The organism is Bacillus cereus group sp. BfR-BA-01492, assembly GCF_022662815.1.
In the GTDB taxonomy this organism is placed as follows: domain Bacteria; phylum Bacillota; class Bacilli; order Bacillales; family Bacillaceae_G; genus Bacillus_A; species Bacillus_A cereus_BD.
Map to the genome: position 1 here is coordinate 1 of NZ_JAKUEH010000015.1, position 87,000 is coordinate 87,000.

Below are 87,000 nucleotides of genomic sequence, written 5' to 3' on the forward strand. Positions count from 1 at the left end.
TTGAAGTCTTATTTGAGTATGTCCAAATATAGAAACTTGTATTCTATATCTAACAAAAATACTCCAGATGCTTTCAGCATCTGGAGTATTTTTGTTAACTTGATGGCTATGGGACCGAAATGGTCCTCTTTAATCTTTTCTAAATAAGCCAAATACCCCAACTGTTTGCACAATATTTGTAAATGCCCCTGGATCGACTTGTTTAATAATTCTTTCTAACTCGTATAACTCATAACGTGTAATTACAATCATTAACATTTCTTTATTTTCATTTGTATATGCCCCTGTCGCCGGTACGGTCGTAATTCCTCGCACTAAACGTGCTTGAATTGCTTTTCGTATATCCGTACCATTTTTCGTCACGATAAAGGCTGTAATTTTCACATGGCGTGTATGAATCGCATCAATAATACGCGATGATACATATAAAGTGACTAACGTATAAAGTGCTTTTTCCCAGCCATATACATATCCAGCTGCCAAAATAATAATCGCATTAAAGAAAAAGAAGTATGTTCCGACAGGCTTATCTTTTACCTTCGATATAATCATGGCAATAATATCTAAGCCACCTGTAGATGCCCCCCACTTTAATGCAATTCCTACTCCAATCGCTGAAATGAGCCCACCAAAAATTGCATTTAAAATAATATCATGCGAAACAGCTCGCACTGGAATAATTTCTAAAAATAACGTCATAAAGACAACACATAAGAAACTAAATAAAGTAAATGCTTTTCCAACCTTTTTCCAAGCTAATATAACAACTGGAATATTAAATAGTGCGAAAAGCACACCTGTCGATACATGTATCGATGCAAAATCGTTTAATATTTGAGAAAGTAATTGAGACAGACCTGCAAAACCACTCGCATATACCTTTGCCGGTGTTAAAAATAAATTCATTCCAATGGCATTTAATAAACCTGCAATGATTACAATAATTAATTTTTTTATCAATTCTACATAATTGAGTTTCAAATCCATATGTCATTCACCTCAGTCATAGGTTCCTCACTATCAGTATACATAGTCTTTACGAAAACGGAAATGATAAACATATAACTGTTTAGAAATGGAGCTGATACATATGCCACATACAAGTGATAACGATAAAAAAGCACGTGATAATAATGCAAAACGTGCTCTGAAAAATGAACAAGAGCAAAAAAATATTCAGCAAGGAAAACGCGCATACTCAAAAAAAACTGATCACCTGTAATATTCTTCGTACATCAACTAAATGGTTGATGTACTTTTACGTTCTGCTAAAAAACATCTCAAATTCACTTCGTTTTCACTTCTCTATTTTACAATAACAATAACATTTTCTGATGAGGTGCTAATATGAAGAGAAAAACATTACTCATCGCAACTTTAGCGATCGGAACATTCACATTATCCGCTTGTGGTGCACAAGGCGGTTCAGATGCAATTGCGACATCGAAAGTTTCAACTATTACAAAAGGTGATTTTGAGAAGCAATTAAAAAATCGCTACGGAAAAGATGTACTATACGAAATGATGGCGCAAGATATCATGATAAAAAAATATAAAGTATCTAATGAAGCGGTCAATAAAGAATTCAAAAAGGCAAAAGAGCAGTTCGGTGATCAATTTAAAGCAGTATTAGAAAGCAATCGGTTAAAAGATGAAGACGACTTTAAAAATCAAATTCGCTTTAAATTAGCAATGGAACAAGCGATTAAAGAGAGCATCACCGAAAAAGATGTAAAAGCGAATTATAAACCTGAAATTAAAACAAGCCACATTTTAGTGAACAATGAAGCAAAAGCAAATGAGATTAAGAAAAAACTTGATGAAGGCGCTTCTTTTGAAGAATTAGCAAAACAAGAATCGGAAGATCCCGGTTCCAAAGAGAAAGGCGGCGACCTTGGTTACTTCGGTCCAGGGAAAATGGTACCTGAATTTGAAGAAGCAGCTTATAAATTAAAGGTTGGAGAAATTAGTAAACCGATCAAATCATCACATGGGTATCACATTATTAAATTAACTGACAAAAAAGAGTTAAAACCATACGATGAAGTAAAAGATTCCATTCGTAAAAATCTCGAAAAAGAACGAATAGCAGATCAAGCTACTAGTCAAAAAATATTATTAAACGAATTCAAAAAAGCTGATATTAACGTAAAAGATAGCGATTTAAAAGATACATTCTCCAGTTTAGTAGAGCAGCAACAATAAATATGGCAGAGGGTTCGTCTCGGTATATGAAATTATATCGGCGCAAGTCACACTTTTATCGGCGATTGAACACGATATATCGGCGCAAAATGAAAAATATCGGCGATTCGACAAGGAATATCGACCTGTCGACAAATCATGACAAGGCTTTCTTTCAAAAACGAACAAGCAAAATGCTTGTTCGTTTTCTTATTTTTTAAAGTATGTCCAGCCCTCTTCTTGATACACTTTTCCTTCTTTCATTAATTTACCAAGTGCACGTTTAAACGCTGCTTTACTCATATTGAATCGTTCTTTAATGTCTTCTGGATAACTCTTATCCCAAAATGGCATTGCGCCTCCGCGGTTTTCCATATATTCATAAATGACCGCTGCATCATCTTCCATTCCTTCTTCTTTACGAGGCAGAAGTGAAATATTAATTGTACCATCCTCTTTCACGTCAATAATACGACCTGTTACACGCTGTCCAATCCGAACTTGCTCTTTTCGTTCTGTATGATGTAAAAAAGCACGGAAATGTTCATCTGTTAATACAAATGATCCAACTTGAAGTGAGCGATATACACGTCCATTTACATTTTTATTACGCATAGATGGAGTTGCTTCCACTACAATTTCTTGCATGTCTGCATCTCTTGCTGGTAAAGCAATTAGACGGCCACGATTCGTTAATTTTAGCGTGCAGTATAATTCGTCTCCTTCTTCAGGCCAAACTGGTGTATAAATAGGAAACTCATCCGCTGGTATTAAAATATCTTTCGAAATGCCAATATCAACGAATACTCCTAAGCGCTCTTTCACTTCAACAACTTTTACCCAATTCCAATCATTTGTTGTAATAAGTGGTGTTTTCATTGTTGCAGCAATGCGCTCTTGGTGATCAAGATAGAAAAACACCTCAATTGTATCACCTTCTTCAATTTCCCCTGCAACTTCATTTTTATGTAGGAACACTTCTTCTTCTTCGTGCCCGACCATATATCCGATTTCCGTTTGACGTAAAACCGTTACCTGTTCGATCGATCCTGGTTTAAAATACATACTTTTTAATTCCCTTCTATATATAAAGTGATATTTTTATCATTCCAAACAAAAGTACATTATAACACGATTTTTCCTTTATTTGTCCAACTGCCCAAAATTAACTATAATAAGAGATGGAATTTAATTTGGAGGTGCTCCCTATGGCAAAAGAAAGTTCTTTTGATATCGTTTCAAAAATAGAATTACCTGAAGTAACAAATGCTATTAACATCGCGTTAAAAGAAATTCAAAATCGATATGACTTTAAAGGAAGTAAAAGTGACATTAAATTAGAAAAAGAAGAACTTGTTTTAATTTCTGATGACGAATTTAAATTAGAACAAGTAAAAGACGTTCTTATTTCAAAACTTATTAAACGTAACGTACCCATTAAAAACTTAAACTACGGAAAAGTAGAAAGTGCTGCTGGCAACACAGTACGTCAACGTGCAACTTTACAACAAGGTATCGATAAAGATAATGCGAAAAAAATTAACAGCATTATTAAAGATTTAAAATTAAAAGTAAAAACACAAGTACAAGATGATCAAGTACGTGTCACTGGTAAAAGCCGCGATGACTTACAAGCAGTAATCGCAGCAATTCGCAGCGCTGATTTACCAATTGATGTACAATTCATTAACTATCGTTAATAAGAAAACATCCTCCGCGTGCGGAGGATGTTTTCTTATTCATACCTGTTTCCTGCGCTTTTTGACTGCAATTAAAAACGCGATAAATATAAGATTTATAAGCACAATCATAGATACAAATACCCAATTGATACTTGTTTGTTCACCAGCTTTATATATATTTGCTTCTTCTCGCTTCAATACAAGATAATACTTCCCACCTTCTTCTCTGATGATTTCATCTTCTAACAGCCCTCTTAATTGTTGTTTTTCTCCTACTATATTTGCCGGCAACGCAACTTTTTTTGTTACTTTCGTATTATTTAAAGCAATAATAGTAACTTCATTTTTATATGTTCTTTTTAGTACACTCATTCCTTCTTCATCATGTAATAGTTCAAAGGTGCCGCGGCGTAAAGACGGCAGTTCTTTCCTTAATTCTCCTAGTTTTGTTATATATCGCAAAAACTTTTCATCCGTTTTAAAATCCATTAACCGGCGATTATCCGGAACGCTTCCGCCATCTAGCGCAATTTCAGTACCATAATAGACAATTGGTAGCCCTGGAGATGTATATAAATAAGCAAGTGCTAACTTTAAACGAGCCGGCGGATAATAGCCATTTTCTTTTACAAGACGCACAAATCTTTTCGTATTTTGATGATCAATATATGTATTCATAACTTGATCCGCCCCTATTAAACTTACACGATATAATGGTTGAATGGAGCGATCCGTTTTTGAAAATGCATTCGTTATTGCTTTATAGTAATCGCTATGTACACTTTCCTTTTCATCTGTTAAAACAACAAAATCTTTTTTTATATCTTTTAGTTGTTTCTTCATGTCATGTAGCGAATCATTGGACAACTTTTCACTATGTATAAAATAACTTCCATCTATATTTACTTCTTGTATCCACCACTTGACTACATCTACCATTTGTCGCGGATTTTCTTCTCTAGCGATAAATTGAAATATCACTTTCATATCCTTTTTATGAGCTTCCTTAACAAGTTGCCTTACATCTTGCAATGAACCAAAATGTTCATTTACCTGTTGCTGATTCCCCCCACCTGTTCCATCATATTTTTTACTTTCAAAAAGAGGTGAAAGCATAATCGCAGTAAACCCCATATCTTTTATGTAATCAAGCCTCTTTATAATTCCCGATATGTCCCCGCCTTGATACTCCTCTAAATTCTCCGTATTCAGATCGATATCGTTTTTTGCATCTCCATTATTAAAGCGGTCAATCATAATGGAATATACTACTTCATCTTTCCATTCTCTTTTTTCTTTCGCCGAACTTTGTTGTATAGGCATGATGAGACAGATCGTTATACAGATAAAAGTGCATGTACCTCTCCATATTCTTTTCACATAAATCCCCCAACTTTTTCTTAATTGTAAGAATAGTATATCAATTTTCTTTCAAAAACGCATATCACATCTTGTCCAATTCCTCTTACACGATACATTTTTTATTTTTACCATATACAGAAACTGCGGATTTTTTGCTCACAATGGACAAGCACACTTACTTTTTCTCTTTTATTTCATAAAGTGATAGTAACAAATGAAAAGGAGGGATAGAAATATGGGATACTATTATAAGAAACGCGACGACAAATGTGATCATCATTACGACTTGGAATGTAAATGTTATAAAAAATACTACGATAAATACGAAGATCATTATGAGGACAAATGCGAAGATAGATACTACGACAAACATGATAAATACTATGACAAATATGAAGATAAGCACGATCATCTCTACTATGATAAGCACCATGACTACTATTACTACAAATGTCATTGCCATAAGAAACGCAAGAAGTAACAAAAAGACGACTGGGGCCCTTATCCCTCAGTCGTCTTTTTTCTAAGTTTAACCACTACTTTATATTGGAGAATAAAAGAGAATGTAAACTACTTATTTTGTAAGATTTCCTACATATGCTGAGATATCAACATTTAAAGCTTTTGCCAAACGCATTCCATATTCACGATCGGCACGGAAGAAGTTACAAATTGCAAGTAATTTTGTTTGTTCATGTACATCTTTTAAATCATTTGCTAAGTTTGCGATTAAGTTATCTTGTTCTTCTTTTGTAAATGAACGGTAACGTTCGCCAGCTTGCTCGAAGTCGTTTGGTTTTTCAATTTTTTCACGAGATACATAACCTTCAAGTTTCATAGTTGAATCACGGTAATGAGGATCTTCAACTGGATTTTCCGCATGACGACTTGGTTCATAGTTAATCGTTGATGGATTTTGATTCACTTGCATTGCACCATCACGCTGTTGGTTACGAACTGCTGCATATGGGCAATTGATTGGAATTTGTAAGTAGTTCGCACCAAGGCGATAACGTTGTGTATCCGGATAAGAGAATAATCGTCCTTGTAACATTTTATCTTCAGAAGGCTCAATACCAGGCACGGTTGCACTTGGAGAGAACGCCGCTTGCTCTACTTCAGCAAAGAAGTTTTGTGGATTGCGATTTAATGTCATTGTTCCTACTTCGATTAGAGGGAAACGATCTTCCGGCCATACTTTTGTTGTATCTAATGGATCAAAGCTTAAAGAATCCATCTCATCTATTTGCATCACTTGTACGTAAAGATCCCATTTTGGATAATTTCCACTTTCAATCGCATCAAATAAATCACGAGTTGCATGGTTGAAATCTTTTCCTTGTACTTCTACAGCTTCCTTCGCATTTAAGTTACGCACACCTTGCTGTGGTTTCCAATGATATTTAATATATACAATTTTACCCTCTGCATTAATCCATTTAAATGCATGCACCCCGAAACCTTCCATTTGACGATAGTTTGCAGGTGTTCCGTAATCAGAGAATACCCATGTCATCATATGAGTGGACTCTGGAGATAATGTCATAAAGTCCCAGTAGCGATCTGGTGATTGAATATTTGTATCAGGTGCTGGTTTTAAAGCATGAATCATATCAGGGAATTTAATCGCATCACGAATGAAGAAAACAGGTATATGGTTCCCTACGAGATCATAGTTTCCTTCTTCTGTGTAAAATTTAACAGCGAAACCGCGTGGATCACGTGCTGTTTCTGGAGAACCTTGGCCGTGAATAACTGTTGAGAAACGAACGAATACAGGCGTTTCTGTTCCTTCTTTTTGTAAAAATGCTGCTTTTGTATATTCTTTCATACTATGCTTCGTTACGAATACACCGTGAGCACCTGCACCACGCGCATGAACAACACGCTCTGGAATACGTTCACGATCAAAATGAGCAAGTTTTTCTATTAAATGATAGTCCTCTAATACGACCGGACCACGACGACCTGCTGTACGAGAATTTTGGTTATCTCCAACTGGAGCACCTTGGTTTGTTGTTAAGCGATTATTTGAATTCATCAAGAGAGCCTCCTCTTTCTTTTTAAGAACAATTATTTATTTAAAATGATTATAATTTAATTATTGTTCAAAATTAATTCTTTGTCAATCATTTTGTTTACCTTTTTGGAAACAATTTCAGTTAAGCAATCAATAAATACATCTTGCGTGTTTGGCATAGCTGGTCTAAAGTATGCAACACGTAATTCATCCGTCACAACTTTACATTCATAATCATTGTCATATAGAACCTCTAAATGCTCTGCCACAAACCCTACTGGACAATATATAAAAGATTCATAACCATGCTGTTTATACAAATCTCTCGTTAAATCTTGCACATCTGGTCCAATCCACGGCTCCCCTGTATCCCCCGCACTTTGCCAGCCAATTGTATAATGCGGAATACCAGCTTCCGCTGCAATTAAATCGGCAGTATGCTGGAGCTGTTCTACGTAAGGGTCACCAGCAGCAATAATTTTTTCTGGTAAACTATGCGCTGAAAAAATGACAACCGCTTTTTCTTTATGTTCAATTTTCGTAAATGTTTCTTTTATTTGCTTTGCCCAATATGCAATAAACTTCGGCTCGTCATACCACTGTTCAATCGGTTCAATGACAGGACCGTCTATTTCTCTTGAAGCGCGAATTGCACGGTCATTATATGCTTGAATGCTAAATGTTGAATAATGGGGTGCTAATACGATACTAATTGCCTTTTCGATCCCCTCACGCTTCATATCTGCTACTGCATCTTCAATAAAAGGAGCAACGTGCTTCAATCCTAAGTAACAAACAAATTCATAATCTGTAAATTTTTCATTCAATGAAGCAGTTAACTGCCGAGCTTGTTCGTTTGTAATTTTTGCAAGCGGTGAAATACCACCAATTGCTTTATAGCGCATAATTAAATCTTCAAGCGCTTCCGCAGATGGTTTACGCCCGTGCCGAATATGCGTGTAATACGCTTCTACATCCTCCAATGATTCCGGTGTTCCATATGCCATTACAAGTAAACCTATTTTCTTTTTCATCATCTGTTTACACCCCAATTTCATAAATGAGAATCTTTTTCAAGAACATCCGTTTCTAAGTGTATCAATCAATAATAAATATGTCAAAAGAATAATTCTAAATAAATATTTTTTATAATATGATTATGAATTTTATTTGACATTTTATCTAATGCTCAACATGAAAATAAAGTGAAACTTGAATCAGTGGGGTTTTCTTCATCTCCCACTGATTATGAGTCCTCACCTATCTTCCTTGCTTCTCTCTGAATCTTGAGGCGCGGGAGTCTTACTGCCCTAAAATACCGGGATTAAAAAAAACGGCTCACAACACGCGTGAGCCATTTTTTACTATTCCTTAATATTTACTCCGTATTCTTTAAACCAAACATGAATCTGTGCTAAATGTGCCAAAAGTTGTGGTCTAGTCATTAATTGCCCAAACCATGGCGTTTGAAACGCGCTCCCCCCTGACTCAATTAATCCTTGTAGTTGTTTTCTATCAAATAGTTCATGTAAAATCGATCCCTTATCTTCTAATAACTCTTGTAACCACCCTGTTACCACTTTCGTATAATGGGGATTATGCGTCTTTGGATATGGGCTTTTCTTTCTATATAAAATATCATGGGGCAATATACCTTCTAACGCTTTTCGTAGTAGACCTTTTTCGCGTTTTTTATACATTTTCATTTCCCAAGGAATATTCCATGCATATTCGACAAGGCGATGATCTGCAAATGGCACGCGCACTTCTAAGCTCGCTCCCATACTCATGCGATCTTTCCTGTCTAATAATGTTGTCATAAACCAAATCATATTGAAATAGAATAATTGTCGTCGTTTCGCTTCTACTGTGCTTTCACCTTCTAAAACGGGTACTTCTTGTACTGACTCCTCATAACGCTGCTGCACATACTCTTGCAACTTTAATTTCCGGCGCCATTCTTCCTTTAAAAGTTGCTCTCGCACCTTCGTTGATCTCATCCAAGGAAATGCGCTAGATTGTAAATCATCTTCCCTATAAAACCATGGATAACCGCCAAATATCTCATCTGCACATTCCCCCGATAAACCCACGACAAACTTTTGTTTTATTTCTCGGCAAAACCATAATAAAGAGGAATCAATATCTGCCATACCTGGTACATCACGAACAAGTACAGCCTCTGTTAAATATTCTACTAACCTTTCATTGGAAATGACGCAGCGATGATGGATCGTACGGAACGTTTCCGTCATTAACTCAATGAATGGTGCATCTGAATTTGGCTGAAAGGCGTTTGCTTTAAAATATTTTTCGTTATCTTCATAATCGATAGAATATGTGTGTAACGGTCCTTTTCCAGATTGCTCATATTCTTTTGCCGCAATTGCCGTTATTGCACTTGAGTCGACTCCGCCCGACAAAAATGTGCATAGCGGTACATCTGAAACCAATTGTCTCGTAATTGCATCTTGTAATAAAAACCTTGTTTTCTCGACCGTTTCTTCAAATGAATCTTCATGCCTCTTACTTTCTACATTCCAGTATCTCCATACACATAAACCATCTTTTGAAAATGTAAGTGCGTGACCTGGCCGCAATTCTTGAATACTAGCGTATACACCATGTCCGGGGGTTCTGGACGGGCCCAGCCCAAATATTTCTGCCAAACCTTCTGTCGTTACTTCCGTCTTGACATCAGGATGTGCTAATATGACTTTCAGTTCTGAACCGAACAGTAATCTTCCGCTATCATATTTATAAAATAGCGGTTTTACCCCTAAACGATCCCTTGCAATAAAAATATGCTCTTTTTTCTCATCCCATACTGCAAAAGCATATATACCGTTTAAATGATTGACACACTCTTCTTTCCACTCTATATAAGAGGCTAATAGCACCTCGGTATCGGAATGTCCTGTAAATGTGTAACCTCTTCGGAATAACTCTTTTCGAATATCTTCTGTATTATATAGCTCGCCATTGTAACAAATTGTATAGTTTGCTTCTTCCTTTCGACAAGTCATCGGCTGTTTTCCGCCTTCTGGATCTACTACAATTAATCGTTTATGCCCAAAAGCAACATGTTTGTTCACCCAAATATTCGTATCATCTGGCCCGCGTTTTGCAAGCGTTTCTGTCATTTTCATAACGGTCTCTTTTTCTCCTTCTAACGACCGCTTATAGTCAATCCATCCCGTAATCCCGCACATACAAATCATCCTTCCTGTCCTATATCCGTATAACTTTACTCCGTTCAAAAGCCGAATAGAACCAAAAAGCCTGATCGGTTCTCATGATAAAGCATTTCTTACTTAAAGCGTGTGTTTATTCTATGCCCAATACAATTTAGGTGTTCCATACTTATAAAGCGTTCGTGAACTGTCCATAACAGAAATAACAAGTTTTATAAAAGGAGATATAACAAATGAAACAACGTAAACATATTTTGTATAATCAACCGCGCGCTCATACAATTGGGAACGTAGAATATATAAACGATGAATGGATTTTTTTTGATGATGAGAATGATGAAGCTTTTTTATTAGAAGATATCATTGAAGATGGATTTGAAGTTTTATATAACAACAATTGGTTACCGGCTCGCTTTTACGAAAAAAATATATTGCAAATTGCCGATGAACATCACCCTTTGCAAAATGGTGAACTGATACGAATTCGAAAAAAATTGCTTTTCAGTTACAACGAATGGATAGAGGAACTATCTGACAATGCATTCTCTCTATTAACCGATACTTTGCAAACACTTCATTATTCTTTATACGATTGTATGTATTGTCATAACTTCTTATCCTTGCAGCCGAAAGAACAACCGTGTGAAGGCGTCAATATTCTTTTATTTGATAACGAAGACATGATATGTGCTCTTCATCATCATTATGTCCGCTGTTCCTCATGTGCTAAAGATCTGTTTCAATTTACAAAGGCAAATGGAGAAGTATTGCATATAGATGCACAATAAACGAGATATAATAAAAAACCATCTTATACTTCCGTACGGAAAAATAAGATGGTTTTATTTTACGCAAATGGCGCAAATCCCATTGGCAATCGTAATCCAATGTATAGTACAACAACAAGCGCAATAATAAATTGAACCCAAAACGCTCCTGCTTGTTTTTGTTTACTTGTTTTCACAAGAATCATTTCCATTGCAGCAATAACCCAAATGCCTACTAGCATTTTGATGCCATACCACATGTGCATGTTTCCTGTAGCTGTTTTCATAATGCTTTGATACAACAGGAAGCCCGTTACAATAATAATAATATACATAAGACGCAGTACCATATGTACACCTTTTCCTTTTCTTCCTGCCGTATACATAGAATACGCCACAAAGAATAAAAGAAGCCCTAATACCCATGCTGTAATATGCAAATGTGTTGTCACACTCCCCAACCTCCTCTTTTTCACACTTATTCACCTTATATGATAACATGTCTATTTCTTTTTTAGGAAATGTTTCGCTTTTTTACATTTAAATGATATAATATTTAGAGTATTTACAAACTTCTTGTAATAACAAAAGGGGGAACAATCATGATTCAAACAAAGGATATTATTGAACTTACAGACACATACGGAGCTAACAACTACCACCCACTTCCAATCGTAATCGCAAAAGCAGAAGGTGTCTGGGTAGAAGATCCTGAAGGAAATCGCTATATGGACCTACTTAGTGCATATTCTGCGGTAAACCAAGGACATCGTCATCCAAAGATTATCAACGCTTTAATTGAGCAAGCAAATCGTGTTACGCTTACTTCACGTGCTTTCCATAGCGACCAGTTAGGCCCTTGGTATGAAAAAGTAGCGCAACTCACTCATAAAGATATGATTCTTCCAATGAATACAGGCGCGGAAGCTGTTGAAACCGCAATCAAAACAGCACGCCGCTGGGCATATGATGTGAAAAAAGTAGAAGAAAATAGAGCTGAAATTATCGTTTGTGAAGATAATTTCCATGGACGTACAATGGGTGCCGTTTCTATGTCGTCTAACGATGAATATAAACGCGGATTTGGCCCAATGCTTCCTGGTATTATCGTAATCCCTTACGGCGATTTAGAAGCATTAAAAGCGGCTATTACACCAAATACAGCAGCATTTATTTTAGAACCAATTCAAGGTGAAGCTGGCATCAACATTCCACCAGCTGGATTCTTAAAAGAAGCATATGATGTATGTAAGAAAGAGAATGTCCTATTTGTTGCAGATGAAATTCAAACAGGACTAGGCCGTACTGGTAAGCTATTTGCATGCGATTGGGACGAGGTCATTCCTGATATGTACATCCTTGGTAAAGCACTAGGCGGCGGCGTATTCCCAATTTCTTGCGTTGCAGCAAATCGCGATATTCTAGGCGTATTTGAACCAGGTTCTCACGGTTCTACATTCGGTGGTAACCCACTTGCATGTGCCGTTTCGATCGCTGCTCTTGATGTATTACAAGATGAAAGATTAACAGAGCGCTCTCTTCAACTAGGAGAAAAATTAATCGGCCAACTAAAAGAAATTAAAAATCCTATGATTAAAGAAGTTCGTGGTAAAGGATTGTTTATCGGAATCGAATTAAATGAGCCTGCTCGTCCATATTGCGAGAAATTAAAAGAAGAAGGCTTACTATGTAAAGAAACTCATGAGAATGTCATTCGCATCGCGCCACCTCTTGTTATTTCTGAAGACGATTTAGAGTGGGCATTCCAAAAAATTAAAGCTGTATTATCTTAATATAAATTAGGCTATCCTCTTTTTCCGGACAGCCTCTCTTACAATTTGAACTAAAAGATTGAAAGAAAGACTACCTCTTTTCAAAAAGGTAGTCTTTTATTTTACGATATTTTTTAATGTTCCAATGCCCTCAACTGTTACGATCACTTCATCACCAGGACGCAAAAATTTTGGCGGATTAAAGCCTTTTCCAACGCCCGCGGGTGTCCCGGTTGCAATAATATCTCCAGGCTCAAGCGTCATTCCTTTACTCACAGTGGAAACAATTTCTTCTATCGGAAATATCATATTTTCCGTATTAGAAGTTTGTCTAACTTCCCCGTTTACCTTTGTTTCAATGTGTAATTGACTGGGAGACTGAATCCCTGATTTATGCACTAAATACGGTCCCATCGGACAAAATGTATCAAAACTTTTCCCTAAGAAAAATTGTTTATGCTTTCTTTGAATATCCCGCGCTGTTATATCATTGACAATCGTATAACCAAATATATATTCCATTGCTTTATCTTTTGGAATTTGTTTGCCTCGCTTTCCAATGACAATTGCGAGTTCTCCTTCATAATCCAACTCGCTTGTCGCGTGCGAATGGCTATTAATTTTTTCACCATTCCCTATTACAGTCGTAGGTGCCTTCGTAAAAATCATTATATTGTTTGGGATAGATTCCTCTCCTCCCATTTCGATCGCATGTTCACGATAATTTTTCCCAACGCAAAGAATATTTTTCCGCGGTCTCGGTATAGGAGCTAATAGTTTCACTTCTTGTAAGGAATAGTAAGCTGCTAGTTTATTTTCGTTTGCCCAATTTACAATTTCACGCACCTTTTCCATACATTCGCTTCCTCTTTCAATATATTCTAACATGGTAATTGGAAGCGTAACCTTTTCACCCTTTTGTTTTTGTGCTTCTCTTAAATGCAGTACTTTCTTTTCCTCTTCGTCTACAACACCAATAAACACTTTCTCATCTTTCTTCACCGTCACAAAACGCAAGATTTCCACTCTCCATCCTAAAACTCATACACTATAATTGTATTCGCATTCCTTAGAAAAAACCCTTCTATCCTCCCTTATTTTTTACAATATTCTTTATTTTACAATTGGTTCTTACTTTCTTTTTTGAATAAAATGTAGAATTTTTACTTTTTTTATCGAAGTCATTTCTTTTTTATGGAAATTTTGTATAATATGTACTACATATATATCTAAAAATCTATATAGAGTGGAGCCGATTGTATGTTTGAGCAAGTAATTGAAAAAAAGCGGAAAAAACTGATCTATTTTGCTGAACGTTATGGAATTACCTCTCAAAAAACAGTAAATTGTAGTCAAGAATTGGACAGGCTCTTAAATATTATTTCTCTTATACAAACAAACACTCCCGCCATTCATACGATAAATAGACATACTCATTAAGATGTATGTCTTTTATTTTCCTAAGTAGAAAGAAAAGAAAGACTGCCGTTTTCTGAAACATATATATACTTTTTGAGTCATACATAATAACAAACTAAAAATTTTATTGATGAAAGGTGTTTGCTATGCCAGCAATGGTTGGACAGATTCGCATTGTCAATATTGGATCAAGCGGAATTTTTCATATCGGAGATGTATTTGCAATTCGGCCTATTAGTTACTCTCGTGCCTTCGCAGGAGCTGGTTCTTTTAATGTTGGAGATAACGTGTCTGTATATAACTATCAAAATACAACGACTGTTAATGATACCGATGTCGTTGACCAAGCGATTGTAGGGACGAATTAAAAGGAGGCTATAACAAATTGAACTTCTATGTGCAGCAGAGTATTATCATTAACAAAATTCAAATAGATAGCATTACAACGTCTTCTATTTTTCAAATTGGAACAGCTGGAAGTATTAAATCCCTCTCCAAATTTTCAAATACAGGAGGTTTTACAGCACCCGTCCGTCCGCTCAAAGCAAAAGGACAAATGATTTCGATTAACCCAACAACTAGTTCTTCTTAAACGAGTTGCATCATAAATATATAGCATACACCCTCCCTATTGAAAAGGAGATTATATTTCATGAATCAAGATGTATATATTTATTTACAGCAATTTCAACAAATTCTTCAACAGCAACAAAACACCATTCATGCCTTAGAACAACAAGTGCATACATTACAAGAAGAACTTGAAGAATTAAAAAGTCGTCCCTCCTCTTCCATAGGAAAAGTGGAATACAAATTCGATCAGTTAAAAGTAGAAAATTTAAATGGGACATTAAATATTGGCTTAAATCCTTTTGCTAAGACAGGACAACAAATTGAAGACTTTCAAGTGGATACAGAAACATTGAAAGTAAACCCTGAAACAGAACAAGATATTCATCCAGATTTTTATCAAGGCATCATTCAAGAAATGCATCGTTATTTAGATGAAGAAGCATATAATAGAATTCTTCATTTCGAAAGAGAGGAAGGAACACCTCTTGATGAAATGTATCGTCAAATGATGATAGATGATATTAAAAAACAAATGGAACATCGCCTTCCTTACTACTTATCCCAAGTGCAGCCATATGACGATATCACCTCGAATCCAGAACAGTTGCATGCTGTCATCATTCAAGCGATGAAGCAGGATATTGATAAAGCTTTTCTTTCCTTTATTCAACATATACCAGGTAATTTCCGAAAGGAGTAAGTATATGAACTTAAATGTGATCAACCGTGAAATGAAAGTAGGGCAAATTAAAACAAATGGGGTATCTTCTTCCTCCCTTTTTTTAATTGGAGACGCAAATCTCCTTATTCTCTCCTCTATTCTTGATACGCCGTTTGAATCTGTGACAGAAGGACCGTTTGTACCACTTGTTACAGATGTTCCTTCTACTCCAGGTTAAGGAGAAGAACACTTATGTTTCGACATGTCTCGGTAGTACAAAATGCTTCCGTCGTATCGATGGGGATTAGCGCCGTCTTCCAAGTCGGAGATGCAAATCAAATGGCATTAAAAAGTAGAGCACTTGCGGTGCATCGAGAAATCCCTTTTTATTTAAAAGGTGAAGGTCGACTTGATGCTTTTAAACTGTTTACTGATAAATATATTACAATCCCAAAACGTTCAACCGATGTCAAACTGAATATTACAAACGAATGTCCTTTTATCGAAATAAACGATGTCAACTTACTCACACTATTAAATTCAGCTTGTTTTCAAATCGGCTCTGTTGACTATGTATTTAGCAACTCTCGGATTATGCAAATCCGTCAATATATGAATGAACCTTTTGAAACATCACCCATATAATGTTGAGAAGAAGACGAATGAAGTGGGGGAATCTTATGCCATCTGTTGTCGGAAACCTTATCGTGCAAAACAGTAATGGCTCTTTTAACTTAGGTGATTTTTATAATGTTTCTCCAAAAGAAAATACGAAAGCCTACAATGGCTCAGGTGCTTCAAATGTCGCTTTTGTTATCAACACATTTAACGGTGTAAGCGCAACAAATACATTTGACCCTGATGTAGCAGACCAAGACCAAATCGTGACAGCATAAAAAAAGTAGGAGACGATTCTCCTACTTTTTTACATGCCATTCTTTATTTCCAAGCCGCCATGTTACACCGTTCTTTTCTCACACTATTTCTATTCCTCAATCGTAATTACATGATTTCCATCAAAGAAGTATAAACATTTTTCTTTTACAGGGTGTTGTAACGTTTTTTCTAGTGCTTTTGCATATAAGGAAAGCTGTACTTTATAGCGCTCTTCTAAAATCGGTTTCGCCTGATCGAATCCGCCCGGAAATTTCCCTTCAATCGTATCTGTTTTGAAGTCGATTAACGTAATACCATCTTCTTCTTCGATCATACAGTCGATCACCCCTTGTACGAGTATCGCCTCTTCGCTCTTACCTTGCCAATTTTGATACGCTTCTTCTGCTGAAAGCATCATCGTAAACGGTACTTCTCGCTCAACACTTTTCGCTTCTAATACTCGTTTTCCAATATGACTCTCAAAAAATGCCACTATTCTTTCGACACTGATTTCTTCTGCTTGTTCAAAGGTTAAAATCTCTTTATTCACCATTTTTGAGATTTGTTCTTGAATAGATTCAATTGTAACAGGCTGCTTCAAATCAACATGCTGCATAACGGCATGAACGGCTGTTCCACGCTCTGCATATGTTAAACCTTTTTTCTCCATAAAACGCGGACGTGTTCGAATTGGCGCGCGCAGCTTTTGAATAAAGGCCGTATCACTTCCATCTTCCGATTGATAATTTCTTTTAATTTCCGTAACAGATTGCTTTGCACGTTGAAGCGTTGCATCCTCGTATTCGTATTTCCACATTAATCGGTCATATACTTCATCTTTTCGTTCACTCTCTAACGGAACAGCCTTTTTCTCACGCAGCGCTTCTAACAACTCTTGCTTTTCTTCTTGAGCTGGCTCTGGTGCAAGTAACGTTTTGCCATCAATGAATTCTATTTTCCAGCTTGTATCATACTCATAAATTTCATTTGGAATATTACCTTGTCCTAATTCAAGGAGCATTTCACTATCTCGATGTCGGTATAAGGAAGGAGCAATCCAATCTAAATAACATGACACACTCGCGCGTACATAATCTGGTAGTAACCATTCTGTATGCTCCCGCGTATCAAGCCATTTTTCCATTTCTTTTTCCTTATCTTTCACCGTTCCAATTAAAATTAGCTTCTCTTTTGCACGCGTTAACGCAACATATAATACACGCATTTCTTCCGCGATTAACTCGCGTTTCATTTTTCGTTTAATCGCTAATTGTGATAATGTGGTATATTTAATTCGCTTGTGCGGGTCAATGAATTGTGAACCAAATCCGAAATCTTTATGCAATAAGAAACGCTGCATTAAATCTTGCGTATTAAAACGACGGCCAAGCCCTGCCACAAACACAACCGGGAACTCTAATCCTTTACTTTTATGAATGGTCATAATACGAACGACATCTTCTTGCTCTCCAAGAGCTCTTGCAGTTCCCATATCATCACCGCGTTCTAAAATGCGCTCAATAAAGCGTAAAAAGCGGAATAACCCTCTAAATGATGTCGCCTCATACTGCCTTGCGCGATCGTATAAAACACGCAAGTTTGCTTGGCGTTGTTTTCCGCCAGGTAATCCGCCGACAAAGTCATAGTACCCCGTTTCACGGTACACTTTCCAAATTAAGTCAGAAAGAGGTTGCTGACGCGCGAACTCACGCCATTCTTGCAGTAAGTGATAAAACCATTCTAGCTTTTCATGCAGTTTTTTCTCTTCTTCAAGCGGTGCTCCTCGTAAGAACGAGCGCATCACTTCATAAAAAGAGCCTTTCTTTGCATGTGCACGAAGCATCGCAAGTTCCGCATCATTTAGCCCAACAATTGGCGAACGAAGTACAGCTGCTAGCGGAATATCTTGCACTGGATTATCAATAACGCGGAAAACATTCATCATAATATTTACTTCTGTCGCTTCAAAATAACCCGTTGCAAGTTCTGCGTATACTGGAATTCCTTGCAGTTTTAACTCTTCCATAATTTGCGGCGCCCACGGCATCGAGCGCAGTAAAATAACAAAATCGCGATATTGGACCGCGCGCATTTCATTCGTTTTCCGGTCATATACTGTATATCCTGAGTCAACCATCGCTTTTATGCGCTGCGCAATGAGACGCGCTTCCAGCTGCGCTTTTTCTACTTCTTCCCCCTCTTCTCCATCTAGCACTTCTTCTTCAGATTGGTGAATGCATAATAGTTCTGCCGCTACATCTTCTCCGTCTGGATAACTCGCACCTAACTTTAATTCAGCATCAGCATCATACGCAATTTCACCAACTTCTTCGCCCATAATTTGTTTGAAGATAAAGTTTGTACCAGATAATACTTCATGACGGCTGCGGAAGTTTTTCGCCAAATCAATTTTCATTCCGCCTTCTAATCCTTCTTGTGTAAAGCGTTTATATTTTCCTAAAAACAAGCCGGGTTCTGCTAATCGAAAGCGATAGTAGGGTAAGCACCCAACGCCTTACTGTATCTCTACAGTAGGTTTCCAGACACTCCCCCCCGAACCGTACGTACTCCTCTCAGAGTATACGGCTCTCCACTTACAAATATCTATCCTCTCGTTTTATGAATTTCGTTATGACATTTTTTACATACAACTAATGTTTTTCTCTGCTTTGCGATCATCATCATTTCCCAATACGTTTTACCTTTTAAATTTTTCACCTTATTGACATGATGAACTTCAAATTTCGTATCAGGGTGATTATCTCCACAGAGTTCACATTCTTTTGCATTCAATCTTTGTTCTAAATCTGTTTTCCCTTTATACATAAAGGTTAGGTTTTGTATCAATATTTTTTTTATGGCTAACTTTTCGTTTAGTAAAACCGTCTTTATAGAAATAAGCTATTCTTTCTCCATGTTTCGTTTGATACTTTATCCCCCAGTACTTGCCCTGTTTGTATTTTGTTTTCATCTTGGCGACTGTGGATTTGTATTTATTAGCAAGTGTTTTCAAACAGCTATATTCCATGACGTATTTCAACTGCCACATTTTCTTTGATACATTTTCAGCTAAGGAATAATAATTATATAAACCTCTTAACTCGGCATTGTATGTTTCCACTATTTCTAAATCTGATAGACCTAGAAGTCTCGGTCTGTGAAGCATATCCCATTGCTTCGCATCGATATCTTTGACCATCTTTCTATCCACAATGACTCTTTCTATCGTCCCTTTTGGTATTCGTAATTGTACGTAACCACGGTACTTTCTTTTTGCCACATTGTTCTTGTCTTTTGCTACCGCTAAATCACGACTTATACTAATGTCGTATCCTAAAAATTTCACGGATTTTGTACTATGTGTAATAAGAGTCCTTTCTTCCGACATTTCTAGTTCAAGTTTCTCACTTAGGAACTTGCTAATCACACTTTTTATGTGTTGGCAATCTTCCTTGCTCCCATTTACCCCTATGAGGAAGTCATCTGCATATCTTACATACTTAAGACTTTTATACTCCTCATTATTAGGTTCATAGTAGGGCAGGGTTAGAAGTTTCTTCTTGTTCTCCTTATATTCCTGTATCATTGTTTCTCTCATTGCTTTATCACTTATCGTATCAATTTTTTTCTTAAGCCTTTGATTTCTCATATCATATTTACGATATTCCGTATTTCGTTTACGACTCTTTGGCTTTCCTTGATCAAACTTTTGTTTCAGTTCAGTTATCACAAAATAATCAAGCTCATTCAAATATATGTTTGCTAAGATCGGGCTCACAATTCCCCCCTGCGGCGTTCCGCTATATGTGTTGTTGTATCTCCAATCTTCGAGATACCCCGCTCTTAGGAATTTCCATATGAGCCGGATAAAGCGTTCATCGCTTATCCTCTTGCGAAGTATATTGATGAGTACATGATGGTTTATGTTATCAAAGAACCCTTTTATGTCCCCTTCGATAAACCAGTTAACCGCAGTAAACGTATTTTTGATTTGAATGAGAGCCGAGTGACAACTATGTTTTTCTCTGAAGCCATGAGAGAACTCTGAAAATGTTGGTTCGTATATTGCCTCTAGTATCATCCTGCATACTTCTTGAACGATTCTGTCGGTGAAAGTTGGGATACCAAGTGGTCTTGTTTTACCATTACTCTTTGGGATATTTACTCTTCTTACTGGTTTTGGTTGGTACGTTTCATCTTTTAATGAAGAGATAATAGATTCTATCTTTTCATCTCCAAAACCATCTGCCGTTTCTTCATCTATTCCTTTTGTTGCGCTACCTTTATTTTTGTATATCTTTGTATAGGCTTTAATATAGAACTCTTTGTTGTACATGTTTCTGTACAACCTGTCATAACAATAATCTTCTTTACTAGCTTGTTTGGATAGATTGTATAATACAACTTCCGAATTTTGCATAGAGCATTTCGCTCCTTTCATCATTGTTTATACTTTGTAAGCTGTCCCCCTTCGCCATGTAATGGGCTTTCCCCATCTCGGACTACTACGAGGACTCCGTTACCATATTGGATATTCAGTACCTTTGTACATAGCCTTTATTGGCGTTCCAACTTAGGTAATCCCCATTTAGTATGTTGCATACAGGCTCGATAAGTTGTCGGAAGGAACGTTCATCCTTTTCCCCATATCTATGGGTGCGTCCATCCTATTCATTCAGAAACTAGGTCAGCGCATCGATTTAGTACGCTTCCCCATGCTTTAACGTCTCCGTTTATGACGTAAAGCAGGATAGATTCTAGGTTTCAAACGGTTTCCTAGACGGGAAACATTGCCCCGCTCAGACTGTTCTTCAAGCAGTTTAGCCTTCTTCCTCATACTCATCTTTTATACCTCGCCACTCAGTCGTAACCTTTCCGTTTAGGTTAACTCGTGGCTTTCCCGACATGCTACACTCCCCCTTTAGTTTCCCGCAGAGATAAGTCGGTTGGTATTTTAACCGTTTCTGTAGTTAATTCACCGCCTACTGGTGAAATATGCAACACCCTTATGGGCGCACAATAGACTGTTTTACGTCACCGACCATAAACAGGTTACCTTCTTGTTCAGAATCTTTCGTTACGAGTTTAATAATGGATTCTTGAACGAAGTTTGTATCTTGATATTCATCGACGAGAACTTCCGCAAATTTATTGCGGTATTGAAGTGCAACTGGCGATGGGCGCAGTTCCCCATCTTCACCTTGCTCGCTTAAAATTTGCAAACAAAAATGTTCTAAATCTGTAAAATCAACCATTCCTTTATCCCGTTTTACCGCTTGGAACCGGCTCGAGAACTCTTTAACAAGCTGCACGAGTTTACCTAATACAGGATGCATCTCTTGAAAATCACGTAAAAAGCTTTCTGGTTTACGACTAAACAGTTCTTCTTGTAATTTCTTCACTTCATCTTTTGCTTTATTGCGAAGCGAATCGACCTGTTTCACAATATCTTCATTATAATCGCTTTTCTTAATACGCTTTAACGTTTGCCACGATACGTGTTGCATTGCTCCATATACACTTGTCCACGACTTCTGCGCCGCATGAGATAACGTTTCTAGTAAAACGAGATCCGCTTGTAATGTCTCGACGCGCGGAGCAGGACCATCAGGAAGCATCGCTAATTCCATCGCTTTTCGAATATGTTCCTCTGCTGTTTCAAGCTGGAATTTCACATCTTCTAATAAATAAGAAGCATACATTAAATCTCCAATTGTTTTCCCTTCCACGTCATACGCTTCTACTAATGTATCAAGCCACTTTTCTGGATTTGGATGCGCTCCTGCTGCTGTATGAAGTGCCAAAATCATTCGCTGTAAATCATCATCATTACGGTCGCTCGTATAGCGATCGACAAGTTCAAAGAATAGTTGATTCTCTTCTATTCCATACTCTTCTTCTAATATGTCATCTAACACTTCTTCTTTTAATAACTCATTTTCCGTTTGATTCGCGATGCGAAAACGAGGATCGATATCAAGCATGTAATAATAGGAACGAATGACTTGTAAGCAAAAAGAGTGAATTGTTGAAATGGAAGCTTTATTTAATAAGCTCAGCTGCTTCCGTATATGCTGTGAACTCGGTTCATCCATTAACACTTTCTCTAACGCTTCTCCAATTCGATTTTTCATCTCTTGCGCGGCTGCGTTCGTAAATGTTACAACGAGTAAGCGATCGACATCTACCGGATTCTCCTCATTAATAATCTTTTTAATGATACGTTCAACGAGTACTGCTGTTTTCCCGGACCCTGCTGCTGCTGCAACTAAAATATCGCGTCCATGCGCCACAACAGCTTTCCATTGATCATCTGTCCATTGACTACCTTCTGGTTTTGCTGGCCAATTTTCTACCATCATTCCCCAACCTCCTCTCGAATTTTCTCCATTGCTTCACTATCTTTCATATTTTTTAATGTACGGAACTGATTGTCTTCCAGCGATTCATCGAACTGGCAGACAGAGCGGAAGTTACAAAATGTACACGCTGCTTTATTCCCCATTTTATAGGGAGCAATATCAATGACACCTTCTGTAATGTCATTTCCAATCGTTTCAAATGTATGGTGTACATATTTTTGCAATACAGAAAATTCTTGTTCACTTGCAATGCTAGAGCGTGCGCTGAAGCTTCCGTCTTTTTTCAACCCGGCTGAAATAATATCAGAGCTTCCTGTTGATAGTTTGTTATCCATTAAACGAACAACATCTGCATCTCCAAGTACGAGCCCTTTCATTTTAAATTTCTTTAAAATTTCTTTCTCAATCTCGTCTTCAGAAGCGTCACCTTTCACCTCAACAAGTGGATTATGAATATGGAAGTATAACACGCCTGCTGGTGATGCGACTTCGCCCTGCTTCATCCACGTACCAGCATTAGAAATGACGACATCCAAATACGTCAGCATTTGCAATGCTAATCCGTAATATACTTCTGTTAAGTCTAACGCTTTCGAGCTCGATTTATAATCAATAATGCGAAGGAATGTACCGCTCTCATCTTCCGCTTTATCAACCCGATCAATGCGGCCAACAACTTCCATTTTCACACCGTTTGATAATGTAAATTCCATCGGTGGTAATGAACCATTGCCTCCCATGCCAAACGGAACTTCTAAATCAACTGGAACAAATCCGCTCGCCTTGGCATGTTCCCTCAGCACAAGCGATGTTCTAAAAATAATTTGCTGTAATTTTTGTTTCAAGTAAGCATGGCGATTTGAGCTTAATAAAATTTGTCTTTGTAATAATGGAGCAATTTCTTCTATTACTAATATGGAAAGATGCTCACACTCTTTTACGGATAAATCCGCCCAAGTCCGGTTTTCACGCAAGAGCTTGTCCGCAATTTTCTTTAGCGCTGCATGGAATAACTCTCCAATATCTGGTGCATCTAATTTAAATATATCGCGCTCTCTCAATGATAAACCGTGCTGCGCAAAATGAGCGTACGCACAGCGATTAAATAATTCCATACGAGAGACACTTCCTTTTATTTTCTCTCCGTATAAAATTCGACTTACAGCTGTACTTAGTTTCTTCGCACGATTTCGATAAAACAAACTGGATAAGACGCGATTGCTTTTTTGCTTCCATTCATCGGAAGTAACGTAGAAATTATATACATCCCACCAAAAATCTAAATCGCCTTCAAACCCGTATCGTTTCCACGTTTGCAGTTGTTGCATCACATATGACAATGTTACTTCTGGCGTCGTTACATATGAAATTTGTGCTGCGCGCGATAAGTCGTTTACATCATTTGTTATAAACGTCTCTTTCACATCAGGAAACATTCTCTTTATTTTCTTCATAAAACTAGAAGCGAGTAATGTCTTTCCTTCTTCATCCGCAAGAGGACAAGAAATATATAGTTTCTCAGATGCTCTTGTCACCATTTGATACATCACAAACTGTTCTTCTAATAACGTTTGTCTTGTCGTTGGTGCTAATTCCACGCCCGCTGCTGCAAGAACGTCTCTTTCTTCATCAGAAAGCATCCCTTCATCTGTCGGCGTAGCTGGCATCACGCCTTCATTTGCACCAATCACAAATGTTGCCCGAATATTTGAAAGTCGAGAGCGATCGATATTTGCAATTAATACTTGGTCTAACGATGGCGGGATATTAGCAAATTGCAGTGCCTCAAGCCCTGTCGTCATCACATCAATAAACACCGATAGAGACATACTTTCTTCTCCAAGCATCTCGACAAATGTATCAAGAAGATTCATCACTTCTTCCCACACTTGATCATGGTCTGTCGCAAATAAGAAATCTCCGCTTTCTTCAGCACGTACACGTAACTCTTCTAATTTCTTTGGAACATCTAGCTCCTCTAAAAATAAATATACAGCTTCGCACATTTGCATAACGGTACTTGCACGTTTCAATCTTTTTTGCAGGCGAATGACCGGTGTTCTTACAATCTCGCGAAGACGGTTCATTTTCTCTTCCATTTGGCGTTCACTATCTGTTATCACCTCTTTCACTCCATCAAGAGAGCGATAACGACGATACGTCCACGGCTCATCAGCGGTCCATTTCTTACCTTGGACACCGTATGCCAAACAGTAGTTTTCAAATTCATCCATTTCTTCACGCATCACTTCTTTTTTTACATCTAGCGGATATAAAAGTTCTGTTTTCACGCAGCGAAAAACAGCATCATAACGCCAATTCCCACTAATCATTTCTAAAGCAGAACGAATGCATTCTACTAGCGGATGATGAGACATCGGGCGCTTTTCATCAATGAAATGCGGAATATCATAATCTGCAAATAATGTTCTTAACACATCATAATAGCTTTCTCCGTTTCGAAGAAGTACGGCAATATCGCGGTAACGATACTTCTCTTCTGCGACAAGTCTACGAATTTCTCGCGCTACTCCTTCTACTTCCGCCCGTAAATTCGCAGCTGTATGGATGGCAATGCTCGTCTCTCCATAAAACTTTTCGTTCGGACGCGATTCATAGTAAGCTTCTAAATGCGCTAACGCTGGTGAATGAAACCGCAGCTGTTCTACAAGCGGTATCGTTTTTTCCATTACAACTTTTTCTTCCCGTGCTACTTGTTTTACTTTTTCATACGTCAGCACTGTTTCATAAAACAAATCCAGTTCATTGACTGGCTGGGCTAACGACTTTTCATCCACCGTTAATGTAATTGTCATCCTTGCTCCGCATCTCATTAACTGCCTTATAATTTCAAGTTCTTGCGGAGAGAACGAATGAAATCCATCGATATAAATTTCTGCATCCTTTACATACTCGGAAAACGGCAGTTTCTCAATAAGAAGCTGTAAATAATCTTCCGAATCTAAATACTTTCCAATTAAAGCTCGTTCAAAATCATCATATAATAGCTGCAAATCATATATTTTATTTGCCAGCAACTTTTGTTCGGCGCTACTGCTATGCGCGTCTAACTGTTGCCACATTTCATATACATGAGATGGCGTTATATTGTAACGTTTAAACTCTGCAATCATACCGCCAAGATGTTCAAAGAACCCATTTTGTTCAGCGGCTTTTTGGAACACATATAATCCTTCTTTGCGCGATTCAATAATTTTGCGAAGTAACATATGCACACCCGCTTCATCAATATGAAGACGACTTGCCCCTCCTACTTCTTGCAACACTTTCCAAGCTAACCGTGAAAAACTAAACACTTGTGCACGAATAGAAGCTTTTACCTCTTCACTTCCTATTAACGCCTGCTGCGTCTGAAATGTCATTTGTTCAGGAACAAGGTATAAAATCGTTTTCCCTCTTGGGCGCTCTTTTAACTCTTCTTGCACTTCTCGTAAACAAAGTGTACTTTTCCCACTTCCTGCTCTTCCAATCACAAATCGAAGTGACATGTAACCCCACCTTTCACCTATATAACGAACATTAGTTTGCTGTCATCATTGTATTATAGGACACGAAAAAAGACAAACAGAGACTGCTTGCCTTTTTTCCTCTTTTCTATATTATAAATCATTCTATTCACCTTTTGAAAAGTTCATTTGCATTTCGTTAATCGGCCAATAGCGTAAATCGACTTTTCCAACAACCGCATCTGCTTTTATAAAGCCAAAATGTCTGCTATCCCAGCTCCCAAGACGGTTATCGCCAAGCACAAAAATATACCCTTGTGGCACAACCTTTTTTTTCGTTAACTCTTCCAACTTAAAATCTCCTGTCAACTGGCGTCCTTTCACTTGTTCCTTATATGTTTCTAAATACGGTTCATTAACAAATTGACCATTAATATATAATTGATCCTGCTTATATTCAATATGATCTCCGGGTAAACCAATGATTCGTTTTACATAGTCCTCTTTTTTATTCGCATGGAACACAACAACATCAAATCGATGTAACTCTCCAACTTGATAACTCACTTTATTCACAACAAGCATATTACCATCTTGAAGCGTTGGCATCATCGACTTTCCCTCTACAACATAAGTCGAGAAGAAAAACGTTCGAAAAAAAAGAGCTAGCAGTATCCCGATAAGGATCGTTCTCATCCACTCTACGCTTTCTTTTTTCAAAGTTTGCTTCATCAGCCTCTCCCCTCACCCTTTTCTACAATGACGCTGTATATACAGTGCGGACTTCTCTTCTCAATGCAGTTCTAATTTCACTTCAATTTTCTTACCAACATACCAAAGAATAAAAATAACCCCTATCACAATAATTGTTTTTATAGGATTATGAATAAAAGAAGTTAAATCATGACCGATATAGCTTAACATGAAAATCATAACAAGTTTTCCAAGTATTAAAGCTAATCCAAACTGCCTTACACTAATGCGCGATAATCCCGCGACTACATTAATCAATGCAGATGGCGTAAATGGAAAACAATACAATACAAAAATAGGTGCGAATCCTTTTCGTTCAATCCATCCCATTGCACTTCGCACTTTCGGATGTTTATTGATATAAGAAAAAAAGCGACTTCGCCCAAACTTACGAATGACAAGAAAAACAAGAAATGCACCTAGCACCGAACCGAGCCAAGAATAGAAAAATCCAAGCCATAGACCAAAAGCAACCGCATTTGCCATAACAAATACGATCAGTGGAAGTACAGGAATAAGTGCTTCTGCCATCGGCAAGCCAATGCCAAGGAGCGGACCAAACGCCCGGTAACTCTCGACAAGTTGGTCCATATTTTCTGCTGAAAAGTATTCTTTGATTGTTTGAAAATCCATTCTACAATTTACCCCTTTATTATATTCACTATCCCTACTTTATCATTGCTTCGTATAAAGAGGAAATGGTAGATATGACATATGGAGATGTATGTATTAAAGTTCCATACGATGATGTAAAACTCCTTCACGATTGTCATATGATTATCTATTATGATTTGACAGGATGTTACACCTTTCACGTTTCCATGTAACAAAAAGAAACCAGGTACTTCATCATATCTGGTTTCTTTTCATTTTATTATATGAACATCTTACCTGATCTATTAGTCATTCTCCTTCTATATCTTCTTCCTTTACAAGGTAGACTTTTTCATACGCTGGTCTTAACGTTGATATCGCTTCTTTTGCAACTGGCTTAAACTGCAAGTTTCCTTGTTTATCTTTCCGATCTTCATATTCTGTTCTCAGCTTTGCTGTACGGTTTTGTTGATTCTCAAAACTACTCTTTGACATCTCTAATTTCACTGCAAACCCATTAATAAATCGAATAATAAGATTGCCGTCTGTTAACTCTTTATTGCTTGCAATATGAAAATGAGAGAGCCATGCACATTCCTTTCTTGAATAGGAATAGGTGGGAAAGAAATAGAGTTGATCTGTGGGACTGATTGCGATGGGAGCTTTATGAGTAATACGTGTTAACTCTTTTGTCCCTTCTTTCCTCCCTAAAAAACTTGATCCATGCTTACGACAGCTTCGTTCTACAATATCAAGCGGCTTTTGGAACATGAAAAAAGAGTCTTCCACTTCAATTACTCTCGTTATTACACTTTTTTCCCCTAAAATAACGGGCAGTAAAGCCATCGTTTTTTTATTTACTATATAGTTTTCAACATAGCGCTCAGCTCTACCATCCATGGTGTGTTCACTCCTTCTATAAATTTCATTTATATTAGCAGCTGCACAAATAATTGTATCATGTCCCTTGCGAAATAATTAAAATTTTCAATTATTTTACATTCTTTTATCAAACTTTAAAATGATATTATTTCTTTCCATAAAAATACCCAGTGTTAAAAATGGATATCGTTCGTTCAAATAGAGATATGATTTCAAATTAAAATCGATTTTCCATGCTTGAAAAAGGAATCATTACACCATATATATATCGTTAAAAATGTATAACAAAAAAGATGGCCAAAGCCATCCTTTTTATCACACACTATAAAATTATAGTTTTACAACGTTTTTCGCTTGAGGTCCACGGTTACCATCTTCGATTTCGAAGCTAACTTTTTCGCCTTCTTCTAAAGATTTGAAACCTTCAGTTGTAATTGCAGAGAAATGTACGAATACATCGCTTCCACCTGGAACTTCGATGAAGCCAAATCCTTTTTCATTGTTAAACCATTTTACTTGTCCTGTTACTGTCATTCTTATTTCCTCCTAAGAAAATACATTTTTTTAGTTTTTCATGTAAAAAAAGAATCCACACATTATCAAATACGAAACATAAAACAGTTCTCACATACTTTTTCTCGTTCGTTTTCAGCACTTGATAATATATGGATTGCTTAATTTAATTATTCAACTGAGATTAGTATAACATAATAAAAATAAGATGTACACTTTTTTTCAAAAATAAATCTTCCAATTTTTTGTATGCCCTATAAAATAGCGTTACATGTAAGAATTTTATGCCCCCAAAAACAAAACAGATATACAAAAAGGATCTTTTCAATAGAAAACAGGTGCCTAGTATCGACACCTGTCCCTTCACTTATTTTGTAAACTGCGCCTCTTCCGTAGAACCTTTCAGCGCCGTTGTCGAAGATGTACCACCTGTAATCACTTGCGCGACTTCATCAAAGTAACCTGTTCCTACTTCGCGCTGATGACGCGTTGCGGAGTAGCCGTATTGTTCAGCAGCAAATTCTGCTTGTTGCAATTCAGAGTATGCTGCCATGCCGCGCTCTTTATAACCGCGTGCTAATTCAAACATGCCGTAGTTTAAAGAATGGAATCCAGCGAGCGTTACGAATTGAAATTTGTAACCGTATGATGCGATTTCTTTTTGGAAGTTGGCAATTGTTTTTTCATCTAATTTTTGTTTCCAGTTAAAGGATGGCGAACAGTTATACGCTAGTAATTTCCCTGGATATTTCTCATGAATTGCTTCAGCAAAGCGCTTTGCATCTTCTACATTTGGTTCAGATGTTTCACACCAAACAAGGTCTGCATATGGTGCATATGCTAAGCCGCGCGCAATTGCTTGGTCAAGCCCCGCTTTTGTACGGTAAAAACCTTCTGGCGTTCTTTCTCCTGTAATAAACTTTTGATCGACCGGATCGATATCACTCGTAATTAAATCTGCTGCATCCGCATCTGTTCTTGCAACAATGATTGTCGGTACGCTCATTACATCTGCCGCTAGCCGTGCTGAAATTAAATTGCGCACGGCTGTTTGTGTTGGTAATAATACCTTTCCGCCTAAATGTCCGCATTTCTTTTCCGAAGATAATTGATCTTCGAAGTGAACACCTGCTGCTCCTGCTTCAATCATGCCTTTCATTAATTCAAATACATTTAATTGTCCGCCAAATCCAGCCTCCGCATCAGCAACAATCGGCACGAAGTAGTCGATATTCCCGCTCTCTTCCATATGCTGAATTTGATCTGCGCGCTGAAGCGTTTGATTCATCCGTTTGACAACAGCTGGTACACTGTTCGCCGGATATAAACTTTGATCCGGATACATATGACCAGATAAATTCGCATCCGCTGCCACTTGCCAACCACTTAAGTAAATTGCTTTTAACCCCGCTTTTACTTGTTGCATCGCTTGGTTACCTGTTAACGCTCCCAGCGCATGAATGTAATCTTCTGTATGAAGCATGTTCCAAAGTTTCTCCGCACCACGGCGCGCCAATGTATGTTCAATATCAATTGACCCGCGAAGACGAATGACATCTTCAGCAGAATAAGGACGCGTAATCCCCTTCCAGCGTGCATCTAACTCCCAATTCTCTTGCAACTTCTGAATTCTTTCGTTTTTCATTTCTTCCATCCCCTTTTCTTTTATAAAATTTCATAGCCAGGTAATGTTAAAAATGGTTCAAACTCATCTTTACGCACTAAATCAGTAAATAACTTTGTCGCTTCTACAAATCTACCTTTCTCAAATGATTCTTTCCCAATCTCCTTCTCTATTTTTGCTAGTTCTTCCGCCTTCAGTTGTTCTACTAAAGCAAACGTAACGTTACGACCGTCATTCAGTTTCCCCTCCTCATGACGAATCCACTGCCACACTTGCGCTCTTGATATTTCCGCTGTCGCCGCATCTTCCATTAAGTTATAAATAGGCGCTGCCCCGCGTCCACTTAGCCATGACGCAATATATTGAATGCCGACACTAATATTCATACGCAGTCCTTCTTCTGTAATCGTTCCCATAGGTACTTCTAATAAATCTTTTTCTGTTACATGCAGTTCTTCCCGTTTTCTAAATATTTGATTTGGTGTTTTCATAATGTAATCGAATACTTCCTTCGCAACCGGTACGAGTCCTGGGTGAGCAACCCAAGTTCCATCATGCCCATCTAAAGCTTCGCGCTCTTTATCGGCCCGCACTTTTTCAAAGGCAGTCTCATTTGCTTCTGGATTATTTTTAATTGGAATTTGTGCTGCCATGCCCCCCATCGCTGGTGCATTTCGGTGATGACACGTTTGAATGACTTTCAAAGAATACGCGCGCATAAACGGTACTGTCATCGTAACTTGCGCTCTGTCTGGAAGCAAAAATGCTTTATGATTGCGGAAACATTTTAAAAAGCTAAAGATATAATCCCATCGCCCACAATTTAATCCAGCGGAGTGATCGCGTAATTCATATAAAATTTCGTCCATTTCAAATGCAGCATGGATCGTCTCAAGCAGTGCCGTCGCTTTAATTGTGCCATTTGGAATACCGATATACTTCTGCGCAAATACAAATACATCATTCCATAAACGAGCTTCTAAATAACTCTCCATCTTTGGTAAGTAAAAATATGGACCACTTCCTTTTTCAATTAAAGTTTTCGCATTATGGAAAAAGTACAGCCCAAAGTCTACAAGACTTCCAGACATACGTTTCCCGTCAACTTGCATATGTTTTTCTTCTAAATGCCAACCGCGCGGACGTACAATAAGTACAGCTGTTTGATCGCCAAGGCGGTATTCTTTCCCGCTTGGGCTCTTATATGAAATCGTTCCTTTAGCCGCATCTCTTAAGTTTATTTGACCTTCTATTATGTTTTTCCATGTTGGTGAGCTCGAGTCTTCAAAATCTGCCATAAAAAGATGTGCTCCAGAGTTTAAAGCATTAATAATCATCTTTCGATCTACTGGTCCCGTAATCTCTACGCGTCGATCTTCTAAATCGCGCGGAAGCGGCGCAATTGTCCAATCGCTCGCACGTATATGTGCTGTTTCTGGTAAAAATTTCGGAAACTCTCCCGCATCGATTCTTTTCTGTTTTTCTTCTCGTTTTTTCAATAACTGAATACGGCGTTCATTGAAATTCTCATGCAACTCTTTCAAAAAAGTAAGCGCTTCCGGTGTCAAAATTTCGTTGTACGATGGTAATAATTCTCCAGCGAGTGTCACTCGTGAAGTTTGCGTTGACATATTAGCATCCCCTTTTTTAAAAACTGTTTTATAACAGTTTTGTTTTTATGTTTTATATTATATAACAAATTTTCAGAAAAGGAAGTGATTTTTTTGAAAATTTAAATGTTTTTTATGGTGAAATTTGTCGTTCGGTCGATATGATAAAAAGAAAAAAACCTGCATCCAAAAGGTTTTTTGTACACCCTTTTGGCACAGGTTCTTTTCTCTCCATTCCTTATTTATTATTCAGCATGTTCATTAATAATTGCATTATATAAAAATTGAGCATACTGCTCACGCGTTACCTTCATCTCTGGAGCAAATTTCCCTTGTCCAATTCCTGCTGCAATCTGATTGGATTGTACAGCACTAATTGCGTCTTTTGCCCATGAATTTGCTGGAACATCGTTGAAACTATGCGGAGCTTTCACCTCTAAATCAAAAGCAGTCGCAATAACTTGGGCCATTTCTGCACGTGTTAGCGTATCTTTCGGTCTAAAATTCCCTTGCTCATCCCCTTGGAAAATGCCCATTTCCGTTAAAGCTAAAATTTCTTTCAAGAATAATGTTGATCCATACTCATCAAGATCACCGTATGGATTTTCATATTCCCCTTGCTCTTCCATACCTTCCATACTACGATAAATTAATGCCGCGACTTGTTCACGTGTTACATGATCCCCTAGTCCAAAAATACCATGACCATATCCCGCAATAATTCCCGCGTTTCCTAAATCATAGATTGCATCAAAAGCCCAATGATCTTGTGGTACATCATGAAATACAACCGGCGTACTTTCAGCTTTTACAGTCAAACTCTCTGCACTAAATAAAGCGCTTCCCATGATCGTTAATGATGCGACTACTTTCAAAAATTTCTTATTCACTACAGTCTCTCCTCTATGTGTATATGTATTTTGTTTTAATATAAATAATTGATACAGGAGAGACAAGGCACAAATTCGCCATCTTCGTGACAAATTTATGAACTATATTACATATAATTTTTTATTTATCAACTTGATAATCAATCTAATACAATATCATGATTTAAAGTAAAAATACTTTTATATCAAGGGTTCTTTACTATATTTCTTTCTATCATTTTTAATATCTATAATTTTATTTATTACATTATAGATAATAAATACATACAACAAAAAGTGCAATTAAAAAATCATTGCACTTTTTCCTAATCATGCAAAAGTTCATTATGCATCTACTTCATCTTTTATATGATAACGAATAATAGCTTGATTTAAAAACTTCGCATATTGTTCACGTGTTACAAATGCGTTTGGTTCGAATTTTCCATTTCCAGTTCCAATTACAACTTTGTTTGATTGTAAAGCACTTATTGCATCTTTTGCCCAATGATTATCGGGCACATCGTGAAACGTATGTTGACGCTTTACTTCAAATTCGAATGTTCTTGTAAGAATCTGTGCCATTTCCGCACGTGTTAACGGTGCTGTCGGTCTAAAGTTTCCATTTTCATTCCCCTTAAAAATACCGCGCTCTGTCAAGGCTAAAATCTCTTTTGGAAACATTGTAGATCGTTCGGAAATATCATGATAGGGGTTTTTTAACGGTCCTTTATGTTCAAGTTGAAGTGTACGATATATAACTGCTGCCACTTGTTCACGTGTTACATAATCTCCTACACCAAATTTACCATTTCCATATCCTTCAAGAAATTTATGATAAACTAAATCCATAATATCATCATATGCCCAATGCCCTACTGGAACATCCGCAAACACGATCATCTCAGGGTACTCTTCCGCTCTAATTGGAGCCGTACCGGCACTTATCAATAACCCACCAACAATAGCTGCTGTAGTCATCACACGGCATACTTTTTTCTTCATTTTCCTCTCTCCTTTATCTCTATTGATACACAATAAGAAAAGAATAGATTGCATTCGATTATTCATAACTACATATGCTTCATTGACAAATCATATGAACAGATCAAACATGCTTTAATATCCATTATTGCGGATTTTACGATTATAAGAGGGGCAATTCATATTAAAAATGTAAATCGGGTACAAATTGTTTTGAAGAATCGTCATCCTTGCTTTTTTACTTCTATTTTTATTCCTCCTTCTTTTTAAAAAGGACTAATGAAACCTCTTACAAGGATGTTATATAATATATATTCTACACCATTTCATCCCTATCCTTCTCTTATGAAAAGTTCATGATATAGACAAAAAACGCAAAATTATACGATATCGATCAAACGACAAATCCCGCACTTTACCGCTATGAAAAAATAAAAAAGCTCGTCCGAAACTTATACGTTTTAGACAGGCTTCTTTCTATTTCTAACTTTTTATCACTTTGAATACGCATGTTCTTCCTCAAGCACTGTTTCTACTTCTGATTTTCGAAACGTAAATGCCATTCCAGCAAAAATAAAAATAATCCCAATTACTTGCAGCATTGTTGGTCTAAACCCTGTAAATACCGTATCTAATAAAATTGCCACACCAGGATCTAAAAATACTAATACAGAAATGAGTCTTGTTGGCAAGTCTCTTAAACTATCAAAAAACAGATAATATACAAACCCTGTATGTATAAGGCCTGTTGCTGTTATATACAACCAATTCTTTTCTGTCAGTCCTTGAAATGCATGAAAATCGACAAATGGTAACAAAAGAAAGATTCCTAAAAAGGTTTGCAGAAATGTCATTGCGTATGCACTCGTCTGTGAAATTCCCTTTCCTAAAAGGGTTGTAAATGCGTAAAATAAAGCTGCTAGAAGAGCCCAGACCATTCCGGATGACATGAGTTTCTCCATCGAAATACTCCCGTCTACTCCCGCAACAAATACAGTTCCAACAAAACACATAACAATGGAAATAATCGCGAATATCGTTAATTTCTCCTTAAATACGAAACTTCCAATTATTAATACAATAATGGGAGCAAGATGATATACAGAGATAGCGATTGTAATCGACATAACCTCAAACGCTTTAAATAAGAACACCCAGTTAAAAACGAGAAATATACCACACGCTAATATTTGCATTATTTCTTTCCGATTCCATTTCTCCTCTTTATACTGCCCTGTGACAATCCAACATAAAGTTAAAAACACTGTCGCACAAATACAACGTATAAATACTAATTCAAAAGATGGTAAGTTCGTTTGAACGGAAAAAAATCCAATTGATCCAAAAATAGACATGGATACTATCATTTTTAGTGCTGGCATTGATGATTGCATTTTTACTTTATACTTTGAAAACAAAAGATATCCCCCCTAACCATTCCTTCTTCCGAGAGAATAAACGGAATATTTTTAAAATTATATCTTATAAATTATCATTTGTAAAAATATAGAATAAAAGACATATTAAGAATACTTAACATGTCTTTATAAATATTATTCTACTAACGAGCGTTTTACCTTATTTTTGTAAGGTAAATTGAGAAACAATTTTCTTCAATCCACCTGCTATCATATGGAGTTGCTCAATTGCAGTAGAAATAGTTTGGACTGATTCTTCCTGCTTTAGGATAGATTGTTTTACTGTATCGGTACGGTCAGATGATCTTTGGGCAATGTGAGCCATTTCTTCTGCTGAAGCAGAAATTTCTTCACTACTTGCAGCCATTTCATCCGTAGATCTAGAGGCACTTTCAATTTGAAGCGATGCTTGTTGAACTTTTTCTGTAATCTTTCCAAATACTTCTTCTGTACGCATCGCTACTTTTGTACCTTGCTGAACATCCTCTTCTACTTTCCCCATCATCTCAACTGTATGATTCGTTACTTCCATAACTTGGACAACAAGTTGTTCAATTTGTTTTGCCGATTCACTAGACTGCTCCGCTAACTGTCTTACTTCATCAGCAACAACCGCAAAACCTCTACCACTTTCTCCAGCACGTGCAGCCTCAATCGCCGCATTTAATGCTAATAAATTAATCTGTGAGGCAATCTCTTGTATCACATCAATAATTTTTACAATTTCTTCCGATTGGACTTTCATATTTCCTACTTGTTTCACACCTTGCTGGACAGAACCATATATTGTATCCATTTGTTGAATCATCTGCTTCATAAATTGATTTCCTCTATCCGCTTCTAATGCAGATTGAGAAGATAATTCATTTACAGATGAAGAGATATCCACGATTCCTTGTATCTCTTGTGTCAATTCTTCCATTGCACACGCAGTTTGTTCTGTCGCTTTCTTTTGACTCTCCGCACCACTTGCCACTTCTTCAATATCTACTATAATTTGTTTAGCGGCTTGATGCGACGTTTCTGATGCAGAAACAACTGAATGAGAGTGCTGCGATAATAGTTGAATGTTCTTTTCAACTTCCTTCATATTCTCTCTTAAACCATCAATCATCCCATTAAAATCATTAACTAATATACCTAATTCATCTTTCGCTTTATAATCTCCATATACCGTTAAATCGCCTTCTTTTACTCTTCCCATCATAGTACTTACAGTTTGTAAAGGCGTGACGATTAACCTACTAATGATATAACTTAATATACAGATTAAAATTGTACTAGCAGTTACAGTCACTATAAAACTTGTAATAGATTGTTCCACCATATTTTGAGAATCATCGAATACTTTATCTGCTAAATCTGCAACATATTTTTCTAAATCACCTGTATAACGAGCCAGCTCAACACCTTTTGGTTTGAGTTCTTCTCGAAACTCATTTATATGTTGTGGATCATGTATCAGCTTTTCTTTTCCAAACAAACTTTCATATGTATTCTTATAATCTGGTACAACCTTTTTCATCTTTTGAAACAGTTCATCTTCTTGCTTACTTAAATTAAAGCCATCATCATATTCTTTCAATAAAGAATCATATTTCTTCAGGTCATCTTCAATATCTTTGACAATCTCTTTCCTCTCTTCACTTTGAGTTTGTGAAATCGTCATTAATGTTAATAAATTATATTCTAATGAATTTTGTGTGCGAAGCATACTTTCCAACAAGACATTAGAATATTGATAATCATCTACAACAATTTTTGTGTTCTGTTTCATCTGATTCATCGAGTTCATTGCTACGCAACTCATCACAATGAAACCGAGAACAGCTAATGAAATGAGTAAAAATAACTTATATTTTACTTTCAAATTTCGTAAAAAACGCATAAATACAACTTTACTCCTCTATATATGGATTTTTAAAATTTTATAGCTTATTATTGAAAAAATCAGCGAAAAAATCAATGAAAAATTTTACCAAAAATTATTTACTAAAAATAAAGAAGTAGCATAACCGCCACTTCTTTATTTTTTCTGCTTCTCATATTCTTCAAATGTGTGAATTCTTTCAAAAATAGGTGGGTGTGTATATAAGAAAAATTTTACTAAAGCAGGTGGATTTACTTGACTAAGGCTTGTTTTGGATAAATATTGGAATGTTTTTACTCCTGCTTTACCATCTTTCGTCATATGTAATGCATATTGATCAGCCGCACGTTCTTCAATGCGAGATACATAATTTGTCGCCGGACTTGCGGCAAAAGATAATACAGAGGAAATTAAGAAAAATAAAGGGAGAATGGACAAGCAGGCAAGCTTTGAAATTCGCAATGTATCTCCCCATTTTCGCAAGCAAAGATTTAAAATGCGGCTGATAAGGTACATGCCGATAAATGTTAAAACAATATAACTGGCTACGCCCCAATATATATGTTTCATGACATAATGTCCTATTTCATGCGCCATAATAAACAAAATTTCTTTATCTTTTAACTGCTGAAGCGTCGTATCCCATAATACAATGCGTGAATTCTTTCCAATCCCTGTCACGTATGCATTTAATGCATTTGTTTTTTCTGACATATTCACTTCATATACATGTTCCGCAGGGATATGTGCTTGATCTGCAATTGCTAAAATTTTCGTTTCTAATTCTTTATTTTTTAAAGTTGAAAACTCATGATAAAGCGGATCAATTAAAACAGGCTGTACAAATGTTAAAAAGATTGTAAATGGTACAGATAATGCCCAACCTGCTAGCCACCAGCGCTTCGGGAATTTATTCATTAGCCATAATAAAACGGAAACGATCAGAAACATCATTACATAATTGATCCAAAAATCAAGAACATGATCTCGTATCCAGCTCGCTGTTGTTTGTGTTGAAATACCGTAATCAATAGATACTTGATGCCCGAACCATTGCAGTGGTAATGAAAGCGCCGTTGTAAGTAATGATAAATAAAATAAGTAAATCGCAATTTGTATAACTTTTACCTTCGTCGTTTCTTTTGACCATTTCTCAAATTTATTTGATACCCCTAAAACGAGAACAAACAATAAAATCATCCATTCAAGAGGCACAGATAAAAAAAACAGCAAATTTTTAACTCTTGAAAAATCTTGGCTTAATGCAAGTTCTTTCGCATTCATAAAGGTTGCTGGATCAGCGCTCGTTCCTTTATACATGTCTGGAATCATTTCATGGTTCCAACCAAATAAATACCAGTATATAAATAAGGCAAAACCAACGTACAAAAAAAGCGACCATCCAATAACTTTTCTCACCGTATTCCCTCCTCTATGCTGCCTGTCTATTATTATTGTAAGTTCGCTTCTCTCAAAATAGAACAAGCTAATCTAAGGAATTGTCATGTAATTTTCAATCCCTTCTCTATATCGGCGATTCGACACAAATAGAAACAAAGAGCCTACGCCAAAAGGTATCCTTTTGACATAGGCTCTTCCCACTACGGAATCATATCTACCAATAAACTAAAATTATGAAGGTTCATAGAACTACATTTCATAATTCCTTGCACAGTTAACAACAGAATAAGACCCGTTATACACATATAATTGACACAATCTGCACTCTTTTTTTCCGCTACCATTCCTCCGCAAATACATAATAATCCTAATAAATGAAGTGCCAAATAAACAAAAAAGTACGTTTCATTCCAATGAAAACTCACATTTATGGTCGTAATTACAATCAAACTTATCATAATGACATAGAAAAATTTATTTGATTGCATTGTTTCATTCATATAAATATATACATTCCTTTCTATATAGTATCATTCCTTCATAATCGCACTATCCGCGGTTTAGCATGACAAAATAAATCATTGCTTTAAAAAAATAAAAGAATATGAAAGCGGTCACTATATATTCAAACATTTTTTTAAAAATTACTCGATTTCCACTATCCCTACTATCATACTTTAGAAGAATTCGTTTTACGATTTCTTCTAAAACAAGCCCAACTACAATTATGATTCCTACAAGAATAAGCAGAAATATAGCGCTTTCTTTATGACTCGTACTTGAAAACAAATAAAATTCTGGAAACACAATCGGATCCATAACCGGACGAATAAACTGACAAACTTCTCTACTACATATGTCTGTTATAGATGTCGAATTTGTCATTTCTTTCAGAATCTTTCCTGTGAATTTTTTCATCCCTATAACTCTCCTAAACATAAAGCGCTAGAGTCTTTACATCTTATTTAAAGTTACAATTGGTAGTTCTTCATTCATATAACGACGGTTCATAAACAAAAAGAATAAAACGAAATTTAACCCAATGATAAAGATCATAAATCCTGTGAAAAAGTTCGTATAGTTGGAAAGATCGGCAAAACTTATCGCCTCTTCTTTACTCATAAATTTAGAACCAATCAGTACAACTCCATTATTTAGCATATGAATACTAATCGGCATGAGTAGGCTTTTCGAGCGAATATATACAATAGATAGGACGATGCTAAATACGGTAGCACCGAGAAAATCAATATGCACGCAACCAAACAGAATGGCAACTGCAATCATGCCTTTTCCCGTTCCCCACTTTGCTGCAAAACGCTGAAAAAGAAATCCTCTAAATACAAATTCACCTATAATAGGCGCAATAAATACAACCGTTATAAATTGATATACATATCCACCGGTCTCTTCTATAATTGGCTGATGTAATGCAGTCATAATAAAATCCGGCGTAATCCATGTGAAACTATACATATACAAAATCAAATATCCATAGCTAAAGAGGCAAAGCATAACGGTAATCCATACAACTTGCAATACATGAAATGTCTCTTGCCTATTAATAAATGCTCTTAAAGGAATATCTTTTCTCCTATATTCATACATGAGCCAAATCACTGGGAGTATATAAAATATTAGTAGATTTATAATAGAAGAATTTTGTATATGAAGGGTATGTTCGAGCAATTGTTTACTGCTGCGCTCGAGCCAAATTAGTAGTGTAAATACAATCAAAAAATATCTTGCTCGCATCGAATAAAACGGATTCACACTCATCTCCTCCCCTATGTTTACTTTTATCATATCATCTAAATCTTATTTCTTAACTAAGAAAACCTTAAAATTTCCTTAAAAATCCCATAACTTTCAAGAAAATGTTATGATATTTTGTGAAAACTAGGAGGGATTTTACTTTGTACAATGCAAATATTTTACTTGTTGATGATGAATCAGCAATCTTACAACTATTAACTACAATTCTACAAAAAGAAGGGTTTTCTCATATTACAACCGCAAGTTCTGCTGAGGAAGCTTTATTACTCATTGAAAATCATTCATATGATTTAATGATTCTCGATGTGATGCTCCCTGGACAATCCGGCTTTGATATTTGTCCCATTATCCGTCAAAAAACAGATTGTCCCATCTTTTTTCTAACAGCAAAAACATCTGATCTCGATAAAGTATCTGGATTTTTATATGGAGCAGATGATTATATTACAAAACCGTTCAATCCGCTTGAAGTTGTTGCTCGGATTAAAGCACAGCTGCGCAGACATTTGAAATATACTCCAAAAACAATACAAACTTCCGATTTCTATTCATTTGGAAGATTTCAGGTCGATAAACATGCTGCTGAATTAAAAGTTGATGGCAGTATTGTAGAATGCTCCGCTCAGCTATTTCAGCTCTTACTCTTCTTTTGTGAACATCCGAATTACGTCTTTTCTAAAGAAGAAATATACGAAAAAGTTTGGGGCGCCCCAGCCTATAACGGAGATGATAATACCGTGATGGTCCATATTCGCAAGCTGCGGGAAAAAATCGAATTCAATCCAAGCAATCCACAGTATATAAAAACAGTTCGTGGACTTGGTTATAAATTCATTCCAGGAAGGTAATCGCGATGAATTTAAGTAAGAGATTAATTATCCAATTTATTCTACAACATATTTTTGTCTTATTCACTTTACTCATTGCTGTCGTAATTGCCTTCGGATATTTCGCTATTTTGATTAACTCGTCCTTATCGGAAACAAATGTATCAGAATTTGATAATTCAACAATTTCCAGTTACGTTTCTTTCGAAAACGGTCATATTACATTGAATGCTAAAGTAAAAGAAACGCTTCAAAAAAAGGATGATTGGCTTCAAATTGTAGATGAAAACGGAAAGGTACTATATCACTATAATACACCGAAAGAGGTTCCTGATTCTTACACAAAAACATCGTTAGTTGCATATTTAAGACAACAAATACATAGCCCGTATAAATTCGCTTATTGGGATATTGAATTAGGAAAAAAGAAAGCAATTGTAATTTATGGTGAGCAACTTCCAAGCAATAAATTGTTGCAGAAACTACAAAAAGAGCACAATGCACCATTCACAGCAAATTTTTCTTTAACTGATTCTGAAAAAGAACAACTTTCTGCTGCAAATGCTGTATTACAAATTTTCAATGCAGATGGGGAAGAAATTTTTTCTTATCCAGAAAACCAAGGCAAGCCTCTTTCTGCCATTCAAGCCGTACTTTCTGAAAAAGAGCCTTGGAATCATCAAGAAAATATTTCAACTCTTTATAATCCGGAAGACAAAACTTTATTTACAATCACAACTAAAAATACTCATTATAACCCATCTGAAATGGATGAGGATGTAATCGCGAAAAAATTCCTTACCTTTTTCTGTGTTGTTTTTCTTGTAACATTTGTCTATTTAGTCATTATTTCTATTTGGTACGGTAGAAAATTTGGAAAACCGCTGTTACATACAATGCGTTGGCTCAAAAATATAGCGAGCGGAATATATGAAGAACCTGTTAGTAAAAAAGGAAAACCGATTCGCTTTCGGCGCTCTGGTAAAGAAAAATGGTCATTCCGTTTATTTAAAGATGTAACAAAGACGTTAGAACATCTTTCAATTACACTCAAAAAAAACGAAGCGATGCGACAAGTACTTCAACAAACACGCGAAGAATGGATTACCGGACTCACCCATGATTTAAAAACACCCCTTAGTTCGATTTACGGTTACTCTCTTTTATTAGAATCTAACCAGTATCAATGGACTGATAAAGATATTCAAGAGTTCGGTCACATCATAAAAGAAAAATCACAATATATGACTACATTAATCGATGATTTAAGCTTAACATACCAATTAAAAAACAATGCGCTTCCTTCTCAACATTCACATGTTGAAATTAATCAATTTGTTCAAAAGATTTTATTACAATTTATTAATAACCCTACGCTTCAAAATCAAAATATTGAATTTGTTCCAAGTTCCCATAAAATCTATTATTCGATTGAGGAAAAATGGTTCCAGCGCATCATTGAAAACTTATTAGCAAATGCCGTAAAACATAACAATGAAACGACCAAAACCCTCGTCAAACTGGCAAAAAATAAAGATTCTTTCACTCTTTCTATTACAGATAACGGAAAGGGAATGGATGAAAAAACAAAAGAACTATTATTTGAACGGTATTACCGCGGAACAAATACAGAAGAAAATATTGCAGGAACAGGACTTGGTCTCGCTATTACAAAGCAACTTGTCCTCGCTCATAACGGTACGATTTCAATTGAAAGTGAACTTGGGAAAGGAACATCTATTACTATCATATTTCCATTTCCGAATCAAAAAAGAACGTCTTAACCAAAATTGTAGTTGCGTGTTCTGTATAAAAAGAGCGAATCATCATTGATTCGCCCTTTTTCTTCCTATTTCTGTTTCACTGGTATCCAAATCTCAATTTGAACGAGCTCATTTTTATCTGCATGGCAGCGCTCATCATATAATTCAAACTCTACACTTCCACAATGTTCATATCCAGAATGCGGGAACCATTCTGTGAAAACTGCGTTCCATGTTTGATGGATAGACGGGACCATCTCTTCATGCGGTACTTTCGGCGTTGTAAATACAGCATACGTTGCTTCTGGGAATGTTCGTTTTAGAAGTTCATTTGGTACACCTTCAAAACTTGTTACTTCCATCCCGATTATATAAGTGAAATCCCCTGTTTCTAAATTGAAATCTGTACACATACCAAGCTCTACACACTGACTTATATCCTTGCGGTTTGGAATATTTGCCCCAAGATTCTTCTTAATATAAGTTTGCCAAAACGCTGGGATATCTCGATGATTCTTTCCCTCTTTATTCGTTGTCTTACATTCATATCCAACAACTGAAAACGCCGGCTTATTCACAATACGATATTCCATTTGTATTCCCCCTAAATACGGATTTAATTTTCTCTGTCTCACATTCACTTTGTTGTACATCGGTGTTTGAATGTTTTGTTTTCGATATTGACTTGGTGTCATTTGAAATAATTTTTTAAAGGCTCTTGTGAACGTTTCATGAGATTGAAAGCCATGCTCTAATGCAATATCAAGAATTCTTTCATTCGTATGAGAAAGCTGATAAGCTGCCCGGGCAAGCCTTCTCTTCCGAACATACTCCATCACTGGATCACCAACTAACGCCTGAAATACACGATGAAAATGCGAATCAGAAAAACCAGCAATACGAGCTAAATTGCATAATGTTTGTTTTTCCATAACATCTTTTTCAATATAATCAATAGCTTTTTGAATTTGTGTTTCATAGCTTTCCATCTCTGTTCACCCGCCTTCTATGTATTATGATAAAGAAAAGCTCTATTTTTTTCTTGACGTTTTTTACTTTATTTCACAAAACAATTCCATGATTCATCTAGTAAAGAAACAAGATGGAAAACCGACTTGCTATATTGTCGCTACGAAGAAGTGTTAAATTTATTCTTATGCCTAAATGATGACATAAAATCCATACATATAGTACTCATCAATTTATAGTACCGATAATAATACAGTACCTTGAAATATATAGTAGTTAATGGTATATTTGGAAGTAATTAGATAAATGATTCCAGGAACATATCATTTTAAAAAAGAGAGAGGGACGACTCGCTTTCGCAACGGAATGTTCTCTCCACTTATTTATTCTTACGAAGAAACAGATTGAATTCTGAAATATGATGAATCATTTCATAAAAGAAGGTGATTGTAGTGAACAAAAAGGAATTTTTAAACAAACTTAGCTCTTCCCTAGGAAACATACCGAATTCAGAAAAAAGCGATATTCTATCAGAATATGAAACTCATTTTATTAGCGGTAAGCAGGATGGGAAATCTGAAGAAGAGATTTGTAAAAACCTTGGAAATCCTAAAACGATCGCGAAAGAAATGAATGTTACATATGCTATAAACAACGCGAATCAGAAACGCAGCCTCAAAAATATGATAATAGCAATCTTGTCTGTTATGACCTTAAGTTTTGCAAACTTTATATGTATCATGATAGCTTTCTTCTTGTTACTCTTGCTATCGCCAATTCTTCTCGCACTCATCATTGCTACTCCTTTACTATTACTATCACCTCTACTATTAGTAATAGTAGGATTTATAAAAGGATTTCATCAAATCCATTTTTCAGATGTTTATAGTGTATTGATAGGGTTTTTTATTGGCTTAGTCATCGCTGGCGTATCTTATCAAGCACTAAAACATTTATACTCGCTTTTAGTCAAATATTTAAAATGGAATGTCTCTATTTTAAAAGAGGATTAATAGAAATGAAAGAGTGCATATCTCCTCTTTCATTTCCTTCGTTCATTTTCAATATGCAATTTTGCATATCCCCTCATTTTCTTTCCACTTTCATGCTACGATATATACGAAATACGACATATATCGACAAAATAGGAAGTGATTCTATGAAACGTTCTAAAACATATTTAAAATGTCTCGCGTTATCTGCTGTTTTGACAAGTAGTGCCCTGGTAATGCACACACCGGCTGTCGCTGCACAAACAACTTCACAAGTTGTAACAGATATCGGTCAAAATGCAAAAACACATACAAGCTATAATACATTTAATAACGAACAAGCAGATAATATGACAATGTCATTAAAAGTAACTTTCATTGATGATCCAAGTGCTGATAAGCAAATTGCGGTTATTAATACAACAGGTAGCTTTATGAAAGCCAATCCAACTCTTAGTGATGCACCTGTTGATGGATATCCAGTTCCAGGGGCAAGTGTCACATTGCGCTATCCATCACAATATGATGTTTCAATGAATTTACAAGATAATACGTCTCGATTCTTTAATGTAGCACCGACAAATGCAGTGGAAGAAACGACTGTCACATCAAGCGTTTCTTATCAACTTGGTGGCTCTATTAAAGCCTCTGTAACACCAAGCGGTCCTAGTGGCGAATCCGGTGCAACAGGTCAAGTAACTTGGTCTGATTCCGTAAGTTATAAACAAACAAGCTATAAAACAAACTTAATTGATCAAACAAATAAGCATGTAAAATGGAACGTATTCTTTAATGGATATAATAATCAAAACTGGGGCATTTACACACGCGATTCTTACCACGCTTTGTATGGAAACCAATTATTCATGTATTCTCGTACGTATCCTCATGAAACAGATGCGCGAGGAAATCTAGTCCCAATGAATGACCTTCCAGCTCTAACAAATAGCGGTTTTTCTCCAGGTATGATTGCTGTTGTCATTTCAGAAAAAGATACAGATCAGTCTCATATCCAAATGGCTTATACAAAGCATGCTGACGATTATACACTTCGTCCTGGCTTTACATTCGCATCTGGTAACTGGGTTGGAAATAATATTAAAGATGTAGCTCAAAAAACATTTCATAAATCATTTGTACTAGATTGGAAAAATAAAAAACTAGTAGAGAAGAAGTAAACTAAAAAACAACACTGATAAAATCAGTGTTGTTTTTTAGTTTATACTTGCATCGCTTTTTCTCTCAAAGCTCTTCTTAGTAGTTTTCCCGTTGTGTTCTTCGGTAATTCCTTCAAAAATTCTATCCTTTTTGGAACCTTATATTTCGCAAGATGTAACGAACAATAATGAATGAGTTCTTCTTCTCGTACCCTTTCATGTTTTGGAACAACATAAGCGCGTACAGCTTCTCCTAAACTTTCATCTGGAACACCTATTACGATTACTTCGGCTACTTCCTCGTGTTTATACAATACCTCTTCTACTTCCCGAGGGTATACGTTATATCCACCGACAAGAACGATATCTTTTTTACGGTCCACAATATAGAAGTAACCTTCTTCATCCATTTTTGCTAGATCACCTGTGTATAGCCACCCTTCCCGAAGCACTGCTGCTGTATCTTCTGGAGCCTTATAATACCCTTTCATCACGTTCGGGCCGCGAACAATTAGTTCTCCGACTTCTCCAACAGGCACTTCCTCACCAAGTTCATTTACTACTTTATTTTCAACGTGCCAAATATTCGTTCCAATAGATCCTGGTTTTCGCGGCCGATCCAATGGATTAAAACACGTCACTGGCGATGCTTCTGATAGTCCGTATCCTTCTGAAACAATAACTTGAAAGCGTTTTTCAAAATTCTCCAAAAGAGCAACAGGCATAGAAGCACCACCAGATATGCAAAATCTGAGTGATTTCATATCTTCTGCACTTGCTCCTTCATATAAATATAAATAATTGTACATCGTTGGTACACCAGCAAATATTGTTGGTTTATATGTGCGACAAATTCGAAATACTTCTTTGGGACTAAACTTTGGTAACATTAAAATGATGGCCCCATTTATAATCGGTGCATGAATCGCAACGGTTAAACAAAATACATGGAACATCGGTAACGCCGCTACAACACGGTCATCTTCTGTATATTGTAAATATGTCGCAACGTCTCTCGCATTACTATATAAATTCTTATGCGTTAACATAGCACCTTTTGGTTGTCCCGTTGTTCCTGAGGTGTATAAAATAACCGCAACGTCTTCTTCATGTAATAGCGGACCTTCATAAGATATATCTCCAGTTCCTAATAAATCGGTAAACGTTTTCATTTTTTCGTTGTCTGTAAGTTGAAAATCTGATGAGGTTTCACATATGATGATATGTTCGAGAGAAGGAAGTCTTGTTGTAAGAGATTCTATAATTGGTAGAAGGATGTCGAGTATGATGATTGTTTTTACGTCTCCATTTTGTAAAATGTAATGCATTTCATCTGCGGTATATATTGGGTTAACCGGAACAACGGTTGCTCCTGTTTTCATGACCCCATATAACCCGATTAAAAAATGTGGTGAATTCCCAACAACTAATGCAACATTATCCCCTTTTGTGATGCCCATTTTTGCTAAATTACTAGAAAACTTTGTGACCATTTCATTTAATTGGTCATACGAGACCGACTGATCCATAAATATATAAGCTGGTTTCTCCCCTTTCTTTGCGGCTGTCTCAGCTAAGGATTGAACGAGATTCACATAAACCCCACCTTTATAAAATTTTGAAAATTTAAACATTCTAAATACATTATATTAAAAGAAAATTAAGGTATCAAGTAACATTCAAATACTCGTATATAAAGTAGCACCGTAAATCAATACTGCCAGTAGATACGAGCGAAATGAAGGTTCATTCATTTGTACCATCCATGCGACGCACCGCATCTACCGCTTTTTTACAAAAACATAAAGTGAAACTTTAATCATTGGGGGTTTTCTTCATCCACCACTGATTATGAGCCCTCACCAATCGGGCTGTTACGGGCAGCCCTACTCCCACCTATCTTCCTTGCTTCTCTCTGAATCTTGAGGTGGGAGTCTTACTGCCCTAAAATAGCGGGATAAAAGAATCTTACCCATTTCAGTTACAGCGTACTTCGTAATGAATTGAGGTGAAACAATAATGGTGCATGAAATTTTATGAGCGATTTTTGAAATATATCGACCGTTTCTCAGCATATATCGGCGCAAATGAAAATATATCGACCATTCGACACAGGATATCGGCGGTACGACAAATAACGACATGAAAACTGCTCTCCCAATTTAGGAGAGCAGTTCACTATTAAAAGAACAATGCTAAGAAATCTTCTTTCGTTATATTCCCAAAGTAGCGTTTTACATCTACGTCTTTTAACGCTTCAACGAACGCATCTTTATCAAATTGTACTCCTGTTAAACGTTCCTCAATATCATGAACATCTTCTACTCCGAAGAAGTCACCATATATTTTACACTCTGTTACTGTTCCTTTTTTCACTTCTAAGCGAACATCAACTTGTCCAACTGGGAAACGGTGTGAATGTTGTAAATTGAACTTCGGAGACTTCCCGTAGTTCCAATCCCAATTGCGGTAACGTTCTTCAGAAATTTTATAAATTTCTTTCCAATCTTCTTCTGTTAACTCATATGTTGGAATTTCCTTTTCTCCTTCAAAGATTGTCTCAAGAAGAAGTTGTCTAAACTCTTCTGTTGTCATCTTTTCATTTAAAAATTCCGTAATATTAGCTACACGGCTACGAATCGATTTAATTCCTTTTGATTGAATCTTATCCATTTTCACTTTCAGAGCTGATACAACGTGATCGATTTCAGAATCAAATAATAATGTACCGTGACTGAACATACGACCTCTCGTTGAAAATTGAGCGTTACCTGAAATTTTTCGTCCTTCTGCTAAAATATCGTTACGTCCACTAAGCTCTGCATTTACACCTAATTTACCAAGTGCTTTCGTAACAGGTTCTGTGAATTTTTTAAAGTTATGAAAACTATCCCCGTCATCTTTTGTAATAAAGCTAAAGTTTAAGTTCCCTAAATCATGATACACAGCTCCGCCACCTGATAAACGGCGCACAACATGGATCCCTTTCTCTTTTACATAATCTGCATTAATTTCTTCGACTGTGTTTTGGTTTTTCCCAATAATGATGGAAGGTTCATTAATGTAAAACAACAAATATGTTTCATTAATATCTAAATTTTTCACGCAATATTCTTCAATTGCTAAATTAATCGTAGGAACTGTAATCCCTTTATTATCAATAAATAACATGTCCTCACCTCATGAATTCCAAGTATAGCCACTATGTGCTAATGCAATAGAGCCACTAAAAATTTGTTTTGCTTCTTCCACTAAATCAGCTGGATTGCCTGTATGCGGCAAATGCGTTAATACTAGTTCTTTTACATTGGCATGCTTTGCTATGTTTGCTACTTCTGTACTATTCATATGCCCTGCTTTTGCAGCCTCTTGATGCGCATACATGTTGCATTCGCAAATAAATAAATCCGCATCCTTTGTAAATGGAATAAATTCTGGAATATAACTGGAATCCGCACTATATACAACAACTTTATCTCCTACCGCAATGCGCATTGCATAGCACGTAACAGGATGTACTGTTTTTAAGAATGAAATGGAGAATGGTCCAATTTGCAATGTTTCTTCTGGATTATAGACAATTCCTTTCGTATACGGTTCATGTGTTAAGGACGCAAATCCTTGTACGTCAAAGCCATGCCCATAAATCGGCAATTGTGGTAATTGCCCTTTTGTCGCATTTGTAATTAATCTTGCATATTGCAATACCCCAATATCTGCAACATGATCATGATGATAATGTGACAATAAAACTGCATCTATATCAGATGGTGTTATATATTTTTGAAGCTGTGCTAGTACACCACTGCCACAGTCAACAAGTAAACGAAAACCATCGTGTTCAAACAAATACCCCGACGTCGCTTCTCCCGCTTCTGGAAAGCCACCCCAAAAGCCAACAACAGTCATCTTCATATGTATCCATCCTTTCAAAAACCGATAGAAATGCATGTTTTCTTTCTATATTGAGAAAAATTTCACTTACATTCTACATTGTTAACTATAATCCATTTCCTAAACTTTTTCATTATTTTTCATTTTGTTATAAAACAGTTATTGACTTTTTATTTTTGTACTAATACAATGGTACTAAGAAATGGAAATGGAGGGATTTTCATGATTGATCAACCAATGGAATTTTTCAGAAATTTGCCAACAAAAACTTGTGCGCATTGCGGAAAGGAAATTGATGAGCAACACGAAGCATACCATAATAAATGCGATGACTGTGTTCACGAAGAATAATCGTGTATACACATAAAAAAACCTAGCAGACATTGTCTACTAGGCTAGTAACATCGCATTTTTCATCGTTGAACCTTTCACTAAAAGCTCTAGTTCAAATTCATATAGTTCTTTTTTGCGATAATTTTTTGTATGAATTTTATCTATCATTAAATCAACGACTTTGTGAGCCATGTCATCGATTGGTTGTTCCATTGTCGTAATACCAGGCTCTGTAATTTTAGATAAAATTTGATTATCAAAACCGATTACAGCTAGGTGATCTGGAATACTCCAGTTATGGCGTTTCGCCTCTGAAATAATTCCAGCTGCAACCTCATCGCCTCCTGCCAAAATAGCGGTAGGATTTTTTTTGTCCTTTAATACATCATGGAAGAGTCTTTTCCCATCGCTCCACGAGAAAACGTTTTCAATAAAATCAATTCCCTCTACTTGTTTCCCTTGCTCAGTAACTGCACGTAAAAATCCCATTTTTCGTTGTTGACTAATTACCTTTGTTTCATTTCCACGGCAGAAAATAAGATTGCGATACCCTTGCTCTAATACATGTTTTGCCGCAATATATGCCCCTTGAGCATGATCAAATTTAACCGTTGGAATATTTGCTTCTTCAATATATTCATTACATAACACGATTGGACCGTGTTGTAAATATGGCTCCACATCTTCCCATGAATTCTCAAGGGAACATAAAATAATGCCATCTACTTGTTTTGTTGATAACAGTTGTAAGTATTCCATCTCTTTTTCTGGTAAGTATCTTGTTTGACAAATAATCAGTTTATATTTATGTTCAGAAGCAGCAATCTCAATTGCTTCAATAAATCTACTAAAAAAAGGATTTGTAATCCTTGGAACAAGGACTGCAATTGTCTCCGTTTTTTGTTTTCGAAGTCTTCTTGCTGCCGAATTAGGTACGAAACCTAAATGTTTCATCGCTAATTGAACTCTCTTTTTCTTCTCATCTGATACGTACGGATGGTTATTAATCACCCGAGAAACCGTTGTTCTTGATAATCCCGCTAATTTCGCCACGTCCTCGATCGTTGACACGAAATTCTCCCCCTTTGTATGAAAACGTTTTCTTAAGTAAATTATATAGTATATTATTGGAAACTGCAATATACGTTCTTATGATTTTACTATATTAATATTATTCATAGGGAAAAGTATGTATTTGCAGGAGAAATGAGTGGACTTTTCGAACACTTGCTATAAACAGAATAAATAGAAATAGGATGATTATCATGAACCGAACGGATCGTTTACTCGCTATATTAATTGAATTACAGAGGAAGCAAGTTGTGACAGCTCACATGTTAGCAGAGAAATTTGAAACATGTAAAAGAACCATTTACCGGGATATGCAAGCCCTTAGTGAATCGGGGATTCCCATCTTTTCTATTCCAGGGCAAGGGTATTCTTTAATGGATGGTTATTTCTTGCCACCTATCCAATTCAAACCTGAGGAAGCTGTATCTCTTTTACTTGGAAGCGATTATGTGGAGAAAAACTTCGATTCTCATTTTTCTATACACGCCAAATCCGCTAAGGAAAAATTGGAATCTATTCTCCCTTCTGAACAACAAACACAAATCGAAAATTTAAAAGGAACTTTCCGCTTCTTATCTGGAACCTTTCCTCATCAAAAATGTAATCCAGAACAACTGGAAAACCAGCTTATTCTTTTACAAGAAGCCATTCAAACAGCACGATGCGTTTCTTTTTCTTACCGAAAACCAAATCAAATCGAAAAAATAAAACGTACTGTTCACCCTTATGGATTAGTCAATATTTCAGGCATTTGGTATATCGTTAGCTATTGCTTGTTGCGAAAACAAATCCGTCATTTCCGTTTAGATCGTATGGATGACTTACAACAAGAACACACCTTTTTCAAAAAACCGAAAAACTTTTATTTACAAGATTATCAACCAACAGATAATCGAACTGTTACAATTCATTTAGTATTCTCTACTCAGATTGCACATAAAATTGTTGAGTCTCGTTACTTTTTTATTGATTCATATGAACATAAAAATGATGGTTTTCATGTCATTTTAAAATCTAGAACTATTGATGAGGTATTTCAATGGATATTCAGCTGGGGCAGTCAAGTAAAAGTATTAGAACCAACAATTCTTGCTTATAAAATGCGAGAAGAAGCAAAGAAAATGTTACAATCTTAACTTTTCTTTTCCTACTGACATAACGGTGTCAGTAGGAAGCGTTTATAGTCGTCCTTAAGAAATATATTTTTATATAAAGGAGATCACGCTATGAACAATACTATGGTTTTAGAGAAGTTTGAAACATTAGCACTGTATTACATCAATAAATTAGACAAATACTCAATGGAACAACTGAGACGAAAGCCTTCTGAAGAAGAATGGTCGCTTGGACAAATGTATTATCACTTACTTGCAGCTTCCAATATGCAATTACATGCAATAGAACAATGTGCAACTGATTCAGCTATAATTAATGGTAAAAAAACAGAAATGGGGGAAAACGTATATAAAACGGGAGCCTTCCCTCCTATTCAAATCAAAATACCGAATCGCCCTGGATATACACCAGAAAACCCAACAAATAAAGAAACACTAAAACAAGGATTATTACAGCTTATCGACAAGATGAAAAAGACTCAGCTAAAGCTCTCTTCTATTCCGTCCCATCATACAGTGGTACATCCTGGACTTGGTCACTTATGTGCAACAGAATGGTTTCAACTTGTGTATATGCACTTTGCACATCATCTTCATCAGAAAGAACGTTTAGAGAAAACCATCATAACCGATTCAAATTGTTAATGACTGCGAAAATCGTTCTATCCTTGAAGGACATACATATATTTACATTATGAGCCGAATTTCAGGGGGGGAACTGTATATGCAATGGATATATCATAATCCAGTATTTGATGTTGATCACGTACATCCGTCTATTCGATTATCTTCTGCTTGGGTGGGACACAACCACTTTGCATATGACTTCATTCGATTTATGAAACCGAAAAAGGTAGTGGAATTAGGAACACATTATGGTTCTTCTTTTTATAGCTTTTGCCAAGGAATAAAAGATGAACAACTTTCCGCCGAATGTTTTGCTGTTGACACTTGGAAAGGTGATTTACATAGCGGACCATACGGAGAGAATGTGTTTGAAATGGTTAGTTATGTGACAAACCATTGTTATCCAACAATCGGACGCTTAATCCGCTCCACATTTGATGATGCTTTACATTTATTTGAAGATGAAAGTATAGATGTATTGCATATTGATGGTTATCATACATTTGAAGCTGTTTCACATGATTTTGAAACATGGTTACCGAAAGTCGCTAAAAATGGTGTCATTTTCTTTCATGATATTGCCGTGTTGGATCGTGGTTTTGGCGTATATAAGTTATGGGAGACCTTAAAAAAACAGCATCCTTATCTTGAATTTTCCCATTCATATGGTTTAGGTGTCCTATTTCCGAAAGGATATGACAGCAAGTTTCAAGATGTATTCGATAAGAAAGAGGAACTACAAAAAAAAATATGCAGGGAGTAACATATAACTCACTGCTTACACATACGACCATAAAAAATAGTGCCATTACATATGGCACTATTTTTTATGTACTCTTCTTTAGAGACGAGGAAACCATCGATCCCAATATGGTTGATACTCTGGCCATAAATATGTCACTTCTTTATCAAATCCTCGATAATGGCGCATATATCCTGCTAAATAAGTAAATGAGGAGGCATGAGGTCCAGCAAAAAGAGGCGCACCGATACAAACAAACCAGTCGACTAATGCTTGTTCCTCTAAACACAATGCGTCTAACTCCTTCTGCAGGTCAGGGTGCGCTTGTAAAACATCTTGCTTTCTGACTATGACTAAATGAGGAAAATGTTCTTTTATACGGGCTACAATGCGATGATACTTTTCCTCTTGAACACCAGAAGCAATATAAACAGCCGATAAATCCGCTGTACTTGCAATTGTATTGATTATTTGTTGAAGTTGATTTTCTGTATGAGCCGCTAAGTCGAATCCTTCTACAGGTAAATGAACTAAATCTCCTTCAATTCTAAGCTGAATCGCTCTCCATCTCGGGTAAAAAGACATGAGACCAATCATGCAGCTAGCTAACTTTTGTATATGTTTCGCAAAGGGTAAAGATTTTGCGATAAATTGTCCTGTCTCCCTACTTTCATCTCGTACTATATGGCGTTGAAGAAACCGCCTACAAGTAATCATATGCTTAGAAGTCTCTTCCATATGCGGTTTGTGCCGCTTCACTAAGATATTTTTCTTGTAAAATAATGCCCTACATTCATCTACATCCAAATAAGAATCAATACTGATTTTCGAAAAATACGGGCTCCTATGAAAGTCAACGGAATTTCGAGTTTGAACATCTTTTAAAAGGAGACAAACTGAATCATGTTGCTTCGCATAATATAAAGCTTCTCCTATTGTTCTAAAAATAGCCATGAGCTGATTACAAAGCCCTTCTATCTCCCCAATTTCATATTGCAAATATATGATAAAACTCCCCGCCCTTCTTTCTTTCTCTTGAACATCTTATGCAATATATATGAGTATAGAACACACTTCACGTAACCGTCATACTACAGAACCATTCCTACTGACACAAAAAAAGGATTATCTTAGTTTGACAATCCTTTTAATAAATATAGTTCAAATAACTGTGCAATTCTTTCTTTTTCCAGTGGCTCATGATTTTTTTCCCAATCGAAAATAAGCGATACATATAGTCTAAGCATAATAAACGCTGTAATTTCTGGATCGCATTTACTAATTTCACCTTTCTCGATTGCAATTTCCAAATAGGATTGAATAAAGGATACAATTTCTGTATCTACTTGCTGCATCACTTCTTGTACTTCTTTCGTTCCCATATCTCGTTCTTCTTGGATGAGCTTAATCATAAGCTGATGCTCTTTTCTAAATTCTAAGATGCTGTATAATGCTCTATGTACATTTTCAAAAAATGAAATATCTGGACGAATGGATTCTTTTGCAACTTCCTTCATTTCTGCAATTAAATTCGAAATAATTTCACCAAATAATTCTTCTTTATTTTTGAAAAAAGTATAAATTGTCCCTTTTCCAACATTCGCCAATTTAGCAACTTGATCCATTGTCGTTGCCTTATAACCAAACGCTGAAAAAGATTTTGTTGCAGCCTCAATAATAGAACGTTTTCGATCTATTGCCACATCTCCACCTCCAAAAGTGACCAAATGGATAATATAGTCAATTTGTACACATTTGATATTATCACAGTCTTCCAGTATATACAAGTTCTCCTTTTTAGTTATTCCCCGTATCAAAAATTCCAGTCTATAAATGGAGACTTGCTTATAATAGTCATAGTGTATCAAAAAAGGGACGGAAGTGAAAAGGTAGAAATATGTTATAAAGTGAAGCTTTCATCAATGGGGTTTCATTCCTCACTGATTATGAGCTCTCACCTTTATTTCAACATAGACAGCAATATTTTCTCCATTTCCTTCTTCGTTAAATCCTCATCAATTGTTTCTTCATCATTCGCTTCACCTCTAGTAAAAATACCATTCACAATTACAATTTGATGTGCAATATTTTTTCCGCTTTCATGGACAAACACCTTCATACCTTTTAATTTACTATTACTATAAGAAGGTGGTTTCACAAAGACAATTTGATTCCCTTCTAATTTATAATTTTCCATATTTTCGTCCCATGGGAACATATAACGAAGCGGATCCTTATTATTCACATACTGTCCCGATTGATAAATTGTATATCCATATTTTCCTTTCCTATATTCGGATGTAACAACTAATTCTAAATCTCTCCCAAAATATGAAGCCGCCGACTCTTTCTTCAGTTCATACCCATTACTTGTATAAGACGGTTGCTTAATTGGAAACTTAACATGCTTTTGTGCCTCTTCTACAGTGAACGTTAAAGAGTCTCCTACTCTATCTTCAAATGGTTTCGTTTTCTTTTCAATTGCAGTTAATCGTTCATTATCGGCTTTACTTAAGCGTTCTCGTTTAAATTCTTTCATATCCCCTTCATAATTCTCTCCTACCTTTTTCTTGACCATTGCTTTTTTATAAATTTGGAAAGTTTCCTTATACAATTGTACGTACTGGTTAAATTCTTCTTTTGTTAAACATTTTTCAGCCAAATACAAAAAATCCGTATGATATTTATATGTCTTTATCGACATTCCCCATTCTCTGCTCGCGTTTTCTGGTGTACCTAATATTCTATCGATCGCCTCTTCAAAAGCTGCTTTCGATTGCTTCTTTTTTTCTAGTACTTGTTCCTTCTGTCTTTGATCCACTTCAGTTGCACGTACATTCAGATTCAGTAAAGAAACAAATGCAACAGCAACAACGACGATTACACCAAGTGCTGACAAGCGATAAGATGTTTTTTTGAATTTTTTTATCATGAAAATTCTCCTTTTTAATGTATGTTTATTTCTACTTAAATTAGCTAAACTCGGTGCTTGGTAGTAGCCAGAATAATGTTCTAATAGCGTAATGATTGTATGCCCATATGCAATTTGTTCCTCTGAATCTACAAAAGTAAGTGCAAGTGCATCACATGCTAATTCTTGATCTTCTCGCATACATGAATATGCATACCAAAGAATAGGATTAAACCAATTTAAAATAAGTAAACTATACATTAACCAGTTCACCGCAACATCTCGCCTCTTTATATGCGCTAATTCATGATAGAAAATATATTCGAGCTGTTTCTCATTCAATCGTTCCATATGTTGATTTGATAATAATACCCTTGGCCTAAAGAAACCAAAAACAGTCGGACTAGAAATTTTTCCAGCTACGCATATCGGGATATTTCTCCTGATTCCCACCGACTTTCGGCAATTTTCAAATATCATCATAATATTTTCCTTTGTAATATGGGGCTGCTTCTTTATGTAAAAATATAATCGTCCGTTCATAACAAACGTTACAATTGCTAATAAACTGACTCCAAATAACCAAATATATAATGCAAGGTTATACATCGAAAATGTAGCCTCTTTTTGCTCTTCCTTTTGTTTCACGGGTGTCTCAAGTGCCCCTTTGAATTCTTGATTCTCCTGCATTGATTTTTGTAAAGTTATAGAAGATGACTGTTTCGGAAATACTTCAGAAACCTCTGATTGATAGAATAGAGAATAAATGCTATAAGAGCTATCTGGTGACCATGGTAAAAGAAGTCTCACTACTAAAATCATCCATAATACATATTGCCACCTAGGCGTTAGCTTATCTTTGAGTACAATTTTGACACATAAGATGATACCGACTAATATACTCGCCATAAGTGATGTTTCAATTACCCAGTCAAAGAAGCGCGAAAGGTAAATATGTACAAACGTATCTATCATTACGATCTATCTTCCCGCTCATTTTCTTCTGTCTTTTCATCCAAAATGCGTTTCAATTCATGAATATCTTCTGAAGAAAGTTTCTCTTCTTTTAAAAAATTTACAAGTAACGGTTTGAACGCTGCACCACAAAAACGTTTCAGTAACGATTTTGTTTCGACTTGCAAATAGCTATCTTGTGATACTAATGGATAGTACGCATACATACGCCCTTTATCTTGATGATATGAAACTGCTTCTTTTTGAACGAGCCGATTAATAAGTGTTCGAATTGTCTTTGGTTTCCAATCCATTTTTGACTCTAGCTTCTCAATAATTTCATTTGCCGTTTGCGGAGAATTCGACCAAAGTACTTTCATAATTTCTAACTCAGCTTCAGATATTTTAGGCAATGCTTTTGTCATATTCTATTTCTCCTTTCTGGATTACGTTTGTAATCCCTATTACAGATTACAAACGTAATCTTTTATTGTCAACTCTATTTTACAAATAAAATTTCAATTATTCATGAAAAAACAAGAAAACCTTTACAATTAATGGTAACATAGAAACGAAGTATATTTTTTACAATCAAGTATTATTCTTACCAAAAACGGAATATAAAGTGGAACTTTAATCAGTGGGGGTTTCTCAATCATGATGCGTGCACTTCGTTTACAAATGAAACAAGCTTTTTCAAATCCGCTCTCGTTGTGTTTTTTGTGCAGTATGTTCGTTCTTCTTTTTATATATCACTATTACTATGTTTTGCAATATATTGGTTCTGTACCAGACGAATTATTAACAACATCCTATAAGTGGATTGGATTTCGTGATAATGAAATGGATGTTTATTTATTGTTAATGCCCATTATCGCTACTTTACCATTTAGCACAAGTTATAACGCTGATCAATCAGAAGAATTTAAGTCTTTTATAAGTAAAGAAGTTTCCTTTCTTTCGTATTTATACACAAAATATATCGTTACCTTTTTTTGTGGTGGATTCCTTTATATTTTTCCGTTCTTACTTTCTTTATTACTTTGTAAACTCACAATACCAGATGGTGTACCATCCGTAACGAATAGTCTGATCAATACAAATGGCATGTTTGCATCACTGTATTATGATTCTCCAATCACTTATATTTCTGTATACATTGGGATTAATTTTTTATTTGCTGGTTTCATGGCTGCATTAGGTCTAGCTGCCTCTATATGGTCGCGAAAAGATTACATGGCGATTTTATTCCCATTCACTGTAAGCTCACTTCCCTATGTTATTTTAAATATTATTTCTCCTACCATTGGAGGAGCACCTATTCATCTATATGATCCGAAACAACCACTGCAAGGAATGTCTTCGTACATCCTTACTCTGCAATATACATTATTTGGAATCGTTAGTTTATTTATGTATATAAAAGGAACACGAAAAGATAAGAAGAAATATACACGTAAACTGCAAAAAAGAATGCGCTGCAAACAAACGCTAAACATTACATCATAAGCACAAAATTACAATATATCAGCGATTCTTACCTAGTTATCGGCGCGAAATGAAATATATCGGCGCAAAATCAATTTTATCGGCGTTTCGACACAAGATATCGACCAGTCGACAAATTTCGTCACCCCGCTACGTAAAAAAGCCCCTCTAAAAAGAACGGGCTTTTTTCAAATCAATTTGCGCAAGCACTGGGTCATGATCGCTGACGCGGCCGTGCTCCTTCATCATATTTGTATTTAAGTGTACTGGATCTACAATTGTATAATTTGCAATATTATTTGTCACTAAGATGTGATCTAGTACTTGTGCATTTCCTTCATGAATATATGTGTACCGATTTTCTTTTGAAACGGTTTCTAACATATTTTGTAGTGTGTCGCCTTTTAGCGCTTGCAGTGGTTTAGAGAATTCAAAATCATTCATATCCCCTACAACAACAACAGGTGCGTTCGCATCTCGTTTTTGAATTCCTTTCACAAAACGATTCACTTCTTGGGCCAGCTGTACTCGTTTTTCTTCACTTTTCCATACAAGTGGTTGTATGCTTCCAAATGGCGGCGCATCACCTATTTTTGAGTTTAAATGATTAGAAATAACAACTAGATGTTGACCTTGGAATGTAAATTCAGCGGCTAATGGTTTACGGGTGCTTTCAAATAACGGATTGTCCTGCCCAATGCGTGTCGGATTTTTCTCTAACAATTTTGGTTTATCCGCTAGTTTTACGCGCGATGAATTATAGAAAAAACCGACGCGAATATTCGCTCCCGGCGCTCCTCCATCTTGATTGTTTAGAGGTGCTACTTCTACATATTCATACTTTGGACCGTGGATTGCTTGCACCGCATCAATTATACGTTTTGCACTTAATGAAGCATCTGTTGTGCCATCGTTAATTGTTCCATTATTATCTTGCATCTCTTGCACACCAATAATATCCGGCATTTTCAAATTATATTTAATCGAATACGCGAGCGCTTTTACTTTTTCATCAGATGTTTCCTTTTGATTTGCTGAAAAATTTTCCATGTTATATGTAGCGACTGTTACTTTCCCAAGACGAGGCTGAATCGTTGCTCCCACTTGTTTAAATCCTCCGTCTATAACAGAGGGTAATTCCGTCACTGGCGAAATGCGGTATGCGCTATAATCATAACCTACTACTCCTGTTATATCACCATTAAAAGTATCCCCAACTTTTGCTACATAGTTATGAGGTACTTTTAAAGATAAGCGTTCTGGATTGAGTTGCGTCTCACTTAAAAGCGGCGTTCCATATTTCGTTACCACTTTATTGCTACTATTTGCAATCGTTACATATAAATTCCCATGTTTCTGCGGTGCAACCACTTTTGGTATCGGAAGTGTAACTCGCATACCTTCTAAACTTTCATAAAAATCAATCGCATCTTCCTGCGGATCAAAAACACCAAATGCATCATTATCAATGATTTCATCTGGAATCTTCACGCCATGTTCTCCTAGCACAACTGCTTCTGGAAGCGGCACATGACTCGCCTTTATGATTGCGCGAGTTGCCTTAATTTCTGTCGTAGTTAAATCTGTTTCAAATCGTTCCGCATATCCAGCTCCAACATGCTCCTCCACTTGTCCATCTACTTGGACAACGTCTCCCACTTTCACATCCGCATCTTTCTTATACACGTAAATTCCTTCTGAAGTAGCTGGATCCTCATCAGGTTGTGCATCTTGCATATAAAAACCGTATTTATCTAACGCAGTGACTACCCCTTCTATATTGCGCACTTTTTTCCCCTTATAAGGAGAAATATGCGCTTTCCCTTGAATATCATGAATATGTACTTTCTCGCCTTTTATCACTATAAATGAAAACGTAGCAACTGGTGAAGACTCCACCCCTTCCTTTATCCCAATTGCCTGAATCACCGTATTTTCTTGTAAAACAATCGGTTCATGATAACGAATACTTTGATTCGTAGGCTCTGATCCATCTAGCGTATAATAAATTGTTGCCCCATCCGTCTTCGTCGTTAATGTAACAAGCGTTCCCTTTTCCACTTCTCCCCCATTTGGTGACGCAGTGACTTTGCTTACACGATTTTCTACTTCTCCTGAAAACTTGTATGCTGATACTGCTTTTAAACCAGGGCTACTAAAATACAACTCTAGTGTACCTATCAATTGAACTTTCTTCCCAACATTTTCAGGATGCTCTTTCACATTCACAGCTGCTCTTACATCACCTTTTGGCAACTGAACAGGCATGATCTTCTCCGGATTGGTCTCATCTGGAGAATCTGCAATTGCTACATTTGTATCTCCAAACTTCGCTGGATCTCTCGTATACTTTGACGGACTTTGTGTATATCCAACAATATATCCTTCTACTACCCCTTTACTTTTACCATGCTGCTGAAACTGTTGAATCGCATCAAGCACTGATAACGAATTCGTTTCTTCCGCTTTCACTATCGTTCCCGTAAATGAAATGAACAGTATAAATGATAAAACGATACCGATTACTTTCTTCACCGCCATCTTCCTCTCCTTACTTCTTTTGTCCTATCGGCATGTACTATCATAACAAACCGTTCTTTATAAAGAACGGTTATGCGGCAAACTTTACAAAAAATTAACTTAGGTAGATAAAAAAAGACCGTTCGAATTGAACAGTCCAACATTACTATTATAATTTTTTAAATAAAAAATAATGGTTATGTCCTTCGGGGAAATCTTCTACTGTGCCATAAACCTCGAAACCTAAGTTTTTATAAAAATCAGGAGCTTGAAAACTAAACGTATCTACCTTGATCATTCGGCATTTCTTCTCCACAGCGAATTTTTCAGCCTTTTTAATAAGCTTTTTGCCAAACCCTTTCCCTTGAAGGCTTTCATCAATCCAAAGAAATTGAATGACAAGACTTTGCATTTTAGTATTTCCTGAAATACCGCCAAGGATATTCCCTTCTTCATCCTTAATTTTAAAACAAAAATCTTCGCCAACGAAGTTCCTATCTTTTTCTGACAGATGCTTTATATTGTATTCCCCTAGCCTTTTCCGAATGTAAGAGGGATCCTCTCGGTTCCATTCTGTGTCAATCACTACATTTCGCATCTTTTATACCTCCTAATATTTTGAAATTACTTTTATTCGCTCTACTACGAAAAAACTCCTTTTTTATTTTTAAAAAATAAAAGTAAAGTCCGAATTGATCTTTCCGTTAGCGGAAAAAAGCGATAACGAGTTGAATTTATATATGTTTAACGCCAAAAAAACAGGAGACACCGATCTCCTGTTTTCATTATTGCGCGATTAATTTTGTTTTATTGCGTTCTTCTAAATAAGATAATACATATTTTACAGCCGCCTCACCTTGATCAATACAATCCGGAAGACCAGAGCCAGCGTAGGAGCTACCAGCTAAATATACGCCTGGTAGTTCTTGTTTTAGGAATGCTGTTAGTTTTTCCATTCTTTTTTTATGTCCAACTGTATATTGCGGCATAGCATCTTTCCAGCGGCTCACAACAGTAAAGTCTGGCCTCGCTACTATGTCCATTGTTTTTTGTAAATCTTCTAATACAAATTGAACGATTTCTTCATCTGTTTGTTCTACAATGACTTCATCGCCAGGACGCCCTACATAGCAGCGCAACAATACTTTCCCTTCCGGCGTTGTATGCGGCCACTTTTTATGCGTCCACGTGCAAGCTGTAATGGAAAAATCACTATTTCTCGATACGACAAATCCAGTTCCATCAATATCGCGCTTAATTGCTTCTTTCGGGAAAGCTAATGCGATATTCGCTACAGATGTCGACGGAATATTGCGGAAGAAGCGGAACTCTTTATACTGCGCAAACATAGATGGCAATCCTTTATGCGGAGCTGCAATGACAACTGCATCTGCCCCTATTTCTTTTCCGTTGCTAAGAGTGATTTCATAGCCATCGCCTAGCTTTTTCACTTTTTCAACGCGCGTTCCCTTCATCACTGTATTCGTATCAAGTTTTTCTTCTATTGCCTCAACTAACGATTCTAATCCTGTTTTTAATGTTAAAAATATTCCTTTTGGTTTCACATCTTTTGTTCGTTTTGGTGCTAATTCACGCATACCAAGCGAAATACTGCGGTACTTCTGCTCAATTTGATACACTTTTGGAAATGTCGCCATCAAACTCATTTGATCAATATCCCCTGCATAAATACCAGCGAGCAATGGTTCAATTAAATTTTCAACCACTTCATTTCCTAAACGACGACGGAAAAATTGACCTAGTGATTGATCCGAAACTGGTTTTGAACGTGGAAGTACAAAATCAAAACCAGCCCTTAATTTACCCATCGGAGAAAACAATCCTGAAAATAGAAACGGTGTAATTTGTGTCGGAATTCCCATCATAGATCCGCCCGGCATCTTATGCAATCGATTGTTTACAAGAACAAATGACTGACCTGCTTTATTATTTACAAGCTCGTCTCCCAAACCGACTTCTCTCGCCAATCGAGCAGCGCTTTCTTTTCTTTCAAGGAAAGAATCTGGGCCACGTTCAATTGTAAATCCTTCTTTTCGAACGGTTTGAATTTTCCCGCCAAGCTTACCTGACGCTTCTATTAACAACGTATCAACTTGCAACCCTTGTTCGCGAATTTCTTTTTGCAAGTAATACGCTGTTGTTAACCCTGCAATTCCACCACCGATGATAACCACTCTTTTTTTCAAAACAGTTCCTCCTTTCCCGCGCGTAGTATTACAATACTTCTGCTTGTTTCTTTAACACGACGTCCGCTAAACAATCGATAAATGCTTCCGATGCGTTTGGCATCTCAGGGCGATAATATTTCGCTCCGATTTCATCCGTAACGATTTTACATTCAATATCATTGTCATATAATACTTCCAAATGCTCCGCTACAAAGCCAACTGGTGCATATACAAATGAAGTGTAACCGTACTTTTCATACAGTTCCTTCGTTAAATCTTGCACATCTGGTCCAATCCATGGATCAGGTGTGTTGCCGGCACTTTGCCAACCGACTGCGTAATTTGGAATTTCTGCACCACGAGCAATATATTCTGCCGTTTCATTTAATTGCTCTGGATATGGGTCGCCTAATGCAATAATTTTTTCCGGTAAACTATGCGCAGATACAATTAAAACGGCTTTTTCACGTTCGTCTTCTAGCATGCCGTCATAGATGCCTTTCACCGCATCTACCCAATACTGAATAAATTTCGGCTCTTTATACCAGCTCTCAATGCCGTGAATCGTTAAATCTTCAAGCTTCGCTGCTTCTTCTTGCGCTCGTCCAATATAAGATTTCACACTAAAAGTAGAATAATGAGGGGCAAGAACAAGAGCAATCGCCTCTTTTATCCCATCATGATGCATAGCTTGTACAGCATCTTCAATAAAAGGCTCAATATGCTTTAACCCAAGATACATATGGAATTCCACATCATCCTGCATTTCATTTAAACGCTGTTCTAGTCTTTTCGCTTGTTCTAATGTAATAGCAGCTAAAGGAGAAATACCACCAATTGCACGATAACGCTCTGTTAAATCCTGTAACATTTCAGGACTTGGCTTTCGTCCTCTACGAATATGCGTATAGTAACGTTCAATGTCCTCTTCTTTATATGGTGTTCCGTATGCCATAACAAGCAACCCAATTTTCTTTTTCATACCCCTAATTCTCCTTTACTTCGCTAACTGCTCTTTCGAATATTCATGAATAAACGCTGTTAAACGTTTTAACGTATCAGGATTCACCTCTGGAAATACACCGTGACCTAAATTAAAGACATAGCCAGGTTGTTTTATTCCTTGATCCAAAATGCCTTTTACATGCTCTTCAATGACATTCCATGGTGCAAGCAATAGCGAAGGATCCATGTTGCCTTGTACTGCTTTATGAATACCGCGCATGCGCGCCTCTTCAATTGGCAAGCGCCAATCTAATCCTACTACATCAAGCGGCAAGTCATTCCATTCGTTTGCTAAGTGACCTGCTCCAACGCCGTGCATAATCATCGGTACGTTCATTTCACGAACCTGTGCAAAAATGCGCTCCATTGCTGGTTTAATAAATATGCGATAATCTGCTACATTCACTGTACCAACCCAAGAATCAAACACTTGCACCGCCTTTGCTCCAGCCTGAATTTGTGCTTTCAAATACGCAATGACCATATCTGAAAGCTTATCCATTAATGCAAACCAAGCTTTTGGTTCTGCATACATAAACGCTTTTGTTTTATGATAGTTACGAGACGGACCGCCTTCAATCATATAGCTCGCTAATGTAAATGGCGCACCTGAAAAACCGATAAGCGGAACATCCAACATTTCTGATGTTAACAACCGAATGGTATCTAATATATATGGTACATCTTCTTCTGGATGAATTTCGCCAAGCTTCTCTACATCTTGTAAAGAACGAATGGGATTCTCGATTACTGGTCCAATTCCAGATTTTATTTCTACATCAACACCAATTGCTGGAAGCGGTGACATAATATCTTTATATAGAATCGCCGCATCGACATTGTATTGATCAACTGGAAGTTTTGTTACATATGCACAAAGCTCCGGGTTGTGTGTAATTTCAAATAAAGAATACTTTTCTTTAATCTTTCTATATTCTGGCTGAGAACGCCCTGCTTGTCTCATATACCACGCTGGTACATAATCCGTTCGTTCCCCTTTACATGCTTTTAAAAACGTCTCATTTATATTTCTTACCAAAGCCCTTGCTCCCTTCCTCACGAACACTTCAAACGAATCCTATTCGATAATTATCTTTTTTTACTATACAGCTTGTAAAAACAAAATGCATAACATTATGTATGTTGTTCATGAAATTGACACAAACGTTCGTAAAAACGCTCGTTATTTTCGGAACATTCTTATTATATCACAAGCAAAAACTACGGTTTAGCTACTTTTGTTTTTTCCCCTTCTCGATTTGTTTGCGAGTTATATGGAACAACGTAAAAGCTTGGTCTTGCAAATATATTAATAAATTTCACATCATATTCTCCAGTCCCTTTCACCGTTCCAATATACGTATGAACTCCATTCTCTATTTGATAAATTCTGTACATAACCCTTTTATCAGGAAGAGGTTTCCAGCTTAATTTTGCAGTGAATAAACCAAATGGATGAAAAGATAGTTTCGCTTCTAAATTTTCAATTTTCCTTAAATGAATGGGCTTACTAATCGTCACAACTCCTTTTGGTCGCTTAAATTTTTCTTTGTCCTGCACATGAGCTTTCGTTAAAATCTTTTTAAATAGCTCAGTAGCAGACTCACTTTCACCATATAACGTATGTTTTTTATCTGTACGATCATATCCCATCCATACCGCCCCTACTAAACTTGGCGTATATCCGACAAACCAAATATCCCTTACGCCCTCACGTTGGTTAGAAAGCGAAGTCGTCCCTGTCTTTCCAGCTAGTGCTCCTTTATACACTCCTGCTCTTGCTGTTCCTTCCTCTACAACCCCCTCTAACATTTTTGTCATATACCACGCAGTCTGTTTTGAGAAAATTTTCGTTTCCTCTTTTGGGGATTCGCCAATAATTTTCCCATGTCGATCGAATACTTTTTCAATGACATGCGGCTCAATAATTTTTCCATTTGATAAAAATGCACGATACATCTTCACAATTTCAAACGGAGAAACTCCTTCTTTTAACCCTCCAAGTGCGGCGCTTAAGCCTGAATCAGCAATGTGAATGTTTCCCTTTTCTAAATATTGCTTCCCTTCTTCTACTCCAAGTTCATGCAGTAAAGAAACCGCCGGAACATTCGCTGACTGTAAGAGCGCATCATACATCGTTACTTCTTTTGAATATTGATGATTATAATTTCGCGGTACGTATCCTTGAAACGCAGTTTTTTCATTCGTTAATAAAGAATACGGATTGTACCTCTTTGTTTCCAGGGCTGGCGCATATACAAGAAGCGGCTTTAAAACAGAGCCTGGTTGACGCTTTGCAAATACTCGATTAAAGCCTCTTGGAACATATTCTCTTCCGCCAATCGCCGCCTTAATTCCTCCCGTCTGATTATCCATTAATAAAAAGGCCCCTTGCACACTTTGGTCTCCCCCTGGGAAGTTTTTTTCATCTTGAAACTGATCATAAGCAACCTTTTGCATATTTTCATCCATGGAAACAACAAACGTATAACCGCCGCGAAGAACTTCTTGATGTGACAAACCATATAGACGTGCCGCTTCATCCACGACCATATCTACATAGGGCATATAGGCAAGCTCCTGTTTATCTAGATTTTTATATAGCGCAATGGTTTTCCCTTGATAACGAACGCTTTCCTCCGCTGTTATATATCCTTGGTTATGCATGAGAGACAAGACTAAATCACGGCGCTCCTTACTCTTTTTCGGATGTAAAAACGGAGAATATCCGCTTGGTGCTTTCGGAAGCCCAGCTAACATCGCTCCCTCTTCAACAGTTAAGTCCTCTACATTTTTATTAAAATACATTTTAGCTGCGGATTGAATTCCATATGCACCATGACCAAAGTAAATATGGTTCATATACATTTCAAGAATTTGCTGTTTTGTATATTTTTGCTCGATTTGCAGTGCTATTGCAACTTCTTTCAACTTGCGTACAAATGTTTTTTCATGCGTTAAAAATACATTTTTGACGAGTTGCTGTGTAATCGTACTGCCTCCTTGCACTTTCTCTCTCGCTAGAAGATCCCGGTACACCGCCCTGAAAATGGAAGGATAGTCAATGCCATGATGTTCATAAAAGCGCGCATCTTCTACTGCAAGAAATGCTTGCTGCACATGTTTTGGAATTTGCTCAATTGGCACAAGTTCTCGATTTTCTATATATAATTTTGTAATTTCTTTTCCTTTCTGATCAACGATACGTGATGAAGAGTGGAAAACCAACTGCTTTTCATCCATCATATAACCACCAGCTAACACAATCAGTTTATAGATTACGATTGCAACTATAAACACTGCTACGCCGCTTATTACAGTCCACTTTATTTTCTTCATACTTCGTCCTTCTTTCCAAATGATGGTACATTTATTATTTGAAAAAGACCCTTCTTTATGTATATATTCTTCGAAGTTTTTGGTAAGAGTTGCTATAATAAAAACAAACTTATGAAGGAGGCACCAAAAATGAAAGCTATCATTTCATACGAAACACCTCTAGAAAAACCACATTTTATCGCTAAAAATAATGAAAAAGATATGTTTTATAAAGAAAATATAGAAGAAACGGTAGAAGGAGCACTCCAATATGATGTACTCGATGCAGTCGGGGAATTAAAAGGACAAGCCGGTTTTATCGTTTGCAACAATATTTCTGTTACAGATGAAGGGCGTCCTGTTTTTGAAAATCGTTTCAAAAACCGCGCCGGGCTGATTGAAAACGAACCTGGTTTCCAAGCGATTCGCGTTCTTCGCCCATTAAGTAACGATACATATGTCATTATGACAATGTGGGAAACCGAGCAAAACTTTAAAGACTGGACAGAATCTAGATCTTTTGAACACGCGCATAAAAAACGTCCGGCACAAACAAATGCAGAGCCGCAAAAAAGTATCTTTTCCAGACCATCTTTTGTAACAACATTTCAAGTACAAGGGTAACAATCTAGTTAACTTGCAATATGACGAAGAGATGCGCAGTACATGAAATTATATCGGCGGTTTCACACCTTTTATCGGCGATTCGACATGAGATAACGACTCTTCGACAAAAAAAGACGAAAAAAAGATCACCCTCCTCACGAGAGGGTGATCTTTTTCGCTTTCTTAAACCAATCTTGCATCGCTTCCGCATCTTTCATCGTCGTATGTTCTAATTTATAATGATGTCCAGCTACTGATGAAGCAATCGCAAATGTCATCGAGCATAATTGATCTTTTCGCTGAAAGAACGTTTGCGTCTTAGAAAATGATTGTATATGTCTTCTGCGTATTAATCCTGTATGTTTTCCAATCGTTCTCGATACAATCGTCAACTGTTCATCATCCAATGCATATCCACCAGCTGTGAACGATTTATAGCCTAGCCATGTAAAAAGAGCAAATAACGGAATTAATGTGAGAAGTGCGAAATATTTCTCAAAATATATTGATGCACCTGCAATCGGAATTGTAGCAACGAAAAAAACAATCCACCAACCAATCAAGTACCTTCTTAATGCAGCCTTTGGAAGCTTTATGACATTTGTTTCTAATCGATAAGGAAGTTCTAAATGTTCTAGTAAACCTGATACATGTGCCTTTTTCATAAGAGGATGAAGCGTTACACTTGTCTCCCCTTTTTCAACATTTTGAATGACTTCTGCATGAATGGAACAATATCCTAACAATTCGCGCAGCAATGTTTCTTTTACTGTAATGCCTTGAATACGATGCGTCTTTAAAACAACTTCCTTTTTTTCAAGAAGTCCTTGTGAAACTCGTATTTCATTTCTATTTCGAACAATTGTAAAATTCGCATGCTTCAGGGCGTAACGAATCGTTGATAAAATCCACGATAAAACAAATAGCACTAGCGCACCGTATATCCAAATAGAAATGGAGAAATCAAAACCCATCACATATTTTTTTACCTTTTCAACCATCCATTCCGGAGCATAATCATGTATCTTTGAAAAAATAAACAATAGGATAGAAAATACGAGTCCAAATTCACCAGAAGTGATAGAAGCGAAAATAATTTCCTTCCATGTGAGCTTATACTCAGATGAATTTTCTTCTTCTTGTACGACTACATCCATTCTTTTTGTAGATGTTTCCACATTTAAAAGGGAAATGAGTTCTTTTGCTTCCTGAATCGTAATACCAGCTAAGCTTACTTCCGGTTCTTCCCCTCCGCCTGCTGCTTCAATTTTAAGCTTTGTTAAACCTAACAATTGATATAAAATATGTGAACTTGTATGAATGGTTTGTACACGATCTTTATTTAAATAACTCTCTTTTTTAACAAACATTCCGTGTTTAATATGTAGTACGTTATCTTTCACCCAGTACACTTTGTAATACCAATGTATAACTGAAAAAATAATTGTCCCAACAAAAATGGCAATCGGGATCATATACCAAAAGGCAAATTTTCCTCTCAAACTGATTAAAGGAATGATTCCTGGCAGTAGATGTGAGATTTTTAATTCTAATAAAATCGTGATCGGATGCTGCCTCTTATACATCCTCATCACTCACCTTTGCCAGTTCTGAAATTTGACGTTTTAAGCGCTCCGCTTCCCGCATCGTTAACCCAGGTATTTTATGAGCCGTAGCAGCAGTTGAAATTTGTAGTTCTGCCAAACCATGTTTTCTCATAATCGGTCCTTGTTCAATCGTTACATGCTGAACGCGTATCATTGGAACTAAAACACGCTTTACAATAAACATACCGTGCTGAATTTCAATCTCTTCTTCATTTAATTGATAACTATGATATCGCTGACGCAACTGTGGGAACACAAAATAATCGAGTGGTGCATAGATTAACGCTCCAATAAATAGCACACCAAAAAGCCAGCCCCACCAATGAAATTGAATCATAAAAAAGAGATAAGCAAGAACAATTGCTGTCAGTACACCTGCTCCAATTAAAGCATGAATTTTCCAAACCTTCACCATATCAGGATGAATTTCATTTTCCAATGGCTGCATTTTATCACTCCAACTCTAGAAATCTATAAAATATATATTATTTTATTATTGTAATATGTTCTAATCGAACAAAACAAGGTAAAAGAAGTATTTTTTGTAAATATATTGTTTTATCTAATATCTCTCACAACATCGCATCTTTCCACACTTCCTCAAAAATTACATATAAAACCAAATAAACTATATAATTACATAAAATACTGTATAATAAAAAGAGTGAGAAATTTTAAGAAATAGAAAACGCGAATAGAAAGCCCCCTTTAGCCAAATAGCCAAAGGGGGCTTTCTATCTTCTAAAGAAATCAAAATTACTCTTTCATAAATTCCTTCGTACTTCTCACTGTATCAATTGGGCGAATTAATTTTTCTATTTCTGCACGTTTTGGCTCTAAGAATGGAGGTAATGATAATTTTTCTCCAAGTGTTTCATAAGGTTCGTCTCCCATAAAACCAGGGCCGTCTGTTGCAAACTCAAATAAAATTTGTGGTGCAACTCTTGCGTATAATGACTCAAAGAAATGACGGTTTACATAGCCAGATGTAGGGAATCCAAAACCACTCATTCGCTCAATCCATTCCTCTAATACGGAGCGATCCTCTACGCGGAATGCTGCATGGTGCACTGTACCATAACCTTGTCGTGCTTCAGGAAGAATCACATTATGTTCTACAATGACAGAAGCACCATTTCCTCCTTCTCCTACTTCGAATAAATGGAACGCTCCGTCTTGAGCAATCTCTTTAAATAATAGAACTTTTTCTAACATTTCTTTGAAGTAACTAAAGTTCGCAATCCGAACGAAAACAGGTCCTAAACCAGTAATTGCATATTCTAATGGAATTGGTCCTTTTTGCCAAGGTGTACCTGATTCCACCCCTTTATCAAATTCATCTGATATAAGTTGATATTGTTGATCATCAAAATCAGAGAAAGAAAGAGTTTTCTTGCCGAATTGCTCTTTAATTCCAGTATGTTTTACTTCTAAGCGATCAAAACGTTTTACCCAATATTCCAATGCTGCATCACTTGGTACTCGGAATGATGTCTTTGAAATCTCATTTGTACCGTGTACACCTTTTGGAATGCCTGGGAAGTCAAAGAACGTCATGTCCGTTCCTGCACTACCTTTATCATCTGCGAAAAATAAATGATACGTTTGAATGTCATCTTGGTTTACTGTTTTTTTCACTAAACGCATTCCTAAAACATAAGTGAAAAATTCATAGTTCTTTTCTGCACTACTTGTAATTGCTGTAACGTGGTGTATTCCTTTTAAGTGGTTCATTTTATATTCCTCCAATAGATTATTATTTTTCTTCAATAGGAGATAAGTTCGCTTCAATTTCCGCTCTTTGTTCCTCTAAAAATGGCGGTAAATCTAGTTTTTCTCCTAAATGTTCTACATCTCCATCAACTGTAAATCCTGGTCCATCTGTCGCAATTTCAAAAAGAATCCCGTTTGATTCACGGAAATATAAACTTTTAAAATAGAAACGGTCGACAATTCCTGAAGAATGGAAACCTCTTTGTTTTACTTGTTCTTCCCAATAAAGGAGCTCTGAATCATTTTTCACACGAATTGCTAAATGGTGAATACTACCTCGACCTGGTTTTTCAGAAGGTCCGTCCAAATATTTCACAACGATTTCTCCAAAGACTTCTCCTTTGATAGACTGAAAAATCGCTTCTTCATCATTTCGACTAACCTCTGTATAACCAAACATATTTGTCAATGTGCTCGCCATTTTATCAAGTCGACGCACCGTCATTTCCACAGAACCCATTCCTTGAATTTGGTGCTGGGCCGGAACTTCGGATTTTTCCCATGTTTCCCAATGTTCTACTTTTTCCCCGTTTGAAACGAGTAACACGAAACGAAGTCCTTCAGGATCCTCGAATTTCAAGGCAGAACGATTCGCATATGTTGTGATTTCCTCATGAGGCACACCATATTCCTCAAATCGTGCTTTCCAGTAATGCAAACTGTCTTCTGAAGGGACAAGTAATCCGATTCGGGTAATTGCGTTTGTACCGCGGTATGTTTTCCCTACTAGTGGAATTTCAAAAAATGTTAGCTCCGTACCTGGACTCCCTGTTTTATCTCCGTAAAATAAATGATACATTGACGGATCATCTTGGTTTACCGTCATTTTCACGCGGCGTAAACCAAGCACATGTTTATAAAAATAATTATTTTCACTTGCGTTTTTTGTAATCATGGAAATGTGATGATGACCTTTAATTTTATACATCGATAGTTCCTCCATTCTCGCTTTACTAATCAAGTGATAACGAAAAAATAACATGTATCAAAAGCAATCCCTTAATTTTCTAATTTATGTTCAGTATGTTTTTGTAGCTTAGTCATGATCTTATATAATGTTTTTTGTTCATCTTCTGTTAAGCATTCATTGAGCATAGACGTTTGGAAGTTAAGTTGGTGTTCAAATACCTCATGTATTTTTTCTTCTCCTTTTGGAGTAAGAGTAATCCATTTCGTCTTCCAATCCTGCTTACGCTGTATATATCCCTCTTGCTCAAGTCGAGTGAGCATACGTGAAATTCCGCCTTCTGACACCGTTACTTTCGTAGCTAGTTGACTTTGCATGAGCGGCTGATAAATAGAAACCTGATTTAATACATCGAACTGAGCAGCAGTAATATGAAACTGTTTTAAAAACTCATTCGATAATAAATTACTTTGATGTGTAAATCGAGCAATACGAAACCAAATTAGTGAACTGAGTGTACTCTTTCTCAATATGGCTCACTTCCTTTCGTTACTATCACTTTACACCTCAAGTGAATAAAATGCAAGAAAAAAATCTCGAATTCGAGATTTTTTTCTATCCTTACAAAATTTATCGGCGATTCTTACACAGTTAACGGCGCAACTTCCTGTTTATCGGCGATTCCGCTTTATTTATCGGCGCTTCGACACAAGTTATCGACCAGTCGACAAATTTCGCTATCTCAGCACTACGAAAACCCCCTTTTCACAAAGGGGGTTCCTCAAATCTCCTGCAAAAGACGGAAACGATAACAATTCATCGTCACTTCTCCGAGCCGCCCAAGCAGTTGATAGTTTGCGTATGCTCCTACTGGGGCGCCGATGACTGGGACGAGCTGAAGCATTTTTGCTAGGTCGATATAATCGCGATATTCTGTTTGAAACTTCTCCCAGTTCATCTGATTTTCTTTTTTCGTATCCCACGTTTCAATTGCTTTCCATATATCTTTTCGATGCTCATCACTTGAAAAAGCAAGCTGAAATACATGGAGAATAAAGAGACGCTCTTCTTCTTTGTTCGTATCAAAACCATAAATCGTCGCCGCATCAAATAAAAATTTAATTTTAATACTAAGTAGAAGCGGAAAATCAGCAAGCCCTAAGAAAAAACCACCTGCTCCTGTGCCCGCTCCTTCTGCCGCAGCAATTTTTTTATACTCATCCAGTTTCTTTAAAACTTCTTCGTCTCTTCTTTGCAAAGACCAATCTGTTTCTTTTAACTTCGGTTTGATGAAGTTTGATCCAGCACTAATTCCCTGTACCATCTTTTTAATTGTTTCTGTTAATATGCGTTGCACTTTTTCAGGAATGAACTGCTGAACTTTTGTCTGTACTTTTTTGGAAAAACGCGCCATCATAGACGAATCTTTCAACATTGCCTGTTTCCACTGTTGCAATTCTTTTATGACCTTATCTTCATATGCAGTCATACGTTTCTTCCTTTCAGCTTAATCGTTCAATGCGCTTTGCACTGTATTGATTGACAAAAACAATGCTAAAGGCGATGCTAACGACAAATAAAATGCAAGTCATGATTATATCTTTTGTGGCAAAGGCGAATAGAATCGTAAATAGAACGCTGCCGCTACATAAAATCATGCGCAGTAGGCTCAGAAAATCTTTTTTCTTCTCTTCTATCCCTACCGGATATAAGTCCAGCCAAATTTTTAAGCGATGATGTTTCCAAAGACTGAGTAGCTGATAACCGATTAAATATAAAAAAACAATACTTACGATGAAACGTCCGTATAAAAACGGAATAAAGTAAAGAAGAATACCACCAATTGCCAGCAAACGAATATACAAGCCAAAATAGTTGCCTGATCTTAAAAAGGTACGCGTATATAAATAAAGATATGTACGTTTTTCACCGATAATAGAAAGAACAAAATCAAGCCATTTGCGGCGCGCTACTCGTTCTTTCAGCGCCGGAACATCGACAAACATATTCGCAATGCGATACAGAAGCATCATTTTCTTTCCTTCTTCAGCAATTAAATACTCCCAATTCATCGGTTTTCTCTTTACCATTTGATGAATCATAAGTAAGTAAATCACCATGACAGCTAAAACGAGTCCAACAGAAATGAGTGAAGTATGCTCAATAAGAAAATACACGAACAAGCCGTTACATAGAAAACGAATGAACCAATCCGCGCGCTGCATATTTTGATCTGTTAAAAAGGATTTTTCCCATGTGACAAATAAATTCCACGCTTTCACGAACAGAAGTATGACTACAATCCATATGTAAGTCCCGCCCGTTTGTTTCATTTGTTGAAAATATAACGGTGCAAGAGCGGCTGCTACAATTGCAATGACATAAAGATGCATCATAAATGTAAAGAAGAAGGCTTTCGTAAAGTACGGTTTTAGTTTTTCCTCCACCGGAAGTAAATACACAAGATCCGCTTCTTTTAACAGCGTTTGAATCGATCCTACTGTCAGCACAAATCCAAGTACAATCCCTATCACAATTGCTGTCTCAAATGACGGCGTTAATGTTTCTAGCCATTTCTGGTAGTAAAATGCTCCTGCCCCAATAATAAATACAAAAATAAACTTAAGATGATCGTTAAAAACATACTTACTATATGTACGAACTTCCTTTAAAAAATGTCTAAATCGCTCTTTCCATAACGCCGTACTATTCATAGTCTTCTTCCTTTGTTAGCGCAATATAAATATCATCTAGCGTTGCACCTGGCATATTGAATTGCGTTTGAAGCTCTGATAACGTTCCTTTTGCTCTTACTTCCCCTTGATGCAAAATAATAAAAGAATCACAATAACGCTCAGCTGTCGCTAAAATATGCGTACTCATTAAAATACCCGCGCCGCTCTTTTTCATCTTGTCCATCATTTGAAGCAGCGATTGAATCGCTAAAGGATCGAGTCCAACAAATGGTTCATCAACAATATACAGTGACGGCTCAACAAGAAATGCGCTCATAATCATAACCTTTTGTTTCATCCCTTTTGAAAAGTGAGATGGGAACCATTTTAAACGGTTATTCATGCGAAATTCTTTTAAAAGTTTTCTAATGCGCTCTTCATATTGTTTTTCCTCTACACCATACGCCATCGCCGTTAACTTTAAATGCTCCTCTAACGTTAACTCATCATATAATACAGGTGTTTCTGGAATAAACGAAAAACTAGAGCGATATGCCGTCATATCTTCCTGAATTGTTTTTCCATGAATGGTAACCGCGCCTTTTTTCGGTTCCATTAAACCAATAATATGTTTAATCGTCGTACTTTTCCCTGCCCCATTTAAACCAATTAAACCAACTAATTCACCTTTCTGAACAGAGAACGAAACATCTTTTAAAACAGGTCGTTTCGTGTACCCTCCTGTAACATTTTCTACACGTAGTAACTCGCTCATACGACACCACTTTCTTCGTTATAGTTATTCTCTTTCCTAAGAATTGTCCTATATTCATCTTACCAAAAATCACAACATCCTACATAGTCTCGATTTCTGCAAAAAAATTTTCTTTTCTTTACATATCTTCTGTAAAACGGGACATGATAATGAGTGAAGAAGGAACACATTGAAAAAGCAACCACCAATTGATGACGATAAAAATCATCATGAAATGGGGTGTCCATCATGGACAGCGAAAATTTACACGATCCAGATTGTACGTTTTATTTTAGAAACGGGGTGTCTCGAGGAGAGTCGGTACTGTTTTATAAAATAAACAATTTCATTTAAGCTAAGATTGCAATTTCATTTCTTCGTAAATGGGGTGTCTACGGCAGAAACTTTAGCCGAATTACCGTGCATTTCTTAAATAAATGAGGTGTCTGCGAAAGGTAAATTATAAACAATGCTTTTTCAATCCCTCTTCAGAAAACAGGAAGCTGAGTCAGCTTCCTGTTTTTCGTGTTTGTTCTCTTATGTAATTATGGTAAAATACGGCTAAGACTACTTGAAAGGATGAAAACAATGAATCATACAGCGGATAATTGTATTTTTTGTAAAATCATTGAAGGACAAATTCCGTGCTCAAAAGTATATGAAGATGAGCATGTACTTGCATTTTTAGATATTAGCCAAGTAACAAAAGGACATACACTTGTTATTCCGAAAGTACACAAGCAGGATATCTTTGCGTTAACACCAGAAATCGCATCGCACATTTTTGCTGCTGTACCTAAAATTGCAAATGCGATTAAGGAAGAATTTAATCCAGTTGGCTTCAATTTATTAAATAATAATGGTGAAAAAGCTGGACAAACTGTATTCCACTTCCACCTTCATTTAATTCCACGCTACGGTGACAACGATGGTTTCAGTGCTGTTTGGAAATCACATCAAAATGAATATACAATGGAAACATTACAAAATATCGCAAGTACCATTGCAAATCGTGTAAAATAATTAAGGCTAGAAAAAGACATAAAACATAAAAGTACATAGCAAGCCAATTCCTCCAAACGACATATATTGCATGGCTTGTTTTTTCACCCAAAATGCTGGAGGATATGATCTTTTTTGCTTTACAAATAAAAGTAAATGCATAGCACGCACAAGAAAGAAAAGACTTATGATAAAACAAAGAGTCGTCATGATTTTCACTTTTCTCCCCCCTTGTCTTAAGCATATGCATACTTTTGTACATCATGAATAAGAACAAAAAATAAGGAGGTCTCCTTTTATGTCAAAAGCTAAATCCTTTCTAACAGGTGTTATTTGTGGCGGAGCTGTCGCTGGACTAGCTGTTCTCTTTTCCACTCCTTCTTCTGGTAAAGATATGCGCAGCAAACTAAAAGAAAAAGGCGGCGATATTAAAAAGACGCTAGCTGATATTACTGCTGATACAAAGCTATTAAAACGCCAAATTGTTGAAACAGCTTCAGAAGGAAAAGAAGTCTTTCAAGAATTAAAAGAGGATATGCAAGATACGCTTTCTTCTTGGAAACAAGATATTTCACATAACAAACGTCATATCGAGCAAGAAATTTTAGATATTCAAAGATCGATTGAAAAATTACAACAAGCCGTTCCAGAAAAAGCGTAAAACATATGACATGTGTAGTTTTTTGCATATAACAAATATTTTGTATATCGTTTGAATCTCACGCGACATATCAAATAGATATGTCGTGTTTTTATGCATTTACAATATCTGTTAGCCTGTACCACGTAAGATGATACCGCAATTCTCCTCTTGAAACCCCTTCTACATTTATGCATGATTTGCACATACACATACTTTTCCGAAAAATTTTAATAATTCTCACAAAAGTACTTTATTAATTTTTATTTTACTGGCATAATAGATACTAATGAAGAATGTTAAAGTGGGTGAGTAAATGAAAAGTGGAGAAAAAGACTATTCGATAAAAGAGGCAATGATCTTTAGTCAGCGCATTGCTCAGTTATCGAAGGCGTTATGGAAATCTGTAGAAAAAGATTGGCAACAGTGGATTAAACCTTATGATTTAAACATCAATGAGCATCATATTTTATCTATCGCTTATCATTTAAAAGGAGCTTCTATTTCAGAGATTGCTAAGTTTGGGGTTATGCACGTATCAACCGCATTTAACTTTTCTAAAAAGCTCGAAGAACGCGGCTATCTCGTATTTTCTAAAAAAGAAGATGATAAACGAAATACGTATATTGAAATTACAGAAAAAGGGGAAGAATTACTACTGAAGTTAATGGAGGAGTATAACCCTGAAAATAATTCTGTCTTTAACGGCGCACTTGCCCTTCGCAATTTTTACGGGAAATTCCCGGAAAATATCGAATTAATTGCGATTTTAAGAAATATTTACGGACAAGACTTTATTGATATTTTTGAGAAATCATTAGAAAATATTGAAGAAAACTTTACAGAGCAGGAACAAAAATTAATTAAAAAATAAGCCGGATTATCTTTTCGCTATGATGCGTAAAAATTCTTCCATAAGCGGCTGAAATAATCCTTGCTTTAAAAGCGCTTCTGCAGTTTCGGTTACTTCGAGCTGATGTGGAAGCGCTTTTTCGAATTGATCTAAGAGGGCATCAAACAAAAGTAAACCTTCTTTTTTCTCTTCTACATATTGATTGTTCAATCCTTCACAAAGATTAAGTATACGTTCAACATCCTTTTTACGTGCTTTTTTCTTTATAATTAAAGAATAAAATGGACACTTATCTTCATCAATCATTCGAAAGAGAAGTTCTACATAATATTCAGCTTGTTCTAGTCTTTTTACAACGTCCATTTTCTCCCTCACTTTCCAACCAAAGTCTTCTATTTCTGAATTTTATAACACGAACAAAATATCGTATGATACAATATATAAAAGTATATGTATTTTGGCCAAAAGGAGGTATCTCCTCGTGACTCTTATAGAAATCGTTTTTGTCACATTTGCACTTATTGTTCTATTCTATACGAATTTCATGACACATACACTTTGTGTTCAAAAACAAATATCCGAGAGCCGCCAACCAGGTGTGTTTCGGATTATGAATGTATGTATTACGATTCTATTAATTTCTAGTTATATAGAAATTATATTTCATTGAAAGTGAGGAAGGAAAGCCCCTTCCTCACTTTTTTCCTCTATAAACAAATTATACCTACTATAACTAATAAAATAAACAGTACAAGCAATAAAATAAGCATGGAATTCATTCTTCATCCGCCTCCTCCTTTCTTTATATGCACATGTGCCCAAAAGTGGTACCCGTTGCGAATCTGACAATTCCCTTAAACAAATAGGCAATTTTTCTTTATCAATAGGAAAAGACCTCGAAATATGATATATTAAATTTTGTACATATTGCCTATACTATTATCAAAAAATTATCTGCGGCCAATCTTTATCCTCAGCCCCAGTAAGCGCTGTTCAGTATGCTTTTTTACATCGTAAAGAAGGCGGTAAATCAGTGAAGCTTAACCTTGGCTCTTTTGAACAAACATCATGTTGTTCATTTGTGCAGGATAAATGAAAAATACATAACAGTAGGAGTGTTTATTGAATGAAGAAAGCTATGCTTGCCTTAGCAGCAACAAGTGTAATTGCCTTATCAGCATGTGGATCATCTGATAAAATCGCAACCTCTAAAGCTGGTGACGTAACGAAAGATGAACTTTACGCATCACTAAAGCAACAAGGTGGGAAACAAGTTTTACGCAACATGATTGTTGAAAAGGTATTTATTAAAAACTACAAAGTTGATGACAAAGACGTTGATAAAAAATACGACGAATTTAAAAAGCAATACGGCGATCAATTTGATACATTGTTAAAACAACAAGGTATTAAAGAAGAAACATTAAAAACAAGCGTACGTGCTCAATTAGCTCAAGAAAAAGCGGTTGAAAAATCTATCACTGATGAGGAAGCAAAGAAGAAATACCGTGATAAACGTGTATTCGCAAAACATATTCTTGTAAAAGATGAAGAAACTGCGAAAAAAGTGAAAGAAGAGCTTGGACAAGGTAAATCTTTTGAAGATTTAGCGAAACAATACTCTGAAGATCCAGGATCAAAAGAGAAAGGCGGCGACCTAGGTGAATTAAAACCAGGTACTCTTGTAAAAGAATTTGAAGATGCTGCTTTCAAACTGAAAAAAGATGAAGTAAGCGAGCCTGTAAAATCTAGCTTCGGTTACCACATTATTAAAGTAACAGACATTAAAGATGCAAAACCATTCAAAGAAGAAAAAGCAGCACTCAAGAAAGAAATCGCTCAGCAGAAATTACAAGATCCACAATTCTTAAACGAATTCCAAAATAAAGAAGTGAAAAAAGCGGATGTGAAGATTGAAGATAAAGACTTAAAAGATATCTTCGAAACTCCAAAAGCGGAAAAAGAGAAAAAATAATGAAAAAAACCTGCCAGGTGAGCCTGGCAGGTTTTTTTTCATACTACAGTCGCTTTATCCACTTATAAAAAAAGCATCCAGCAAAAAGCTAGATGCAGATAAAAAACACACGGGAAGATGCAAACTCTTCCCCTAACCCGTATGCTATTATAACAAAAAAACGATAAAAAAGTATAAAAAATTTTAATTTCTTTTGAAATATAATAGATTTTGTCGTTTATCCTCACTCTAAACGTTTCATTTGTGCGGAGACGCTGTTGATGAAATGATTAAGATAACGTTACTTTATCTTTCATCAACTTTCGTCTTCCTTTTCATATACTTCCTTCTCTCATCATCCTGCTATCGTTTATATGATTGCTCCTTCTTTAAAAAAATGAGATTAACATGTAAAATTGTCATTTTTAGAGGTAATTTGCACTTGTTTAAGTTTTATTTTTCCTAAAGTCAAGTAATATATCTAGGGAAAATATGTTTGTACTATTTTGTACTTTTCAATAAAATATAAATGAAGTTATAAAATATTGAATCGAATCATAAATGTGCTGACAATAACGAAAGGAAATTTTATTCGTTAAAATAATAGAGGCGGTGTATCATGGCAGAATCGCAAGGGGAAATTTTAAATAAAAGTATAAAATTTGGAGAAGATATTCTTGCCACATTGCATGTGAGAAGTGATTTTGAAGTTGAACAAAAAGTTGTTTTATCTCTTTATAGACAGTTAATTGAGCAGTGTAACGGCTATTCCGTTTTAGCGAATCAAAAATTTTATGATTCATCTAAATTACTAGTAAGACCTTTTGTTGAAACGTATTTATCATTAAAATATATTCTTCAAGATAAAAATAAAATTCAAGACAGAGCAACAAGTTATTATATAGGTTTTCTGAAATATCATGAAAACTTGCTATTAAATGCGAAAAAGAATAATTTTATGAATGTACCTGAACATGAATTAAGAGAAGATCTATTTGAAATTCAAGTATTATTAAACGCAGAAAAATACAAAAGAATTCAAAATGAATGGAAAAGAACAAAATTAAAGCTACAATTAGAATATGAACCTAAATGGTATTCGTTGTTTTATGGACCTCGATCTATAAAAGAATTAGTTCAAAGAGTAGAAGAAAAGAATGAAATGAAATTATTGTATACTTTACTATCATTAGATGCTCATGGCTATCAAGCGGTCGAAAACGCTCTTTATAATAAAAATATAGACATTACTCCTCTATATTTAAAACCAATTAAACACGTTAAAAATAATGAGTTTGAAATAAATATGATTGAAACTTATTTAAATCGCGCAACATTTGAAATTGTTATGTACATAGTTCCGGAACGTTTACACGTATTTTCTCGTTTTTACAAGGATATACAAAATACACCTAATGAGTTCATACATAATATACTAAAAAATATAAATACAGAATCGCAGTAAAATTAGTAGCTAGGTGTTTTAACCATAATTTTGTCTTTTTGGGCAAACTTATGGTTTTTTTATTGTTTGGAATTTACATATAGAATTTTAATGATAATATATATCGATATATATAGTTTTACATATTTTAATTTATTATTTTTAGGAGGTTATATAATTAACATGGTATTTTGTTATTTTTTCATTTTATATTTTTGTACTGTAGCATTTGGGATTCAAATGGTTTACTTTGCAGAGCCACTTTTCACGATGTTTTTCGCTCCAGATTCAATAGAAATCTTTCTCTGTATGTTAATAATGGCTAGTATTTTATCTATTCTATCATCTATAATTTTACACTTTATTTATATTTGGAGATACGATTCGGAAATATTCTTGACGAAGTTTTATCGAGTGCATTTTTTAGTTACCTATTTTTCAGGAGCTTTTTCATTAGTCATGGCCAGTGAAAAAGTTTTAAAGGAATGGGGATTTAAGGGAATTATAGTAAATGAAAATACAAAAGTAACGTATCTTATCTTATTTTTCATTGCTGTATCAAATAATGCTTTTTATAAGGCTTTTGAAAAGATGCTTACTGAAAAACTTGAATTTATGAAAATAAAAATTCAAGTTAGAATAGAGAAAATAAAATTTTAAAGGAATAGTGTAATTCAAATTAGAGTAGATTTTATAGTTTAAGTAATAGGAAATATTTAGAATTAAAAATGCATATAATCAAAATAGAAAAAAGCAACCTTTATTATTAAGAAGGTTGCTTTTTTCTATTTTAAACATTTTAAAATAATGAATCTGTTCTAAAACTCGTCCTTTTCTGGACACGATATTTTTCGTTTAAAAAATAACTATATGTTTTGCTCATTTTTTTCCTCCTTTCCCGTTATTTCTCATAAACCTTTAAAAATCGAGATATTTATATTATACCTATTTTAAATTCTAGAAAACAATTTATTTATCAATCATTCTCTTTAGTATTAACTTCAATTATTTTAAGAGATAGTTTTTGTTGAAAATATCAGTAATTCTATACAGTAAGTAATAACGTTATAATGCAAAATATAATTTGGAATTGGTGCAAATTATCTCTAAAAATGACATGCAGACTGATAGAATCATAGTTAAGAGCGTCTCATAAGACTTGTCTCGAAAACGAGGTGATATTTTGCGGAAAATCGGTTATATACGTGTCAGTTCGACTAGCCAGAATCCTTCAAGGCAATTTCAGCAACTCAACGAAATAGGAATGAATATTATTTTTGAGGAAAAAGTTTCTGGAGCAACGAAGAATCGTGAGCAACTTCAAAAAATGTTAGAAGATTTAGGTGAAGGTGACATTATTTATGTTACAGACTTAACTCGGATCACTCGAAGTACGCAGGATTTATTTGAATTGATTGATTTAATACGAAGTAAAAAGGCAAGCTTAAAATCACTCAAGGATTCATGGCTAGATTTATCAGAAGATAATCCATACAGTCAATTCTTAATTACGGTAATGGCTGGTGTTAATCAATTAGAGCGCGATCTTATCCGTATGCGTCAACGTGAAGGGATTGAGCTGGCTAAGAAAGAAGGCAAGTTTAAAGGCCGGTTAAAGAAATATCATAAAAATCACGCAGGAATTAATTATGCAGTAAAGCTATATAAAGAAGGAGGTATGACTGTAAATCAAATTTGTGAAATTACAAATGTGTCTAGGGCTTCATTATATAGAAAGCTATCAGAAGGGAAACAATAATCATTCCTTATTCCGTTAAAGGGCCAGATTGTGGAATAACATTTTTATTTGTTTCGTGAAGATTGAGAAGAGATGTACTTAACGAACAGTCGTTTAGTTTAATAAGTTGGGAAGTAATGAAGTACCGAAAAAATAACTGTACCACGAAATAGTGCGATAATTGGGCTTAGAAACAAGTCGATAAATTAGAATTTGTAATGGAGATTATTTATATTTTGTGCGGAGCGCAACTTTGATAGCAGAAAGCAAACATTAGGTGATAAAAGTCAAAGCGTCAATCCGTTAAAATTTAATGTATACTTTAAAATGTGAGGTGAAGAAATTGTGACAGACAAAAAAATCACAGTACAATTTACGATGCTGACATTTTGCATAGCCTATCTTGTGTCAGGTGCTTTGATTGCTCTTGGGCAATTCGGATATTCGGTTCACAATTGGGTTCACTCGTTACAGCAATTCGGGATGAATATCCCTTTTGCAATCTATATTTTGTCGCCCGCTATTGCTTCATATATCGTTCTAAAGAAAAATAACAAAATAGCAGGTTTCAAGGAATGGTTGAGAACTGTTTTTTATGTCAAAAATAGCATATCTCTCTATTTGTTCGTTGTTGCAGGACTTGCACTGTATTTTTTGATACATATTGCAGTTTCAGGCCGCACGGAAATGGTGCTTCCATTTTATACGTTCTTCCTTTCTCTGCTTGGTAATCTTTTTATCGGTGGCTTGGAGGAAGCTGGCTGGATGTACATATTGCAGCCTGAGCTTGACAAAAAATACGGTTTTGTTTTGTCTTCTGTTTTTGTTGGAATCATTTGGATTTTATGGCATATCCCTCTCTTCTTCATTCCGGGGACGAATCACGGAGAGGGACTCATTAACTTTTGGATGTTTGCAGTTCAACTCATTGCGTTTCGGTTTTTCAACGGGGCAATCTACAAAATATCAGGGAAAGGCCGTGTGTTTATGTGCGTATTATTCCACACCATGTTCAATGCGGCATCCCCCATCTTCGGCACCATGACTATGACTTGGGCGGGAACCATTGCCGCAAATGCTGTGATTGTTCTTGTTTCAATTGTAACCGTTGTGATATACAACAAAAAGAACAGGCGAATAGTATAAGCATAATCCGTGTTCGTCAAATTCCAGTTTGTTGAATAGCCGTTTACATAAACGAAACGTCTTTGCAGGAGTGGCCAAGCTACGACTACATGAATAGCCCCCATTATCTAACAGGGGTGCAAATTAACCTATAATTCCCCTTTCTGAAAGAAATGTGATTAACATCAATGTATAAGATTGTGAAATGTTGTACTTAAAGTAACGGGTAGCTTTTGTGGAAAATCTGGCTGCCATTTCGGCGGCTTTTCTTAAAACGGGTGCTATAGTTGAAAAAGAAGTGATTTTAGGATAGAGATCCTATTTTAGTTATTCCATTAAAGGGCGCTTTAATTGAGTAATGAAAAAAGCTTAATTTCTTCGCATTAAATTGAGAAATTAGGCTTTTTAATATTGAAATTTCCTTAACGTTGTAAATTCGCATTTTCCTGACGCTACCCCATAAAGAAAAGACACTCTTATGAGTGTCTTTTGACTTAGTTTTTTAATTCTAGATTTTTAGAATATGACTTAGAAGTTACTCTATATTCGTCATCACTATATTCTACATCTACTGTAAAAGATTTACTTTCATCGTTTTTGACATGTCCTGTTATAAAAACAGTTTGAAAATCTTCGGGAGCAAACTGGTGTTCAGTAATTACTACATCTAAATTTTCTTTTTCTTTAAAATATTTAATGGTTGTTTTAGTAGCTTTCTCCACTATTTGTTCTTCTTTCTTTTCATCCATATTACAACCTCCTAAAATGATTAATAAGAAAATAATACTCAAATTAGAAAAAAATTTTTTCAATCCAATTCCTCCCATTAATGGTATCCTATATTTAGGATATATTAAATTTTCCGGGAGGGGAAATATTTTGAGTAAAAATGATGAAGTTTTAGATATAAGTTTTTATCAGTTATCAAGGGCTGCTTATCGCCCTGATAAAAACTTAGAAGAAGGTCTTGCTGTTTCAGCCCCTAATGGGAAGACGCTTCAAAAGTGGGATGTATCCAAAACATTCCATGATAAAGAAACAGGAATGGACGCTGTAGTGTTTGAAAGAGAGGTAGATGGAAAAACACAAGTAACGGTAGCTTTTCGGGGAACTGAGGGAGATAAAATTTTAGAAAAAAATTCTTTAGGACTCCTCATAAAACCGGGAGAAGGAATGAAGGATTTAGAAACAGATCTTGATTATTTTGTTACGCGTAGTAAAGGGGTACATGACCCAGCACCACCTCCAGTAGCAGGTACAGAAGGTTCTCATCCAGAAAAATACTGGAATGAAGAAAATGAAAAATGGGAATATCATAATCAATTTGAACAAGCTGAAAAAGTAATGGAAAAAGTCAACGAATACTATAAGGACAAAAATGTAGAAGTATATGTTACAGGTCATTCTTTAGGTG

At 36.1% G+C, this 87,000-nt stretch carries 82 protein-coding genes and 4 pseudogenes; 33 read left to right on the top strand and 53 right to left on the bottom strand.

Going from position 1 to position 87,000, the window contains the following annotated elements:
- Positions 1–129: 129 nt before the first annotated feature.
- A complete protein-coding gene (locus MR063_RS16750; protein ID WP_242199883.1) occupies positions 130–987 on the bottom strand; it encodes a YitT family protein in 858 nt (285 codons plus the stop codon).
- Between the two features lie 103 nt (positions 988–1,090).
- Here MR063_RS16750 and MR063_RS16755 point away from each other — a divergent pair, with 103 nt between their 5' ends.
- Together MR063_RS16755 and prsA (MR063_RS16760) are read left to right on the top strand one after the other, a co-directional pair.
- Positions 1,091–1,222, top strand: coding sequence for a DUF3941 domain-containing protein (locus MR063_RS16755; protein ID WP_011983968.1), 132 nt, complete (start codon positions 1,091–1,093; stop codon positions 1,220–1,222).
- Between the two features lie 125 nt (positions 1,223–1,347).
- Positions 1,348–2,205: a peptidylprolyl isomerase PrsA gene (gene prsA, locus MR063_RS16760; RefSeq protein ID WP_242199887.1), complete on the top strand. Its 858-nt coding sequence runs from the start codon at positions 1,348–1,350 to the stop codon at positions 2,203–2,205.
- A gap of 189 nt (positions 2,206–2,394) precedes the next feature.
- Here prsA (MR063_RS16760) and MR063_RS16765 read toward each other — a convergent pair whose 3' ends face one another.
- Entirely contained in the window at positions 2,395–3,249 is an 855-nt protein-coding gene (locus MR063_RS16765) for a CvfB family protein (RefSeq protein ID WP_242199903.1), read from the bottom strand.
- A 143-nt stretch (positions 3,250–3,392) separates the two neighbouring features.
- On the opposite strand from MR063_RS16765, the gene MR063_RS16770 reads away from it, so the two are divergent.
- Positions 3,393–3,884, top strand: a complete 492-nt coding sequence (locus MR063_RS16770) for a YajQ family cyclic di-GMP-binding protein (RefSeq protein ID WP_242142238.1) — start codon at positions 3,393–3,395, stop codon at positions 3,882–3,884.
- 39 nt (positions 3,885–3,923) lie between these two features.
- Here MR063_RS16770 and MR063_RS16775 read toward each other — a convergent pair whose 3' ends face one another.
- The 4 genes from MR063_RS16775 to asnB form a co-directional block, all read right to left on the bottom strand.
- A complete protein-coding gene (locus MR063_RS16775; RefSeq protein ID WP_242199913.1) occupies positions 3,924–5,189 on the bottom strand; it encodes an alpha-amylase family glycosyl hydrolase in 1,266 nt (421 codons plus the stop codon).
- 613 nt (positions 5,190–5,802) lie between these two features.
- Positions 5,803–7,269, bottom strand: coding sequence for a catalase (locus MR063_RS16780; RefSeq protein WP_242199916.1), 1,467 nt, complete (start codon positions 7,267–7,269; stop codon positions 5,803–5,805).
- Between the two features lie 56 nt (positions 7,270–7,325).
- Positions 7,326–8,285 carry a ferrochelatase gene (gene hemH, locus MR063_RS16785; protein ID WP_242199918.1) on the bottom strand — a complete coding sequence of 320 codons (960 nt, stop codon included), beginning with the start codon at positions 8,283–8,285 and terminating at the stop codon, positions 7,326–7,328.
- A 327-nt stretch (positions 8,286–8,612) separates the two neighbouring features.
- Positions 8,613–10,460 (bottom strand): asparagine synthase (glutamine-hydrolyzing), encoded by a 1,848-nt coding sequence (gene asnB, locus MR063_RS16790; protein ID WP_242199930.1) that lies wholly within the window; start codon positions 10,458–10,460, stop codon positions 8,613–8,615.
- A gap of 215 nt (positions 10,461–10,675) precedes the next feature.
- Between asnB and MR063_RS16795 the strand changes: the two genes are divergently transcribed.
- A complete protein-coding gene (locus MR063_RS16795) occupies positions 10,676–11,230 on the top strand; it encodes a DUF2777 domain-containing protein (RefSeq protein ID WP_242199933.1) in 555 nt (184 codons plus the stop codon).
- A gap of 59 nt (positions 11,231–11,289) precedes the next feature.
- On the opposite strand, the gene MR063_RS16800 is transcribed toward MR063_RS16795, so the two are convergent.
- Positions 11,290–11,595, bottom strand: a complete 306-nt coding sequence (locus MR063_RS16800) for a YisL family protein (protein WP_242200141.1) — start codon at positions 11,593–11,595, stop codon at positions 11,290–11,292.
- 216 nt (positions 11,596–11,811) lie between these two features.
- Between MR063_RS16800 and MR063_RS16805 the strand changes: the two genes are divergently transcribed.
- A complete protein-coding gene (locus MR063_RS16805) occupies positions 11,812–13,002 on the top strand; it encodes an ornithine--oxo-acid transaminase (protein WP_242199940.1) in 1,191 nt (396 codons plus the stop codon).
- Between the two features lie 96 nt (positions 13,003–13,098).
- Here the strand turns inward: MR063_RS16805 and MR063_RS16810 are convergent, their stop codons facing one another.
- A complete protein-coding gene (locus MR063_RS16810; RefSeq protein WP_242199946.1) occupies positions 13,099–13,998 on the bottom strand; it encodes a fumarylacetoacetate hydrolase family protein in 900 nt (299 codons plus the stop codon).
- 243 nt (positions 13,999–14,241) lie between these two features.
- Between MR063_RS16810 and MR063_RS16815 the strand changes: the two genes are divergently transcribed.
- From MR063_RS16815 to MR063_RS16845, 7 genes are all read left to right on the top strand, one after another.
- Positions 14,242–14,421: an aspartyl-phosphate phosphatase Spo0E family protein gene (locus MR063_RS16815; RefSeq protein ID WP_242142221.1), complete on the top strand. Its 180-nt coding sequence runs from the start codon at positions 14,242–14,244 to the stop codon at positions 14,419–14,421.
- A 125-nt stretch (positions 14,422–14,546) separates the two neighbouring features.
- On the top strand, positions 14,547–14,768 hold the full coding sequence (locus tag MR063_RS16820; RefSeq protein WP_011983955.1) for a spore germination protein: 222 nt from the start codon (positions 14,547–14,549) through the stop codon (positions 14,766–14,768).
- A 17-nt stretch (positions 14,769–14,785) separates the two neighbouring features.
- Complete coding sequence (locus MR063_RS16825) at positions 14,786–14,992, top strand: spore germination protein GerPB (RefSeq protein ID WP_242199948.1); 207 nt, start codon at positions 14,786–14,788, stop codon at positions 14,990–14,992.
- A gap of 60 nt (positions 14,993–15,052) precedes the next feature.
- Positions 15,053–15,673 carry a spore germination protein GerPC gene (gene gerPC, locus MR063_RS16830; RefSeq protein WP_242199959.1) on the top strand — a complete coding sequence of 207 codons (621 nt, stop codon included), beginning with the start codon at positions 15,053–15,055 and terminating at the stop codon, positions 15,671–15,673.
- 4 nt (positions 15,674–15,677) lie between these two features.
- Complete coding sequence (locus tag MR063_RS16835; protein ID WP_011983952.1) at positions 15,678–15,872, top strand: hypothetical protein; 195 nt, start codon at positions 15,678–15,680, stop codon at positions 15,870–15,872.
- A gap of 14 nt (positions 15,873–15,886) precedes the next feature.
- A complete protein-coding gene (locus MR063_RS16840) occupies positions 15,887–16,279 on the top strand; it encodes a spore germination protein GerPE (protein ID WP_242199972.1) in 393 nt (130 codons plus the stop codon).
- Between the two features lie 35 nt (positions 16,280–16,314).
- Complete coding sequence (locus tag MR063_RS16845) at positions 16,315–16,530, top strand: spore germination protein (RefSeq protein ID WP_242142814.1); 216 nt, start codon at positions 16,315–16,317, stop codon at positions 16,528–16,530.
- A gap of 89 nt (positions 16,531–16,619) precedes the next feature.
- On the opposite strand, the pseudogene addA reads toward MR063_RS16845, so the two are convergent.
- The 18 genes and pseudogenes from addA to MR063_RS16935 form a co-directional block, all read right to left on the bottom strand.
- A pseudogene (gene addA / locus MR063_RS16850) lies at positions 16,620–19,004 on the bottom strand (helicase-exonuclease AddAB subunit AddA); the annotation flags it as partial.
- 110 nt (positions 19,005–19,114) lie between these two features.
- Positions 19,115–20,930 (bottom strand): annotated as a pseudogene (gene ltrA / locus MR063_RS16855) (group II intron reverse transcriptase/maturase).
- A gap of 592 nt (positions 20,931–21,522) precedes the next feature.
- Positions 21,523–22,869 (bottom strand): annotated as a pseudogene (locus MR063_RS16860) (UvrD-helicase domain-containing protein); the annotation flags it as partial.
- Entirely contained in the window at positions 22,869–26,381 is a 3,513-nt protein-coding gene (gene addB, locus MR063_RS16865; protein WP_242199980.1) for a helicase-exonuclease AddAB subunit AddB, read from the bottom strand. The pseudogene MR063_RS16860 and the gene addB, both read right to left, overlap by 1 nt.
- 123 nt (positions 26,382–26,504) lie before the next feature.
- A complete protein-coding gene (gene lepB, locus MR063_RS16870; RefSeq protein ID WP_242199982.1) occupies positions 26,505–27,071 on the bottom strand; it encodes a signal peptidase I in 567 nt (188 codons plus the stop codon).
- Positions 27,072–27,131: 60 nt separating this feature from the next.
- A complete protein-coding gene (locus MR063_RS16875) occupies positions 27,132–27,725 on the bottom strand; it encodes a TVP38/TMEM64 family protein (protein ID WP_242199985.1) in 594 nt (197 codons plus the stop codon).
- A 270-nt stretch (positions 27,726–27,995) separates the two neighbouring features.
- On the bottom strand, positions 27,996–28,586 hold the full coding sequence (locus tag MR063_RS16880; RefSeq protein WP_242142208.1) for a competence protein ComK: 591 nt from the start codon (positions 28,584–28,586) through the stop codon (positions 27,996–27,998).
- Positions 28,587–28,898: 312 nt separating this feature from the next.
- Entirely contained in the window at positions 28,899–29,102 is a 204-nt protein-coding gene (locus MR063_RS16885; RefSeq protein WP_242142206.1) for a cold-shock protein, read from the bottom strand.
- A 346-nt stretch (positions 29,103–29,448) separates the two neighbouring features.
- A complete protein-coding gene (gene aceA, locus MR063_RS16890; protein ID WP_242199987.1) occupies positions 29,449–30,726 on the bottom strand; it encodes an isocitrate lyase in 1,278 nt (425 codons plus the stop codon).
- 20 nt (positions 30,727–30,746) lie between these two features.
- Positions 30,747–32,336: a malate synthase A gene (gene aceB, locus MR063_RS16895; RefSeq protein WP_242199991.1), complete on the bottom strand. Its 1,590-nt coding sequence runs from the start codon at positions 32,334–32,336 to the stop codon at positions 30,747–30,749.
- A 224-nt stretch (positions 32,337–32,560) separates the two neighbouring features.
- Complete coding sequence (locus MR063_RS16900; protein WP_242200006.1) at positions 32,561–33,205, bottom strand: S-layer homology domain-containing protein; 645 nt, start codon at positions 33,203–33,205, stop codon at positions 32,561–32,563.
- Positions 33,206–33,529: 324 nt separating this feature from the next.
- Complete coding sequence (locus MR063_RS16905) at positions 33,530–34,189, bottom strand: S-layer homology domain-containing protein (RefSeq protein WP_242200009.1); 660 nt, start codon at positions 34,187–34,189, stop codon at positions 33,530–33,532.
- Positions 34,190–34,662: 473 nt separating this feature from the next.
- Positions 34,663–35,562 carry a DMT family transporter gene (locus MR063_RS16910; protein WP_242200143.1) on the bottom strand — a complete coding sequence of 300 codons (900 nt, stop codon included), beginning with the start codon at positions 35,560–35,562 and terminating at the stop codon, positions 34,663–34,665.
- A 184-nt stretch (positions 35,563–35,746) separates the two neighbouring features.
- Positions 35,747–37,474, bottom strand: coding sequence for a methyl-accepting chemotaxis protein (locus MR063_RS16915; RefSeq protein ID WP_242200010.1), 1,728 nt, complete (start codon positions 37,472–37,474; stop codon positions 35,747–35,749).
- A gap of 138 nt (positions 37,475–37,612) precedes the next feature.
- Positions 37,613–38,875 carry a M48 family metallopeptidase gene (locus MR063_RS16920; protein ID WP_242200013.1) on the bottom strand — a complete coding sequence of 421 codons (1,263 nt, stop codon included), beginning with the start codon at positions 38,873–38,875 and terminating at the stop codon, positions 37,613–37,615.
- A 182-nt stretch (positions 38,876–39,057) separates the two neighbouring features.
- Positions 39,058–39,357: a hypothetical protein gene (locus tag MR063_RS16925; RefSeq protein ID WP_242200015.1), complete on the bottom strand. Its 300-nt coding sequence runs from the start codon at positions 39,355–39,357 to the stop codon at positions 39,058–39,060.
- A gap of 49 nt (positions 39,358–39,406) precedes the next feature.
- Positions 39,407–39,775 (bottom strand): hypothetical protein, encoded by a 369-nt coding sequence (locus MR063_RS16930; RefSeq protein WP_242200016.1) that lies wholly within the window; start codon positions 39,773–39,775, stop codon positions 39,407–39,409.
- A gap of 36 nt (positions 39,776–39,811) precedes the next feature.
- Positions 39,812–40,636: a CPBP family intramembrane glutamic endopeptidase gene (locus MR063_RS16935; RefSeq protein WP_242200017.1), complete on the bottom strand. Its 825-nt coding sequence runs from the start codon at positions 40,634–40,636 to the stop codon at positions 39,812–39,814.
- Positions 40,637–40,773: 137 nt separating this feature from the next.
- Here MR063_RS16935 and MR063_RS16940 point away from each other — a divergent pair, with 137 nt between their 5' ends.
- Both MR063_RS16940 and MR063_RS16945 read left to right on the top strand, forming a co-directional pair.
- On the top strand, positions 40,774–41,481 hold the full coding sequence (locus MR063_RS16940; protein ID WP_242200018.1) for a response regulator transcription factor: 708 nt from the start codon (positions 40,774–40,776) through the stop codon (positions 41,479–41,481).
- 5 nt (positions 41,482–41,486) lie between these two features.
- A complete protein-coding gene (locus tag MR063_RS16945; protein WP_242200019.1) occupies positions 41,487–43,244 on the top strand; it encodes a sensor histidine kinase in 1,758 nt (585 codons plus the stop codon).
- Between the two features lie 65 nt (positions 43,245–43,309).
- On the opposite strand, the gene MR063_RS16950 is transcribed toward MR063_RS16945, so the two are convergent.
- Positions 43,310–44,212: an AraC family transcriptional regulator gene (locus tag MR063_RS16950; RefSeq protein WP_242200020.1), complete on the bottom strand. Its 903-nt coding sequence runs from the start codon at positions 44,210–44,212 to the stop codon at positions 43,310–43,312.
- A 432-nt stretch (positions 44,213–44,644) separates the two neighbouring features.
- Between MR063_RS16950 and MR063_RS16955 the strand changes: the two genes are divergently transcribed.
- A complete protein-coding gene (locus MR063_RS16955; RefSeq protein WP_242200021.1) occupies positions 44,645–45,205 on the top strand; it encodes an HAAS signaling domain-containing protein in 561 nt (186 codons plus the stop codon).
- Positions 45,206–45,351: 146 nt separating this feature from the next.
- Positions 45,352–46,362, top strand: a complete 1,011-nt coding sequence (cytK1, locus tag MR063_RS16960) for a beta-channel forming cytolysin CytK1 (protein ID WP_242200023.1) — start codon at positions 45,352–45,354, stop codon at positions 46,360–46,362.
- Positions 46,363–46,403: 41 nt separating this feature from the next.
- Here cytK1 and MR063_RS16965 read toward each other — a convergent pair whose 3' ends face one another.
- From MR063_RS16965 to MR063_RS16975, 3 genes are all read right to left on the bottom strand, one after another.
- A complete protein-coding gene (locus tag MR063_RS16965; RefSeq protein ID WP_242200025.1) occupies positions 46,404–47,936 on the bottom strand; it encodes a fatty acid--CoA ligase family protein in 1,533 nt (510 codons plus the stop codon).
- Positions 47,937–48,522: 586 nt separating this feature from the next.
- Complete coding sequence (locus MR063_RS16970; protein WP_242200029.1) at positions 48,523–49,512, bottom strand: lipoate--protein ligase; 990 nt, start codon at positions 49,510–49,512, stop codon at positions 48,523–48,525.
- 9 nt (positions 49,513–49,521) lie between these two features.
- Entirely contained in the window at positions 49,522–50,256 is a 735-nt protein-coding gene (locus MR063_RS16975; protein WP_242200030.1) for an MBL fold metallo-hydrolase, read from the bottom strand.
- Positions 50,257–50,457: 201 nt separating this feature from the next.
- Here MR063_RS16975 and yhfH point away from each other — a divergent pair, with 201 nt between their 5' ends.
- Positions 50,458–50,586, top strand: a complete 129-nt coding sequence (gene yhfH / locus MR063_RS16980; RefSeq protein ID WP_000567010.1) for a protein YhfH — start codon at positions 50,458–50,460, stop codon at positions 50,584–50,586.
- Between the two features lie 39 nt (positions 50,587–50,625).
- Here the strand turns inward: yhfH and MR063_RS16985 are convergent, their stop codons facing one another.
- Positions 50,626–51,639 (bottom strand): LacI family DNA-binding transcriptional regulator, encoded by a 1,014-nt coding sequence (locus MR063_RS16985; protein ID WP_242142173.1) that lies wholly within the window; start codon positions 51,637–51,639, stop codon positions 50,626–50,628.
- Between the two features lie 194 nt (positions 51,640–51,833).
- Between MR063_RS16985 and MR063_RS16990 the strand changes: the two genes are divergently transcribed.
- The 3 genes from MR063_RS16990 to MR063_RS17000 all read left to right on the top strand — a co-directional run bounded on the left by MR063_RS16990 (position 51,834) and on the right by MR063_RS17000 (position 54,144).
- Positions 51,834–52,775: a helix-turn-helix transcriptional regulator gene (locus MR063_RS16990; RefSeq protein ID WP_242200032.1), complete on the top strand. Its 942-nt coding sequence runs from the start codon at positions 51,834–51,836 to the stop codon at positions 52,773–52,775.
- A gap of 90 nt (positions 52,776–52,865) precedes the next feature.
- A complete protein-coding gene (locus MR063_RS16995) occupies positions 52,866–53,399 on the top strand; it encodes a DinB family protein (protein ID WP_242200034.1) in 534 nt (177 codons plus the stop codon).
- Between the two features lie 79 nt (positions 53,400–53,478).
- On the top strand, positions 53,479–54,144 hold the full coding sequence (locus tag MR063_RS17000; protein ID WP_242200036.1) for a class I SAM-dependent methyltransferase: 666 nt from the start codon (positions 53,479–53,481) through the stop codon (positions 54,142–54,144).
- A gap of 78 nt (positions 54,145–54,222) precedes the next feature.
- On the opposite strand, the gene MR063_RS17005 is transcribed toward MR063_RS17000, so the two are convergent.
- The 4 genes from MR063_RS17005 to MR063_RS17020 all read right to left on the bottom strand — a co-directional run bounded on the left by MR063_RS17005 (position 54,223) and on the right by MR063_RS17020 (position 58,413).
- Complete coding sequence (locus MR063_RS17005) at positions 54,223–55,077, bottom strand: O-fucosyltransferase family protein (RefSeq protein WP_242200039.1); 855 nt, start codon at positions 55,075–55,077, stop codon at positions 54,223–54,225.
- Between the two features lie 176 nt (positions 55,078–55,253).
- On the bottom strand, positions 55,254–55,826 hold the full coding sequence (locus MR063_RS17010; RefSeq protein ID WP_242200040.1) for a TetR/AcrR family transcriptional regulator: 573 nt from the start codon (positions 55,824–55,826) through the stop codon (positions 55,254–55,256).
- Positions 55,827–56,083: 257 nt separating this feature from the next.
- Positions 56,084–58,009, bottom strand: a complete 1,926-nt coding sequence (locus MR063_RS17015) for a M56 family metallopeptidase (protein WP_242200041.1) — start codon at positions 58,007–58,009, stop codon at positions 56,084–56,086.
- Complete coding sequence (locus tag MR063_RS17020; protein WP_242200044.1) at positions 58,009–58,413, bottom strand: BlaI/MecI/CopY family transcriptional regulator; 405 nt, start codon at positions 58,411–58,413, stop codon at positions 58,009–58,011. The genes MR063_RS17015 and MR063_RS17020 overlap by 1 nt, the downstream gene beginning before the upstream one ends.
- A 232-nt stretch (positions 58,414–58,645) precedes the next feature.
- On the opposite strand from MR063_RS17020, the gene MR063_RS17025 reads away from it, so the two are divergent.
- Entirely contained in the window at positions 58,646–59,497 is an 852-nt protein-coding gene (locus MR063_RS17025) for a hypothetical protein (protein WP_242200045.1), read from the top strand.
- A 147-nt stretch (positions 59,498–59,644) separates the two neighbouring features.
- Here the strand turns inward: MR063_RS17025 and MR063_RS17030 are convergent, their stop codons facing one another.
- The 6 genes from MR063_RS17030 to MR063_RS17055 all read right to left on the bottom strand — a co-directional run bounded on the left by MR063_RS17030 (position 59,645) and on the right by MR063_RS17055 (position 68,529).
- Positions 59,645–62,017, bottom strand: a complete 2,373-nt coding sequence (locus MR063_RS17030; RefSeq protein ID WP_242200047.1) for a DUF6359 domain-containing protein — start codon at positions 62,015–62,017, stop codon at positions 59,645–59,647.
- A gap of 148 nt (positions 62,018–62,165) precedes the next feature.
- Entirely contained in the window at positions 62,166–62,594 is a 429-nt protein-coding gene (locus tag MR063_RS17035; RefSeq protein ID WP_242200049.1) for a GNAT family N-acetyltransferase, read from the bottom strand.
- A 187-nt stretch (positions 62,595–62,781) separates the two neighbouring features.
- Positions 62,782–64,203, bottom strand: coding sequence for a protoporphyrinogen oxidase (gene hemY / locus MR063_RS17040; protein WP_242200050.1), 1,422 nt, complete (start codon positions 64,201–64,203; stop codon positions 62,782–62,784).
- 28 nt (positions 64,204–64,231) lie between these two features.
- Positions 64,232–65,167 carry a ferrochelatase gene (hemH, locus tag MR063_RS17045; RefSeq protein WP_242200055.1) on the bottom strand — a complete coding sequence of 312 codons (936 nt, stop codon included), beginning with the start codon at positions 65,165–65,167 and terminating at the stop codon, positions 64,232–64,234.
- A 15-nt stretch (positions 65,168–65,182) separates the two neighbouring features.
- Positions 65,183–66,229, bottom strand: coding sequence for a uroporphyrinogen decarboxylase (gene hemE, locus MR063_RS17050; RefSeq protein WP_242200057.1), 1,047 nt, complete (start codon positions 66,227–66,229; stop codon positions 65,183–65,185).
- Positions 66,230–66,411: 182 nt separating this feature from the next.
- The gene (locus MR063_RS17055; RefSeq protein ID WP_242200064.1) at positions 66,412–68,529 is read right to left on the bottom strand and encodes a transglycosylase domain-containing protein; all 2,118 of its coding nucleotides are present in this window, start codon (positions 68,527–68,529) and stop codon (positions 66,412–66,414) included.
- 129 nt (positions 68,530–68,658) lie between these two features.
- On the opposite strand from MR063_RS17055, the gene MR063_RS17060 reads away from it, so the two are divergent.
- The gene (locus tag MR063_RS17060) at positions 68,659–69,132 is read left to right on the top strand and encodes an antibiotic biosynthesis monooxygenase family protein (RefSeq protein WP_242200067.1); all 474 of its coding nucleotides are present in this window, start codon (positions 68,659–68,661) and stop codon (positions 69,130–69,132) included.
- A 137-nt stretch (positions 69,133–69,269) separates the two neighbouring features.
- Here MR063_RS17060 and MR063_RS17065 read toward each other — a convergent pair whose 3' ends face one another.
- The 8 genes from MR063_RS17065 to ecsA form a co-directional block, all read right to left on the bottom strand.
- Positions 69,270–70,700: a PH domain-containing protein gene (locus MR063_RS17065; RefSeq protein ID WP_242200074.1), complete on the bottom strand. Its 1,431-nt coding sequence runs from the start codon at positions 70,698–70,700 to the stop codon at positions 69,270–69,272.
- Positions 70,693–71,169 carry a PH domain-containing protein gene (locus tag MR063_RS17070; RefSeq protein ID WP_242200076.1) on the bottom strand — a complete coding sequence of 159 codons (477 nt, stop codon included), beginning with the start codon at positions 71,167–71,169 and terminating at the stop codon, positions 70,693–70,695. The genes MR063_RS17065 and MR063_RS17070 overlap by 8 nt, the downstream gene beginning before the upstream one ends.
- A 308-nt stretch (positions 71,170–71,477) precedes the next feature.
- Positions 71,478–72,455 (bottom strand): ring-cleaving dioxygenase, encoded by a 978-nt coding sequence (locus tag MR063_RS17075; protein ID WP_242200082.1) that lies wholly within the window; start codon positions 72,453–72,455, stop codon positions 71,478–71,480.
- Positions 72,456–72,477: 22 nt separating this feature from the next.
- Complete coding sequence (locus MR063_RS17080; RefSeq protein WP_242200083.1) at positions 72,478–73,422, bottom strand: ring-cleaving dioxygenase; 945 nt, start codon at positions 73,420–73,422, stop codon at positions 72,478–72,480.
- 71 nt (positions 73,423–73,493) lie between these two features.
- Positions 73,494–73,931, bottom strand: a complete 438-nt coding sequence (locus MR063_RS17085) for a MarR family winged helix-turn-helix transcriptional regulator (protein ID WP_242142118.1) — start codon at positions 73,929–73,931, stop codon at positions 73,494–73,496.
- 251 nt (positions 73,932–74,182) lie between these two features.
- The gene (locus MR063_RS17090) at positions 74,183–74,890 is read right to left on the bottom strand and encodes an EcsC family protein (RefSeq protein WP_242200084.1); all 708 of its coding nucleotides are present in this window, start codon (positions 74,888–74,890) and stop codon (positions 74,183–74,185) included.
- Between the two features lie 13 nt (positions 74,891–74,903).
- On the bottom strand, positions 74,904–76,115 hold the full coding sequence (locus MR063_RS17095) for an ABC transporter permease (protein ID WP_242200088.1): 1,212 nt from the start codon (positions 76,113–76,115) through the stop codon (positions 74,904–74,906).
- Positions 76,108–76,851, bottom strand: a complete 744-nt coding sequence (gene ecsA / locus MR063_RS17100) for an ABC transporter ATP-binding protein EcsA (protein WP_242142113.1) — start codon at positions 76,849–76,851, stop codon at positions 76,108–76,110. Before ecsA ends, MR063_RS17095 begins: the two co-directional genes overlap by 8 nt.
- A gap of 169 nt (positions 76,852–77,020) precedes the next feature.
- Between ecsA and MR063_RS17105 the strand changes: the two genes are divergently transcribed.
- Positions 77,021–77,170 carry a hypothetical protein gene (locus MR063_RS17105; protein WP_242200090.1) on the top strand — a complete coding sequence of 50 codons (150 nt, stop codon included), beginning with the start codon at positions 77,021–77,023 and terminating at the stop codon, positions 77,168–77,170.
- Between the two features lie 248 nt (positions 77,171–77,418).
- Positions 77,419–77,853, top strand: a complete 435-nt coding sequence (locus tag MR063_RS17110; RefSeq protein ID WP_242200096.1) for an HIT family protein — start codon at positions 77,419–77,421, stop codon at positions 77,851–77,853.
- 6 nt (positions 77,854–77,859) lie between these two features.
- On the opposite strand, the gene MR063_RS22320 is transcribed toward MR063_RS17110, so the two are convergent.
- Positions 77,860–78,042 carry a membrane protein YhzF gene (locus tag MR063_RS22320; protein WP_472926857.1) on the bottom strand — a complete coding sequence of 61 codons (183 nt, stop codon included), beginning with the start codon at positions 78,040–78,042 and terminating at the stop codon, positions 77,860–77,862.
- Between the two features lie 88 nt (positions 78,043–78,130).
- Between MR063_RS22320 and MR063_RS17115 the strand changes: the two genes are divergently transcribed.
- Entirely contained in the window at positions 78,131–78,493 is a 363-nt protein-coding gene (locus MR063_RS17115) for a YtxH domain-containing protein (RefSeq protein ID WP_242200103.1), read from the top strand.
- A 295-nt stretch (positions 78,494–78,788) separates the two neighbouring features.
- Complete coding sequence (locus MR063_RS17120; RefSeq protein WP_242200105.1) at positions 78,789–79,346, top strand: HTH-type transcriptional regulator Hpr; 558 nt, start codon at positions 78,789–78,791, stop codon at positions 79,344–79,346.
- Positions 79,347–79,352: 6 nt separating this feature from the next.
- Here the strand turns inward: MR063_RS17120 and MR063_RS17125 are convergent, their stop codons facing one another.
- Positions 79,353–79,688: a DUF1878 family protein gene (locus tag MR063_RS17125; protein ID WP_011983902.1), complete on the bottom strand. Its 336-nt coding sequence runs from the start codon at positions 79,686–79,688 to the stop codon at positions 79,353–79,355.
- A 118-nt stretch (positions 79,689–79,806) separates the two neighbouring features.
- On the opposite strand from MR063_RS17125, the gene MR063_RS17130 reads away from it, so the two are divergent.
- Positions 79,807–79,995: a hypothetical protein gene (locus tag MR063_RS17130; RefSeq protein WP_041809508.1), complete on the top strand. Its 189-nt coding sequence runs from the start codon at positions 79,807–79,809 to the stop codon at positions 79,993–79,995.
- A gap of 37 nt (positions 79,996–80,032) precedes the next feature.
- Here MR063_RS17130 and MR063_RS22220 read toward each other — a convergent pair.
- Positions 80,033–80,104: pseudogene (locus MR063_RS22220) on the bottom strand (YjcZ family sporulation protein); the annotation flags it as partial.
- Between the two features lie 347 nt (positions 80,105–80,451).
- On the opposite strand from MR063_RS22220, the gene prsA (MR063_RS17135) reads away from it, so the two are divergent.
- The 5 genes from prsA (MR063_RS17135) to MR063_RS17155 all read left to right on the top strand — a co-directional run bounded on the left by prsA (MR063_RS17135) (position 80,452) and on the right by MR063_RS17155 (position 85,607).
- On the top strand, positions 80,452–81,300 hold the full coding sequence (gene prsA, locus MR063_RS17135) for a peptidylprolyl isomerase PrsA (protein WP_242200125.1): 849 nt from the start codon (positions 80,452–80,454) through the stop codon (positions 81,298–81,300).
- Between the two features lie 598 nt (positions 81,301–81,898).
- Complete coding sequence (locus MR063_RS17140) at positions 81,899–82,744, top strand: DUF5677 domain-containing protein (protein ID WP_242200128.1); 846 nt, start codon at positions 81,899–81,901, stop codon at positions 82,742–82,744.
- A gap of 162 nt (positions 82,745–82,906) precedes the next feature.
- On the top strand, positions 82,907–83,383 hold the full coding sequence (locus MR063_RS17145) for a hypothetical protein (RefSeq protein ID WP_242200131.1): 477 nt from the start codon (positions 82,907–82,909) through the stop codon (positions 83,381–83,383).
- 523 nt (positions 83,384–83,906) lie between these two features.
- Complete coding sequence (locus tag MR063_RS17150; protein WP_242200147.1) at positions 83,907–84,482, top strand: recombinase family protein; 576 nt, start codon at positions 83,907–83,909, stop codon at positions 84,480–84,482.
- Between the two features lie 324 nt (positions 84,483–84,806).
- Positions 84,807–85,607, top strand: coding sequence for a CPBP family intramembrane glutamic endopeptidase (locus tag MR063_RS17155; RefSeq protein ID WP_016095252.1), 801 nt, complete (start codon positions 84,807–84,809; stop codon positions 85,605–85,607).
- Positions 85,608–86,080: 473 nt separating this feature from the next.
- On the opposite strand, the gene MR063_RS17160 is transcribed toward MR063_RS17155, so the two are convergent.
- Positions 86,081–86,413, bottom strand: a complete 333-nt coding sequence (locus MR063_RS17160; protein ID WP_396021853.1) for a hypothetical protein — start codon at positions 86,411–86,413, stop codon at positions 86,081–86,083.
- Between the two features lie 52 nt (positions 86,414–86,465).
- Between MR063_RS17160 and MR063_RS17165 the strand changes: the two genes are divergently transcribed.
- On the top strand, positions 86,466–87,000 hold a 535-nt coding region (locus MR063_RS17165; RefSeq protein WP_472927039.1), incomplete at its 3' end, for an alpha/beta hydrolase family protein.

Excerpts from the sequence above, each read along its gene's own strand:
- MR063_RS17005 (WP_242200039.1), bottom strand. The coding sequence starts at position 55,077 with ATGGCTATTTTTAGAACAATAGGAGAAGCTTTATATTATGCGAAGCAA.
- MR063_RS16910 (WP_242200143.1), bottom strand. The coding sequence starts at position 35,562 with ATGCAATCATCAATGCCAGCACTAAAAATGATAGTATCCATGTCTATT.
- MR063_RS16945 (WP_242200019.1), top strand. The coding sequence starts at position 41,487 with ATGAATTTAAGTAAGAGATTAATTATCCAATTTATTCTACAACATATT.
- MR063_RS16775 (WP_242199913.1), bottom strand. The coding sequence starts at position 5,189 with ATGCCTATACAACAAAGTTCGGCGAAAGAAAAAAGAGAATGGAAAGAT.
- MR063_RS17110 (WP_242200096.1), top strand. The coding sequence starts at position 77,419 with ATGAATCATACAGCGGATAATTGTATTTTTTGTAAAATCATTGAAGGA.
- MR063_RS17115 (WP_242200103.1), top strand. The coding sequence starts at position 78,131 with ATGTCAAAAGCTAAATCCTTTCTAACAGGTGTTATTTGTGGCGGAGCT.
- prsA (WP_242200125.1), top strand. The coding sequence starts at position 80,452 with ATGAAGAAAGCTATGCTTGCCTTAGCAGCAACAAGTGTAATTGCCTTA.
- MR063_RS16875 (WP_242199985.1), bottom strand. The coding sequence starts at position 27,725 with ATGGATTTTCAAACAATCAAAGAATACTTTTCAGCAGAAAATATGGAC.
- hemH (WP_242200055.1), bottom strand. The coding sequence starts at position 65,167 with ATGAAAAAGAAAATTGGGTTGCTTGTTATGGCATACGGAACACCATAT.
- gerPC (WP_242199959.1), top strand. The coding sequence starts at position 15,053 with ATGAATCAAGATGTATATATTTATTTACAGCAATTTCAACAAATTCTT.
- MR063_RS17020 (WP_242200044.1), bottom strand. The coding sequence starts at position 58,413 with ATGACAAAAGCATTGCCTAAAATATCTGAAGCTGAGTTAGAAATTATG.
- MR063_RS17015 (WP_242200041.1), bottom strand. The coding sequence starts at position 58,009 with ATGATAGATACGTTTGTACATATTTACCTTTCGCGCTTCTTTGACTGG.
- MR063_RS17065 (WP_242200074.1), bottom strand. The coding sequence starts at position 70,700 with ATGTATAAGAGGCAGCATCCGATCACGATTTTATTAGAATTAAAAATC.
- MR063_RS16925 (WP_242200015.1), bottom strand. The coding sequence starts at position 39,357 with ATGAATGAAACAATGCAATCAAATAAATTTTTCTATGTCATTATGATA.
- addB (WP_242199980.1), bottom strand. The coding sequence starts at position 26,381 with ATGTCACTTCGATTTGTGATTGGAAGAGCAGGAAGTGGGAAAAGTACA.
- MR063_RS17035 (WP_242200049.1), bottom strand. The coding sequence starts at position 62,594 with ATGCGAAATGTAGTGATTGACACAGAATGGAACCGAGAGGATCCCTCT.
- MR063_RS16995 (WP_242200034.1), top strand. The coding sequence starts at position 52,866 with ATGAACAATACTATGGTTTTAGAGAAGTTTGAAACATTAGCACTGTAT.
- MR063_RS17090 (WP_242200084.1), bottom strand. The coding sequence starts at position 74,890 with ATGACTGCATATGAAGATAAGGTCATAAAAGAATTGCAACAGTGGAAA.
- MR063_RS16755 (WP_011983968.1), top strand. The coding sequence starts at position 1,091 with ATGCCACATACAAGTGATAACGATAAAAAAGCACGTGATAATAATGCA.
- MR063_RS16820 (WP_011983955.1), top strand. The coding sequence starts at position 14,547 with ATGCCAGCAATGGTTGGACAGATTCGCATTGTCAATATTGGATCAAGC.
- yhfH (WP_000567010.1), top strand. The coding sequence starts at position 50,458 with ATGATTGATCAACCAATGGAATTTTTCAGAAATTTGCCAACAAAAACT.
- MR063_RS17125 (WP_011983902.1), bottom strand. The coding sequence starts at position 79,688 with ATGGACGTTGTAAAAAGACTAGAACAAGCTGAATATTATGTAGAACTT.
- MR063_RS16975 (WP_242200030.1), bottom strand. The coding sequence starts at position 50,256 with ATGAAGATGACTGTTGTTGGCTTTTGGGGTGGCTTTCCAGAAGCGGGA.
- MR063_RS17060 (WP_242200067.1), top strand. The coding sequence starts at position 68,659 with ATGAAAGCTATCATTTCATACGAAACACCTCTAGAAAAACCACATTTT.
- MR063_RS16835 (WP_011983952.1), top strand. The coding sequence starts at position 15,678 with ATGAACTTAAATGTGATCAACCGTGAAATGAAAGTAGGGCAAATTAAA.
- MR063_RS16885 (WP_242142206.1), bottom strand. The coding sequence starts at position 29,102 with ATGACAGTAACAGGACAAGTAAAATGGTTTAACAATGAAAAAGGATTT.
- MR063_RS16930 (WP_242200016.1), bottom strand. The coding sequence starts at position 39,775 with ATGAAAAAATTCACAGGAAAGATTCTGAAAGAAATGACAAATTCGACA.
- MR063_RS17160 (WP_396021853.1), bottom strand. The coding sequence starts at position 86,413 with ATGGGAGGAATTGGATTGAAAAAATTTTTTTCTAATTTGAGTATTATT.
- MR063_RS17140 (WP_242200128.1), top strand. The coding sequence starts at position 81,899 with ATGGCAGAATCGCAAGGGGAAATTTTAAATAAAAGTATAAAATTTGGA.
- lepB (WP_242199982.1), bottom strand. The coding sequence starts at position 27,071 with ATGAAGCAAACTTTGAAAAAAGAAAGCGTAGAGTGGATGAGAACGATC.
- MR063_RS16970 (WP_242200029.1), bottom strand. The coding sequence starts at position 49,512 with ATGTTATTTATTGATAATAAAGGGATTACAGTTCCTACGATTAATTTA.
- MR063_RS16750 (WP_242199883.1), bottom strand. The coding sequence starts at position 987 with ATGGATTTGAAACTCAATTATGTAGAATTGATAAAAAAATTAATTATT.
- MR063_RS16950 (WP_242200020.1), bottom strand. The coding sequence starts at position 44,212 with ATGGAAAGCTATGAAACACAAATTCAAAAAGCTATTGATTATATTGAA.
- MR063_RS17025 (WP_242200045.1), top strand. The coding sequence starts at position 58,646 with ATGATGCGTGCACTTCGTTTACAAATGAAACAAGCTTTTTCAAATCCG.
- MR063_RS16845 (WP_242142814.1), top strand. The coding sequence starts at position 16,315 with ATGCCATCTGTTGTCGGAAACCTTATCGTGCAAAACAGTAATGGCTCT.
- ecsA (WP_242142113.1), bottom strand. The coding sequence starts at position 76,851 with ATGAGCGAGTTACTACGTGTAGAAAATGTTACAGGAGGGTACACGAAA.
- MR063_RS17075 (WP_242200082.1), bottom strand. The coding sequence starts at position 72,455 with ATGAACCACTTAAAAGGAATACACCACGTTACAGCAATTACAAGTAGT.
- MR063_RS16800 (WP_242200141.1), bottom strand. The coding sequence starts at position 11,595 with ATGTATACGGCAGGAAGAAAAGGAAAAGGTGTACATATGGTACTGCGT.
- MR063_RS17120 (WP_242200105.1), top strand. The coding sequence starts at position 78,789 with ATGAAAAGTGGAGAAAAAGACTATTCGATAAAAGAGGCAATGATCTTT.
- hemH (WP_242199918.1), bottom strand. The coding sequence starts at position 8,285 with ATGATGAAAAAGAAAATAGGTTTACTTGTAATGGCATATGGAACACCG.
- prsA (WP_242199887.1), top strand. The coding sequence starts at position 1,348 with ATGAAGAGAAAAACATTACTCATCGCAACTTTAGCGATCGGAACATTC.
- MR063_RS17080 (WP_242200083.1), bottom strand. The coding sequence starts at position 73,422 with ATGTATAAAATTAAAGGTCATCATCACATTTCCATGATTACAAAAAAC.
- MR063_RS16795 (WP_242199933.1), top strand. The coding sequence starts at position 10,676 with ATGAAACAACGTAAACATATTTTGTATAATCAACCGCGCGCTCATACA.
- cytK1 (WP_242200023.1), top strand. The coding sequence starts at position 45,352 with ATGAAACGTTCTAAAACATATTTAAAATGTCTCGCGTTATCTGCTGTT.
- MR063_RS16905 (WP_242200009.1), bottom strand. The coding sequence starts at position 34,189 with ATGAAGAAAAAAGTATGCCGTGTGATGACTACAGCAGCTATTGTTGGT.
- MR063_RS16815 (WP_242142221.1), top strand. The coding sequence starts at position 14,242 with ATGTTTGAGCAAGTAATTGAAAAAAAGCGGAAAAAACTGATCTATTTT.
- MR063_RS16805 (WP_242199940.1), top strand. The coding sequence starts at position 11,812 with ATGATTCAAACAAAGGATATTATTGAACTTACAGACACATACGGAGCT.
- MR063_RS17070 (WP_242200076.1), bottom strand. The coding sequence starts at position 71,169 with ATGCAGCCATTGGAAAATGAAATTCATCCTGATATGGTGAAGGTTTGG.
- asnB (WP_242199930.1), bottom strand. The coding sequence starts at position 10,460 with ATGTGCGGGATTACGGGATGGATTGACTATAAGCGGTCGTTAGAAGGA.
- MR063_RS16915 (WP_242200010.1), bottom strand. The coding sequence starts at position 37,474 with ATGCGTTTTTTACGAAATTTGAAAGTAAAATATAAGTTATTTTTACTC.
- MR063_RS16880 (WP_242142208.1), bottom strand. The coding sequence starts at position 28,586 with ATGGATGGTAGAGCTGAGCGCTATGTTGAAAACTATATAGTAAATAAA.
- MR063_RS17000 (WP_242200036.1), top strand. The coding sequence starts at position 53,479 with ATGCAATGGATATATCATAATCCAGTATTTGATGTTGATCACGTACAT.
- MR063_RS16770 (WP_242142238.1), top strand. The coding sequence starts at position 3,393 with ATGGCAAAAGAAAGTTCTTTTGATATCGTTTCAAAAATAGAATTACCT.
- MR063_RS16780 (WP_242199916.1), bottom strand. The coding sequence starts at position 7,269 with ATGAATTCAAATAATCGCTTAACAACAAACCAAGGTGCTCCAGTTGGA.
- MR063_RS22320 (WP_472926857.1), bottom strand. The coding sequence starts at position 78,042 with ATGACGACTCTTTGTTTTATCATAAGTCTTTTCTTTCTTGTGCGTGCT.
- aceA (WP_242199987.1), bottom strand. The coding sequence starts at position 30,726 with ATGAAAAACGAAAGAATTCAGAAGTTGCAAGAGAATTGGGAGTTAGAT.
- MR063_RS17055 (WP_242200064.1), bottom strand. The coding sequence starts at position 68,529 with ATGAAGAAAATAAAGTGGACTGTAATAAGCGGCGTAGCAGTGTTTATA.
- MR063_RS17145 (WP_242200131.1), top strand. The coding sequence starts at position 82,907 with ATGGTATTTTGTTATTTTTTCATTTTATATTTTTGTACTGTAGCATTT.
- MR063_RS16840 (WP_242199972.1), top strand. The coding sequence starts at position 15,887 with ATGTTTCGACATGTCTCGGTAGTACAAAATGCTTCCGTCGTATCGATG.
- MR063_RS16990 (WP_242200032.1), top strand. The coding sequence starts at position 51,834 with ATGAACCGAACGGATCGTTTACTCGCTATATTAATTGAATTACAGAGG.
- MR063_RS16765 (WP_242199903.1), bottom strand. The coding sequence starts at position 3,249 with ATGTATTTTAAACCAGGATCGATCGAACAGGTAACGGTTTTACGTCAA.
- MR063_RS17030 (WP_242200047.1), bottom strand. The coding sequence starts at position 62,017 with ATGGCGGTGAAGAAAGTAATCGGTATCGTTTTATCATTTATACTGTTC.
- MR063_RS17095 (WP_242200088.1), bottom strand. The coding sequence starts at position 76,115 with ATGAATAGTACGGCGTTATGGAAAGAGCGATTTAGACATTTTTTAAAG.
- aceB (WP_242199991.1), bottom strand. The coding sequence starts at position 32,336 with ATGTCAACGCAAACTTCACGAGTGACACTCGCTGGAGAATTATTACCA.
- MR063_RS16935 (WP_242200017.1), bottom strand. The coding sequence starts at position 40,636 with ATGAGTGTGAATCCGTTTTATTCGATGCGAGCAAGATATTTTTTGATT.